We start from the raw sequence: 108,386 nt of genomic DNA on the forward strand, positions 1-108,386 counted from the left end.
CTCAGATTCCGTCTCTAGGCTCTTGCTCTCACAACCTATACCGATTATCGGCACGGTGGGCCGTTACCCCACCGTCTACCTAATCGGCCGCAGCCACATCCTGTGGCACCGTAGTCTTTGGTGCTCGTACCACTCCAGGTGACGAGCTGTATCTGGCATTAGCCTCAGTTTCCCGAGGTTATTCCAGTCCACAGGGCAGTTTGGCCACGTGTTACTGAGCTATCTGCCACGGGTCTGAACCCGTGCGACTAGCATGGCTAAATCGAATCCCGATAGCAATGACCTCCGGCAGGATCAACCGGAATGTCCCGTGCGAAGCACGGGGGTTGGCGGAAATTGCTTTCGAGGTGTGGTCGACGACGTCCGACCGGATGTCGCCGAACCACCAAGGCTCACATCAGATTCCATCGTGTACGGCGGACCGCAGGGGTGGAATCCTCATGACTCTGGTCGCACCGTGTGACCGGTACGACCGTGACGTCCCGGGGGAGTCGCCCTCCGGGGCGTCCTTCGCATTAGTTACGAATACCGGTTGAATATAAAAGACCTGCGAATCGGACGCCGCCTGCTACGGGTTCCCATCGCCCGCAGGCATCGACCTGCGACCGCAACCGAGATGATTTCTTGATTACGCGCACGCACGTGCGACTCCAGTTACCTGACCTGTCAGGACGGACCAGCCGACCGGCTCGGGAGCCACCGAACCCCGGCGGCCGTCCACCAGGAGTGCAGTGAACCGGTTGGTCACCCATACTGACCACGTAGAGACGTTCACCGTCGGTTGGCAACCACACGACATCCGTTCGTGCAATAATCATAACTAGTTAAACACAATAGCTAAATCTCTATCGGTAATTGCCTTTAATTGCAATGTCTGGTAATGACCGGTGTGCGAGTCGACGGAAGGTGCTGAAAGCGACCAGCGGCGCACTCGCGATGAGTGGCATCGCCGGCGTCAGCGCGGGAGCACCCGCTGAGCAACTCGAACTCAACGTCGGGTTCACGTCCCGGTCGGGCCGTGCCACGGCCCTGGACGTGGCGGACGACGTGGTCCGGGAGTTCGCCTTCGACGCGGTGACGATACGGGCGCCCCGACAGGCCGCCGAGCGACTGTCCGACGACCCGAACGTGCGGTACGTCGAGGAGAACGGCACGATGGAGGCCCTCGCACAGACGGAACCGTGGGGCATCGACCGTGTGGACGCGGACGTCGCCCACGCCAACGGCGAGACGGGCGCCGGTGCCGACATCGCCATCGTCGACACGGGCATCGACTCCGACCACCTCGACCTGCAGGCCAACCTCGGCGAAGGCCACGCGGTCGCGTCCTGCGGCGGCGGCGGGTTCATCTGCTGGTTCGCCGGCAACGGCAACGCGTGTAACGAGTCCTGGGACGACGACAACGACCACGGCACCCACTGCGCCGGCATCGCCAACGCGGTGAACAACTCGGAGGACGTCGTCGGCGTCTCCACGGAGGCGACGCTGCACGCCGTCAAGGTCCTCGACTGCCAGGGGTCGGGGTCGTACTCGGACATCGCCGCCGGCATCGAGTACGTCGCCGACCAGGGCTGGGACGTCGGCAGCATGAGCCTCGGCGGGTCGAGTTCGCAGACCGTCGAGGACGCCTGCCAGTACGCGGTCGACAACGGCGTCCTCCTCGTCGCCGCCGCGGGGAACTCCGGGGAGTGTACCGACTGCGTCGGCTACCCCGCCGCCTACGACACCGTGATGGCCGTCTCCTCGACGAATCAGGACGACCAGCTATCGAGCTTCTCCAGCCAGGGACCGGAGGTCGAGATCGCGGCCCCCGGGTCGGACATCACCTCGACGGTCCCCGGTGGGACTGACTCGTTCTCGGGGACCTCGATGGCGTGTCCCCACGTCGCCGGCGCCGGTGGGCAGTTGATGGCCGACGGCGAGAGCGCCAGTCAGGCACGGGACACGCTCGGGTCGACGGCCGAAGACATCGGCCTCTCGGCGAACGAATCCGGAAACGGCCTGCTCGACGTGGCTGCCGCACTGGGTCTCGACTCGTCCGACGACTGACCGTTCCGGTCGTCCGACCCCGAACCCGGACCGCTCGACGCTGGTGGGGGCCATCGACTCACGGGTACTTCGTTACAGATTTCAAAAAATTTCTGGTAACCGATACCGGAAATGCTTAATAATATTAACGGAATAGGACGTTCGAGCTACATTTCCGCAACCCACACGCTTAATAGCTATTGGCAATCACCATTGCAAAGTATGTCTGGTAAAGACACACATCCGACGCGGCGGAAGGTACTGAAAGCGACCAGCGGCGCACTCGCGATGACCGGCATCGCCGGCCTCAGCAGTGCGAAGCCGGGCGACATCGTCGAGTTGAACGTCGGGTTCGACGGACAGGCGGGACGGAGCGCGGCGCTGTCTGCGGCGGACAGCGTCGTCCGCGAGTTCGCGTTCGACGCCGTCACCATCCGGGCCACGGCGCAGGCGGCCGAGGGACTCGCGAACAACCCGAACGTGCGGTACGTCGAGGAGAACGGCACGATGTACGCCCTGGCTCAGACACAGCCATGGGGCATCGACCGGGTGGACGCCGACGTCGCCCACGCCAACGGCGAGACGGGCGCCGGTGCCGACATCGCCATCGTCGACACGGGCATCGACTCCGACCACCCCGACCTGCAGGCCAACCTGGGGTCGGGCACCTCGTTCGTCTCCTGCAGAGGCGGCCCGAAGTCGTGCCGGTACGACTGGGACGACGACAACGACCACGGCACCCACTGCGCCGGCATCGCCGACGCCGTCAACAACAACCAGGGCGTCGTCGGCGTCTCCACGGAGGCGACGCTGCACGCCGTCAAGGTCCTCGACAAGCGCGGCAGCGGGTCGTTCTCCGACGTCGCCGCCGGCATCGAGTACGTCGCCGACCAGGGCTGGGACGTCGCCAGCCTGAGCCTCGGCGCGAGTTCCGGTTCGCAGGCGGTCAAGGACGCCGGCGTGTACGCCTACGGCAAGGGCGTGCTGCTGGTAGCCGCTGCAGGTAACAGCGGTCCGTGTACCGACTGCGTCGGCTACCCCGCCGCCTACGACGAGTTCATCGCCGTCTCCTCGACCAACAGCAGCGACGGCCTGTCGAGTTTCTCCTCGACGGGGCCGGAGGTCGAGATCGCCGCGCCCGGGTCGGACATCTACTCGACGATTCCCGGCGGCTACGACACGTTCTCCGGCACCTCGATGGCGTGCCCGCACGTCTCCGGTGCCGGTGGGCAGTTGATGGCCAACGGCTACACCAACACCGAGGCCCGCGACCAGCTCACGTCGACCGCCGAGGACCTCGGCCTCGCTTCGAACGACCAGGGTGCGGGGCTGCTCGACGCCGCCGCTGCGCTGGGTCTCGACTCCTCGGACAACTGAACGCGACCGGTCCCCGTACGCGAACGCCGTTCTCGAACCGGAACCGTACTACTTCCGCGTGCGCCACTCCCTGGCGAGCACGCCGTACCGGTAGACGTCGTGGTACTCGCCGTCGGCGAACCGTTCTTCCCGGTTCGTCCCCTCGTGGGTGAACCCGAGCGACTCGACGAGCGCCTGCGACGGTTCGTTGAACGCGAAGACGTTCGCCGCTATCTTGTGCAACCCGAGCTGGTCGAAGCCGTAGTCGAACAGGAGCGTACAGGCCTCGGTCGCGTAGCCGTTGCCCTAGGCCTCCGGGACGACGGTGACGCCGGCGGTCGCGACGTCGTGGGGTCGACGGACGTTCTTCAGCGTCACCGTGCCGACGTACTCGCCGTCGACGCAGATTGCCAGTGCGTGAGTGTCGTCGCTCCTGAGCCAGTCGAGGTAGCCGTCGGTGTCGTGTTCGTCGAACGGTTCGGGCGGGCCGCCCGAGAACAGGCGGGCGTCGGGGTCGTTCCGTGCTCGCTGGAGGTGGTCGCGGTCCTCGTCCTCGATGGTCCGGAGGGTGACTCGGTCGCCCTGGAGGAAGCGTGCACCGGGCATGGCCCGGCGTTCGCCCAGGCAGAGTAAATAGTTCGGGGAGTCAGGCGTGGCGTTCCGCCCGCAGTTCGTCGACCAGCTGGCGCGTCGCCTCGCGGACGGATTCGTCGCTGGACCGGTCTGGTTCCCAGCCGAGCGCCGAGAGCTTCTCGATGGACAGGCGCATCTTCGGCACGTCGCCGGTCCAGCCGCGGTCGCCACCGGTGAACTCGTAGTCGGGGTCGAGTCCCATCTCGTCCGCGACGATGTCCGCGATGGTCGTGACCGACGTGGTCGTCCGCGTCCCGAGGTTGTAGACGTTGAAGTCGGCGTCGGCGTGTTCGACGACGTGGCACATCGCCTCGACGCAGTCCTCGACGTGGAGGTACGACTTCTCCTGGCGACCGTCGCCGAGGATGGTCAGTGTCTCGGGGTCGTCGAGCAACTTCTCGATGAAGTCGGGGACGACGTTCCCGCGCTGGTTCGGGCCGACGATGTTGGCGAACCGGTAGCACCAGACCTGCATCCCGTAGGAGTGGGCGTACGTCGAGAGCAGACCCTCGTCGGCCAGTTTGGACGCCCCGTAGATGCTGATGGGCTCCAGCGGGGCGTAGTCTTCGGGCGTCGGCATGGGGGCTTCGCCGTACACCGTCGAGGAGGAGGTGAAGGCCAGTTTGTCGACGCCGACCTCGTCCATGCGTTCGAGGACGTTGTACGTCATCTCGGTGTTCTCCTCGAACAGCTGGCGGTCGTCCTCGTAGTTCGTGTCGGTGTAGGCGGCGAAGTGAAAGACGACGTCTATGTCCTCGGTGACGACGTCGGCGACGTCGTCGGGGTCGGTCACGTCTCGCTTCCGGAACTCGACACCCTCGGGGACGCGCTCGCGACTCCCCTTCGAGAGGTCGTCGACGGCGACGACGTGGTTGTCGTCGCGGAGTACCTCGGCGAGGTGCGACCCGACGAGTCCGGCCGCGCCGGTGATGACGACGTGCCTGTCGGTGAGGTCCATGTCCTCGGGTGTGTGACCACCCGGCAAGTGTGTTCTGGTCTCCTCGCAGGACCGTCTCCCCGGTCACTCACCGTCGGGGCCACCGAGCAGTCGCTCGCTCAGGGTCCAGAGGTCGCGGGCCAGTTCGTCGTCCCGGGCGGTCGGCGACGGCTCGGTCGGTTCGCAGTCGCTGAAGTAGTCGCCGGTCACGTCGTAGTCTCCGGCCGCGAGGAAGACGCTGGTCGCCGCCGCGGACCGCGGGCTGTCGGCGACCCGTTCGAGGAGGGGGTTCGGCAGGGCCGCGAGCAGGCGCACGGCGACGCTGACCCGGAACGGGGCGTCTCGCCAGAGGCCGCTCCCGGGAACCAGCCCGGGGTGACAGCAGTTCACGAGTCGGCCCGGGTCGCGCCGGGAGAGTTCCCGGGTGAACAGCACGTTCGCGAGTTTCGACCGTGCATACGCCTGGAACCCGTCGTAGTCTTCGACCGACGTGACGGCGTCCAGCGTGAGGTCGCTGGCGTCCGCCCGCGGGTGGACGGCGCTCGCGACCGTGACGACCCGGCCGTCGTCGGCGAGGGTGTCCGACAGGGCACGGGTGAGCTCGAACGGCGCGAGGTGGTTCACCCTGAAGGTCAGTTCGACGCCGTCGACGAGTCGCCCCTCCCCGAAGTACGCACCCGCGTTGTTCACGAGGACGTCCAGGGCGTCGACGCGTTCCGCGACCGCCCCGGCGAGCGCGGTCGGTGCCTCCGGGTCGGAGAAGTCGGCGCGTAGGAACACGGGGTCCGCGTCGAGGGCACGGAGGTCGTCGGCCAGCGCCTGGCCCGCCTCGCGGTTCCGCCCGTGGGCGAGCACGCGGGCACCGAGGCGTCCGAGGGCGAGGGCCGTCTCGCGGCCGACGCCACTGGTCGCGCCGGTCACGAGGACGGTCCGCCCGTCGAGGGCCACGTCGTCGACGCCTGCGAGGACTTCCGGTCTGGTCATGGACGGCGGTTGGGCCGCCCACCGAATAAGCGTGGTCGGTCCGGGCGTCGCGGCCGGTCCCACCGCGGTCGGTTCCTGGTAACTAGTCGTCCGGGACGAGACGCACGCGAGGCTTCACTCTCCCCCGTGCTGGACCGGGAACGCGATCTCGACCGTGGTCTTGTACTCCGTTATCTGCCCGTTCTCGACGTTGGCCGTCCAGTCCTCCACCTCGACGCCGTGGATGTCGTGGACCGTCTCGCTCGCCTGTGCGACCGCCTCGTGGGCCGCGTCCTCCCACGATTCCGACGACGTTCCGAGCACTTTGATTATCTTGACTGCCGTCATGGCAGTGAACGTGCGTCGGGGAGGCATTTAGCTAGGAAGGTGCTAGTACGCACTGCGGAGCGACGGTCCCCGGTAACCCCGTCTTACCCCTGTCCCTGCACAGCGACCCCCGCGACCGACGCCTGGAGCGCCACCGAAGCGAAACCCCCTAACGAACGACGGGCGTACCCGGGCGTATGCACGGAGAACCCGAGGTGGCCGTCCTGCGCCTCGCCCACCGACCGGGCCGGGACGACCGGATGACGACGCACGTCGGGCTGACGGCGCGCGCGCTGGGGGCGGACCGGGTGATATACCCGGACAACGCCGACCAGTCGCGCCGGACCGTCGAGGACATCACCGGTCGCTTCGGCGGCCCCTTCACGGTCGAACTCACCGACTCCCCGGCCGGCGTCGTCCGGAACTGGGACGGCGTCGTCGTCCACCTGACGATGTACGGCGAGCGCGTCCAGGACGTAGAAGCCGACATCCGCGATGCCCACGACGGGGAACCGCTCCTCGTCGTCGTCGGTTCCGAGAAGGTGCCCTTCGACGTGTACGAACGCGCCGACTACAACGTCGCGGTGACGAACCAGCCCCACTCCGAGGTGGCCGGCCTCGCCGTCTTCCTCGACCGACTGTTCGAGGGCCGGGAACTCGACCGCGAGTGGACCGACGCCGACCGGACCGTCGTCCCCACCGAGACGGGCAAGCGCGTCGTCCCGACCGACGAGGCCGGGGACGTGCCGGACGGTTCGACCGACTGAACGCCGATACGATGGGCCGACCAGCCGTGCCCGAACGGGTTCGGCCGGACACATTCGATGGTCCGCTCCGTAGGGTGACTCGCCCCTGCCACAGGGCGGGCCGGTTCACGGCCCCACTCCGTGCTCCCGAACACGTTCGTGACACCGCCCACGACGAGGCGGGCCGTACCGTCGCACATGAGCGCGATTCCGGGCGACGTGGATACCGACAGTCAGCCGCCGATGGCGATTCCGCTCCGGCACTTCCTCGTGGCACTCGGCTTCCTCGTCGCGGCGGCGGCGCTCCGCGCTGTCGTCGCCGTCGGTGACCCGGTGGGACTCGCCTCGCTAGCGCAGGTCCACCTGCTGCTGGTGGGGTGGGTCTGTCTCACCATCGTCGGCGCGATGACCCAGTTCGTTCCGGTCTGGGCCGGCGTGACCCTGCACTCCCGGCGCCTCGCGACGGCCCAGTTGTGGCTCGTCGCCGGCGGCGTCACCGGACTCGTCGCGGCGATGCTCACGACCCGACTCGCGGTGCTCCCGGTCGCGGGGACGGCCCTCGCACTCGGCTTCTGGACGTTCGTCTACAACGTCGGGCGGACCCTCTGGAGCGCCCGACCCCTCGACGTGACGGAGCGACACTTCGCGCTCGCGCTCGGGTTCTTCGTCCTCGTGACGCTCCTCGGGGTCCTGCTCGCGGCCGACTTCACCCGACCGCTCTTCGACGCGACGACGGTTCCCCGGACGCGGGTCGTCGCGACCCACGCGACGCTCGCGGTATTCGGGGCGGTGCTGACCACCGTCTTCGGGGCGCTGTACCAGCTTGCGACGATGTTCACGCAGACCGAACTGGACCGACTCGACGACGCCCTCGTGACCGGAGAGAGCGCCGCCTACCCCGTCGGCGTCCTCGCACTCGCCGCCGGTCGCCTGCTCGCCGACGTGCTCCTGGCCCGTGTCGGCGGGGTCCTCGTGGCGGCGAGCGTCGCCGCCGTCGGCGTCGTCCTCGCCCGTCGGCTACGGGCCGCCCGGGTTCCCCGGACGCCGATGCTGACCCGGTACGCCGTCGCTGCCGTCGCGATGGTCGTCTGGGCCGTCCTCGCCGGGTGGGCCTGGCTCCGTGACCCCCTCGCCACGGACGCACGATTCGGCACCGGGTTGGCCCTGCTCGCCCTGTTCGTCGTCGGCTTCGTCGTCCTCGGGACGCTGTACCACGTGGTCCCGTTCGTCGTCTGGGTCCATCGATACGCCGACCGCCTCGGATACGAACCGGTGCCGATGGTCGACGACCTCTACGACGGCCGCCTCGCCGCCGCCGACTTCGCGCTGGTCCTCCTCGGCGCCGCCTCGCTCGTCGTCGCCGACGTCGCCACCGTCCCCGACTGGGTGACGGTCGCGGGCGGGACGACCTTGCTCCTCGGCGTCGTCGTCTTCGCGGGCAACCTCGCCGGGGTCGTCCGGCACCACGGCGACGGAGTCGTCGTGACGCTGGTCGGGTCGACCGTCGACGACTGACGACCGTCCACAGGACACCCGAACATATTCGGGAGAAGCAGGATTCGACCGGGACGAGAAGCGGGACCTATGACCGACGTCGTCTCCCTCGACGAGCTGGCAGCGACGCCCCACGCGACCGTGTTCGACTCCGACCCATGGGTCGTGCGCCTGGAACTGACCGCCGACCAGCGCCTCCCCGAGCACCGCCACCCCGACGCCACAGTGGTGTTCCACGTCCTCGACGGCCGGATAGACCTCGCACTCGACGACGACGTGCTCGAACTGGCGGCGGGCGACCTGGCCCGGTTCGACGGCGACGTCGACATCGCACCGCACGCGAGGGAGGCGAGTACGGCGCTGGTGACGTTCGTCTAGCGACGACCGCCCTCAGAAGGGTGCGTCCAGGTCGGGTCGCCGACCACCGGTACCGGCCGACCCGTCGGCGGACCCGACGACGCCCTCGACGTCCGCGGGGTCGGGCACCGACCCGGTCTCGGCGAACCGCTCGCCGAGCGTCGCCAGCGTGTCGTTGATGTCACTGCTCCGGTGGTGCATCGGGTGGACCCGTATCCGGACGCGGTCGAACTCGTGGCGCTCGCGCAGGTCGTTCCACGCCCGGAAGGACCCGATGGCGAGCGTGTGGCTCTGGGGGCAGAACGGCGTCGTCGGGGTGAACTCGGCGCGCAGGACGGCATCGCTGCGGTCCCCGGCCGGTTCCTCGACGGCGTACCGGTAGCCGGCATCGGGGTGGCGCTGGTCCCGGTTGAGCCGTGCGAGGTTGTAGCCGAAGGTCATGTCGTAGACGCCACGCTCCTCGAACAGGTCGGCAGCCGTCTCGTGGACCGCACAGTGCTCGTCGCCGTCGAGGACCCGGTGGTCTGCGAGGAACGGCCCGGGGTCGGGGAGGTGTTCGGGGACGAAAGTCCCGGCGTCGTCGAAGGTGTCCGCCGACTCGCCGAACGGCGAGGTGAATCCGTTCATGACAGCTCGTACGACCTCCTTTCGCCTTCCTCCTGTCCCGAACGTGTTCGGAGTCGTTCTCCGCCCCCTGGAATCCCCGGAGCGACCTTATCCCGGGGACGGCAAGCATCGCCCATGACAGAACGACGAGCGAGGGTGAGCGACGGACCGCGGTCGGCGACCGGCCGCGAGTGGGAGGTGTTCGTCCGGCCCGACCGCGACGGGGCACTCAGACACGTCGGCAGCGTCACGGCGGGGGACGCCGACGCCGCCCACGAGCACGCGGCCCGGTTGTTCGACCCGGCCGTGTCCGACATCTGGCTCTGTCCGGCCGGCGAGGTGGTCCGCTACGCCGGCGAGACGCTGGACGACCAGCGTGTTCCCGCACCCGCGACCACCGTCGAAACCGGCGACGCGTCCACGGACGGAGGGCCGACCGACCGCCAATGATCTCGATTAGCAAACTCCTCTGCGACGTCGACGCGGAGAGCGACGGCCTCCGGTACGACGACGCCGGCGGGTCGTCCAGGCCCCAGATAACCGACCGGAAGCAGCGCCGGCCCGTCGTCGTCTGGAACTGCACGAAGCAGTGCAACCTCAGGTGTCGACACTGCTACGCGAGCGCCGACACCGACCTCGCACCGGGCGAACTGAGTACGACCGAGGGGAAGCGATTGCTCGACGACCTGGCGGACTACGGCGTCCCAGTCGTCCTGTTCTCCGGGGGCGAACCGCTGGTCCGCGACGACCTGGTGGAACTCGTCGGTCACGCCGCCGACAGGGGCCTCCGGCCCGTGCTCTCGACGAACGGGACGCTCGCGACGCCCGGTCGTGCCGCGGCCCTGCGCGACGCCGGTCTCGCCTACGCTGGCGTCTCGGTCGACGGCCTGCCCGAGCGCAACGACGCCTTCCGGGGCGAGGAGGGCGCGTTCGACGCTGCCGTCCGGGGCATCGAGGCGTTCCTCGACGTCGGCCTGAAGACCGGCCTCCGGTACACCATCACGCGGCACAACGCCGACGACCTGACCGGGGTGGTCTCCCTGTTGCACGACGTCGGGGTCGACAGGTTCTGCTTCTACCACCTCGATTACGGCGGTCGCGGTGCCGACATCAGCGACGCCGACCTCACGCCGGAGGAGAGGCGCGCCGCCGTCAGCGAACTCTGTGATTTGACCCGGGCGTACCACGACCGGGGCCAGGAGATAGAGACGCTGCTCGTCGGCAACTACGCCGACGCCGCCTACCTCGTCGAGTACGCCCGGACGCACCTCGGCGAGGACCACGCCCGTCGCGTGCACCGACTCCTCGAACGCAACGGCGGTGACCCCGCCGGCGAGCGCGTGGCCGACGTGGACTACCAGGGCAACGTCCACCTCACCCAGTTCTGGCAGGGGTACTCCCTCGGGAACGTCCGCGACCGGCCGTTCGGTGACGTCTGGGAGGACGAGTCGAACCCACTGCTGGCCAGACTCCGCGAGCGCGAGGTCCACCTCTCGGGGCGGTGTGCCACCTGCCGGTACCAGTCGGTCTGTCGGGGGGCGTCGCGTCTCCGGGCGCTCGCGGCACACGACGACCCGTTCGCGCCCGACCCGCAGTGCTACCTCACTGACGCGGAGCGCGCCCCCGCCGGTTCCCTCGGCGCCGACTCGTCGGCGGACTAGTCCCGCTCGACGTCGAACAGGGCTGCGACCACCTCCGGGTCGACCGCCGACTCGTCCGACCCGTCGACGGCGGCCCGGGCGACGACGTCGTCGACCAGTCGTGCCCGCAGGCGGGCCGCGAGGGCCGCGACCGTCCGTCGACGTTTCGGCGTCACCTCGCCGCGGGCCGCCAGTCGGGAACAGGCCCGTTCGACCGCCTCGCGTTCGACCCGGCGTGCCCGCGCCTCGACGCGGTCGAGCGCGTCCGGTCCGGATTCGCCGTCTGGGTCCGGGGCGTCCGTCGACCCTGTCATCCCCGGGTCGGTTCCGTCAGCGGACCGTCGTAGCCGTCGGGGACGTACGGACAGAGCGGGTCGCTCTCCAGCGGGTCACCGGTGTGGGCGTAGGCACGCGACCGGCTCCCGCCGCAGACGGTCCGGAACTCGCACGCGCCGCACTTCCCGCGGAGCAGGTCGGGGTCTCGCAGTCGCTCGAACAGGGGTGCGTCGCGGTAGAGGTCGACGACGCTCCGCTCGCGGACGTTGCCCGCCGACTCGGGCAGGAAGCCCGACGGGTACACCTCGCCGACGTGGCTGACGAACGCGAACCCGTCGCCGGCGGTGATACCGGCACGACGGCCGATGCTCCCTGGCGGACCGTCGCCGTCGCGTCCGGTCCCGTCGCTCCGGCGGTCCTGGAGGCCGACGCGACGGTACTGGGGTGCCTCGGTGGTCTTGACGCCGAAGTCGGCGGTCTCGCGTACGTCGTGGAGCCACGACATCACCCGGTCTGCGCGCTCGGGCGACACCGGGTCGAGGACGCTGCCACGACCGACGGGGACGAGGAAGAACACCGACCAGAGTACGGCCCCGAGGTCGTCGACCAGGTCCCGGACGGCCGGGAGGCCGTCTACGGTCGACGCACAGACGGTCGTGTTGACCTGTACCGGGAGCCCGACGTCCCGTGCCTCGCGCGCCGCCCGGAGAGTCGATTCGAAGCTTCCCGACTCGCCCCGGAACGAGTCGTGGCTGGCCGGCGACCCGCCGTCGATGCTCAGCGCGAGGCGTCGAAGCCCGGCGTCGGCCAGCGACTCCAGTCGCTCACGGGTGAGCGACGAGGTGCCACTCGGGGTCATCGTCATCCGGAGGCCGGTCCCGGTGCCGTACTCGACCAGGTCGACGGCGTCGTCGCGGGCCAGCGGGTCCCCGCCGGAGAGGACGACGATCTGTCCGTCGGCGAACCGGGCGACGTCGTCGAGCAGTCGTCTGCCCTCCTCCGTCGTCAGTTCGTCGGGGTGCCGGTGCGGTCTCGCGTCGGCACGGCAGTGCTCGCACGCGAGTTCGCACGCCTGTGTCAGTTCCCAGACGAGCACGAACGGGCGCTCGTCGGTGTCGACGTGCATCGTCACACCTCGTCGCCTGCCCGCTCGTCCGCCCGTTCCGACTCGACGTGGACGCGGGTGACGTGCCCGCCGCATCCGCACTGCTCGACGTACTCGTACCGGACCCCGTCGCCCAGGGCCTCGTCCAAGGCGTCGAACAGGTACGTCTCCGGATGGCCGCAGTCGCCATGGGTGACGAGGTTCACGTGGTAGCCCACCCTGGTCTCGGCGACGGCCGTCAGCGCGTCATCGACGACCCGGCCCGGGTCGTCGGCGTACGCCGGCGTCTCCAGGTTGACGGACCAGGAGGCGTCGTGTTTCCCATCGGCGACCGGTTCCGCGTCGTCGTGCGAGACGCTCGTCATGTCCGAACCTCGGGTCTACAGGCCCGAAGTGGGACTCCCGAACATGTTCACGCGACGCGCCGGGCGAACGTGTTCGGCGTCATCCCCCTGTCGACGCACGTCCTTCGTAACGTATGGACGCCGAATCCCTTCGAGACGCGACCGACGCCCCGTCGGACCGACCCTGCGAACTGCTCGACGCGCGCGACCTCCCGCCGCCCGAACCCCTGCGGCGGACGCTCGAACGGGTGCCCGACCTCGGAGCGACGGTGCTGGTGCAGGTGAACGACCGTGCGCCCCAGCACCTCTACCCGAGACTCGACGACAGGGGAGTCGAGTACGACACCACGGAGACCGACGCGGGCGTGGTCACCGCGGTCTGGCGGTGAGACGCCAGCGACCTACTTCTTCGGGAGCGTCGCGACGAACTCGTCGGCCGACACCTGGTCGACGGTGTACCCGTCGGCGTCGAACGCGTCCACCTCGGCCTCGAACTCGTAGAACAGCGGTTTCGGGTCGTGGTCGTTGACGAGCGTCAGTGCCTCGCCGGGGTCCAGTTCCTCGAAGGCGTCGTGTATCTTCGGGTGTCGTTCCCGTGGCGGAATCTCCCGCACGTCTAGCTGGTTCTCTGGCATCGGGTGAAGGTACCCGCGTCGGGAGCGTGGACCTTGGCCCGAACACGTTCGCCCGCCTCCATGGGCGGTGCTGACCCGCGTCTACTCGACGCGGACGCGGACGCGGACGCGGACGCGGACGAGATACTCGCAGGTGCCACTCTCGTCGTCCGGTCGCCGGACGCGACGGTGGCCCGACTCGTCGGTTCGACGACAGCCGCGTCAGACCGGCACTATCTCGACGTGCCACTCGTCCTCGTCGACCCGGGTCGTCTCGTGGTCGAACCCGCGACGGTCGAGTACCGAGTAGAGGGGCACCGGTTCGAAACTGTTGACGAGCACCAGTCGCTCCCCGTCGCCCAGGGCCGACAGCGCGTCGACGATGTGACCGAACGGCTCGCCCTCGACCTCTCGAACGTCCAGGACGCGTCTCTCGTGGTCCGAGTTCATGGACGTCCGTTCGGTGCGCGGCGGTGTGGTCGTTCCGCCGATGATGTTCGACGCCGTCCGAACATGTTCGGGAACACTGATTGGGACCGAGCGCCTAGACTCACAGGTAGACACGATGCCACGAGCAGAACTCACCCTCACCATCCCGGACGGGGTCTGGATCGGGGAGGTCTCGCGGACGCACACGGACGCCCGGTTCCGCATCCTGGCGGCGCTCACCGACGACGGGTCGGGCGTCGGTCTCGCCGAGGTCATCGCGACGGACCTCCCGCCGGTGCTGGCCGACATCGAGACCGACGACGACGTCACCGAACTGGAGATACTCCAGGCCGACGAGGGGCGGGCGCTGATACAGTTCGAGACGACGACGCCCCTGCTGTTGCTCCCCGTCCAGGGGTCGGGCGTCCCGCTCGAGATGCCCTTCACCATCAACGACGGGCAGTCGGAGTGGGAGGTGACCGCGCCACAGCACCGACTCTCGGCGCTCGCGGACCAGTTCGACGCCTTCGGAATCCCGTACACCGTAGAGCAGGTGCGCCAGCGCGTCGAACCGGAGCGACTCCTGACCGACAGCCAGTTGCGCCTGGTCGTCGCCGCCGTCGACCACGGCTACTACGACACCCCGAGAGACTGCTCGCTGACAGAACTCGCCGAGACGCTGGACATGGCGAAGTCGACCGCCTCGGAGACCCTCCACCGTGCGGAGGAGGCCGTCGTCAAGGAGTTCGTCGAGGGAGTCGACGAGGACGTGCTTGTCCGGGAGTGAGTTCTGGTCGGAGAACCGCGGCAGAGAGGGCGTTACTCGACGACGACGGCACCCTTCATCCCGAGACCCTCGTGGGGCGTGCAGACGTACTTGACCGTCCCCGCGCTGTCGAACGTCTGCTCGAACGTGTAGCCGGAGTCGCCGACGAGGTCGCTCTCGAACCCGCCGTCGCTGGCGGAGACGTTGTGGCTCCCGCCGTCACCCGTCCACTCCCAGACGACGGTGGTCCCCGCGTCGACCCGGACGGCGGCCGGACCGAACGCGAACGCGCCGCCGTTGCCCTGTGCGCCTACTTCGACGGTCACCTCCGACTCGCCGGTGTGGTCCACCACCCCGTCGAAGTTGCCGACGTTGTCGAACCAGCCGCCGAAGTCGGGGGCGCTCTCGTCGTCGCCGGCATCGGCATCACTCTGGTCGTCACCAGTGGTGGCCGGGTTCGACGCGTCGTCCGCGTCGTTGGTGTTCTCACCGACACTGCTCTCCCCGAGGCACCCGGCGACGGTCGACAGTGCCGCCGCGGCCGCGGTGGTCGTGAGGAACGTTCGCCGGTCGAGTTTCGTATCTCGTGGCATCACAGGCTGAGATTGCCACGAGGCCGGGATATACGTCTCTCAGATTCCAGTCGACCGGGAACCCGCCCGAACGTGTTCGTCCGCCGTACGACAGTCTCGTCGTGAGGCCTGGCCCGCCCGTCGCCTCCTTCGTCGTGGGAACATGTTCGACCAGCGTCCCGGCGAGAGAGAACCGCGTCGTCGATACAAGTGGTCCACGGTCCGACCACCGCACGTATGGAGGTACGAAGACAGACGCTCGCGAAGTTGCTCGTGGTCGTGTTCGTGTTCAACCTCCTCGTGATGGGTGCGGGTGCGCTCTACTCGTACGAGCACACCCCGCCGATTCCGAGGGACGTCGTCGGACCGGACGGCGAGTCCGTCGTGACCGACGAGCAGGTCCGCGAGGGGAAGACGGTGTTCCAGCAGAACGGCCTGATGAACCACGGTTCGATACTGGGTAACGGCGCGTACTACGGCGTCGACTTCACCGCCGACGCCCTCGCGCTGAAGACCGAGTTCATGCGCGAGTACTACGCCGAGGAACGGTACGGCGACGGGTACGAGAGCCTCTCCGCGGAGGAGCAGGCCGCCGTCGACAGTCGCGTGCGGGCCGACCTCGACGACGGCGAGGTCGACGACCGCATCCGGTACTCCGACGCCGAACTGTACGCACACCAGCAGGTACGCGACGTGTACGTCGAGCGCTACCACGAGGGGAGCGCCGAACGCGGCGTGCCGGCCGATACCATCGACTCCGAAGCCGAGGCGCGTCGCTTCGCCGACTTCGCTCTCTGGACGGCGTGGATCTCCCACACCGACCGGCCCGGCGGCGAGGCGTCGTTCACCAACGAGTGGCCCTACGCCCCGGGGTCCGGTAACACGCCCACCGGCGGCGCGATGATATGGAGCAGCATCAGCATGGTGTTGCTCGTCGCCGGTGCCGGCGTCGGCGTCCTGCTCTACAAGTCGGTCGAACTCCCCGAACCGCGGGTGAGCGACATCGAGATACCCGACCCCGCAGAGGTCGACCTGCACCCGAGCCAGCGGGCGGCGACGCGATTCATCCCGGTCGCCGCACTACTGTTCCTCGCGCAGGTCTTGCTCGGGGGGCTGCTGGCGCACTACTACGTCGAGCGGGACGGCTTCTTCGGCCTGGGCGAACTGCTCGGCGTGGACATCGTGAGTCTGCTCCCGTTCTCGATGGCCAAGACCTTCCACCTCGACCTCGGTATCCTCTGGATCGCCACGCTGTGGCTCGGCGCCGGCCTGTTCCTCCCGGCGCTCCTGACCGGGCACGAACCCGACCGGCAGCGGACGTACATCCACGTCCTGCTCGGCGCGCTCGTCGTCGCCGCGGTCGGCGGCCTCGGCGGCGTCTGGCTGGGCGCACAGGGCTACATCGACGGCGGCCTCTGGTGGATCATCGGCAACGAGGGGCTGGAGTACCTGGAGGTCGGCCGACTCTGGCAGTTCGGCCTGCTCGCCGGCTTCGCCATCTGGACGGTGCTGGTCGCCCGTGGCTTCAGACCGATGCTCGACCGCGAACCGCGCTACGGCCTCGCGCACATGATACTCTACGCCGGCGGTTCCATCGGCCTGCTGTTCGTCTCCGGGATGCTCTACACGCCCCAGACGAACATCGTGATGACCGAGTTCTGGCGCTGGTGGGTCGTCCACATGTGGGTCGAGGGCGCGTTCGAGTTCTTCATCGTCGCCGTGGTCGCCCTCACGCTCGTCTCGATGGGCCTGCTCCGGAAGCGGTCGGCCGAGAAAGCGGTCGTGTTCGAGGCCCTGTTCGTCATGGGGACCGGCGTCATCGGCGTCTCGCACCACTACTGGTGGGTCGGCCAACCGGACGTCTGGGTGCCTCTCGGGACGGTCTTCTCGACGCTCGAACTCATCCCGCTGGTGCTCATCCTCTTCGAGGCCATCAACGAGTACCGCGCGCTCGCGACGGCCGGCGAGGACTTCCCGTACACCCTCCCGTTCATGTTCATCGTGGCCAGCGGCGTCTGGAACTTCGTCGGCGCCGGCGTGCTCGGGTTCTTCATCAACCTCCCGCTCATCAACTACTACGAGCACGGGACCTACCTGACGGTGGGTCACGCCCACGCCGCGATGTTCGGCGCGTTCGGCTTCCTCGCGCTCGGCATGGCGACCTACATGCTCCGGCTATCGACTGCGCCCGGCGAGTGGGTCGGACGACGCCTGCGGTGGGCGTTCTGGCTGTGGAACGTCGGGCTGGCGGTGATGGTGTTCGTCTCCGTCCTGCCCGTCGGCTTCCTCCAGCTGGACGCGGCGTTCACCGAGGGCTACGCGTTCGCCCGGAGCCTGGCATTCTACGAGAGCGACGTCGTCCAGTTGCTGTTCTGGGCGCGACTGCCGGGCGACACCTTGCTCATCCTCGGGACCGTCGTGTTCACCTACGACGTGCTTCGAAAGCGGTTCTCGCTGCGGGACGTGTCCATCAGCGACGACGACCGCCCCTACTCCGTTCCGAACAGGGTGCTCGCCGAGGACGACGACTGAGGTCCGGTCGTCGTTCTCGGTCGCGGTATCGACTTCTCCCGTCGACAGTTCGACTCCCCCGTCTCCTGCACGACGTCTGTGGGGACCTGTTCCGGCCGAACGTATTCGGTGCGGTTGCAGGGACGTGAAAACCGACTGATTGGTTGATGTGGGTACCACGGCGAGGTGTACCTGTGGGTGACCAACGATGTTAGAAACCACGCGTCGGCGCGTCGTACAGGCACTCGGACTCGGTGGTGCGGCATCGCTCGCTGGCTGCACCATGGGCGACGACTCGCCCGGGACGACCGCGAGTCCGACGGCGACCAACCAGGTCCGGACGACCGTCGACCGCATCGCGGCCGACCCGACGGACGTCCCCGACCCGGTCGACTGGGACGAACCGCGACGGCACGAGGTCGAACTGACGGTCACGGAGGAGACCGCAGAGATAGAACCCGGGGTGACGTTCGACTTCATGACGTTCGACGGACGGGTGCCCGGTCCCATGATCCGGGTCCGTCGGGGCGACACGGTCGCCCTCACGCTGACGAGTCCGGACGACAACGCGATGCCACACAACGTCGACTTCCACGCCGTCTACGGCCCGGGTGGCGGGGCAGAGGACACGACCATCGCCCCGGGCGAGAGCGCCACCATCGAGTTCAAACTGCTCTACCCCGGCGTCCACATCTACCACTGTGCAGTTCCGAACCTGGACCAGCACATCAGCGCCGGGATGTTCGGTGCCATCCTCGTCGAACCCGAAGACGGCCTCCCGCCCGTCGACCGGGAACTGTTCTTCGGCCAGCACGAGATATACACCGACGGTGACGCGGGCGAGGAGGGCCACCACGGATTCGACTTCGAGGCGATGCGGAACGAGGAACCGACCTACGTCGTCTACAACGGCGAGGCGTACGCGTTCACGGGCAACGGCTACGGCCCGGTCGAGGTCGAGAAAGGGGAACGCGTCCGCATCTTCATGGCCAACGGTGGCCCGAACCTGACGAGTTCCTGGCACGCCATCGGCAACGTCTGGGCCGACTTCTACAGGGACGGGGCGCTCGCGAACGACCCCGAGCAGTACGTCGAGACCGCGCCCGTCGCACCCGGCACTGTCGCCTGCGCCGAGATAGACACGCCGGTCCCCGGTCCCGTCAAACTGGTCGACCACGCCATCACCAGGGTCGCCCGCAAAGGCACGATGGGCGTCCTCCAGGTGAACGGCTCCCCGGAACCGACCATCTTCGACCCCGACCCCTGACGACGAGGGAGTGCCGACCCGCGTTGCGTTCCACTCGTCCCGTTCTCGACCCCCCACACGAGTGCGGAGCGGTACTTTTAAACGCATGAACGCCCCCGTTTACACCAATGGCTTTTGAGGAGCTCCTGGAAGACCCCGTCATCCAAAAGTACCTCCACGAGCTGGTCGGTCCGAAGGGGATGCCGGTCGCCGCGGCGCCCCCGGACGGCGAAGTGACCGACGAGGAACTCTCCGAGGAACTGGACCTGGAGCTCAACGACGTGCGCCGGGCCCTGTTCATCCTGTACGAGAACGACCTGGCGTCGTACCGACGGCTCCGCGACGAGGACTCGGGGTGGCTCACCTACCTCTGGACGTTCAAGTACGAGAACATCCCGGAGAACCTGGAGGAGGAGATGTATCGACTGCTCGACGCGCTCGGTGACCGCAACGAGTACGAACGCAACCACGAGTTCTACCTCTGTGAGGTCTGTTCCATCCGCTTCGAGTTCGGCGAGGCGATGGACTTCGGCTTCGAGTGTCCCGAGTGTGGCTCCCCGCTGGAGTCGATGGACAACGAGATGCTGGTCACCGCGATGGAGAAGCGGATATCGGAACTCCGCGACGAACTCAACGTCGACGCCGACGTCGGAGCATAATGGTCGTACTCGCAACAAAGCTCTACGTGGAGGGCGACGCCCGCGAACGCGCGCTCGACGCCCTCCGTGCGCTGGTCGACAACGAGATCGGCGAACTCGACGTCGAGTACGACATCGGGGTCCGACACGACGACTTTCCGACGGTGACCGTCGAGGGACCCGACGAGGTCGCCGCCCGCAACGTGCTCGCCGAGACCTTCGGCGAGGTACTGCCACAACTGGAGGCAGGCGAGGCCTACGTCGGCACGCTCGACTCGTGGGACGACGAGGGCTTCGTCCTCGACGCCGGCCAGCCGGTTCGGATTCCAGCCGACCACATCGGCCTCGGCCCGGGGACGCCCGGCCAGATACGCGACCGGTTCGGGCTGGTCCAGCACCTCCCGATGCGGTTCGTCTACGGCGGCGACGACGAGCCCTCCCGGCTGGCGGACGAGGAACGCGACCGCCTGTACGAGTGGACCCGTGGCACCGGCCGGGTGAACGTCAACAGCGCCACCCGGGGCGAGGTGCGGGCGACCGTCAACCGCGCCGGCCACGCCCAGGACATCGTCACCGTCGAACGACTCGGCCTGCTCGAACAGTCCGTCGTCTGTCGCGAGGGGACCGACCCGCCTGGATTGCTCGCGAGCGTGGGCGGGCACCTCCCGTCCGAACTGAAATGCGTCGTCCCGTGACATGAATCGGCGACTGGCACTCGGCTTCGGTCTGCTCGTCCTCCTCGTCGCCAGCGCCGGCTGTCTCGGCTTCTTCGACGACAGCATCTCGGACGAGGCCCTCGACGAGGAGGCCACGTACGGCTGGGACGAGGTGCCGAACTGGACCGTCGAGAACGGCACGCCGACGCCCGTCGAGACGAACGAGACGACCGACGTGTTCGTCAACGTCACCGGGTCGTCGTACCACGCCGTCTACCACATCAACAACTCCTCCAGGGACGAGTTCGAGGTGTGGACGCGTGGCATCAGCAACGACAACCCCGTCGACATCTCGGCGCTCCGGTGGCGATACCCCAACGGGACGACCGTGAACGGGTCGGAACTGCAGGTCTACAAGACCAACTTCAGGACCCACATCGTCTTCCCGGACGTCGGCGACGGCGAGACCGTCAACGGGACGCTCGCGTTCACCGGTCCGACCGAACCGAAGACGTTCCGCCTCTGGAACCACATGGAGGGGTCCTACGAGGTCGTCCTCCCCGCCGGGTTCCGGACGGAGTTCTTCCTGTTCGGGCAGGTCGTCCCCGCGCCCGACGAGAAGTACGTCGACGACGACAATCGCGTCCACCTGCAGTGGGACGAGGTCACCTCGACCATCACGGTGAAGTACTACCTCGAACGCGATTACTACATCTTCACCGGCGCGTTCGCGCTGTTCTCGCTCGTCGCCATCGGCGGGACGGCCTACTACTGGTCCCGCATCCGCGAGTTGACCGAGTTACGCGAGGAACTCGGAACCGGCCCCGACGGCGGGAACGGACCGCCGGGCGAGGGCTAGGCGCTCGTTTTTTGTCCACGCCGACCCATGCTCGACACATGCGCGTAGCCGTCGTGACCGTGGGTGACGAACTCCTGAGTGGCGACACCGAGAACACGAACGCGACGTGGCTCTGCCGTCGACTCACGGACCGCGGTGCGACGGTCGAACGGGTCCTGACCGTCCCCGACCGGGTGGGAGACATCGCACAGGAGGTCAACGAGGCCCGGGCGGCCTACGACGCCGTCGTCGTCACCGGCGGACTGGGCCCCACGCACGACGACCTGACGATGGAAGGGGTCGCCGCGGCCGTCGGTCGGGCCGTCGAGGCAAACCCCGAAGCAGAGGCGTGGTTGACCGACCGCGGCGGCTACTCGGAGACGGACCTCGCACCTGGCACGACCCACCTGCCTGCCGGGTGTCGCGTCCTGCACAACGAGGTGGGCGTCGCGCCGGGGTGCGTCGTCGAGTCGGTCTACGTCCTCCCGGGCGTCCCGGAGGAGATGAAGGCCATGTTCGAACAGGTCGCACCCGAGTTCACCGGGACGGTCCGCCACGTCCGGGTCGTCGAGGTGGCCGAACCCGAGTCGTCGCTGGTCGGTCGGTTCGCGGACCTCCGGGAGCGCTACGACGTGACCGTCGGGAGCTATCCCGGGGAGACGGTCTCGGTGAAGATATCGGGACCCGACGAGGAGACGGTCGAGGAGGCGGCACGGTGGCTGGCAGACCGCGTCGAGTCCCCCCGCGAGCGCTAGGTCGACGGCTGCTCACATCGGCGTCGCCTCGAACCCGCGCTGGATGGTGAACGCACGTGCGTAGTCGGCCTCCGAGACGACGCCGACGACGCTATCTCCGTCGACGACGAGCGCGGTGGGCGACTTCGCCTGCCCGAGGTGGACCAGCGTGTCGAAGGCGTCGGCACTCGCGTCGACCCGGGGAACGTCCCGTAGCAGTGTCCCGACCGTCTTCGTCTCGCGCTCCTCGCGTTTCGTCTGCTTGAGGTCGTTCAGTGTGACGATACCGACTATCTCACCTATCCTGTCGGTCACCGGATAGACGGTCTGTCGCTCCCGGAGCATCCGGTCGCCGAACTCGGCCACCGTCGTGTCCGTCGAGACGGTGTGTGGGTCGGTGGTCATGATGTCGCCGACGGTGATGCCCTCGAGGAGTTCGTCCATGAGGACGGTCTTCGATTCCGTCGTGGCCGCACCGTAGATGAACACGGCCAGCAAGAGCAGGATGACGTTGAACCCGATGACCCCCAGTATGGCGAAGACGAGCGCGAAGACGACGCCGATCCGTGCCGCGATGCGAGTGGCGCTGGCGTACGGGCGCCGCCGGGCGAGCAGTGCCCGGAGGACGCGCCCGCCGTCCATCGGGAACGCGGGCAGGAGGTTGAACAGGGCGAGTATCACGTTCACTATCGCCAGCCACCCGAGGACGAACTGGACGACGGTGAGCGTCCCCGGCAGGACCAGCAACGCGGCCCAGCAGACGCCACCGACGAGGATGCTCGTGGTCGGACCCGCGATAGCGATCCAGAACTCGCGGTTCCACTCGCGGGGGAGCGAGGTGAACGCGGCGATGCCCCCGAGTATCCAGAGCGTAATCGACTCTATCTCCAGTCCGTAGCGACGTGCGACCCACGAGTGGCCGAGTTCGTGAATCGTGACGCTGACGAACAGGCCGACCGCGGCCAGGACGCCGATGACCCACGGGGTCAGACCGGCACGGAGTACGGCCCTGTCGAGGTCGACGCCGCTGAGTTGCTGGATCAGGTCGGCGTAGAGGGGAATCTGCTGTCCGCTCCCGATGAGCCACGCGAGTAGGGGAAGGAACACGACGAGCGAGACGCTGATGCGTATCGGAATCCCCCAGATGCTCGCGACCGTGAACTTTCGCATGGCTACTAGTTTCACGGAGAGCACCAAAAGTAGCCATGACGGAACGGCCGGTTCCGCCACCCACCTGGACCGACCGTCCGGCCCGTGACCCCGCGAGTCGGGTCGACCTATCTCGTGTAGATGTGGAGCAACCAGCCTGCGGTCAACAGGAGGCTGGCGACGAGGACGACCCAGCCGGTTCCCGGAAACGGAAGCGCGTTGCCGCTCTGAAGGACGAGACTCATGTCCCGCGCTTGCGCCCCCGGTAGCTTAAACGTTGACATCCTCCGGGCGACCTGCCGCCCGACCGCACTCTCGCTGTCGGGGGCGACCCGTCGCGGTCACGGAAACGGGTCCTTTTTCCTCGGGACAGTCCAAGAGCGGGTATGCGAATCGGGGTCGTCGTCAATCCCATCGCCGGTATGGGTGGTCGGGTCGGACTCAAAGGGACCGACGGGATGGTCGACGAGGCACGCGAACGGGGGGCCGAGCCACGGGCCCCGGACCGGGCGGCCGAGGCGCTTCGAGTCCTCGCTTCGGACGCCGTCGAGGACGTCGAACTGCTCGCCGCCGGTGGCGTGATGGGGGCCGACGAAGCCCGCGAGGCCGGGTTCGACCCGGTGGTCGTCACCACTCCAGGACCGGAGACGGCCGCCGCCGACACCCGGGAGGCCGTCACCGAGTTCGTCGAGCGCGGCGTCGACCTCGTCCTGTTCGTCGGCGGCGACGGAACCGCAGTCGACGTCGCGGAGACCGTCCAGTCGCTCGACCCGGACGTGCCGATTCTCGGCGTCCCGGCGGGCGTGAAGATTTACTCGTCCGTCTTCGGCGTGACGCCGGTCGACGCCGGTCACGTCGCCGCCACCTTCGACCACGTCGAGGACCGCGAGGTCAACGACATCGACGAGGCGGCCTACCGGGCGGGCGAGGTCAGGACCGAGTTGCACGCCGTCGTCTCCGTCCCGGTCGCCCCGACCGTCCAGTCCTCGAAGCAGGTCGGTGGCGGCACCGTCGAGTCGCTCGCCGAGGGGTTCGCCGAGGAGGTCGAACCGGGGACGACGTACGTCCTCGCCCCCGGCAGTACCGTCGGCGCGATAAAGCGCGCACTCGGGTTCGAACCGTCTCCTCTCGGGGTCGACGTCTGGCGCGACGGGGAGGTCGTCGTCGCGGACGCCTCCGAGGCGGAGATACTCGACGCGCTCGGCGACCGGAACGTCATCGTCGTCTCGCCCATCGGTGGACAGGGCTTCATCTTCGGTCGGGGGAACCACCAGATATCCCCCGAGGTAATCCGCCGTTCCGAGGTGGCGGTCGTCGCCTCGAAGCGGAAACTCGACGACATCGGCGTCCTCCGGGTCGACACCGACGACGAGTCGGTCGACGAATCCCTCCGTGGCTGGCAGAAGGTCCGGGTCGGGAAGTACGAACACCGCCTGCTGAAGGTCGTCTGACCGGGTACACAGCCGAAACCGCCCCAGTACAGGGAGATATTATTCAGTACTACCAGATATAACCCCAATACAGACAAATATAAGGTATCCCCATGGTTACTGAGGTGCATGGAAACGCGCAAGGTGCAACGGCTGGGTCCGTCCACGCTCGCGATGACGTTGCCGGCGGAGTGGGCGAAAGAGCAGAACGTGGAGAAGGGGGACGAAGTGTCGCTGCGCATGGGCGGCAAGGGAACGCTGACGGTCCTCCCCGAGTCAGCGAACACCGAGGAGTCCGAGGCCATCATCCACGCGGACAACCTGGACGCCGACGCCGTCGAACGCGCCATCGTCGCCCAGTACGTCCTCGGTCGACGGGTCATCCGCGTCGTCCACGAGGGCGGGACGCTCCCCTCCGAGCACATCAACGCCGTCTACAAGGCCGAGACTCAACTGATGGGTCTCGGCGTCATCGAGGAGACGCCGGAGAGCATCGCCATCCGCTGTTCGGTCGACCCCGAGGACTTCACGCTCGACAACCTGCTCGAACGGCTGGAGTCGACCGGGTCGACCATGCGCGGCGAGGCCATCAAGGCGCTCGCACACGGCAACCCCGACCTGGCACAGCGTGCGCTCAACCGGGAACGGCAGGCGAACAAGATATTCGTCCTCATGCTCCGACTCATCTTCACCGCCTACCAGAACCCCAACCTCGCCCGTGCGGTCGGACTGGAGGAGGGCTTCCCCCTCGTCGGCTACCGGTCCATCGCGAAGAACCTCGAACTCACCGCCGACAACGCGGAGGACATCGCCGACATCGTCCTCGAATCCGAGAACCACACGCTCAACGTCGACCAGGGGACGATGCGTCGCATCCGCGAGTTCACCGAGAAGGTCGACGAGATAACCGCACTGGCCGTCGAGGCCGCTGTCGAGCGGAACTACGACATGACCATCGAGGTCCGTCGCCTGTTCCACGAGATAAGCGACCGGGAGCGCGAGATACTCGACGACCTGCCCGAGATGGAGAACCAGGACCTCCTGCAGGTCCGTGAGGTCCTCGTCAGCCTGCAACAGACCGCCCAGTACGCGATGCGGAACGCCGAGATAGCGGTCAACCTGGCGCTCAACGAGGAGTCCGAGCACACGACGATAAACTGACGCCGCGGCCGCGACGGCCGGTCTCTCCTCTCGTTCTCGCCGCGTTCACGCCCGGTAGCGATGCCACTCGCGGTCGGGTGACGATGGACGGGTGCGACTCAGTCCGCGGTCGCCTCCGCCGAGCAGTCGCCGGGTGTCGGGTCCGCGTCCGTCTTCTCGACCGACAACGGACTCCGACTGACGATGTCACAGTCGAACGCTGGGTGTTCGGCGAAGTGACGCACGAGCATGTGTCGGCGCGACCCGGTGATACCGGTTCGACCGACGGCTTCGGCACCGAACTCGGGGGGCAGTCTGTCGTACAGCCGCCTGACCTCGGTGAAGCTGTCGAAGACCTTCGCGTTGCCCGTCGAGTCGGCGCCGCGCCGCGTCACCTCGTACGACCCGTCCTCGCGGTGGACGCCGGCCGTCCGGAAGAAGTCACGACGTTCGACCAGTGCGTCTCCGATCTCGGACTGCAGCGCGACCGCTTCGCGGCGCGTCAGGGTCCGTTCGGATTCACCGATAGAAACGACGATCGATTCGCAGTCTGATTCGACGGAAATCTCGTTACCGTCGGAGAACTCGACCAGGAGACTGGGTACTCCGTGTCATGTGACCGAAGGTGGGGCGGCCGATACAATAAACGTGTCGCCGGCGTCACGAATCGCCAGTACTCCGCCGTCGTCGCCCCCGAGGATTCCGTCGTCGCCGGTGGTCGTCGCTGCGTCGTCGGTGGTCGTCGCTGCGTCGTCGGTGGTCGGGGCGTCGGTTCCGGCGTCCGACCCGTCGGCAGTTCCGGCGTCGCCGTCACCGGCGGTTCCGTTCTTCGTGCCGAAGATGTCCGTCTCGATGGTTTCGGTGTAGGTGAACTGGTCGAGGGGAATCTGGAGGCTCGTCCCGGCGAGCTCGACCGTCGCGCCGAACTCGATGCGCAAGTCGGTCACCTGGTCGTTCTGGAGGTGGCTCACCCACCACTCGTCGAGGTTCGAGTTGTCGATGGTCGTCACCGTCCGGACGTGGGTCAGTTCCCCCGCCTCGAGGAGGTACCCCCTGTCGTTCGTCCCCTCCCCGACGGTGACGTCGTTCATGAACACCTGGTAGTCCAGTTGCGAGACCGGGATGTCGTAGGACTTCGGGTTGTAGACGTAGAAGTCGAGCACGATGGGTGTCGACTCGTTCGTCACCTCGCCCCACTGGGCGGCCGTCTCGTTGACGTACAGCACGGGGTCCGACACGAGTGGGCGACTCGCGTTCACCGGCCGGGTCTCGGTCGAGTTGAACGAGGAGAGGATGTCCGTCGAGATGGTACGCTCCTGGGGGACCGAGACCGACCGCCCGAGGAGTCCCGACTCGATGCTCGCGTCTATCTGCATCCGGGTCCGTTCGTCGTTCCGGACGTGGCTCGCCCACCACAGGGGTATCTTCTCGTTGTCGAGGTCGCTCCGTGCGTTCACCGTCGACACGCCCGGCCGCAGCGTCAGCGACCCCGTCTCACCGCTCGCCATGGTGATGTCGTTCAGCGACACCTCGTACTCCGCGGAGGCGTCGAGGAACCCGGTGTCGACCGGGTTCGGGTTGCGAACGTCGAGTTCCGTCTCGATGACGGTGGTCGACTGGTTGGTCGGCCCGAACCGGTTCGTCGTGTCTGTCACGGCGGGGACGCCGACGACGCCGAGGAGATACGCCGAGGCGACGAGGCCGGCCATCGAGACCGCCGCGACGCCGGTGATCCGCAGGTTGCTCCCGAACAGCACCGTCTTCGCCGTCTCGAACCACTCGTCCAGGGACCGGTCTGTACCGTCAGCCATGTCGGTGTAACGGAGCGGACGAGGGGTAATAAGTCCACGAGCCAAGTGCGTGGGTGCGCCGACGCCACCCGACCGCTCGTCGACGCGGGGAACCGCCGTCGACGGAGGCTTGAAAGAATTAAGACCCTGCCCCGGATAGTCGCGCACATGACCGAAACAACCAGTGGGTCGTCGGACAAGGCCATCGGACTCGCGGCCATCTTCGCCATCGCAACGGTCCTGAGCGCAGTCGCGCTGGCGGCGTTCGGCCTGCAGTACCTCGGTGGGAACTCGGGCGCACAGGCCGCAGGAAGCTTCGCGTTCGCCGGTGCCGTCGTCTTCGCCATGCTCGCCGTCTTCTCGCTGCAGTGGTTCGACCGGTAAGGCTCCTCCTACCGACGCGCCGTCGATAGACCGGAGTCGTCCGCCGGAGCGACAATCGTTATTAGCGTGAGACCCGTACTGTAGGGTAGACGATGAGCGACTACTCCGACGAGGAGCAACGGATACTCGCCTACCTCCGAGACAGCGTCTCGAAGGGCCAGCAGTACTTCCGAGCGAAGAACATCGCCGACGCGATCGACCTCTCGTCGAAGCAGGTCGGGTCGCGTCTCCCCGAACTCTCCGAGAAATCCGAAGAGGTCGACATCGAGAAGTGGGGACGGTCCCGCTCGACGACGTGGCGAGTGACGTTCAGCTAACCTCATTCCACTGCGTTTTTACGAGCATAGCACCCAGGTATCCCAATGACAGTCCGGGTCGAACGAACGTTCGAGTTCCCAGTCCCCCCCGAGCGCGTCTGGACGTTCATCGCGGACCCAGAACTCCGCGCCCGGCCGATAAGCGTGGTGGACCGGTTCGAACTCGCCGACGAGGAGGGCAGAACCGCGACGTGGCACGTCGAACTCCCGATTCCGGTGATCCGACGGACCATCGCCGTCCGAACCCGCGACGTCGAACGGCGCGAACCCGAGTACGTCCGCTTCGTCGGCCGGTCGAAGGTGATGACGGTCACCGGCGAACACGAGATAACGGAGACCGACGACGGCTGCGAACTCACGAACCGGTTCGTGGTCGACGGGAAACTACCAGGCGTCGAACGCTTCTTCAGGCGCCACCTCGACGACGAACTCGACAACATCGAACGAGCGCTTCGGGAGTACCTCGAACTACCGGCATGAGACTCGCACTGGCCCAGATACACGTCGAGGAGGGTGCGGTCGACCACAACGTCGACCGTGCCGTCGAAGCCGTCGAGACGGCCGCGGACCGGGGTGCCGACCTGGTCGCACTCCCCGAACTGTTCAACGTCGGGTACTTCGCGTTCGAGGTGTACCAGCGTGCCTCGGAGGGACTCGGCGGCGAGACGCTCACCAGACTCTCCGGGGCCGCCGCCGAGAACGACGTCGCCGTCCTCGCTGGGACCATCGTCGAGGACCTCGCGGTGACCCGGGAGGCGGGTGACCTGCCGGCGCCCGCCGGCGAAGGACTGGCGAACACGGCCGTCCTCTTCGACGCCGACGGCGAGCGTCGACTGGTCTACCGGAAACACCACCTGTTCGGCTACGACTCCGCCGAATCGGAACTGCTCGTGCCCGGTGAGCGACTCCCGGTCGTCGAACTCGGCGGCTTCACCGTCGCCGTAACGACGTGTTACGACCTGCGCTTCCCCGAACTCTACCGGACGTTCCAGGAGGCGGGCGCGACGATGGTCCTCGTCCCCAGCGCGTGGCCGTACCCCCGCGTCGAACACTGGAAGACGCTCCCGCGTGCGCGGGCCATCGAGAACCTCTCCTACGTGGCGACCATCAACGGGAGCGGCGAGTTCGAGGGGACGACGTTGCTCGGCCGGTCCACCGTCTTCGACCCGTGGGGGACGCCCGTGGCGACGACCGACGACCGACCGGACCTCGTGTTCGCCGACGTCGACCCAGCGGAGGTAGAGCGCGTCAGGGAGGAGTTCCCCGCGCTGAGAGACCGGCGGTAAGCGTACCTTTCCGAAGCCGCGGCCTTTATCAGTGAGCACGACTAACCGGGTAATGCCGGTAAGACGCTTTTCACGTCGACTCCGGCATAGCGCCCGTCGCACCTACGCCCGCGCCCACAACTCCGTTCCGTGGGGCTACCTAGGAGCCTAGCACGGAACGGACATCTCGCCTCTACCTTGCCCGAAGCGGCGCAACCGTCGCTTCACACCGGAACGCTCGTTCGCGACCGGCCCGCACTCCTGTCCCTCGCGGGCCGCCTCGCGGCGGTCGCTCACGGTTCTACGAGGGCACTACCCGTACTCGAGACGGTATCCGAAGAAAGACGATAGCGTCGACCGTGCGGTTCGCTCCTCAGTCGTCGCCGGACGTCTTGATGTCGGCGCTCAGGCCCTGGGCCATCTCGATCTCCTTCGAGTTGTTGAGGGTCCACGCCGTGCGCTCGGTGACGGCCTCGATGACCTCGCGTGCCGACGGGTAACCGTTCCCGGACTTCTTGATGCCGCCGAAGGGCAACTGGACCTCGGCACCGATACAGGGCAGGTTACCGTAGGCGAGGCCGACCTCGGCGTTGTCCCGGTAGTAGTTTATCTGCCGGTAGTTCTCGGAGATGATGGCGCCGGCGAGGCCGTACGGCGTGTCGTTGTGGATGTCGACGGCCTCCTCGATGTCGCCCGAGTACTTCAGCAGGGCGACGTGGGGGCCGAAGCACTCCTCCTTGATGCAGCGCAGTTCGGTGTCGTAGTCGATCTCGTAGACGAAGGGGCCGACCCAGTGGCCGTCCTCGTGGCCCGCCGGAATCTCGTCGTCGTCGAGTTCGAACCGGTCGACGAGGACGGTCGCGCCCTCGTCGCGGGCGAGTTCGTTGTGGCGACGAATCTTCTCGACGTGGTCGGGCTCGATGGCCGGGCCCATGAAGGTGTTCTCGTCGAGGGGGTCGCCGACGGAGATGTCCTCGACCACGTCGACGAAGCGCTCCTTGAACTCGTCGTAGACGTCCTCGTGGACGATGAGGCGCTCGGAGGAGACACAGCGCTGGCCGGTCGTCTTGAAGCTCGACATCACGGCGGAGTGGACGGCGACGTCGAGGTCCGCCTCCTCGGTGATGACGATGCCGTTCTTCCCACCCATCTCGCAGGCGGCGAGTTTGCCGGGCGTACCGCCGACCTTGCTCGCGACCTCGTGGCCGACCTCGGCGCTCCCGGTGAACAGCACGGTGTCGGTGCGGTCGTCCTCGACGAGTTCCGCGCCGGCGTCGCCGAAGCCCTGCACCAGGTTGAACACGCCGTCCGGGATGCCGGCGTCGACGAACATCTCGGCGATGATCTGGGCACACCACGGCGTCTGCTCGGCCGGCTTGAAGACGACGGTGTTGCCCTCGACGAGCGCGACGGCCATGTGCCAGAACGGGATGGCGACCGGGAAGTTCCACGGGGTGATGCAACCAACGACACCGCGGGGCTTGCGGCGCATGTAGGCGTCCTTGCTCGGAATCTCGGAGGGGACCACGTCGCCCTTCGGGTGCCGTGCGTCGCCGGCGGCCCACTCGACCATGTGTGCGGCCTCGACCACGTCGGCCTTGCCCTCGCTTATCTCCTTGCCGCACTCCTTCGTGACGACCTCGCCGAGTTCGTCGGTGCGCTCGCGGAGTTCGTGGTAGATGTCCCAGAGGTACTCCGCGCGGTCGATGTGGGACATGTCCTGCCACATCTCGGCCGCCTCGTCGGCGGCTTCGAGTGCGTCGCGTACGTCCGCCGGTGTGCCACGCTGGAACGTCCCGAGCGTCTCGCCCGTCGCCGGGTTCTCGCTGTCGAACGTCTCGTCTCCGTGCCCGTCGGTCCACTCGCCTGCGATGTAGTGCTGGTAGGTATCGGTGGCCTGCTGACTCATGCTAGTTCAGGCAAAAATTTCGCAAGCACCGGTCAAAAAGCCTGCTATGTGTCGGTCTACGCTGTCGGGGAACGGCGGTACCGGTCGTTCCGTGTTCCCGACACAGGGTACCCCGTCCTCCGGCCCCGTCGACCCGCAGAGCTGTCTGTACGAGGGGTCGTTCAGCCGGTAGCTTTCTCCAGTTCGCCCCGGACCTGCACCGTGTCGAAGTCGTGGTCGGGGCGGATGTTCACGAAGTCGAGGAACGAGAGCGCCCCCAGCAGGTCGGCCGCCGGGTAGACCCCGGACGCGGCCTCGACCGCCGTCCGGGCACCGACGACCGGTTCGAGCACCGCCAGTGCACAGGCGAGGTCGTACGCGCGGGCGGCCGCCAGCCTCCCCGGTCGGACCGCGGTCGCGTCGATGAAGTACGGGTCCCCGTCGACGACGAGGACGTTCTCCTCCCGGAGGTCGCCGTGGGCGAGTCCGTTCTCGTGGAGGGTGAACAGCATCTCGAACAGCGTCGGTGCGAGCGCCGTCGTCTCGTCGACGTCGAGTTCGGAGAGCGTCCGGAACTCCGGCAGGTACTCCACGACGAGCACGCCGAGGCCGTCCACCTCGAACGCCTCGACGGGTTCCGGCGCGTTCACGCCGATCTCGCGCATCCGTCGGGTGGCTTCGAGTTCGTGTGCGACCATGTCCCCGGGGCTCCCGATGGGGTCGAAGAAGCCGGCCTTGCCTGACGAGACCGCCCCGACGTTCCGGCCCGCCGTGAACACGGCGTGGACGAACGCGTTCTGGGGCGAGACGACCTTCACGAACCAGCGCTCGTCGACGACGCACGGCGTCGAGAGCCAGTTGTCGGCGTCTAGGAACTCTATCCGGACGGCGTCCGTCCCGGTCCGTCGCGCCAGCTCACGACCGACGCGTTCGAGTCGTGGCCACGGTACCGTCCCGCGGACCCAGTTCCGGACAGGCACACGGCCCCAGACGAGACGGACCGGCAAAACTCTTGTCGGGGACAACCCGACGCCCGTGGCCACCCGGTACGGAGGGTCGCCGTTCGGCCCGGCACCAGCGCGCTCTTCGAGAATTTTATTGTCGCCCTCGGCAAGGTTTGCGTATGGACTTCACGCTGCCCGACGAGCACCGGATGATACAGGAGGAGGTGCGTCGGTTCTGCGACGAGGAGATAGAACCCATCGCACAGGAGATAGAGAACGAGCACCGCTTCCCCGAGGAGATATTCGACCAGCTCGCCGAGCTGGACGTGATGGGCGTCCCCATCTCCGAGGAGTACGGCGGTCTGGGCGGCGACACGCTCATGTACGCCGTCGTCGCGGAGGAACTCGGCCGAGTATCCGGGTCTATCGCACTCTCGTACGTCGCACACACCTCGCTGGCGTCGAAACCCATCGAGCTGTTCGGGACGGACGAACAGAAGGAACGGTGGCTCACCCCCCTCGCCTCAGGCGAGTACCTCGGCGGCTGGGCGCTGACCGAACCGGGCAGCGGCTCCGACGCCTCGGACATGGACACCGTCGCCGAGAAGGACGGCGACGAGTGGGTCATCGACGGCACCAAGCAGTTCATCACGAACGCGAGCGAGGCGGGCAGCGTCCTCGTCAAGGCGGTCACGAGTCCTGGCGAGGGCTACGACGGCATCTCGACGTTCATCGTCGACCCCGAGGCGGACGACGGGTTCGAGGTCACGACCCTCTGGGACAAGATGGGCCTCAACGCGTCGCCGACCTGTGAGATAAAACTGGACGACGTCCGCGTCCCCGAGGACCGACTCCTCGGCGACGAGGGCGACGGCTGGGACCAGACGAAGAAGACCCTCGACGGCGGTCGCATCTCCATCGCCGCAATCTCGACCGGACTGGCCCAGGGCGCGTACGAGGCCGCGAGGGAGTACAGCAAGGAGCGCGAGCAGTTCGGCCAGCCCATCTCGAAGTTCGACGCCATCCGCGACAAGGTCGTCGACATGGAGCGCCAGGTCGAACGCGCCCGCCTGCTCACCCACAAGTCCGCGTGGCAGTACGACCAGGGCCAGAGCGTCACCAAGTCCTCCTCGCTGGCGAAACTCGACGCCTCCGAGGCGGCCCGCAAGGTCGCGGAGGACGCGGTGCAGGTGCTCGGCGGCTACGGGTACACGGAGGACTTCTCGCCACAGCGCTTCTACCGCGACGCGAAGCTGATGGAGATCGGCGAGGGGACGTCCGAGATTCAGCACCTCGTCATCGGCCGCGAACTCGGCCTGTAGTCAGAACCCGCGCCGTTCGTGCTCGTCACCGCCACCGAGCCGTTCTTTCGCCCGTTCGACGTTCGCCCGGAGCGCGAACACCATCCCGACCAGCAGCACGACGCCGATCGCGACGCCGAGCTCGTAGAACCCCTCCGCGCGCAGCCACGGGAACACCATCAGCCCGTAGCCGAACAGGACGACGACGTAGACGTTGTTGTACTCCTTGAAGAACCCAGTGAGCGAGTCCGTGAACGACCGGTCGGAGTCTGGCATCCGTTGACAGTATCCGGTCGTGAGGCAAGAATCCTCCGGAGCCAACTCGGCCGACGACGCGGTCGACGAGGTACGCGAACTGGAGGAGACGACCACGGGCCTGACGAGTCCGAGCGACAGGTCGTCGCGACACCGACGCCCCGGCCGCCACAAAGTTCTCCGTGCCAGCCCGAGGACCGTCCACCATGGACGACCTCGTCGTCAGGCGGTTCGCCGCCCCCGACACCGACCCCGTCTGGCGCGTCCACGACCGGGCGCTCCGCGCGTCCGCGATGGACTACGACCCCGAGTACAACCGGTACCTCCGCCACGTCGAACGCGAGTTCTTCGAGCCGGGCGGCTGGTTCACCGTCGTCGAGGCAGGGGCCGCCGACGTGACGACGACCACGCGCGACCACGTTGACGAACCGGCGGTCGTCGGCATCGGAGGGTTCCAGCCGTTCGCGTACGTGCACGAGGAGTCAGCGGACCCGCCGTCGTGGCTCCCCGCGACCGTGGACGAGACGTGTCGCATCCGGAGCGTCGCGGTCGTGCCCGACCTGCAGGGCGAGGGGGTCGGCACCGGGCTGCTGGGCCGGCTGGAGGCCCGCGCCGCCGAACGTGGGTTCGACTACGCCGTGCTCCGGACCGACACGTCGATGGTCCAGGCGTGTCGGTTCTACGAGCGCCGCGGCTACGCAGCACTGGCGGAGACTGACGACGAACGCTGGTACGGAAAACAGGTTACCTGACGCGGGGTCGGCCGAGCCTCAGGGCCAGTTGCCGGCGTCCTCGAAGGCACCGACGACCCGCTGGATGGCGTTGACGTAGCAGGCCGTCCGCAGGTTCGGGGTGTCGTAGGACTCGTGAGCGTCGGTCATGCGGTCGAAGGCGTCGACAACGATGGTCTCCAGTTCGTCGTTGACGCGCTCCTCGGACCAGTAGAACCGCTGTCGGTTCTGGACCCACTCGAAGTACGAGACGGTGACGCCGCCGGCGTTGGCGAGGATGTCCGGTACGACGGTCACGTCCGACTCGGTGAGTACGTCGTCCGCGTCGGGCGTGAGCGGTCCGTTGGCGGCCTCGACGATGACGTCCGCCTGGACGTCCCCGGCGATGTCCCCGTCGATGGCGTTCTCCAGTGCCGCCGGGACGAGGAGGTCGACGTCCATCGTCAGGAGGTCCCGGTTCGAGAACTCCTCGTCAGCGTCCTCGTACCCGGTCACGGACCCCGTCTCGCGCTTGAAGTCCTTGACCGCAACCGGGTCGAACCCGTCGGCCCGGTGGATGGCGCCGGAGGAGTCGGAGACGGCGACGACGTCTGCACCGAGTTCGTCGATGAGTCTCGCCGCGACCCACCCGGCGTTCCCGTAGCCCTGGACGGCGACGGTGGCACCGGAGATGTCGCGCCCGAGGTAGTCGAACACCTCGCGTGCGGCGAGCATCGTGGAGCGACCGGTCGCCTCGACGCGTCCCTCGCTCCCGCCGGACTCGATGGCCTTGCCCGTGACGACGCCGGGTTCGGTCTTGTTCTCCAGCGTCTCGTAGGTGTCCTTGATCCAGTTCATCTCGCGCTGGCCGGTGTTCACGTCGGGCGCGGGGATGTCCCTGTCCTCGCCGACGAACGGGCGGAGTTCCTTCGCGAACGAGCGGGTGAGGCGTTCGAGTTCGCCCTCCGAGTGTTCGGACGGGTCGACGACGATGCCACCCTTCCCGCCGCCGTAGGGGATGCCGACGGTGGCGCACTTGTAGACCATCCAGCCGGAGAGTGCCTTCACCTCGTCGCGGGTCACGCCCGGGTGGTACCGGATGCCCCCCTTGTACGGGCCGCGGTCGCCGTTGAACTGCGACCGGAAGGCCTTGAATCGGCCGATGCTCCCGTCGTCCATGTCGATGGTGAGGTTCGTCTCGAGGACGCGCTCGGGGTGTTTGAGTCGGTCGAGCACGTCGTCGCCGACGTCGAGGTACGCGGCCGCGTCGTCGATCTGCTCCTGGAGACTCTCGAACGGGTTTGCCTCGTCTGTCATCAGTCCAAAATCACAGAGATGGAGGTTAAGCGTGGCGGTGTTATAAGACAACCGTACGATACAATCCGAACTAAGGTCCTTATACCTCGTCGGCCGCGCGTGCGCGTTCGAGGACCAGTTCGGCCTGTGCGACGAGGGGCGCGTCTATCATCTCTCCGTCGACCTGGAACACGCCCCGACCCTCGGCGTCTGCCTCCCGTTTCGCGTCGAGGACCGCCTCGGCCCACTCGACCTGCTCGGGGCCCGGTGTGAACGCGTCGTTGATGACCGGGACCTGCGACGGGTGGATGGCCATCTTGCCGTCGTAGCCCAGCTGGATGGCGAACTCGGTCTCGTCAGCCAGGCCATCGGAATCGGAGAAGTCGGTGAAGACGGTGTCGACGGCGTCGACGTCGGCGGCGGCCGCGGCGAGGACGACGTGTTCGCGCGCGTAGAGCACTTCGGTTCCCTCGCTCGTCCGTGTGGCACCGACGTCCGCCGAGAGGTCCTCGGCGCCGAAGACCAGCGCGTCCGTCGCGTCCGCGGCGGCGACGGACTCGGCGTGCAGGACGCCGGCAGCGCTCTCGACCAGCGCGAGCACGGGGGGTGTCTCGTCGGGTACCAGGCCGTCGAGGGCGTCCACGTCGTCGCCACGGGCACACTTCGGGAGCATGAGCGCGTCGGGGCGAGACTCGGCGTCCCCGAAAAGCGCCTCGACGTCCGTCTCGGCCCCGCTACCGATTGGGTTCACGCGGATGCACACCTCGCAGTCGGGGTCGAACTCCGGGTCCGAGAGGACGGTCCGAACCGCCTTCCGGGCCTCGCCCTTCCGGGCCGGTGCGACGGCGTCCTCCAGGTCGAAGACCACGGTGTCCGCCCCCGTCCCCGGGGCCTTGCGCATGAGTTCCGGCCGGTCACCCGGGGAGAACAGCACGCTTCGTCTGAGCATGTTCGTGGAGACGGCCGTCGGGGTGTTGAATCCTGCCGTCTCAGGCGACCCAGCGGAGCCACCGACCGTGCGATTCGTACCGGGCGACGGTGGTCGGGGTCGGCCCGTCGCTGCTCACGTGGGCGTGGTCGAGCGAGAGGGCGGGGTCGCCCTCGTCCTCGACGGCGTCGTTCCCGGACACCCAGTGCAGGTCCCGGTCGGTCGACAGGTCGGCGAGCAACTCCCGATACCGGGTCCGTTCCGTCTCGGTCAACTGGTAGCGCACCTGCGTGTCGTAGACGCAGACGGCGTGGTCGGCCGGCAGGGCGTCGACGACGGTCGGGAGCACGTCCAGCGCGTCCCCGGCGACGAGTCGTGGCGGGTCCGACCGGGCGACGGTCAGGGCGGCCTCCAGTCTGTCGTGGCGGGCCGTGTGTTCCGGCCAGACGAGGGCCCGGAGCCAGTTCACGTCCGACGCGTCGGTCACGTCGAGCGGGTTCACGTCGATTCCGACGCGCGACCCGACGGCGGGCGGGTCTGCCGGGTGCGGCGGGTCACCACCCCGGAGGCGACACTCGAGGTGGACCGGCGAGTCCGCGGCACCGACGTCCACGACGCCGTCCGGCGTCCCGTAGCTGTAGCGGTACCGGTCGAACAGCAGGTTGAGACCGGCACTCGCCCCCACCTCGACGAACGAGACTGGCCCGTCGACCGACCCGGTGACGCGGGCGAACGCGGGATAGAGCACGGAACAGCGACCGACCGCGTTCGTCTGGGTGCGTCGGGTTGCGACGAGGTTCCGGATTCGCGCCTCGTGTGCGAGGACGAAGTCCCGGAACGCCGGCACGGGGTCTCGTTCCGCCGGGTCGTACGGCGCGTCGGCGGCCACGCCGTCGTCGCCATCGACGCCGACGACGCTCGGGTAGAACTCACGCAGTTCGTGGGACGAACCGTCGAGCAAGAGCGCGTGGACCGCCGCGAACAGGTTGTTCGGGGCTGGCTGGTCGTCGGCGACGGCGTCCGCGACGGCGAGGAGGTCGTCGTCGCCGGCGACCCCACGGGACAGGCGGGCGTACAGGGGCGACGTGTCGTCGCACCAGCGGGCGAAGTCGTGGAAGTCCGAGGCGGTGGTCACGGCGGGGGTTGGCGCAGCGTCGACTTAGCTTCTGGTGGCCGGTCGCGTCGGACGGCCGGACCTACGGCCAGAGGCCGCGGGAATCGTGGGCGTCGGCGACCCGCGAGAGCGCGACCGCGTAGGTGGCGTCGCGCCACGCCAGGTCGCGTTCGTCGACCTGCTCGCGGACGGCGTCCCACGCCTTCAGCATCTCCGTCCGGAGTTCCTCGTGGACCCGTTCGAGCGACCACTGGCGGCGGTTGATGTCCTGCAACCACTCGAAGTACGAGACGGTGACGCCGCCGGCGTTGGCGAGGATGTCCGGCACGACCGGGACGTCGCGCTCCTGGAATATCTCGTCGGCGGCGGACGTCGTCGGGCCGTTCGCACCCTCGACGACCATGCTCGCCTGCACGTCGTCGGCGTTGTCGGCGGTCAGGACGTTGCCGACGGCGGCGGGGATGAGCACGTCCACGTCGAGTTCGAGCAGTTCCTCGTTGGTGATGCTGTGGGGCGCGTCGTAGCCTGACACCATGCCGGGGCGCGCGTCGTGGTCCTCGACGTCCTGCGTGTCGAGTCCCGTCGGGTCGAAGATAGCGCCGTCGACGTCCGAGACGGCGACGACCGTCGCGCCGAGGTCGTCGAGGTACCGGGCGGCGTACGCACCGACGGACCCGAAGCCCTGCACGGCGACGGTGGTCTCGTTCACGTCCCAGTCGTAGTAGTCGATGGCCTGCTCGGCGATGATGCCGACCGACCGGCCGGGGGACTCCTCGCGGCCGTACGATCCGCCGATGACCGGCGGCTTGCCGGTGACGACGCCGGGCGTCGTCTCGCCCTCCTGCATCGAGTAGGCGTCCATGAACCACGCCATCTCCTGTGGGCCGGTGCCCATGTCCGGCGCGGGGATGTCGTGTTTGGGACCGATGACGTCGCGCAGTTCCTCGGCGAACCGCCGCGTCAGCCGTTCCTTCTCGTCGGTGCTGAGTTCCTTCGGGTCGACGACGATGCCGCCCTTGCCGCCACCGAACGGGAGGTCCATGACCGCACACTTCCAGGTCATCCACATCGACAGGCCGATGCACTCCTCCTCCGTCACGCCGGGGTGAAAGCGCAGGCCGCCCTTGAACGGCCCCCGGACGCTGTCGTGCTGGGCGCGATAGCCCGTGAACACCTCGATGGTCCCGTCGTCACGCTTCAGCGGGATGGAGACGCGCTGGACGCGCTCGGGGTGGTTCAGTCGCTCTATGGTCCCGTCGTCGACGTCGACGATGGACGCGGCCCGTTCTAGCTGGCGGCGGGCCGTCTCGAGTGCGCTCTCCTCGTGCTGTGCTCCCTCGTCGTCGTGTGTCGGTTTTGCAGTTCCCATGACTGGCGACTCCCGCCGGTGCGTGCGTCGAACGTCGGGTCCACCGGCCACGGGACCCGGCGGTCCCGTGGCTGTGCGAGACGTTGGCATGGCACCTGGCGAAACGCGACCGGCAGCGAGAAATCCCACGCGACGGCGGGCTGCCGGGGCATCTACCCCCCGTTTCCCGGTCGAGAAGTTAAATAAAACGATTTGGGTTGGCGCAGAAGTTACGGAGCGTCCGGGTCGCGTCCGACGACCGGCCGGGCGCGTCGTCGTGGTTCGGGACGGAGGTGGCGAAAGCACATCGACTAATACGCCCGCCCGTGTCGATTCGCCCATGGCCGGACGCTACTACGAGGAGTTCGAGGTCGGGGAGACCATCGAACACGAGCGTCGACGCACCATCTCCGAGAGCGACAACCAGCGCTTCTGTGACATGACTATGAACCAGCAACCGCTCCACCTCGACGAGGACTTCGCCGCGGACACCCAGTTCGGCGAGCGTCTCGTCAACGGCATCTACACGATGGCGCTCGCGGTGGGCGTCTCCATCCCGGAGACCACGGACGGCACCATCGTCGCCAACCTCTCGTACGACGACGTCGAACACCCGAACCCGGTGTTCCACGGCGACACCATCCGCGTCCAGTCGACCGTGACCGACAAACGCGAGACCAGCGACGGGGACCGTGGCGTCGTCACCATGCACGTGGAGGCGTTCAAACTGCCGGCGCACGACGAGGAACGGGAGACGCTCGTCTGCGAGTTCGACCGGACCGTGCTGTCGCTGAAGCGCGAGACCGCCGAGTGACTCCGGCGACGCCTCTATAGCCACCCCTCACGGCGGAAGTAGACGATCATCACGCCGGCGATGGCGCCCATGCCGAGCACGACGGCGTGGTAGGCGTACGACCACCCGAGTTCGGGCATCCGTTCGAAGTTCATCCCGTAGATGCCGGCGACGAGGGTGAGCGGGAGGACGATGGTGGCGACGACGGTCAGCGTCTTCATCACCTCGTTCGTGGACATCGACAGCGAGTTGAGGTAGATGTCCCGCGCGCCGGTGACGAGGTCGCGGTACGTCTCGACGAGTTCGACGAGCTGGACGAGGTGGTCGTACACGTCTCGGAAGTACTTCTCGTGGCGTTCCTCGACGAACTCGAGGTCGCCACGCGCGAGGACGCTGACGGCGTCCCGGGTGGGCCAGAGCAGTCGGCGGACCGAGAGCAGGTCGCGCCTGAGGTCGTTGATCTTCGAGAGCACGTCGATGTCGGTGGCGCCGACGACCTCGTCTTCCACGGCTTCGATGTCGGTCTCGATTTCGTCGAGGACGATGAAGTAGTCGTCGACGACCGCGTCGACGATGCGATAGGCGGTGAAGTCCGGGCCGCGCCCGAGCAATCGGCGCTCCCCGCGGGCGACCGCGTCCCAGACGAGGCCGACGGCGTGCAGGGAGGTCATCGAGATGGTCACCAGCCAGTCCGGTCCGACGAACAACCCGACCACGTCCGACTTGACCTCCTCTTCGAAGGTGATGTCGCCGTCCCGGAGGGTGGCACTCTTGAGCAGGACGAACAGGTGGTCCTCGAACACCTCGACCTTCGGACGGACGTCGCTGCGGATGTCCTCGAGTTCGAGTTCGTGGAGGCCGAACGTCTCGGCGACGTCGACGACCTCGTCGCGGGTCGGTTCGGAGACGCGGACCCACGTCGTCCCGGGGGCGGACTTCGCGCGGGACGGGTCGTCGTATCCCTCGACGCCCTCCGCATCGAACACCTGGGCCTGGACGGTCACCGTCCCACACCTCCCGCGCCGACGGCCATGGTCGTCAGCCCGAGCATGACGCTCACCAGCGAGAGTTCCCGCCCCGGGTAGGCGACGACCACGCCGGCGACGTAGCCGGCCAGTCCGGCCACGGTCAGCACCAGCCCGGAGACGAACGTGCGGTTCATGCTCGTTGCTGTTCCGGACGGAGCAAAAACGTTCGCCAGCGCGAACCGGGAGAGCGAAGGTGCCGGCGGCCCGACTCCCGGGCATGCACGCGCTACAGCGGCTGGTCGACCGAACGCACAGCCCGGCCGGCGGCCGGTGGCGACTAGTCGGGACGGACCTGCTCGTCATCTCGTTGCTCCTCGTCGCTGGCGAACTCCGACACGACGTGAACCCGGTGACGGAACCGCTGGCAGTGGTCGAGACGGCGGTGCCCTTCCTGTTCGGCTGGTTCGTCGTCGCCACACTGGTCGGCGCCTACAGCGACCGGGCGCTCGGGAACCGCGTCTGGTCCGTCCGACTGGCGGTCGGCGGCTGGTTCGGTGCGGTCGCCATCGGTGCCATCCTCCGTGGGTCGCCCTACTTCGCGGGCGGGATTCCGTGGACGTTCCTGGCCGTGATGGCAGCCTTCGGGACGGTGACGCTGGCCGTCGCCCGGACCGCCTTCGTCACGTTCCTCGCGGACTAGGACCAGTCGGGCGACGCTGGCGGCGTCACCGTCGGGCGAGTACGACGCTCGCCAGCGACCCCGTGAGCGCGATGCCTGCGAGCGCGAGGAACAGCACGGAGACGCTGGCGTATGTCAGCATGCCGCCGGCGAGGACGCCACCGAGTGCGCCGACGCCGAAGACGCCGAGGTAGGTGTAGCCGTAAGAGAGGCCTCGCGTACCGGCAGGGGTGTGCTCGGCGACGGCCGCCTGGTACAGTGGCTGGACGGCGAACAGGCCGACACCGAGGACTGCACAGAGCGCGAGGAACGGGACCAGTCCGAACCCTGCGACCGGGAGGAACGCCAGTGCGATGACCGCGAGCAGGGCGAAGCCGACGACGAGCGCCCGGGCCGGCGGGACGGTGTTCGTCAACCGGCCGCCGACGTACTGACCGACCATGCCCACCATCAGCAGGCCCGCGTAGACGTACCGGCCGGGTTCGAGTTCCCGGCCGGCGAACTCGACCGGTGCGAGCGTCGAGAACCCGCCGAGGATGTCGGGCAGGAACGTGAGGACGCCGCGGTAGTACAGCCCCGAGCAGATGACGATGGCGAAGATGACGACGAACCCGCTCGCGAACAGCCGTCTCGTCCCGGTGACGAACTCCGGCCAGGAGGTGACCGCGTCGGCCTTCGACCCGCCGGCGTCGGCGGCGCCGCCGTCCGCCACCGCGGCGCGTTCGTCGACGTCGAAACGGACCGCGAGTGCCGCACCCAATATCGCGGGGACGGTGAGAACGAGCGCGACGGTCCGCCAGTCCATCGCCAGCAGTAGCAGCGCCGTGGTCAACGGACCGAGTGCGATGCCGAGGTTCCCGGCCATCCCGTGGTAGGCGAAGGCGGACCCCCGGGCCTCCACGCCGCGACTGATGAGCGACAGTCCCGACGGGTGGTAGACGCTCGCGGCCGCCCCCCAGGCACACAGCGCCACCGCGACGACCGGTATCGAGGGGGCGACCGAGAGCAGGGCGAACGAACCGGCCATCCCGAGCAGACACGCGACGATGAGCCGCTTCGACCCGACGGTGTCGGCGAGGACCCCGCCGGGAAGCGCACCGACGCCGAACAGTCCGTAGCCGACGGCCGTGACGACTCCGAGCGTCGCCGCGTCGGCAGTGAACTCCCCACCGGTGAGCCAGACGCTGACGAAGATGGGAATCGAGAGTTCGTACGTGTGGACCATCGCGTGACCCAGCGTGACGAGCGCGACGATGGCACGGTCGTTCCGGTTCACGGCTGTACTGTCGACAGTCTGCCGGTTGAACGCATCGGTTCCGGCAGTCGGACGCCCCTCGACCGTCGTGTCGGTAGGTGACATGTAGCTCGCCAGAAGATATATATGTGACATTGAAAACGAGAGGTTAGCGGGTGAAAAACGCACGAGTGCTGTACGATTACGGGATAATAACTCACGCATAAGTTATGGGGATGTACTGGAGCAAATACTGGTTCCCAACCGGTGAAGTACGTCGCAGCTATCAGCGGAAGTTTTATACCGTAGTCTATCGTAATTGTTACTGTATTATGACTGGGTACTACGACATTGTTCTGGGGCTGATCCCCGTCTCGTTCATCGGAGGAACCGGCGCACTCACCACCATCGCCGACATGAGCCTGACGTCGGCCGTCCCGGTCGCGGCCGTGCTCTCGGTGCTGCTCATCGGACACGCCATGTTCGTCAACGCACCCGTCGACGAAGCGACGCCTAGTACCCGGTCGTCTTCGTCGTCGCCCAGTGCCGCGCCGCCGCAGGCCGACTGAGCCAGACCCAGCACCCTTTTTCGACTGGCAGTAGACCCTACGCGTATGACGACCGCTCGATTCCTGACGAGCAGCGACGTCGCAGACCTCGCCACACCCGCCGAGTACGTCGACGCGGTTCGCGAAGGCTACCGACAGCGCGGTGAGGGCGCGTCGGCGAAGCCACGGACGTCGCTCCGGAACGACGACCCGCCGGGGATGCTGTTCAGTTACGCAGCCATCCTCCCAGACACGGGCGCGATGGGCGGGTACATGTACTCCGCCGGCTTCGGCGACGCCGACGCCTGGTTCGTGACGCCCCTGTTCGACGCAGAGAGCGGTGCGCCGCTCGCACTCGTCGACGGTGCCCACATGAACCCGTTCAAGACGGGCGCTGCCGGCGCGGTCGCGGTCGACGAACTCGCACGCGAGGACGCCTCGAAACTGGCCATCGTCGGGTCCGGTCCGCAGGCTCGCGGTCAGTTCAAGGCGACGATGACGGTCCGTGACTTCGAGACCGTGAACGTCTACTCGCCGACGAAGGAGCACCGGGAGTCGTTCGCCGCCGAGATGCACGAAACGCACGACGCGGCGGTCGGTGCGGTCGCCTCCTCGGCTGCCGCCGTCGAGGGCGCGGACGTCGTCATCACCGCGACGACGGCGTCGAGTCCGGTGTTCGACGGCGACCTGCTCGAACCGGACGCACACGTCACGGCGATGGGCCAGTACCACCCCGACAAGCGCGAACTCGACCACACGACCATCGAGCGCGCGACGTACGTCCCCGACCTGCGCGAACGGGTCACCCAGGACGCCGGGTCGTTCATCCACGCGCTCGAGGCCGGCGTCGTCGGCGAGGACCACGTCCACGCCGAACTGGGGGAGGTGGTCGCCGGGTCCGCACCGGGCCGTCAGTACGACGACGAACTGACCGTCTTCGACTCCGGCGGCACGGGCATCGAGACGACGGCCGGCGCGTACCTGCTGTACGAGAAGGCCGTCGAGGCGGACCTAGGAAGCGAAGTCGAGTTCGCGCCGGCGAGCGAGGCGCTCCAGGGCTGAACCGGCCGGTCGCCCGTTGTCGCGTTACTCTCGCGGGGTCTGTTGTCCGCCCCGGCGCGCTCCCTGCCGTCTCAGACCGAGTCGGTCAGGCCGCCGTCGACCCGAAGGTTCTGCCCGGTCACGTAGCTCGCGTCGTCCGAGGCGAGGTAGGCCACGGCGTCGGCTATCTCGCCCGTCCTCGCGGGCCGACCCATCGGAATCTCGGCGCGCGTCTCCTCGTCCACCTCGTAGCTGTCGGCGTAGCCCGGGAGGACGCAGTTCATCCGGATGCCGTCCTCGGCGTACCGGTCGGCGTAGAGTTTGGTGAACGCGCCGAGACCGGCCCGGAGCACCGAGGAGACCGGGAAGTCCAGCGATGGTTCGTACGCGGAGAACGTCGAGACGTTGACGACGCTGCCGCCGCCCTGCTCCTGGAACACCGGTGTGAGGAGTCGTGCCATCCGGACGACGTTGAGCAGGACCAGGTCGAGGCCGCCGTGCCAGTCCCCGTCGTCGATGTCCAGCAGGTCGCCCGTCGCCGGATGACCGGTGTTGTTCACCACGACGTCGATGCGCCCGTACCGGTCGACGGCCGCGTCGACGAGCGCCTCGAGGTCCGCGGGGTCCGTCACAGACCCCTCGAACCCGACCCCACCGAGGTCCACCGCCACGTCCTTCGCCGCCCCCGACTTCGAGAGGAGGACGGGCGTGTACCCGTCGTCAGCGAGGCGTCGTGCACAGGCTGCCCCGATACCTCGTCCCGCCGCCGTCACCACGGCTATCCGTTCGGTCATACGCCGACGAGGCACGGGTGCGGGATTGGTGTTCGGGTCTCGGCAGGCCGGACCGAATTCGACTCAGAGTCCGAGCGCGGCGACGAGCGGGACGCCACTCGCCAGCGCCCCGACGAGGTAGCCGAGGATGGCACCGCCGTTGAGCAGCGGCAGTCCGGCGTGGGCGCGTCCCTTCAGCACCATCCACATCAGCACGAGCAGACCGGCGATGGTGCCGACCATCGCGGTCAGCGCCGGCAGGTTGAGCAGGAACGGGTCGCGCACGATGGGCGGCACCGTCCCGCCGGGTACGGCCGTGTGGAAGTGGGCGGCGGAGGCGACGATTATCGTCGGCATCACCGCGTCGCCCAGGCCGATGAAGAAGGCGTCGCGTTCGAGGGGACCGGAGTCGGTGACGCTCCGTTCGTCGTCCGTCGGTCCAGTCCCGTCGTCCTCGTCGTCGGCCGCCTCCTCGGGAACCGCACCGCCGTCTCCCGCCGTCTCCTCGCCCATGTCGAGGAACGAGAACGAGAGCGTCGTCGGAACGACGAGGACGACGGGTACCTTCATGTCCATCACCCCCTCGGCCAGGGTGAGCATGTGCTCGGTACCGTACACCGAGATGGCGTCGTACACGGCGAGGACGGTCAGCAACAGGATGGCGGGGAAGAGGCCGAACGAGATGCCGAACAGACCCGCCGCGGCGGCCCCCATCACGACGCCGGCGGCGTCTATGACGTACCACTCGGGGTAGACGAGCAGGCCGACCGCGATGAGCGCGGCGGGCAGGAGTGCGACCAGCGGCGAGAGGAACGACGCGAAGACGTACCACGATAGCATCCCGCTCGTGAGGACGATGAACCCGCGGATTATCCACTGGAGGTCGTACCGGAACGCGAGGAGCATCAGCCCCGTGGCGACGAGGATGGCGGCGACGTACACGAGACTGTTCGTCGGGTCCTGCGGGTTCTCGACGACCTGCCTCCCCTGCGACTCGAAGGGTTCGACCAGCGAGAGCGCCCCGAGTTGCACCAGTAGAAAGATGGTGACGACGAGGCCGACGGCGGCGACGACGCGCGTTCGGTCGTTCATGGTCGGTCGTTCTAACCGCCGGCGTATCGTTCTTGCGTTACCGTTACCGCGCGTACAGCGTCCCCCCGAGCAGCGTCGTCGGGTCGTCGTCGGCCGAGACGGCGACGAACGGTCTCGATACGGGGCCGAACACGTCGACGACGCGCCCGACCTCCGAGAGGGACTCGTCGACGACCGTCGTCCCGATGTCGGCGTGGTCGTCGCTGTCCGACCGGACGATGGCGAGTCCCTGCGCGACGCGGACCACTTCGCCGACGCGTTTCATTCCCGGAGTGCGTTGACGTAGGCTGCGACGGCCTGGACGATGTCGTTCTTGGAGTCGTCCTCCGGGTTCTTCACGAGCACGCGCCCGCGGACGCGGTGGCTCTCGCGAGCGTATGAGACGTCGCGTTCGACGACGGCGTCGTAGCCGACCTGCTGGACGGCCTTCGCGATCTCGTCCACCTCCGGGTCCTCGACCGCGAGTTCCTTCGGGACCCGTCGGCCGTTCGAACGCGAGAGCGCCGCGTCGAAGTAGGCGGGGTAGATGACGTTCTCGACCATGTTGCGTCCGAGGACGGGGGGCCGTATCGGCCTTTCGGAGTCCCGTCGAGAGAACGAGGTAGTTACGGTCGGCGCGCGAACGCGGCGACGGCGAGCAGTGCGGCGACGGCACCGACGAGGGTGAAACCGGGCGTTCCACCGGTCGTGGCGGCGCCAGTGGTGGTGTCGGTCAGCGGGTCGGTGGCCGTCGGCGAGTCGGCGTCGGCCGTCGTCCCGGCACCGGTCGACGCATCACCGCGGATGCTCGCGTTCGCCTCGGCGTACGCGTCGGGGAACCACGTCTGCGAGAGGTTCCGCATCACCTCGATGCTCCGGGGTGCGGGCTGGTTGACGAGTTCGTCCTGCATCAGTATCGTCTGGTTCTGCTGGACGGCGACAGTGTTCCGGTACGCCGGGGACTCGGGAATCCGTGGTTCCGGCTGGGCGTCGTTCAGCAGCAACCACTCGACTCGCATGTCTGCGACGACCTCGGGGTTGATCTGGGCGTAGCCGGTCGCGGTGTACTCCAGGTCGGCGGTCGCCGCGAGGTTCTCCGCCCCGGCCGTGGTCACCAGGTCGTCGATGTACGTGTCAGGACCGGGGGTCGTCCCGTAGAAGACGTAGAGGGCCTTCGGGGAGTCCTGGCCCTCGGCGGCCCGCTGGACCACCTGGATTTCGGTCTCCATCCAGTCCACCGTCTCGTTCGCGCCGTCGCACGCACCGACCAGCTGGCCGGTCAGCGTCGTCTTCTCGGTGACGAACTCGAGGCTCGACGCGGCGCGGAACTTGTAGACGGTGATGCCCGCGTTGCGGAGCGACTGGACCGTCTCGTCGCTGACGATGTTCGCGGCGAGCACGAGGTCGGGTTCCTGCGCGACGACGCGTTCGACGCTGACGAACGCCCGTCCGGACCCGGAGACGTTCGCCGTCGAGTCGGCACCGTCGAGGTAGGACGCGTACTGCGTCGTCCCGACGACCTTCGACCTCGCGCCGATCTCCCACATCGTCTGTGCTGAGGCGGGGCCGAGCGTGACAACGGACTCGGGCTCGGTCTCGACCGTCACTTCGGTGTCCGTCGCGTCGGTCGCGGAGAAGGGGAACGAGCACCCGTCCTGCTGGAGGGTCGCGTTGTTCGTCGACGCTGACTGGGAACCTGCCACCGGTGTGGCAGCCGTCGCCACCGAGCCGACGAGCAACAGCGCCACGAGGACCGTCGTTGGGATTCGTGTCATCACCTCCACGTCGCGGCGTATGCAATAAATATTTAACTAAAGCAAGCTCATTTGCGATAACGACGTGACTCATGCGAACTGACGTCCGGGCGGGACTCTGGTCCCTGGCGCTGTCTGCCCTCCTCGTCGCGACCGTCGCGGTGTGTGCAGCGGTCGGGCCGGTCGCCGTCGCGCCGACGGCCGTCGTCGCGGCGATGCTCAACGAGCTGGCCGTGCCGACTGGCCTGTGGGTGATGGCTGGGACTACCACCGTCGCGGGCGTCCCCGTCCTGCCGGTCCAGCTGGGCGTCCAGACCACCTCCCCGTTCGCCTTCGACGTCTCCGAGACGGTGCGCATCATCGTCGTCTCGGTCCGGTTGCCCCGCATCGCGCTCGCCGCCGTCGTCGGGTTCGGCCTGGCGACGGCCGGCACCGTGATGCAGGGGTTCTTCCGGAACCCGATGGCTGACCCGTCCATCGTCGGCGTCTCCTCGGGTGCGGCCGTCGGGGCCGTCGCCGCCATCGTCCTTCCCCTGTCGATTCCCTTCGGCGTCCACGGGGCGGCGTTCGCCGGGGCGATACTGGCGGCATTCCTCGTGTACGCGATCGCGACCGAGGGAGGTCGGACCCCCGTGGCGACGCTCCTGCTCGCGGGCGTCGCGATACAGACGTTCCTCGGCGCCGTCGTCTCGTTCCTGCTGGTCACCAGCGGGGAGAGCCTCCGACGCGCGCTCTACTGGCTCATGGGCAACCTCAACGCGCCCACCTGGGGCGAGGTCGCCGGCGCTTCGCTCGTCGTCGGCGTCGGGTTCCTGCTGCTCGTGCCGTTCACCCGCGACCTGAACGTACTCATGCTCGGCGAGGAGGACGCCCACCACCTCGGCATAGAGGTGGAACGTACCAAACGGGTCCTGCTCGTGCTGTCGAGCGTGGTTACCGCGGCCGGAGTGGCGGTCGCCGGCGTCATCGGCTTCGTCGGACTCGTCGTCCCCCACATCGCCCGTCTCGTCGTCGGCCCTGACCACAGGGTGCTGCTCCCGGCCAGTGCACTCGCCGGGGCGTCGTTCCTCGTCGCCACGGACACCATCGCCCGGTCGACCGCCGAGGTTCTCCCTGTCGGCATCGTCACCGCAGCGTTCGGTGCGCCGTTCTTCCTGTTCCTGCTCACCCGCCGGGAGGTGCACGCGCTGTGATTCGCCTCGACGACGTGACCGTCTCGTTCGGCGACGCGACGGTGCTCGACGGGGTCTCGCTGTCGGTGGACGACGGCACGTTCGTCGGACTGGTCGGCCCGAACGGCGCCGGGAAGACGACGCTCCTTCGCACCGTCAGCGCCGCCCTGACGCCGGATTCGGGGGCGGTCACCGTCGCCGGCGACCCGATACATCGGCTCGGGTCGAAGGCGGCCAGCCGTCGGGTCGCTGTCGTCCCGCAGGACACGACGGTCTCGTTCTCCTTCGCCGTGCGCGAGGTCGTCGCGATGGGTCGGACGCCCCACCGCGGCCGGTTCGAACCGTCCACGAGGGAGGACGGCGACGTCGTCGACGACGCGCTCGGCCGGGTCGGTGCGACCCACCTGGCCCGCCGGCGCATCGACGAACTCAGCGGCGGCGAACGCCAGAAGGTCGTCGTCGCCCGCGCGCTGGCACAGGAGACGCCGGTACTCCTCCTGGACGAACCGACCGCGAGCCTCGACGTGAACCACCAGGTCGAGACCCTCGAACTCGTCACCGACCTCGTGGCCGACGGGAAGACCGTCGTCGCGGCCATCCACGACCTCTCGCTCGCCGCCCGGTACTGCGACGAACTGGCGCTACTGGGCGACGGCGGCCTCGTCTCGGTCGGACCCCCGGAAGACGTCCTGACGCGCGACCGACTGGCAGCCTCCTTCGACGCACAGACTGCACTCACACGGAACCCCGTGACCGACAGTCTGACCGTCACTGCGGTCGCGCGACAGCAGGAGACCGTCGACAGACGGGTCCACCTCGTGGGGTCCGGCCCGACGGCCGCCCGGACGCTCGAACGCCTCGTCGGTACCGATGCGAGGGTGACCGTCGGACCGGTCGCACCGGGTGACGCCCTGGCCGAGGCGGCTCGTCTCCTGGACGTACCCGTCGAGCACAGGGCCCCACAGGAACCGGCCGACGCGGCGTCACTGACCGATGCTCGGGCCCGTATGGACCGTGCAGACGTCGTCATCGTCGCCGCCCCGGCGCTCGCGGTGGGCGACTCGGGACTGTTCGACGCGCTGATGGATTGCGACCCGCTGGTGGTCGTCGACGACGAAGACCGGTGGGACGACCACGTGCCGCCAGCGTCCACCGACCGTGCGGCCGACCTCCGGCGACACGGTGTGCGCGCGGACCCCGGCGAGGTCGTCGAGGCGGTCGCCCGGGTACGACGACGCGTCGAGGCGGCTGACGACTAGGCTGGCAAACGTTCAAGGGCCGACCGTGTGAATCGAAGACGATGCATGGCCGCCCGCTCCTCGCCTTCGCGCTGGTGCTCTCGCTGGTCCTCGCAGGTTGTGGCGACGTGGCCGACGTCGGAACGACTCGCGACCCGTTCACGGTCGAACCCACCACCGAACCGGTGACACGCGAGGTAGCGACCGTCGACTTCTCCCCGAACCCCGAGACGAACCGATACGGTGACGCGGTCGTCTTCCTGAACTCACAGGGTGAGCGCCTCTCGAACACGAGTTACCACGTCGACTACGAGTACGAACTGCGCACCGCCAACGGGAGAATCATTCGTCACATCGTCACGTCCGGAACGTACGCACGGAACGAGAGCAGGTTCGTCGCCCGCCAGACGGTGACCGGCGAACTGAGCTACTCGAACCGGACGATTCTGTACTACGGAAACGGGACGCACCTCTTCCGTGGGATGACCCCACCGAACCAGACCGCAACCGAGAACGTCAGCGTCGACGTCGTCCGAAGTGGAGACGGGACGTCCGTCACACCCGCGGAGATACCGGTGTTTCGCGGGCAACGGTCGGACTTCCTCTACACCGCCTTCTCGGCCATGAACGTCACGAGCGTCGAGGAACTGGACCGGCCCGTGGCTGGGTTCGACGAGCAACTGTTCCGGTTCCAGGGGGACAGTGTCGACGACGCCGACCTGCTCACCGAGGCCTTTGTACAGCCGTCGAACCAGGGGAACGCGACCGTAGAGACCGCATCCCTCGACGCCATCGTCTCCCGAACCGGGTTCGTCCTCGAGTTCACACTCCGGGCAGTGATCCAGACCGACGAGGGAGAGACGGTGGTCGTGACCCAGCGCCTCGGGTACCACGACGTCGGCACGGCGACCGTCTCGACCCCCGACTGGATTGGTGCGAACGCGTCGGCGTCCCTGACGGCTAGCTGAACTCATCGGCCGTAGCGGACGACGAGTCCCGGGCCCCGCCGTTGGCCAGACTTCCGCCTTCGTGCCAGGGATAGCCCTCTTCGTGACCCCGCTGTTTTCACGACGCGCACGCGTGACCCCTGCCATCGAGTTCATCGACCAGGCGTGGAGTCCGGTGACGTCGAGTTCACCGGCCGCGGTGTCCGACCAGGCGGAGCGACGCCACGGACGTCGCGGCGCCGGCAGTGTCGACCGGCAGCAAGCGTCCCCCGAGGTAGCTCCCAGAGCGTTCAGATTCGGTAATCACGTGGTCGGTGAGGCGTGGTCGAGAGGCCCCAATTTGATATAGCGATATGCAGTTTACGAGTCGCGAATCGGCCACCACATCTAATTAGATATATTACACTTCCGCGCGCAGGATCGCGTTACAGCGGCTCAGAGGAGGCGATAGACGTTCGCTTCGTACACCTCGCGGACCTGGTCGCCCCAGTTGTGCGTGTAGGTGTCGATGATGTCGCTGGCGACGTCGCCCCTGAGGTACTTGACGACGCCACGGTCACCCGTCCGGTCCCGGAGGTGCGTCGTGAAGAAGTGCCGGAAGTAGTGGGGAGTGACGTTCTCCGTTGCGCCGCCCCCTGTCCGGTACCACCCGTGGGCGCGTGCGTGGCGCTCGACTATCGACCTGACCGCCTGCGTCGTGATTCGACTGCCCCAGTCCCCGCTCGTCGTGACGAAGAGCGGTTCTGCGGGAGACCGAACGTCCGGTCGAATCGCCAGCCAGCGCTTGAGTACCCGACCCAGCTCGTCGTCGACCGGTACGACCGTCGCTCGCTTTCGCTTGTTCGACGCCTTCCGTTCCTCGCCGTTGTACGCGTCTCCACGGGCCGGGTCGGCCGCCACGTACAGCGAATCCGGGCGGCCATCTAGCTGTACGCGACCACCGAGTTCGTACGTCTCCGCCAGTTCCGGGTCCTGGAGTGCGAGGTCCCTGAGGTCGAGGTTACACAGTTCCCCCACCCGAACCCCAGTCTTCAGCAGCGTTACCAGCAGTGCGCGTTCGAGTGGATGCGTTACGGACTCGACGAACGAGCGCATCGCGTCGACGCCGATCTCCCGTCGCGTCGGGTCCTTGTCGATGGTCTCGTCCATCTCCTCGACGACCAGCGCCATCGGGTTGGCGTCGAACTCGCCGACCTGGGTCATGTAGGCGTAGAATCGGTGGACGTAGGATGCGTACGAGGCGACGGTGCTGGGGGCGTGCTCGCCTCGTAACGAGTGAACCCAGGCCATGCACTCCCTGCGACCGGCGTCAGGGGGCGTGACGGACCGACCGGTCGGGCCCCGTTCCTCGTCGTCGAGGAACGCCTCGAACCGTCTCAGGACCCGTTCGTAGGCCTCTCGTGTGCGTTCAGCCTTCCCGTGGTACTCCTGGTCCTCCAGGAAGTATCCGATAGAGTCCGGCATCTCAGGGCTCCTCGACGAGTACGTACCCGCCGTCTCGGCCGCTGTACCTGAGGATGCCGTCGGTCTGCAAGGTACTCAGGGCCTCGTCGAGGCGGGCTTCCACGTCGTCGGTCACGGCCGCGAGCACGTCGTCCCACGTCATCGGTCCGTCGTTCTCGTCGAGGATGGCGACGACGGTATCGGTCAGGTCGTCGGTCGACTCGGCCGACTTCGACTCCGAGAGAGTCGATTCGGTGTCAGAATCGGACGACGCTGCGAGGTCGAACGACCGGCGACCGGCCTGGACCATCGTCCGGACGAACTCGCTCTGGCTCATGTCCAGTTCCTCGGCCTCCTCGACCCAATCCTCCTTCTGGTAGGCCGGGACGTAGGTCCTGACAACTGACCGACTCGTGTCTCGTTCACTCACGGTGACCACCCGGTCGTCGATGGCGAGGACCCCGATTCTGCAGGGCCATCTTCCCCGGTCGTACCCCCGGGGTTACGGCTCCAGAAAGGGGTTCGTCGACCCTTCCTGATAGAGGCAAGGGTTGCCCATTCCGGCCCGAACCGTGCTCCAGGGTCGTTCGGTCCCTCGGGATGACAGGTCGTGAGCGATCTCCACCAGGTAAGATTCGATTACGTGACATCGGGTCGTACGTCGACCGTCTCACGGGTCACTAATCAATCTATCCCCATGAGCAGGGATAAGGACTCTTATCTCACGCAGTAGAGCCACAGATGGCTGCTTGAGTGGCCCCATATTCATCGAATAGTCATATGTGGGGATACAATCACGGATAACCCTTGTCCGAATCGTGGGTATAGATTCATGGATTAGATTGTGACGGGTCGGCGTGCCGGTTCGGCCGACTCCTGGCTCTCTGAACGTGGTACGTTCGGACCGATCGATGCGGACCGACGAGTCGGCCTCTCGTTCGACGAGGACGTATTCGCGGACGGACTCGTGACCGAGCACCGGTCGAGCGACTAACCTCTGTGCTCGGAGCGGAGGCAATGAAGAGGTTCTAGCGCCTCTGGCCCCTCTACCCGCCGGTTATGTACAGTTCGGTCGTCTGACCCGTGCGGCCGTAAATCGTATGTCGCTATATCGTTCGCCCGGTTCGTCCCGGGGACCACCAGGGGAACGAACCGTCGGACGGAACGGGTCGGGGCGAACGGACTCCACCCGTGTGAACTCCGGGGGTGTGGTCCGCACCAGGGGTGTCGGCGGTCCGGTTCTCGCACTCGCCGAGTTCGCGGACGGGATGGTCGTGGTGCGTGAACGTGACCTCACCATCGTCGAGGTGACCACCGGGACGGTGGACCACGACGTTCTGATTTCGACCACGACGTTCACATTCGTCAAACTACCGGTCGGTCACTGCCGACCCCCGGAGGGTACTGGTTGGGCGTTCGACGAGCGTCCGGTGCGTGCTCGCGGTCCACAGCGAGAGGTGGCCCGTGGCCGGGACGTTCGTCTGCTACCGGCGTCGGACTCAGTGGCCACCGTCGGTCACGACGACGCCGAAATCAGCGAGGTCGTTGCCGACGACGCAGTGACGAACACTCCGGACCCCACTGGCTCTGGTTCGACCGACCCGTTCCAGTTCGACCGGCCCGAGTCGACGACCGTGCCGGTCGCGGACGAGCGAGAACTGTGTAGGCCGGGGTGTTCGATGGAGGTTCGGTTATGTTTGCCGTAAAATAGTAAGGAAAACGAGTCTGCCCGAACGGCGAATTCGACGTCAGACGGACCGCAGACTCCCGGTAGCGGAACCGAGTCTCTAACTGAGCCGCCATCCGACCGCACATTACCACCAGTTATGAACTCATGTGAACGATAATCTGCCTTTTTATATCCACTCCACGACCCGTGGAACATGCGAAGGGATATCGGGACGGTAACTGGTACGATGCAGACAGGGAACGAACAGGGGACGGAGTCAGTGGAGCTATCCACGCAGGTCATCGAAGAAGTGGCCCAGGCGAGAGGGGTAGACCCGCTCTCCCTCGACCCCATCATCGATTCGGTCGATCCGGATGCCCTCGACCGAATCTTCGAGAGTCCGAACCGGGGATTGCAACTGACCTTCGAGTACGAAGGATACACGGTGACCGTGAAGGGCGACCGACAGATCGACCTCGCTGAATAGACGCGCCATCCCTTCTGTGGAGATATCGACAGGAATCAGCGGCCGCACTGGCCGTCCTTCCGCCGTTCGGTCGGCTAGAGTCGGGTCCGGAACGCGTGTCGATTCGTATCGGAGACTGTCGGGGCGGTCTCCCGGCCAGAAGGCGGTAGGGAGTGGGGTGCCTTTCACAGCGTAGTCAGCGAACCCAGCGAGGGGTACGTTGTAGTGGTGGTGGTGGTGGTGGTGGTGGTGGACTGTGGCATCCCTACCGCGTCCGTAGTCTCGGACGGACCGCACATTGTTACCTGCAACTTTGTCGAGAAGTGCGTTTCTACGAAGGCGCGATTCGTCGATGCAGAGCTGTCGTGACACACGGGACGACGGGTGAGCGTCACGGGGAGGACTCGTCGGCGACCAGGAGTGGCGAATACGGTGGGGAACAGGAGACAGGGTGGCTGAATCGGGTACGAGACCGACGCGTACGGTCCCGGCTTCCCGTCGCCAATCACTCGGTGGACTCGCCGGGAGGGACTTCGTCGATGCCCCAGGAGAACCGGTTCACTGTGTTCTGCGAGTTCGACGGTGGTCCGGCCAGCCCCACAGCCGACGTCGAGGACGCGTGCACCGAAGCGCGTGAAGTACCGGTCGAAGATGTCGCGCTCGGGTTCGAACAGCCCGTCGGTCGCCGCGTGCTCCCAGTACGTCTCGATGGCGTCCTCGCTGGAGAACGTGGCTACAACTTCGAGTTTCCCCCGGGGCGGAGGACTGGGCATGCCCTCTGGAACCAGCGAGAATCCTTAGTTACTGCACCAGTTTGTAGCTGAGCCGCCGGCAGTCGAGTCGAGGGGACTCGACCGGTCGACGAGTCCGACACACGTCCGGTCAGGTCACCGTTCTTGCCCCCTTCAGGGGTTGGAGACGGTAGGGGTGGGATTCGAACCGCACGAGACCTCCGAACGGAGGTCCCCGCCGCTACAGCAGGAGCGCGCTGCGGATGCGACGGTGCCCTTGCCACCGAGCAACCCTACCACGTACGTGACGTGGTGGGCGGAGCACATTGTTATCCAGCAACCGGCGACGGGGCAGACGCTTGTTTCGAAGGTAAGCCGACGTTTCAACCCGACCCGTTCAGCCCATCGGGTTTCAACCCGACCCGTTCAGCCCATCGGGATTCACCGGACGGCGAGTTCCGTTTCGAGGTCCGCATCGGCGAACAGCCCCTTGGCCGCCTCGGAACTGTCGGTCGATTCCGCGACGTTCTCCATGAGGACCGTCTCGCTGGGGAACAGCCTCGTCCCGAGTTCGAGGCCGTGGTCGCGGGCCGTCGACCCCGTCATGGTGAGGTAGACGCCGACGCCCGTGTCGGCGATGGCAGCCTCCTCCTCGCGGCCCTCGTCCGGGTACGCGAACTCGATACCCTCGGTCACGTCGGTGCCGAGGACGGCCTCGACGAGGCGTTCGTACCGCGGGGAGATGCAGAGGTCGCCCTCGTACGCCGCGAGGAACGACCGCGTCGCACCGTCGGCACGGTAGGAGTCGAGGACCTGGGGCGTCGCCATCAGCGTGTGGTAGACGGTGTCTCCGAGGCCCGTGACGACCCGGACGTCCGTATCGTGGGGGTCGATGCGGGCGTTCACGTCCGCGATGGTGTCGAGGGGGTCCGGGCGGAGGGCGACGACCTCCTCGAGCACGAGGTCGGCGCTGTCGAACCCGAGTGCGAACGAGTGCGTCCGGAGCGCCCGGAACGGTTCCTCTCGCCCGACGAGCTGGAGCCTGTGGTCCCCCGCGTCGATGGTCACGCTGTCGAAGACGATTCGACGCGGAACGCCGTCGCGGTCGTCGCGCAGCAGGGTGAACTCCGGACGATGGGGCCGTGAGAGGTCGCTGTAGTCCGCGAGTCGCTCGTAGACGTCCCGCGGGTCGTCGGTCGCACCCTTCGTGATCGACTTCTCGTAGCGGAGCGTCGAGATGATGGACTCGGCGACGTCGGTCGCGCCGGCACGCTCTGCCACGCGCTGGAGGACTGCCTCCAGCGGACGTCCCTTCCGTGGGACGGCGACGGCGATTGTGTCGGCCATTTCGATGACGAACGGGGTCCGGGGAGAAAACAGGTTCGTTCTCAGTTGAACATCGAGCCCAGCTGGTCGCGCCACGACTGGATCTCCGTGACCTCCTCGTCGATGTCGTCGACGCGGGACTCCAGTTCGTCGACGTCGTCCTGCGTCTCGTCGAGGCTCTCGTTCAGGTCCGTGAGGTCGTCGTCGTGGTCGTCGACGGTCTCCGACAGGTCGGTAAGTTCGTCGCGGAGGTTGTCGACCTCCGCCTCGTAGTCCTCGATGAGTTGCTGGGCGGTGCCCTTGTCGTCGAGGAACTCCGTGAGGGCCTCAGAGTAGGCGGCGACCTCCTCGACGCGGGACTGGAGGTGCTCGACCTTCGCCACCTCCACGCCGGACGGTTCCAGGTCGAGTTCCGCACGGAGCGCCGCCAGGTCGTCCTCGTCGGCGGTCCCCTCGCGGAGTTCCTCGGCGAGAGCGGCCGCGACGCTCTCGACGGGGGCCGCCATCGCCTCGTCGGCCGACGCGTCGTCGTCGTCCGTCGCTGCGCCAGAATCGGATTCGGCGTCCGTGGTCTCCTCGTCGTCATCGGGTTTCGAGGCGGCGCCGTCGTCGGCCTCCGCCTCGTCCTCGATGGCGCTTTCGAGGTCGAGTTCGATCTCGGGTTCCTCTGCCTCGTCGTCTTCGTCGGCGGCGGCGTCCTCGGCCTCGACCTGCTCCTCCGCCGCATCGAGGTCGAGTTCGATCTCGGGTTCCTCCGCATCGTCGTCTTCGTCGTCTTCGTCGGCGGCGGCGTCCTCGGCGTCCGAATCGCCGTCGATGCCGAGGTCGAGGTCGATGGACCCGACGTCGTCGGAGTCAGTCTCGTCCTCCTCTTCTTCCTCGTCGAGGCCCGGCATGTCGCCCTCGCCGGAGAGCATGTCCTTGACGACCTGGTTGGAGTCGTTGACGACGATGTCGTCGATGGTGTTGTCGTCCTCGACTTCGGACCGGTCCGCGTCGCCGGCCTCGTCGTCGTCCCCGACCTCCGTGACCTGGGGTTCGGACAGGAACGCGGTGGCCTCGCTCTCGTCGTCGATGCGGATGCCGTACACCGTCGTCACTGTTTCACCGGGTTCGAGGGTCCGTTCGTACTCGACGTGATGGTCCTGGAAGGCGGTCCAGTTGTCGCTGTCGAAGTCCGGATGGAACCCGACGCCGTCCATCGGGAACTCCTCGGGGATGTCCTCGCGGAGTCGGACCGTGACCGGTTCGTCGTGGTCCGAACTGACGACGAACTGGATCGCGGGAACCGGGAACTCGTCGGCCTCGAACGACTTCTCCACCGAGATGCCGTCGTCGGCGACTGCGATTGTAGTGTCCTGGTCGACCTCGGTACTCATACCGTTACGTACCCCCACTGGGACCATAAAGGAAACGGGCGCTTACCGCCAGCCGCCACCAACCCGTGTCGGTAAATATATGAATACTGGAGCTGCTGTCGCGTGGCCCGCCGCCGATTCGGCTGGCCGACCCGCATCTGCTGGCCGGGTGTCGTCGATGCATAAACGCTTAGGATGACTGCCCCCGCACGACCGGACATGACAGTGAGCGACTGGGGAGACTGGTTGCCCCGTGCGGTCGAAGACGCGACCCCCGACGGCATCGCCCTCTGGTACCTCGGCTGTAACGGCTTCGTACTGAAGGCCAGCGACGGAACGACGCTGTTCGTCGACCCGTACGTCGGCCTCGGCGACCCCCCGCGGACCGTCCGGATGATACCCGTCCCGTTCGACCCGGCCGACGTGACCGAGGCAGACGCCGTGTTCGCCACGCACGAGCACACCGACCACGTCCACGGGCCGAGTCAGGCACCCATCCTCGCGAAGACTGGCGCGTCGCTCTACGCCCCTGACGACAGCCTCTCGGTCGCACGCGACGACGAGAACTGGCCGGCGAACTACGACGTGAGCGACGACCAGTTCCACGAGGTGAGTGAGGGCGCCACGGTCTCGGTCGGCGGGTTCACCGTCCACGTCGAGGCCGCTCACGACCCCGACGCGACCCACCCGGTCAGCTACGTGTTCGAACACGACGGCAGGACCGTCTTCCACGGCGGCGACACTAAGCCCAGCGACACGTTCGCAGCCCTCGGCGACCGGTACGACGTCGACCTGGGTATCCTCGCGTTCGGGACCGTCGGGACCATCCCGGACAAGGAGACGCGCGAACCGGTCCGGACGAAGTGGTACAACGACGAGAACCAGGTGATAGAGGCAGCGAACGACCTCCAGTTAGACCGCCTGCTCCCGAGTCACTGGGACATGTGGAAGGGGTTGACCGGCGACCCGACTGCGCTGCACGACCACGCACGGAGCTTCGAGTTCCCCCGCCGACTGGAGATCGTCGAGATCGGCGACCGGGTCGACGTGTAGGGCCACGTCTACTTCCGTTCGGGGAGTACGAACGCATTTGTACCAGCCGTCCTTCCGGCCGTGTATGGATCTGCTGTCGACCAGCATCGCGGTCTTCGTTCTCGCGGTTCTGGCCGGGTCGCTCGGGGTGGTCGCGTGGATCGACCGACCCGGTGGTGCGTGGGGGGAGCGCCTCCGGTCACGGCTGGTGATGGGACTCCCGCTGGGGACGTTCGTCGTCGTGGGGTTCGTCCTCGCGGTCTACCTCTTCGTACAGGGCGGGTGGCAGCACTGGGACCGCCCCACGACGCTCCCATTCCGTGCCTGGTCGTACCTCTACCCGACCGGTATCCTGACGGCGGGGTTCTCACACGCCGGACCGCGACATCTGACGGGGAACCTCATCGGAACGCTGGTTCTCAGCCCCATCGCGGAGTACGCGTGGGGACACTTCCCCCGGAAGCGCGGGTCGGCCTCGTTCTCCTCGTGGCGGACGAACCCGTGGGTCCGCGCGCTCGTCATCTATCCGGCGGCGGTCGTACTCCTCGGGTTCGTGACGGCTGCGTTCTCCATCGGGGCGGTCATCGGATTCTCCGGCGTCGTCTTCGCCTTCGCCGGGTTCGCGCTCGTCCGGTACCCGATGACGACGGTCGTCGCAGTCCTCGGCGGACAGCGCTTTCTCAGCCTGCTGTACAACGCGCTCCAGCAACCCATCCTCGAGGCGAGTGCCACGCCGAGTCCGCCGTCCCCGCCCTGGTGGGCCGGCATCGCCATCCAGGGCCACGCACTCGGTCTGTTCCTCGGCTTCCTGCTGGGGGTCGCGGTGTTCTACCGGCGGGACGACCGTCCGAGCGCGCTCAGGGTCTGGCTCGCCGTCCTCTTCTTCGCCGTCGCGAAGAACCTATGGGCGGTCTACTGGTACGCCGGGAACGACGAGTTCGTCCTCTTTCGCGGGTTCGGCGTCGTATTGGTGGTCTCGCTCGCCGTGGTCGTCGCGCTCGCCCTCGACGTCCGAGAGCGGGACTTCGAGTCGTTCACCGTCAGGACGGCCGCCGTGGCGATACTCGTCTTCGTCGCCGCGGTGACGACGGGCCCGGCTGTCTACGCCAACCTCACGACGGTCTCCGACGCGTCGGTCCCCGGAGACGAGACCGTCGAGGTCGCCGGGTACCAGGTCACCTACGCCGAGAACGTCCGGAACGAACTCATCCCCGTCGTCGGCGTCGACGCCTTCGGACAGAGTACCGACGTGAGTTCGTCGGGCGTCATCGTCGTCAACCAGGACCGGAGCATCTGGTACGAGGTGGTCTCGAAGGGCCGACTCGCCTACAGTGGCCACTCGACGGTTCGCGTCGGTGGCATCGGCTGGCGTGAGTCCGTCGGGGTGGCACGCGACGGCTGGTCGGCCGTCGGCGGCGGGACGGCCTACCGGGTGTTCCTCAGGCCCCCCGACGGCGCGTGGACGCTCGCCCACGAGAGCCACGGTGCGACGGCCGAACCTCTCATCGCGGGCAAGAGCGTCACCGTCCAGTCGGACGGCCGTGGCCCGTACCAGCTGGTCGTCACCGAGAACGGCGACAGAACTGCGCGCGGGCCGGTCCCGCAGGGGAACGGGTCGGTCAGCATCGGCGGCATCGAGTTCGTCAGGGAGCAACGCGCCGACTCCGGCGACCGCATCTACGCCGTCTTCGGCGAGACGCGCGTTCGAGTGTTCGTCAGGGAGACGTACCAGTAGTCCCGTCCCACGCGACCCTGAACACCTCGGCGTCGACCGTCTTCGTCTCCTCGTCGTGGAAGGGGAACTGACGGTCGAGGTCGAGTTCCGCGGCGAACGCGTGGGTGACCTCGCCACCGTTGTCCGCGACGAACGACTCGACGAACTCCCGGCTTCCCTCGTTGTGAACCGAATAGGAAACGTCCGCGATCGTCGCGGCCGCGTCGAGGAAGGCGCGGTCGGCGTGGACGTTACCGTCCTGAGCCCCGAACGGTGGGTTCATCAGGACGGTCGTCGGCCCGGTCGGGCACAGGGGCGGGCGCGTCGCGTCGCCACAGCACCAGTCGATGGTCGTGTGCGCCGCGACGCGCCGTTCGTTCGCGCGAGCCGTCTCCAGGGCCGTCCGGTCGACGTCGACGCCCACGACGCGGCGTGCGCCCCTGAGCGCCGCCCCGAGTGCGAGCATCCCCGTTCCAGTCCCGAGGTCGACGACGGTCCGGTCGGCCACGTCGCCCTGCGTGTCGGCGACGTGGACGATGGAGGCCGCTATCTCCGGTGGTGTCGAGTACTGCTCTAGCTGGACGCTCGGAGAGTCGAAACCGGCGACGACACCGAGTTGCTGTGCCAGCGCGCGCCGTGTACTCATCGAAGACGAATCAGTCGTCGAGGCTAATGGGTCCGTCGAGTTCGAAGGCGACGCCCTCCCGACTGGCGCGCTCGGCACAGGCAGAGAGTGCCGGTTCGACCTTGGACTCGTTCGCGACGGCGTCACAGGTGACCGACACCGTCCCGACACCGAGGAACGCTGCGGCGCGGACGTAGTCCCGGATTCGGTCGACCTCCCGCTGGGTCGCGAGCGAGCAGTCCGCCTCGAAACGGGCCTGAACCGCCAGCACCGACGGGATGTAGCCCGCTTCGGTCAGTTCTCGCTTGAGGTCGCGCAGGTACCCGGGCGCCGTCGAGTCGAGCGCCTCGGCGTCGAGGCCCACCGGCTGGACGTCCTCTGGTCGACAGTGGCTGATCGTCCGTTCGACGTTCGGTGACGGGGTCGCGCTCATACTGGCCCATACATGAAGCGCATCCAAAAAACTTTGTAAATGCTCAGTAGTAATTTCACGCTCGTTGCAGACCGACAGCGCTAGCATTCATCGGTACTTGCCATGATACGATGGAACACGCTTATTATTCCGTACGTAGACTTGCCTGTATGAAAGAGTGCCCACGGTGTGAATCCTCGCTCAGCGAGTACGGTCTGGGCGACGTGGAAGCGTACGGGTGTGACTCGTGCGGGTGGGTCGGCGTTCCGGTCGACCACCAGAGCGAACCCGAGCAACTCGAGTCCTGGCAGGATGCCATCAGCCGGTTCGAGGAGAAGTTCTCGAGGGACGAACTCGACGAACACGCAGCCCAGCTCGCGACGGCGCTGGACGGCACCGACGCGGACCCCGGCCACACCGACGTGCCGGGGACCGACGACGACGTCGAATCTGAGGCCGAGACCGGGGACGACGACCCGTCCACGGAAGTGGCCGAAGACACCACGCCCGACGCCGACGGGGAGGACTGCGCCGACGACGCCGATGCGGATTCCGGTGAGACCGACACTGACGGTTCCGACACCGAAGACGCATCCGAAGACGCCGATGCACCCGAGGTCGAAGACGTCGACGCACCCGAGGTCGAAGACGTCGACGCACCCGAGGTCGAAGACGCCGACGCAACCGAGGTCGAAGACGCCGACGCAACCGAGGTCGAAGACGCCGACGCAACCGAAGTCGATGAAGTCGACGCACCAGACGTCACCGACCGCGACGGCGACGACGCCGACGCGTCCGAGGTCGAGGTCGCGACGAGAGGCACCGACGGGTAAGCGACTGTAGCCTGATTCTGTCACCGCGGGCACCGGTGCAGTCCCGTGTCGCACGACTGGCCGTCGGGACCATCGTTCGTGCGATACGGGCGACGCGCGAAAGAACTGAGTCGAGTCGACGACTTACTCGTCTGCGGTCGGCGCTTCGGCCTCTGCTTCCTGCTGGGTCTCGTCGACGTCCTCGTCGGAGCGTGCGGCGACGAGCGAACCGCGTGCGACGCTGTAGAGGGGTTCGCTGGCGTGGCTGACGCCACTGATGGAGAACGGGATGTTGGCGTCCTCGAGGTGGTCGCGGAACAGCGCCTCGAAGCCGCTCGGACTGGAGGTGCCGCCGGTGACGACGACCGGGACGTCCAGGCCTTCTTCGACGTCTTCCTCGTCGACCTCGCGGACGACGTTCTCGATGACGTAGTCGAGCAGGTTCTCGTAGTAGATCGAGAGCGCACCCTCGACGCCGCCGACGTCGGTCGTGAAGTCGAGTTCGAAGTCGTTCTCCTTGATGGACGTGACCTTGTCGACCGGGGTGCCGGTCGCCTGCGCGGCCTGCTCGTCCACCCAGTCGCCACCGCGGGCGACGGAGAACTTCATGACGGGGACGGCGTAGTACGCGAGACAGACGTTGGTCATACCCGCACCGAAACTGATACCCAGGCCCGTGAAGTTGTTGTCCGCCAGTTCGGAGTAGATGACGGACATCCCCTCGTTGATCGGTTCCGCGTCGTAGCCCATGTTACCCAGGAAGCTCTCGATGGTCTTCTGGTGGTAGAGCGTCGACAGTTCGGAGTCGATGGGGTCGGCCGGGACCGAGAAGTAGAGCTTCTCGCCCGGGTAGTTCGGTTCGCCGACGACCTGTTCGATGATGAGCTTCATCATCGGAATCGCGGACTTCTCCGAGGAGGAGAGGATGCCGTGCTTCATCGGCCGTCGCGTCTCCTTGTTGAAGATGTTCGCGAAGTTCAGGGCGTCGTCGCCGACGACGTAGACCTTGTCGTCCTTCCGGATGTGGAGCACTTCCGAGCGAGACAGCATCTGCTCGGCCATGTCGGAGTACTCTATCTCCACGAAGGAGTTCCGCTGCTGTACGAACACTGTGTCGTTCCCATCCTGTTGGGCCGACAGTATGTTCATCGTCCCAACGTCCAGGCCTTTAGCCATATTTGCCCAAAAGGGCCCAACGAATAATAAAACTACGTGAAATTATTTCATCAGTAAATAATTATAAATAAATAGTAAACTACAACAGGACTAGAATCGGTTCACGACAATAGTAGAATCGACTCAGCTGAGGCCCAGGGCGCTCTTGACCCGGGCGAAGAACCCGCCACCGGCGGCCGAAGCGATGCTCGACGACTCCTCGGCCTTGCGCTGCTCCTCTCGCTCGCGACGTTCCCGAAGCTCCTTCAGTTTCTGCGTCTGGTCGTCGACGGTGGTGTTCGAGGTGGCGGTCTTCGCCTCGCCGCCCTTCATCGCCTTGAGGTTCTGAATCTGGGAGTCGACGCCCTTCGACCGGGTGACGTTCGCGGTCTGCTGGCTGAACGCGGACGTGTCCATCTCCTCGTCGACGTCGAACTGCAGTCGGCGGTTCTCGCTCTTCTCGACGCCGCCCCATGACAGGTCGACGTCCGCCATCGCGCTGTCGATGTCGGCCTGTATCTCCGCCTCGCTGTAGGACTCCGTCTCCTCGGAGTCGTCCTCCGTCACCGGCTGGATGTCGGCCGGGCCGGGTTTGCGGTAGCGTTCCAGCTGGTCCGCGACCAGTGCAGCGCCCGTGGACCCGACGACGAGGACGAGACCGAGCGCGTAGAGGCTGATGACGCCGAGCGTGGCGCCGACGCCGTACTCGTTCCACTGGTCGGGATAGACCGAGACGAACCAGACGACGGCGAGCACGTCGACGCCTGCACCCATCATGGACGCGTAGACGGCCCGGCGTTCGACCGGTAGCAGGACGACGATGCCGGTGATGGTCGACGGGAGCGAGAGCATCCCGAGCGCGTAGGCGATGCGGGTCCAGTTCCAGAACGGGTCGCTCCCCGTCTCGAAACTGGTGAAGCTGACGTACGTCAACAGGAGCGCGACGACGCCGACGACGATACCGCTGAAGAACAGACCGAAGCCGAGGTAGACGTCCGTCTCTTCTTCCGGTTCGCCGATGTATCGTTGATACAGGTTGTACAGTGGATTGTCCGGCGGTGCCTCACCCTCCGCCGAATCCTGTGTTTCCTCGTCTGGCATTGACGCCCCATACAGCGTCATCTCACATGACTGTTTGGTTGACCCGCATCAAACCAGAAAAAAGCGGCTGACGCGATGGACTCAGTCCTTCCGCTTGACGACGTCCCCGAGCGTCGTCTCCGTGGACGAACCCGAACTCCAGTCTCCGTCCTCCTCGCTTGCACTTCCCATGTCGAGGTTGATTCCGAGGAACTTCTCGAGTTTTGACTGGACGCGGTCGCTCGGAAGCGTCTCGCCACGTTCGAGTTTGCGGATGAGACTCGCCTTCTCGTTGAGTTCGTTCGCGAGGTCGGACTGGCTCAGCCCGCGTTCCTCCCGAGCGCGTCGGATGCGCTGGTCGTAGTCCTGTGCCAGTTCGTCCATGTCGTCGAACATGTCGGAGCGACGCCGGGTGGAACTCGACCCGCCCGACCCGCTGGACCCACCGGACTGACCGCTGGACGCCGAAGAACCCGAACTGCTCGTCGAGTACTTCGTGGAGGTGCTGGAACTCTGCTGGGTCTTCACCTCGGTCCCGAAGTCGGCGCAGTTGTCGCAGACGTCGAGTTCCGCGCCCTCGACTTTGATGGTCTTCGGCGACCCCGTCTCGGCACCACACATCTCACACTGAACCATGCACGACCCTTCGCCGCGAGCGTTGATAAAAGGTACGACGGTCGAGCGGGGCGAAATCGATAGCCGCCTCGTCAGTCGAGGGCCTCCCAGATCTCCAGGAACCGCTGGAGCGCCGTGACGTGTCCGACGACGGCGAAGAAGACGAGGAGCCAGCCGACGACGGTCAGGCCGAACAGCGTCCCAGAGACGACAGCGGCCAGGAGGCCGACGAGTCCCGAGAGTGCGAGTCGGTCCGCACGGCCCAGCATCCCCGCGTAGACTCGGCCGACGCCCACGGCCTGTGCCTGCGTGCCGAGGTAGGACGTCATCAGGACGCCGGTGACCGCCGCCAGTCCGAGGTCGTAGCGGCCGACCCCGGCGGCGAACCCGGCGATGATGACGAGGTCCGCGTACCGGTCGAGGACGTGGTCCAGCACGTCACCGGCCTCGCTGGCGACGTCCTGTGCGCGTGCGAGCGCGCCGTCGACGACGTCCAGCCAGCCGTTCAGACCCACGCAGACCGCTCCCAGGACGTACCAGAGCGCCTGGCCACCGACCGGTGGGTCTATCGCCGGGCCACCGAGTGCGAACGCACCGCCGGCCGCGACAGCCAGCAGGAAGGCGACGAGGCTGACGCCGTTCGGGGAGAGGCCGGCGGCGTCGGCGAGTCGGACCCATGGGTCGAGCAACGACTGGATTCGGGGGCGGAGTTGGTCGAGTGTCATAGGTAGTCGAGGTAGTTCACGTCACCGGCACTCGGTTCGCGGTCACCGGCGACGACGGCCCGTATCTCGGTCGCCACCGCCTCCGGCGTGCGGTCGGTCGTCTCGACCTCGTAGACGGCCGCCAGTCCGTGAGCGTCGACGGCCTCCGAGAGGATCACGTCGAGCGCCTCGCTCTCGGCGTTCTCGGCAGCCTTCGCGGCGGACTCGCCGCGGTCGCGGAGGCGGCTTTCGAGCGTCTGTGGCGCACACCGCAGGACGACGACGCGGTCCACGTCGAGGTGGTGCGAGAGGTGTGAGTCGAGGACGAGTACGGCTTCTTCGTCGTCCAGAGCCGCCTCGTACTCGTCGACCCACTCGGCGACGGCGTCGAGGTCCGCGACGACACTGTCGCGTTCCTCGTCGACCGAGTCGTACAGTCCCTCGGTCTCGACGACCCGGTTGAGGTGGACCACGTCGACGCCGGAGTCGGCGGCGAGCAGGTCCGTGGCGGTCGACTTGCCGGTCCCGGGCGTGCCGGTCACGGCGACCCTCACGCAGCGAGCACCTCGTTCAGCGTCGCGACCGCTTCGCGGGTCTGGGCCTCGGTCCCGCAGGTCACCCGGACGCAGTTCGGCAACCCGAAACTCGTGCAGTCCCGGACGATGACGCCCGCACGTTGCATCTCGTCGGCGACGGCCGACGCGCCGTCGGGACCGCGTGCCTCCGAGACGTCCACGAGGACGAAGTTGCCTTCGGACGGCAGGACAGGCGCCGCTATCTCGTCCCGCATGTACCTGCGTGCCCAGCGCGCCATCTCCACGGAGCGTTCGACGTGTTCGTCGTCCGAGAGCGCCGCGATTCCGGCGCGACAGGCGAGTTCGCTGGCGGCGAACGGCGTGTTCACCCGGGCGTAGGCGTCCGCCCAGTCCAGTGGAACCAGCGCGTAACCGAGTCGGACGCCGGCGAGTCCGTACGCCTTCGAGAACGTCCGCAGGACGGCCACGTCGTCGCGGTCGGCCAGCAGACCACGGGCGCTGTCGACGTCGGCGTACTCGCCGTAGGCCTCGTCGACGACGACGAGCGTCTCCTCGTCGGTCTCGTCGGCGACGGTCTCGACCGCCTCCAGCGTGAACGTGCCGCCGGTCGGGTTGTGCGGGCTGGTGAGGTAGACGACGCGTTCCCCGTCGTAGTCCGAGAGCACGGCCTCGGCGGTGAGCGCCAGGTCGGGCGCGTCGAGGGTGTACTCGTTCACCTCGCCGTGGTGGAACCGCGCGCTCATGCCGTAGTAGGCGAAGCCGGGGTCCGGGACGAGCACGGTGTCGCCGGGGTCGAGCATCGCGCGTGCGAGGTAATCGAGCGCCCCGTCCCCACCGTTGGCCAACCAGACCTGTGACGGGTCGACGTCCCAGCGGTCGGCGATGGCCCCGGTGAGGTCGGCGTGGGCCGCCTTCGGGTAGGAGGACATCCCGGGCGCCGCCTCCTGGATGGCCGCGATGGCCTTCGGGGACGGCCCGTGGGGGTTCTCGTTCGACGCGAGCTTCGTGAGGTCAGCCGGGTCCATGCCGAGGTCCCTGGCGACCTCCTCGATGCCACGTCCGGCCTCGTAGGCGACGTGGGCCGAGAGGTCGCGTGGTTGCATGTGCGAGAGACCGGCCTGTGGGGTCTTAAGCGTAGTCAAGCACGGACGCCGGACGAAGGCGTTCCGGCCACCGATTCGGAAGCCGTATCGACCTGCTCGTCCCGGACGGGCCGAGTCCGGCGTTCCTACCTCCCGGTCTTCCGCCCGCCCGGTCTCACCGACTCTCAGTCGAGTCGGGCGGCCCGGGCGCGTGCCTGTTCGACGACGGTCGGTCGTCCCTGGAGGGCGATTCGCACCCGGTCGGTGTACTCGACCTCTTCGACGACGGCGTGGTCGTGACACCAGCCGACGAACTGCATCGTCTCGTCGCCGTGCGGGAGGCGGAACGTCACGCGTTCGGTCGGCAGGTGGGCGACGACGCGGTCCCCGAGTTCGTCGAGTCCGGTACCCTCGGTGGCACTGACCGGTACGGGGTCGTCGATCAGGTCCGGCAGGGCCTCGCGGCGGCGGTCGAGTTCGGCGTCGCCGAGGCGGTCCGCCTTGTTGAACGCCGGCACGACCACGCTGTCGCCGACCTGTTCGAGACACGTCTCGACCCGGGGTTCGAGCGCGTCCACGGGTTGACTGGCGTCGACGACGAGGACGACCACGTCGGCCTCGCGGACGCCCGTCAGCGTCGACCTGAAGGCCTCGACGAGGTCGTGTGGGAGGTCCCGTACGAACCCGACGGTGTCGGAGACGAGGACACGCCGGCCGTCGATGGTCGCTCGGCGCGTCGTCGTATCGAGCGTCTCGAACAGTCGGTCCTCTACCGCCGCTGTCTCGGACAGGTCGTCGTGGCCGGCACCGGCCGTCGGGAGCGACAGGTCGTCGGCCAACCGGTGCAACAGCGTCGACTTGCCGGCGTTGGTGTAGCCGGCGAGGGCGACGAAGTCGAAGCCAGCCTCCCGTTTCCGGTCCCGACTCGCGTCCCCCTCGTCGGGCAGGTCGTTCAGTTCGTTCTGGACCCGGTCGATGCGCTGTTTCACCTCGCGGACCCACTCTCCCTCAGGGTCTCGAATCGTCTGGAGCCCCTGATACTCGTCGTTCCGGCGCTGTATCTCCCGCCTTCGGTGGAGTTCGTGACGCAGGCGTGCGAGTTCGACCTGCAGTTTCGCCCGGGGTGTCCGTGCACCCGCCTCGAAGATGTCGAGGATGAGCCGGTATCGGTCGCGGACCTCGACGCCGTCGGGCAGTCGGTCGGTCAGTTCGAACAACTGCGCGGGCGAGAGGCGGTTGTCGACGACCACCGCGTCTGCACCGCGGTCGTTCACCGCCTCCGCCACTTCCTCCACCTTCCCGGGACCCAGGTCGTACGTCGGGTCCTCCGGTCGTACCTGCGTCAGTTCGGCGACGACGTCGTGGCCGGCGGCCTCCGCGAGGGCGCGAATCTCGGTCGTGTCGGGGCGTTCGTGTTCGGTTCGTGCTGCGAGTACTGTCTGTCGTGACATGGTGTCGTTCGCGTCTGGCGTTCGTTCTGCGATGCGGGCCGCCCCGAACGTATCGAGGTTGCGACTACTTCGACACAGCGTCCGCTACCGGAGCCTGAAACGCTGCGTAGGAGCGATAGAGGCGGCGCTACGGGCGTCGAAGGTTGACGAGGCAACGCACACGACCGGCTCGCCGACGTTCGACAGGTAGCGACGGTCTGTGAACGGTCCTCGTCAGAAAGTGGATAGGGTCTCCATGTTCGACCTATCAGGTCAGTTGTCCTTCCGTTATTTAATTCTTCCTTTGTCGGCGCTCGCGCCGGGCAGTCGCGCCGGGCGGTCGCAGCCCCGCCGAAGTGGATCGACCTCGACGAGCCCGTCCAGAACGGCCGTTTTCGGCAGCTACCTGTTGGAAATCTATCTATTTTTCCCGACCGTGGCGGTTCGAACGACGACTGATAAACTAAATGTCGCTATATCAAATCCGGCCGATGTGCGAAGTCACTGGACCGATGGCAACGGCTCTCCGAAGGAGAACGGGTACATCGAGAACCGGGGAATCGAAGGGTGAAATCGAGGGACTGGACCGCGGTCAGCTGTCGTCGGTCACCGTGGCGCTGGCCGAGTGGTGTCCTCGACGTGACGGAACAGGCCGTACACCATCGGCGCGGAGACGAGTGCGAGCAGGCCACCACCGGCCGCCAGTGACTCGCCGGTGAACGCCGTCTTCGGGCCGTCGCCGACGAGGACGACGCCACGCATGCCCTGGTCGGCGTAGGACTCGCAGTAGTACTTGCTGAGCCCCGACCCGTCGAACCTGAGGGCGTACCGGTGGTCGGTCGAATCGACCGTCTCGCTGGCGAAACCGAGGTCGTCGTCCATGACGCTGTAAGGTCCCTGGTCGCCGACCCACTCCCAGACGACGGTGGTCCCGGGGTCGACCCGGACCGCGGGCGGGTCGAACGCGAACGCACCGCCGTTGCCCGCAGCACCGACGGCGACGTCGACCCGGTCCTGACCGCGTGCGTCGACCACCTCGTCGTAGTTCTCGACGCCGTCCAGCCAGCCGTCGAACGTCGGGCCGGTCGGTCCCGTGGACTCGCCGGCGTCGCCCCGGGACAGGGTCACCGCGGCGTCGCCGACGACCAGCGCACCCTTCATCCCGAGGGACTCGTGGGGCGTACAGGAGTACCGGACGACCCCTGTGGATTCGGGGACGTGTTCGAACGTCGTCCCGGCCTCGCCCATCGTATCCGACCCGAAGCTCCCGTCGGCGGCGACGACGTTGTGAACGCCGCCATCACCGCTCCACCGCCAGACGACGGTCGTCCCGGGGTCGACACGGACCACGGGCGGGTCGAACGCGAACGCGCCGCCGTTGCCCCGTGCGCCGACGGTTATCGTGACCCGGTCTTCACCGGTCCAGTCGACCACGCTGGTCACACCGTCGGTGTTCCCGAACCAGTCCACGAGCGATTCTCCGTCCGACTCCTGACCGCTGGCCACGCCTGCCGCCCCGACGCCGAGGGCGACGCCACCGGCAGCGGTGAGGAACTCGCGTCTATCGTACATGGTTCACCCCTCGTAGCCCGCGTAGTCCATCAGGTCGGCGAATATCTGGGTGTCCATGACGTCGGTGTAGACGATAGCCGAGAGCATCCCGCCGGGGTAACTGCTCCCGTTGCGGACGTGGTCGACCTTGTGGCAGTGCATCAGGTAGATGCCCGGGTCGGCGTCTGCTTCGAACTCGACAGTGTAGCGTTCCGCCGGCGCGACGTTGACCACGTCCTGGGGCACCTGCATCTCCTCGGGGTACTGGCCGCCGTCCTTCTCGACGACCCTGAACCGGTGGTTGTGGATGTGCAGCGGGTGGCTCATGAACCCCGCGTTGACCCAGTGAACCCGGACCGTGTCGCCAGGGTCGACGATCATGGGCGACCCCTCCTCGGGGTGGAGCGTCCGCGGTGCACACTTCCCGTTGACCGTGAACGCGTCGGGACGGCGGTTCGTCAGGTCGAACTGGACGTTCTCGCCGGCGTTCTGCCGGGAGAGCCTGGTGTCCCACTCGCGGACGGTGGAGAAGTACTCCTTGTCGGCCTCCTCGTACCCCTCGGGGTCGACCCGGAGGATGCCGAACATGCCCATCTCCATGTGCATCGGCGTCTGGTAGTGGCAGTGGTAGAGATGCGTCCCCGCGACGTTGGCGGGGATGGTGTACGTGTGCGTCTCGCCCGGCATGACCGTGATGCCCGTCGTCGTCGGGACGCCGTCGTTCGCCCACGACTTCCGGACGCCGTGGAAGTGAAGCGTGTGGGGGTGGGGCGAATCGGAGTTGTCCAGCGTTATCTCGAGTTCGGCCCCCTCCGTACACCGGAGGATGGGACCCGGAACGCTCGGTTCACCGTCGTCGGCGGCGAACGCCCAGGTCACGGGCAGCGAGACCGGACCGCCCATGGTCTCGAGAGGGTGCATCTCGTGACGCGCCTGGACGGGTCGGAGCGTGACCTCGTGGCCGCGTTCGTCGAGGTCGACGACCTCGGGTTTCCCGGTCGTCGGGAGGTTGGGCATCGCACTTGACTGGGAAGCCGCGCCGGGGTCGACCTGGCTGAACGACGGCCGAGTCGTCGTCGTACAGCCGGCCATCGCCGCGACGAGGCCACTCGTGCCGGTCGCTTCGAGGAAGCGTCGTCGTGAGATGCCGGTACCGGGTGCGCCGATTCGTTTCTCGGTCATATCTCCAGATGCGACCGACCGGTACGTATAAAGAGACCCAGATTCCTGAATGGTGAGAAAGGAGTGCCAGGAATTAATATTCGTATTATGACACAGGTTTGTGGGTCGGTCACAGGGCCCGGTCGAGGCTGTCTGCGACCCTGAGCGCCAACGCGGCGATGGTCAGCGTCGGGTTGAGTGCGCCCCCCGTGACGAACGTAGACGACGACGAGACCCATAGGTTCTCCAGGTCGTGGGTACGACACTCCGGGGTGACGACGCTCTCGGCCGGGTCCGTCCCCATCCGGGTGGTCCCCATGTGGTGGAACGCCGGCCCTGTGTTCGACGGCCCGACCCTCCAGTCCACGTCGACGCCGAGGGCGTCGAGGATTCGCGCCTGCTTCTCGTTCGCGGCCTGGACCGTCCGCCGGGCACGGGGGCCGACGGACCACCGGATCTCGGGGACGGGGTTCCCGAAGTCGTCGGTGACGGCCGTGTTCAACGTGACACGGTTCTCGGCACGGGGTGGTTGTCCGCAGATGCCCCCCATCGCGATGCGATTCCCGTACGCGTCGCGGAGTTCGTCGGCGAGTGCGTCACCCCAGGCGGCGTCGGTGTCGGCCGAGAGCGCCAGACTCACCGGTGTCGGCCCGGTGTAGTTGAGGAACTCGAGTTTGTACGGGCCGACGGACTCGTCGACGTCGTCGTAGAACTGGTGACACTCGCTCGTGATGAACCCGACGTGGTTCTGCCGGGTCGGTTCGTCCAGCGACCCGCCCATGCCGGCGAACAGGTGGTCCATGAAGTACCTGCCGACCGCACCGGAGGAGTTCGCAAGCCCATCGGGGTACTCCTCGGACCGGGAGAGCAGGAGGAGACGGGGAATCTCGACCCCGCCGGCCGCGAGGACGAACTGCCGGGCCTCCTGCCTGTGCTCCTCGCCGTCCCGCGTCGCGTACACTGCCGCCTCGACGGTGTCTCCCGTCCGGTCGTGTTCGAGCCGCTGAACGGGTGCCCGGTCGACGATGCGTGCGCCCTCCGCCTCGGCCTTCGCGGCGTGGACCGTCGCGTCGTACTTCGCACCCGACGGACACACGGGTTTGCACGTCCCGTAGCCCTGGCAGGAACTCCGGCCGTCGTAGGCCTCCGAGTTCCGGGCGTTCGGGGCCGAGTGCATCACGATGCCCAGGTCCTCGCAGGCGTCGGCGAACAGCGAGTCCGAGTACGACGGCCGGAACCCCGGCATCGGGAACGGTTCGTCGCGGGGCGGTGCGAACGGGTTGTCGTCCGCCCCGGCGACGCCCAGTTCCCTCTCGGCCGCCGCGTAGTACGGTTCCAGGTCGGCATAGCCGATGGGCCAGTCCGCCTCGACGCCGTGGCGACTCCGACGCTCGAAGTCCGCCTCGTGCAGACGGAACACCATCCCCTGCCAGTGGAGCGTCGTTCCGCCGACGCCCTTCACCCGCGAGGCGTTCAGTGGGTAGTGTTCCTCTCCCGCGCTCGCGTACGCGTCGCGTGGCCCGCCCATGTCCCACACGTCCTGGGGGCCGTGGGCGGGACGGACGTGCCGTTCCATGCGTTCGAGTCGGTCGGCGTCGTCGAACCGTGGTCCCGCTTCGAGCACGACCACGTCGTGACCAGCGCTGGCGAGTCGGTGGGCGACCAGCGCCCCGGCCGGGCCGGCACCGACGATGCACACGTCGGCACGGGGGGACGGCGTCCGGTCGGGGTCGTCCAGGGTGGCGGTCGAGTCCCCGGTCACGCGTCCGGCCCCCGTCGATAGCTGTCCGTCCCACCCGGGTGGCCGACGGGGTTCTCGGTGCCCACCAGCGACCCTCCCGTCGGCGAGGTGTAGAGGGCGTACAGCAGTTCGTTCACCACGTAGTACCGGACCTGTGCGGCGGTGCTCCCTCCGGGGTCTGGGTCGACCCCGGCGGCCCCGAGCTGTCGCAGGGTCGCGTCGCGGTCGTCCAGGTCGAGGTCCACGAAAGCGTCGTCGAACCACCAGTTCGCCCGTTCGTCGACGGCGGCGAGCGCCTCGACCATCCCCTCCCTGTAGTCAGGCCGGTCGACGGTCCGGCCCGCGACGTACGTCCGCACGAACTCCTCGACGCCGTCGACGTCGCTCGGGTAGACCACCTCCGCGACCGCGACGAGGGTCTCGACGTCGACGGACGGGTCGGCCCGCTCGTCGTCGAGTCGCGTTCGGGAGAGCGCCGCCGCACCCGCGCCGACGACCACCCCCGTCGACGTCAGCGCGGCCAGTGCGTCCCGTCGAGTAAGCTCCATCGTGGCCAGATTAGGCCCACCTAAAACTTAAGCGCTCGGAATCTCGACCGTGTGCTCCAGGCGACCGACGCCCTCCACCTCGACGACGACCTCGTCGCCGTCCTCGAGTCGACCGACGCCCTCCGGCGTCCCGGTGGCGACGACGTCGCCCGGTTCGAGGGTCACGTAGGTCGTGATCTCCTCGACGAGTTCCGGGACGGAGAATATCATCCGGTCGCGCGACCCGTCCTGGCGCAACTCCCCGTTGCAGAACGACCGGACAGACGCGTCGGCAGGCACCTCGTCGGGCGTCGCCAGCACCGGCCCGATGGGTGCCGCACCGTCGAACGCCTTCCCGCGGACCCAGTTGGTCTCCTCGCGCTGGTCGTCGCGGTTCGAGAGGTCGTTCACGCAGGTGAACCCGGCGACGTGGTCCATCGCCTCGTCGGCCTCGACGTTGCGGCACTGCTCGCCGACGACGACGCCGAGTTCGGCCTCGAAGTCGAGCCGGTCCTTCCCTGCCGGAAGCGTCACGGTGCTCCCGTGACTCGCCACCGTATTCGGCGGCTTCAGGAACAGCAACGGCCGGTCCGGCACGTCGCTGTCCATCTCGGCCGCGTGGTCGGCGTAGTTGCGCCCGACGCAGACCACCTTCGACGGTTCGCAGGGGGCCAGAACGTCGACGTCGGAGGGGTCGTAGGTGCGACCGCCGAACTCGATGCCGTCGTCGGTCCACGTCCCGTACCGGACCGCATCGGCCTGGTCTCGGAATCGTACGCGTTTCATGCTTCCCGGATGGATGGGCGGGCCGTTAAGCCTTGAGAAGCCGGCGACTCCTGAGACCTGGCGACTCCCGAGAACGGGCGACTGCTCGGGTGTGGGTCGGCCTGTCAGGACCCGACGGGAACGGAACCTTTAAAATCGCAGCCCCGGAATCCCAGAGTACGCTCGGTTGGTGTAGTCCGGCCAATCATCTTGGCCTTTCGAGCCGAGGACAGGGGTTCAAATCCCCTACCGAGCACGTTCCTGCGGTCGTACGGTACCGGAGTAGTTACCGCTGGCCGAACCACCGGTATCCGACGTGTATCCAGAGCAGCGTGGTTACACCCGTGCCGACGTGCCAGCCGTGGGCCGGCACGGACAGACCGGAACCATTGTCTCGGTGGCCTCGCCTCGATGACCTATGCGTGTCAGCGTCATCGGTGGCAGTTCGGTGTCGGACGAGACGTACGACCAGGCCGTCGAAGTCGGGCGGTTGCTCGCCGAACACGGCCACACGATACTCTGTGGTGGCCTCACCGGTGTGATGCGGGGGGTCTGTGAGGGTGCGAACGACGCGGGCGGGCGGTCCATCGGGATACTCCCCGGAGAGAACCACGACGCCGCGAACGCGTACGTCGACATCCCAATCGCCACGGGACTCGGTCACGCCCGGAACGCGCTCGTCGTGCTGAACGGCGAGGCCGTCATCGCCATCGACGGCGAGGCGGGGACGCTCTCGGAGCTCGGACTGGCAGGCGTGTACGGGAAACCCGTCGCGAGCCTCGGCTCCCACGACGTACTCGACGTCAGACAGGTAGAGACGCCGAAGGAGGCCGTCGAGTACGTCGAGTCGACGCGGTGACTCCGATAGGAGACCAGCACAGTCGTCTTACTTCGTATCGTTTTCGACAGTCGGCCCGAACGGGACGCGTCGGCACGGCACCCGCCCACCCTGAGCTATCACGGCCAGTGCACGATGTCCGACACGCCCACGTGTAGCCTGCCGACGGTTTCATCACCTCACCACCGCCGTTCAGCGCACGCCCTCGAAGACGCGCTGGTGTAACCCGTCTGCGACGACGTCGAGGAGCGTCTGCAGGTTTCGCGCGTCGTCCCGGTTGTACCGGACCAGCGTGTCGAGCGCCGCGTCGTCGCCGCGTTCGTACGCTCGCCAGAGTCGGACGGCGTCCCGTCCGGAGATATCCGGTTCGTCACGGGCGATGCCGACCTCCTGCTCGATGGCCTTCAGCCCACCGGACAGCCCCAGTCGCTTGCAGGGGTACATGAGGTCGACGTGGGGAACGTCGACCGACACGTCGAACGACGTCTCGAGGAACGGGACGTCGAACCTGGCACCGTTGAACGTCGCGACGAGTGCGGCGTCGTCGAACTGCTCGGTGATGGCGTCGGCGGTGAGGTCGTCGCCACGGACGAGGGTCGTCGTCTCTCCGCCCAGGTGGAAGGAGACCGTCGTCACGTGGTCGCGTTCCTGCGAGAGGCCGGTCGTCTCGATGTCGAAGAAGCAGGTCCGGTCCCGGAAGTTCTCGTAGAGCCGCCAGCGTTCGCTCGACGGGAGCGACCGTCCGAAGTACCGCGAGTCGCCGGCCTCCAGGTGGTCGTAGGCAGTGTCGATGAAGGACTCGATGCGGTCGGCCGTCGTCGAACCCACGACCGAACCGTCGAACTCGTCCCAGTGTGTGACACCCGCCCGCCAGAGCTTTCGCTCGGTCCGTTCACCGACGCCCTGTACCGGGATGAAACTATTCTCGATGCGCACACCTGAGCGTCGTCCGGCGAGAAAGAAAACCTGTCGTTCCTCAGAGACCCTCGAACGCCTCGATTCGCTCGCGCCACTCGTCCGGAACTGGACGGGGCTCCTGGGTCTCGGTATCGTAGACCACCTGGACTGTTTCGGCGGTGGCCGCCACCTCCCCCGAGGCGCGGACCTCGTAGGCGAACCGGATCGTCGAGTTGCCGACGTCGGTCACCCAGATGGCCACCTCGACGTCGTCCTCCAGCGTTATCGGGCGCTCGAAGTCTATCTCGAGATGTGCCAGCACGCTGTCGAGCGCCTCCGTCGTGCGGAGTACCTCGGGCAGGTACTCGACGCGGGCGGCTTCGAGATAGGTCGAGTAGAGGGCGTTGTTCACGTGGCCGAGCAGGTCTACGTCGTTGTAGCGAACGTCGATGTCTACGGTAAACGGCTCGTCTCGCATACGAGGTCGTCTCTCGTCGACGTACCTTCGTCTTGCGGTAGCGGTCGAGCCACTACGAGTCCGTCCGCGAACCGGGACCGGGCCGTGCTCGCGCGCCGACCGTCGCTTGGCAGGTACCCGGTCGCTCGGTAGGTACCCGCACGGTCGCCAGGGACGCCCAGCGGTCGTGCGAATCACACGACAACCCGACGAAGTATTAAAGTCGACCCTCCCGTAGCGGGACGCATGAGCGACTCAGACGAGTTAGCCGAGATTCGTGAGCGAAAGCGCGAGGAACTGCTCGAAGCCCAGTCGGGCGACGAAGGGTCGGAATCGGTCCCGAGCGACCCGGTCCACGTCGAGAGCGAGACCCACCTCGACGAGTTGGTCGCCGACCACGACGTCGTACTCGTCGACTTCTACGCGGACTGGTGCGGTCCCTGCCAGATGCTCGAACCCGTGGTGGAACAGGTCGCCACCGAGACGTCCGCCGCCGTCGCGAAGGTCGACATCGACGAACTCCAGATGCTCGCACAGCAGCAGGGCATCCGGGGCGTCCCGACGCTGTTGCTCTACGCCGACGGCGAACTCGCCGACCGGATGGTCGGCGTCCAGGAGAAGTCGGCCCTCGTGAACAAGGTCGAAGCACACGCCTGAGAATCGACCGACGCCGACGTCGATTCGCCCGTCGACGTCGACCCGTCTATCCTATCGCTACCCAACCGCTGTCGGCGTCCAGGTCGCGCAGGTGCCAGCGCTGTTCCAGGACGTCGCCGTCACCCCGGCGCACCTCGACGACGGCGTCGAACAGCGGTTCCAGCAATCTGACGTAGTCGCTGTCCCTGTCCAGCGGGAGGTGGAAGTGGCCGATTCCGTCGGCCTGTCTCGTCCGAGAGGTCACCATGTGCAGCAACCGGAACACGGTCCGTGACTGGTGCTCGCGCAACAGCGGGGTGACCGAGTCGAAGCAGAGTCGGAACTCGCCGGGCCCCGGGTCGTGGTCGAACTCGAACCGGTCGATGGTCCCGAGCAACCGGGCGCCGAGGGTACCGAGGAGTTCACCGCCGACCAGCACCTCTTCGACGTCGCCTGCGACGGCGGCCGGACTAGCACTCTCGCCGTCATCGCACTCCTGGCTGAGAACGCGCGTCTCGCCACCGTGGGTCGACGACGGCCCGTCGCTACAGTTCTCGGTCCCACTCGTGTAGACGTACAGTCGCTGTCTGGACTGGTCCCCCTCCCCAACGAGACGAGCGCAGGCAGCGTGGTGTGCCGTCCCGCTGCACTCCCCGACCACGAGGACGTTGCTCCCCTCACGTTTGAGCGTCGAGAGGGTTCGCGCGAACACCGTACTCTTCGGGACGCCCCCACCGTGGTCGGTGCCCATTCTTTCAGTGTCTTGCGGACAGCATACAATAAGTATTGCGGCCTCCGGTCGCTATTCTGGCGTGTTACCCCGATTTGTGTTTGTTCTACGGTTCGTCAGTGAGTGTCGGTGGAAGGGGCGACGGCAGGCGTCGGCTGTCGGCACATCGTTTTTGTCGGCTACGCGAGAACGGTACTGTATGAGCGACTCACGGGACGACGAGGAACTGGCCGAGAACGCCGCCGCACTGGCCAGGGAACTCAGAGAACTCCGCACGCAACTGGAACGGGAGGGCCCCCGGCCGCCCCGGGGACCGCTCGGTCTCCCTCGACCGCCGACGCCACGGGAGTTCATGGAGTTCGCGGACGAGGTGGCGATTCCGGCGACCATCGCCATCCTGGAGACGAACATCAAACTGCTCGAGGCCCTTCAGCGGGCGATTCGACTCGCCGAAGGGGGTCGTCGTGCGAGCGAACGTGGGCGAGACGTGACGGAGGGAGCACGCTCCCGGGCCGAGTCGGTCAGTCGCGAGACCCTCTCGCGGGCCTCCGAAGCGCTCGGCGACCTGCAGAGGGTGCTCGAGGGGACCGAGTTACCGGAGAACGACGCCGCCCGGAGCATCCTTGTGGAGGCCCAGCAACTCCGCGAGGAGATCCGGCAGGAACTGTCCGCGACCCGGTCCCGGGACCGGACCCTCGACGAGTTCACGGGAGCGACGGAGACGGAGGACGAACACGGCGACGAAGCGACCTCGCGAACCGGGGACCGTACCCCCGGGGGACTTGCCGACGAACCGGAGGAGGAACCCGTCTCCATCGACGTGGACGCCGAACTGGAGACGCTCAAACGGCGCTACAGGGGCGATGACGACGACACAGACGAGGGGCCGGACGGCAGGACGAACGGCAGTGACGGCGAGAACGGAAGCGATGCAGCAACCGGTGGCGACGAGGGTGACGATGGCGGGGACGATGGGACGTGAACGGGTATCCGGTAGTGACGCACCCGGAACAGAGACCGTTCCTCGACGCCGTCAGACGGGGTCGAACCGGTAACCGTCCCACTCCTGGCTTTCGGGGAGTTTGATTCCGGCACCGGGTTCGCGCAGTTCGTCGACGTAGACCGGACTGACGCGGTCGCCCGTCTCGACGTCGTCGGTGGTCAACTGACCGATGGCGCGGACGGACTCACCGTCGACGTCGAACTCGACGATGGCGATGGGGTTGGGTTCTCGGACGCCCGGGGGAGTCGCCGTCGAGACAGTCCACGTGACGACCGCCGCCTCGTACTCGCTCAGGTCGACCGTGTCGACCGGTTCCTGTCCGTCCGGGCCGACCGGGTGCCCGGGGTAGGTGATCGTGCCGTCCTGGTACCGGTATGCTTCCATGGTCATTGTGCAGCCTCCACGATGGTGGTGATTACGCAGTTCCCGAAGCCGCCGACGTTACACGCGAGGCCGACGTCGGCGTCGACCTGCCTGTCGCCGGCATCGCCGACGACCTGCTTGTATATCTCGTAGCCCTGTGCGACGCCACTGGCACCGAGTGGGTGGCCCTTGGACTTCAACCCGCCGGAGGTGTTGACCGGCAGGTCGCCGTCCATCTCTGTCTCGCCGGCCTCGACGCGCTCCCACGCCGTCCCGGGGTCGGCGAAGCCGAGGCCCTCCATCTGGAGGAACTCGAGGATGGTGAACATGTCGTGGAGTTCCGCCACGTCGACGTCCTCCGGCGACAGGTCGGCCATCTCGTAGGCCTGTCTGCCGGACTCGACGACGCCGCCCATCACGGTGGGGTCCTCGCGCTCGTGGACCACGTGCGTGTCCGTCGCGCCGGCGACGCCCGTGACTACTGCGTAGTCGTCGGTGTACTGCTCGGCGACCGACTCGGGGCAGAACATGAGTGCGGCGCTCCCGTCGGTGATGGGACAGAAGTCGTACAGCCGAAGCGGGTCTGCGACGATGGGCGAACCCATCACCGTCTCGACGTCGACCTCCTTTCGGAACTGGGCGTGCGGGTTGGCCATCCCGTTGTGGTGGTTCTTGACCGCCACCTTGGCCAGGGACTCCCGCGGGGCGTCGTAGCGTTCGAGGTAGTTCCGCGCGGTCAGTCCCGCGAAACTCGGGAGGGTCACGCCGTGTTTGTACTCCACCGGATGCGTGATGGACGCGATGATGTCCGTCGACTCCCCGGTGGTCCTGTGAGTCATCTTCTCGCCGCCGACGAGCAACGTCATCTCGGAAGCGCCCGAGGCGATGGATTGCCAGGCGGCGTAGATTCCCGCTCCTCCCGACGACGAGGTCTGGTCGACTCGCTGGCTGTACGCCGGCAGGAGGTCGAGGTCGTGTGCCAGTGCGTTCATGATGCCGGTCTGTCCCTCGAACTCGCCGCTCGCCATGTTCGAGACGTACAGGTGGTCCACGTCGTCCGGCGCGACGCCGGCGTCGTCGAGACACTCCTCGCCGGCCTCGCTCAGCAACGACTGTATCCACGAGTCCCGCTTTCCGAACTGCGTCATCGACGCGCCGATGATTGCTACGCGTTCCATGCGTTGTCACTCTCGGGGAACCCGTTTAGTTATTGTCCAGTGCCATCCTCGTTCGGCGTTTCTGGACGAGGTCGATTCACGGGTGACTGGTCGAGCAGGAGGCCCCCTCCACCGTTGCAAGTGAACACGTCTCGGTGCCCCATCCCCACGACAGGCGGTCCACGATTCGGTGAGTCCCCCCACTCAGACGGCCATTTCTACTCCGACTACCCTTTCCACTCAGACGGCCATTTCCACCCGACTACCCCTCTCACTCCGACCGGCCCACCCACACCCCACCGTTTCGAGTGAACACGTGACCAGCGACTGGAGTGACGTCGTCGGACGTCGTCGAACGACGTCCGGGGAGGTCGAGACACCACTGTTGCAAGTGAATCGTTCGGGAGCGACGCTGTCGAAGGTGGCGGTTCGTGTGGTGCCCGGTCCTCCGAGACACCGCTCTTGCAAGTGAACGACACGCTGACTGCAACGAGTTGTAGTGACCTGGCCCCCTGTCGACCTGTGATGATTCGTTTCAGTTCCGAGTAACGACCCCCTGGTCCTGGAACTGTGCAGACACACAGACACCACTGTTTCACGTGAAGCCGGGTAGAGGGGTGGGTGGGTGGTTGGGTCGGGATGGGTTGGGTCGGGGTGGCTGGAGCGTGGTGACCGATGCAGGGTCAGTCGACCAGTCGGTCAACGAGTCGCTGGGTCATTCGAGCGTTCGGGCAGTCGAAATCGGTCGACGAGTCGGCCGAACATTGTCGAACGTTCGGGCCACGGATGGGTGTTCGGGCCACGGATGGGTGTTCGGGCCACGGATGGGTGTTCGGGCCACGGATGGGTGTTCGGGCCACGGATGGGTTCGTCCGTTTCGAATGAGCAGACACGCTCTATCGGTTCGAACGACGTTCTACTGCCGTTATTCACTTGAAACAGTGGTGTGGGTGTGTCGAGACGATCCGACGCGGGTGGGTCGTAACCATCCGACGCTCGCACCGGATTCGACCACCGTCCATTCCACCAGGAACGAGGGTCTCCATATACTGTCGAGTCCCTATTCGCGGTGAGTTACTCACTCCTGCCGGGTGGACGACACCGTCCGGCACACCACCGTCCGGCACACCACCGTCCAGCAAGTACCACTCGCGGAGCTGAAATCACCACCGCGGCGACAGAAGTTCGGCGACAGAAGCACGACGACCGAACCATGACGACGGATGCAAACCTTCCACCCCTCGAAGCGACCTGCCAACGCTTCACCAGAAACGACGGTGTGCCCTCCTACTAGCTAGCCACTACTACCTAGCTTCACTCGAAACAGTGGTGTCTGTGAGGATAGTAACAGATTCGAGAGACGACCCATCTACGGGACGGGGGTTCGACGAGTTCGACCCGAGAACGTGGTTGGGTTTCGCCCGCATTCGTTACCGACTGCGACAGTTCACATGAAACACTTGAACCACTTGCAAAGGAGGTTCTTTTATACCCGGAGTGTCACCGGGAGGATATGCGCCGGTTCGAGCGGAAGCGTGCCGTCTTCGCAAACAAGGACGCTCTTCGGGAGAGTTACCAGCCGGACCGAATCGAAGAGCGGGACGAGGAGATCGATTCGTACATGGACGCGCTCCAACCGGTCATCGACGGCTGGGAACCGAACAACATCTTCCTCTACGGGAACACGGGAGTCGGGAAGACGGCAGTCACCGAATACCTGACCACGCTCCTCCAGGAGGACGTCGAGGAGTACGACGACGTCGACCTCTCGGTCATCTCGCTGAACTGCAAACCCCTCTCGTCGTCGTACCAGGTGGCCGTCGAACTGGTCAACGAACTGCGGCCGGACGGTGCCGAGATATCGACGACCGGCTATCCCCAGCAGACCGTCTTCAACAAACTCTACGACGAACTCGACGAGGTCGGTGGGACGATACTGCTCGTCTTCGACGAGATCGACTCCATCGGCGAACGGGACGAACTCCTCTACGAACTCCCGCGTGCCCGGTCGAAGGGCGACCTGTCCGAGGCGAAAGTCGGCATCATCGGCATCTCGAACGACTTCAAGTTCCGCGACCAGCTGGACCCACGGGTGCAGGACACGCTCTGTGAACGTGAACTCCAGTTCCCGCCGTACAACGCACAGGAACTGACGAACATCCTCTCCTCGCGCGCGGAGATCGCACTGCACGAGGACACCTACGACGACGCGGTCATCCGACTCTGTGCCGCACTGGCCGCGAAGGACCGCGGGTCTGCACGACAGGCGCTCGACCTGCTCCTGCTCGCGGCCGAACAGGCCGAGAATCGGGAGGACGACTACGTCTCCGAACGGCACGTCGAGGCGGCACGGCACGAACTCGAACGCGAACGCGTCGAGGAGGGTATCCGCCAGCTCACCCAGCACGGACACCTGACGCTGCTCGCCGTCGTCTCCATCGCCGCCGAGGGCGACACACCGAGTCGGAGTCGCGCCATCTACAACCGGTACCTGGACATCTGCGACGGATACGGCGTCGACAGCCTCTCCCAGCGGTCGGTCCACAACCACCTCTCGGACTTGCGCATGCTCGGCATCCTCACCGCCCGGGAGAACCGGTCCGGGTCGCGGGGGAACTTCTACTCCTACGAACTCGACGTCCCACTGGAATCGGCACTGACCGCGCTGGAGGACGAACTCGACATGCAACAGCGGTTCTCGGACCTGCGGACCATCGCGACGATGAACGAGGTCCGGTGACGGGCGGGACTGTCGCGGTGATGGAATCCCAGAGGTGGACGCAGGAAGAGGCCGTTGCAGAGACGGAGTGCGGCCGGCGGTGCGGACCCGACGGCCCTCAGAGGTCCATCCCGCCGTTGACGTCGATGACCTCGCCGGTGATGTACGAGGACTCCTCGCTGGCGAGGAACTGGACCATCGAAGCGATGTCCTCGATCTCGGCGAACCGGCCGAGAGGTATCTGGGACACTATGCGGTCTTTGACCTTCTCGGGGACGCTCTCCAGCATGTCGGTTCTGGTGAACCCGGGGGCGACGCAGTTCGCCGTCGACCCACCGGAGGCGAGTTCGATGGCGATGGTCCTCGTGAAGCCGAACATCCCGGCCTTCGCTGCCGCGTAGTTCGCCTGGCCGAAGTTCCCCTGCTTCCCGACGATGGAGGAGATGTTGATGAGCCGTCCCTCGTTGGCCTCCCAGATGTCGTCGTAGAAGGCCTTCGTACAGTTGAACATCCCGCCGAGGTTGACGTCCATCACCTGGTCCCACGCGTCGCGGGACATGTTGGCGAACCGCGTGTCCTTGGTGATGCCCGCGTTGTTCACGAGCACGTCTATCTGGCCGAAGGCGTCGTGTGCCTGCTCACGCATCGCCTCGACCTCCGCCATCTTCGTCACGTCTGCCTGCGAGGCGATGGCGTCGCCCTCGAGTCGCCGTATCTCGTCGACGGCCGCCTGCGCTGACTCGGCCGACGAGCGATAGTTGACGACGACGTTCGCGCCTTCTCGGCCGAAGTGCTCTGCGATACCACGTCCGATGCCACGTCCTGCGCCGGTGATGACGCAGGTTCGTCCATCCATTTGCATATGAGGGTCCCGTGCGGACGAGCCGGTGTCCGGTCGACGTCCGCCGCAGTAGCTCGCCGCCCGTCCGTACGTAATACTCACCGAAAAGGAACTTAACTGTTGACCCGAAATCGGACCCGCCGTCGAGTTCGTCCTCGCCGGGAGGTCGAGTCCGTCCCCGCCGGGAGGTCGAGTCCGTCCTCGCCGGGAGAGGTGCAACAGGATGCGGTGCTGGGCGAGATACGCCAGGACGGAGTATGTGGCGAGATACGCCAGGACGAATTACGAGGTGTACCCGGTCGCCTCGTCGACCCACTTCTCGACGCGCCCGACGGGCAGGTCGGTCTCTGCGGCCAGGTCCGTCGCCGAAGCCGCGGCGAGGTCGGCGATGCTCGTGACGCCGGCATCGCGCAGGCGGTCGGCGTAGGTCGGTCCGATGCCGTCGATGTCCTCGAGGTCCGAGGATTCGACGTCCTCGACCTCGATCTCGACGCTCTCGCCGATATCTTCGGTGTCCATGCGCTCCTCGAACCACTCACAGACCTGTGGCCAGAGTTCGGCGTGACTCCGCGAGGAGACCGACATCCCGATGTGACCGGTCGGGAACTCCATGATGGTCTTGTCGTCGCTCGGGATGGCGTCGTTGAACGGCTTGGACGCCTCCGGCGGGATGAGGTGGTCGTACTCGGCGACGATCTGGAGCACGGGCACGTCGATGTTGGTGATGTCGACGTGTTCCCCGTCCAGGTAGAGTTCGTTCTCGTAGAGTTTGTTCTCCTGGTAGATGTCGCGGATGAACTGGTTGTAGGTCTCGCCCGCGACGTCGATTCCGTCACCCAGCCACGACTCCATGCGGGCGAAGTTCTCGACGAAGTCCTCGTCCTCCATGTTGTCGTAGAAGCGGACGTACTTGGTAACGTAGTTCTGGACGGGGTCCATCAGCGCGAAGCCGATGTCGAGGAACTCCGCCGGCACGTTGCCGAACGTGTCCGTTACCTTCTCCGGGTCGTAGAACTCCTCGCCGCCCCAGAGTTCGAGGACGCCGCCGCTCTCGGCGAAGCAGAGGCCGGCAGCCATCAGTGCGAGCGTGTTGACCTTCTCGGGCTCGAGGGCGGTGTACATCGCCGACATCGTGCCACCCATGCAGTACCCGAGCACGTTGATGGCGTCACGGTCCGAGCGCTCGCGCACCACGTCGACGCAGTTGTCGACGTACCGGTTGACGTAGTCGTCGAGTGTGAGGTTGGTGTCGAGGTTCGACGGTTCGCCCCAGTCGATCATGTACACGTCGAACCCGTTGTCGAGCAGGGTCCTGACGACCGACCGGTCCGGCTGGAGGTCCAGGATGTACGGTCGGTTGATGAGGGCGTACACGACGAGGATGGGGACGTCGTGTTGTTCCTCGGTCCGGGACTCGTAGTGGAGCAACCGTAGCTTGTTCTCCTCGTAGACGACCTCGCTCGGGGTCTCGCCGACGTCGACCGCCTGAACGGTCTCCGCGCGGTGGGGCGCGACGCTGGCTCGTTCGACGAAGTTCGCGGCGTCCTCCCACGCCCGACGCTGGAGATCGAGTGTCGTTGCGAACGGGTTCTGCATCTTACTCCTCCAGGTGTTCGATGACGCGGTCGAGTTTCTGTTCGACCGCGTGCTGACGGCGTTCGAGTTCGACGAGGCGGTCGCCGATCTCGGCCGCGTCGCCCTCGGTGGCGAAGCCGAGCGTGTGGAGTGTCTCCTCCGCAGCCTCGTCGGCCTGCTGTTGCATCTCGAGCATCTGGCCGACGCTGGACCCGGTCCAGGCGGCGAACGCCGTGGTGGACATGGCTTCCTTGAACGCCTTGTTGGCCGTGTTGAGCCATATGTCGCGGAACTCCTCGAACTCGACGTCCTCACCCTGCATCGAGTCGTTCGCGCGTTCGACCATCTGGTCGGCGGCGTCCATCCAGGCCTCGTACGCGCGACGGTAGCCCTGAACGCTGTCCTCCACGTTCACGGCCGCCCCGTCGCCGGATTCGACGGTCTGGGACCACTGCTCGACGAACTCGGCCTGTGCCTCCATGTTCTTCTCCATCGCCTCGAAGAACTGCTCGTTCATCCGCGAGACGAATTCGCTCCAGTCTGCCGGAACCGACGTTTGGGAATAAGAGTCTGTCATTGTCTAACGATGGGTGTGTGTGGTTATAAAAGAACTCGTCGTCTCAGGCCGAGAGTTCGTCCGTCGCCTCCTCGAACTGCGCCGCAGCGTCGTCGAAGTTGGCCTCGATGCGCTCGTGCGTCTCGAGGAACGAGTCGAAGGTGCTGTCGACGACGTCGGCGTAGCTCGCTGCGTACTCGTCGAAGGCGTCGGTGCCCTCCTCCAGGGATTCGATGGCGGCCTCCATCATCTGCGCCTGGCTGTCGGTGAGGACGTCGTACTGTTCGTCGAGGGCCGCCTCGAAGTCCGCGAAGTCGACGGACCCCTCGGGGAACATCGACTCGACCGCTTCGAAGTAGGCGTGGAGCGCCTTCTTCGAGATGTCGGCGTTCTGCTCGGTCAGGGACTGGTAGTTCTGGGCCGCCTCCGTCAGCTGCTCGACGGCCTCCTTCTGGGCGTCGAGGACCTCGTGGGTCGCCTGCTGGCTCTGTTCGAGCATCGTGCGCTGCATCTGGAAGACGGGCTTCATCGGGTTCTGGGGTGCGTGCTTACTCATTGGAATCACCGTTTCGCTTGATGGGGATGACGATGGTCTGGACGATGTCGCCCTCACCGATGTCGAGCGCCTCGCGCTCGGCGTCGGGGATGCTGATACGGCCACCGCTCTGGACGCGGGTCTTGAACATCGCTGCGCCACGACTCATCGCCGTGAGGTCGGACATCGTGTCCGACCCACCTGCGCCGCCCGAGAGGAACTGTTTCCACATCTCTGCCTGTGAGCCCATCATCTGCTCGCTCGCGTCCTGCATCTGCTCTTGCATCTGCTGCATGACTAGCGGGGGCCACGGCATCGATGGCGAATCGTCCGTCATCGTCCTACGATATGACAGCCAGAAACATAAACGTTCCGTTCAATACCTTTCATTACCATCGAGAACCAATGAGTGGCTGTATGTCGACAGCTGTCGCAACAGGGCCTGATAGCGAGACGGTCGAGAACGGACCACAGCGGAACCAGCAAGCCAAAGAAGTCTTGCCCTTCGCCTGCCAACGGTGAGTAGAATGAGTGAACGTCACGACCACGCCGCAGCACCCTTCACCGCGATGGCGACTGCGTGGACCAGTTTCGCAGAGAACGCAGTCAAGGGGGCCACTGCGGCCAACCGTGCGGCGTTCGCCGCCCTGACCCCGAACCAGGGAGTCCGGAGCGACGAACCCGACGACGGGCCGGAGGTCGTCGAGAGTACGATACCGTCCCTCGCGTACGAACACGCGGACTGGACGTTCGAGCGAACCGTCGAGCACTCCCGGGACATCACGGTCGGGGACACGGTACACTTCTCGAAGACGCTCTCCGAAGAGGACGTAACGCGGTTCGCCGCGGCGAGCGGTGACACGAATCGCCTCCACCTGGACGACGATTTCGCCGCAGAGACGCGGTTCAACGGCCGCATCGCACACGGGACGCTGGTGTCGGGTCTCATCAGCGCCGCGCTCGCGCGTCTCCCCGGCCTGACGATATACCTCTCCCAGGACCTGGAGTTCCAGGCTCCGGTCGAGATCGGCAGCCGCGTCACCGCCACCGTCGAGGTGCTCGAGGACCTCGGTAACGGACAGTACAGGCTCTCGACGGTCATCGAGAACGAGCACTCCGAGCGCATCGTCATCGACGGCGAAGCGGTCGTCCTCATCGACGAACTCCCGGAGTAACGGCACAGCGACGACGGGTCGGCGGCAGAGGGAGACGGTTGCAGTGAGGACCGACGCGTACGCACCCGTCGGCTGAAGTATCGACAGGTCTGAAACTGGAAACCGAGTTAAATTTTATAAAATCAGCCACTGCCTGGTTTTAAATTTGTGCGCGTTGCATTGGGATACGATGTCTCACGGGCATGGCAACAGTGAGCACGAGGCACAGTACGTCAGTCGACGCCGGTTCGTCGGCGGCGCGGCCACGGCCGCGCTCGGAACCGGACTCGCGGCCGGTGCGACCGGCACCGCGGCAGCCAGCGACCAGTTCCCCAGGGTCACCACGCGTGGTCACTACGACATCACGTGGTACGGGTCGGTCTACCTGACCGACGGTCACACGGAGTGGGACTACGACACGGTCGGGACGATACCCGGCGTTCACACCGCCGCACCGGACGAACTCCTGATCCACGTCCACGGCTGGCAAAACGAGCCGAACGAGGCCGTCGAAGGGTTCATCGAGGCGGAGACGGCCTACCGGAACAACGACTACGACGGGGCGGTCATCGGGTTCAGCTGGGACTCGGACTCCAGCCTGTTCGGCTGGTGGGACTCGACCGAGATCGCCGAGGAGAACGGCAAGAAACTGGCGAACTTCGTCAACCAGTACCGGCTGGCGAACCCGGACACGACGATACGGCTCGTCTGCCACTCGCTCGGTGCCCGGGTCACCCTGCGTTGCGTCGAGGTGCTGAACGTGAACGGCATCACGGACGCGCTGGACTCGGTCGCGCTCCTCGGCGGGGCGGCCGACAACGACGCCGTCTCCACTGGCGGGCGCTACGGCCCGGACCTGGCGAGCGCCGTCGGACAGGTCGACAACTACTGGAAGGACGGGGACGACGTGCTCCACTGGGCCTACACCACGGCCGAGTTCGACTCCGCCGTCGGCGAGGAGGGCTGTGAGGGCACGCCGCCCTGGAACTACCAGGACCACAACGTGGACTACGTCCCGGACCACTTCTCGTACTATCAGCCCGACGAGGGCTGTATCCCAGAAGTGGTCTCCGAATGGTAACGCCGGGGTCAGGTCGGCCCTGACCGTCGGTTCTTTCGACGTCGGATCGGTCCAGTGAGCGCGACGTAACGTTGCTGGCGCGGCCGAACAGCCCGCCCCGACGAGGAACCCGTGCGCCTCGAAGCGGGTATGCACGAGGGAACGACAGGCCGCGACAGGACACCCGAAGGACCCTCGCAACGACACTCCGGTTCTCACCGCCCAGCAACTCGGGCCGTCAGCCCCGAATCGGGATGAACATAGACAAGCTTTTAGGCTGCCCTAAACACAGTCGACGTAGAGAGAATGACCGAGCAGGACATCTGCGTCGTCGTCCCGACCATCCGCGAGTACGAGTGCGTCCGCTCGTACGTCGCGAACGCCCGGGACCACGGCTTCGACACCGACCGCCTGCACTTCGTCCTCGTCACCGAGGACTTCTGTGACGCCGACGAGATGCGGGCGATGCTGTCGGACCTCGACGTCGCCGGGCGCGTCTTCGACGAGTCCGACCGGGCCGACTGGTACGACGGACAGAACGTGACCGAGTACACACACCTCGTCCCCGCGGCGAGTCACGCACAGACCTCCTTCGGCCTGCTGTACCTGTGGGCTGGCGACTTCGAATATGGCGTCTTCATCGACGACGACACCCTCCCCCACGACGAGGACGACTTCTTCGGTCGCCACCTCGAGAACCTGGCGTTCGAGGGCGAGGTGGAGTCCGTCGCCTCGGACGAACGGTGGGTGAACGTGCTCTACCAGAACGCCGACGAACACGGCCTCTACCCACGTGGCTACCCCTACTCGGCGATGGACGAAACGGTCGAGACGGACACCGGCACGGTCGACCACGTCGTCGCATCGCAGGGCCTCTGGACGAACGTCCCGGACCTCGACGCCGTCCGAATCCTGATGGACGGCGACCTGGAGGGACAGGCCCAGACGCGGACGACTGCTGCGGACTTCGACGGGCAGTTCGTCGCCCGCGAGGGGAACTACCTCACGGTCTGTTCGATGAACCTCGCGTTCCGCCGGGAGGTCGTCCCGGCGTTCTACCAGTGCCCGATGGACGACAACCCCTGGAGCGTCGGTCGGTTCGACGACATCTGGTCGGGCGTGTTCCTCAAGCGCGCAGCGGACGTCCTCGGCGGGCAGGTGCTCAACGGCCAGCCGCTCTGTGAACACAACAAGGCCCCCCGGTCGACGTTCGACGACCTGGCGAACGAGGTGGCCGGACTGGAGTGCAACGAGCACTTCTGGGAGGTCGTCGACGACGTCGGCGACGACGCGGACACCTACGCCGGCGTCATGTCGGCGATGGCCGACGCGCTGGCCGAGGGCGACTTCGAGTCCTACCAGAACGGCGCGTTCCTCAACCACGTGGGGGAGTACTGCCGGGACTGGCTGGACTGCCTCGACGAACTGGCCCCGGTGCCGGGTCACGACTGCGTGCCCGCGACGGCCGACGATTGAGGTGAACCGGCAAGTATAAATGTTTTAGGCAGGCCTAAATCAAATATGAACCCATCACACGACGACGATTCGACCGGACGGACGTCGAGTCGACGACGCTTCGTCGCGGCGGCAGCGACCTTCGGACTCGGTGCCACAGCCGGCTGTCTCGGTGTCTTCGACGGCGACGACGGCACCGATGGTGCGGTCGGACTCATCGGCTCTGGCATGGAGGGGCGCCCCGAACCCGGCGGCACCCCGATGGCCGAGATGCCCGCCCTCTCCGGGTCGATCACGCTCTACTCCGGCCGGGGAGAACCGCTCGTGAACACCCTCCTCGAGTACATCGAATCGATGTACGACGACTTCGAGATAGAACCGCGATACGAGTCGTCGACGACGCTCGCCAACGAGATCCGGACCGCTGGCGATGCGAGCGACGCCGACGTGTTCTTCTCCGTCAACGCCGGCGCGCTCGGACTGCTCGCCGACGCCGACCGGACCGTGGCGCCCCCACAGGACGTCCAGGAGATGGTCCCCACCCAGTACCGGGCCAACGACGGGGCGTGGATCGGTACGTCCGGTCGCGCCCGGACGATTCCGTACAACACGAACGCGCTCTCGGAGTCCGACGTCCCGACCGACATCTTCGCGTTCCCCGACGCCGACTTCGCCGGCGAGATGGGCTGGGCGCCGGGGTACGGCTCGTTCCAGGGCTTCGTCACCGCGATGCGGGTGATGAACGGCCCCGAGGAGACCAGGGCGTGGCTCCGCGGGATGCTCGACGCCGGCGTCCAGCGCTACGACGACGAGTACATCGTCTCCAGGGCGGTGGCCAACGGCGACCTGAAAGCCGGGTTCGCGAACCACTACTACATCCAGCGCATCCTCGCCTCGACCCCGAACGCACCGATCGGGACGGCGTTCACCGAGAACGACGCCGGTGCCATCTTCAACGTGGCCGGTGCGTGCGTCGTCGACAGCACGAGCGACGAGGAACTGTCGACGAACTTCGTCCGCCACCTGCTCTCGTCAGAGGCACAGGAGTATTTCGCAACACGTACCTTCGAGTATCCACTCATCCCCGGCGTGAACCCCGTCGGCGACCTCCCACCCGTCGACGAACTGGAGACGCCGGAGTTCGACCTGGCACAGTTGTCGGACATCGGGCCGACCATCGACCTGATGCGCGAGGTGGGAATCCAGGTTTGATCGATGGAGACTGAGCAGGCGACCACAGGGACGCGTGACGAGGGGGGCGAGAGTGGAGCCTATCCACTCGGTCTCTCGCTCGCCAGTGCGGCCGTCGCCGCCGTCGTCGCCACGCCGTTCGTCTGGATCCTGCTCGCGGCCTACAACGTCCCGGTCGACCGTGCGCTCTCGTTGCTCACCGCAGACACCACCGTCGCGGTGTTCGTCAACAGCGCCGTGATGGTGACGGGCGTGACGGCCGCCTCCATCCTCCTCGGCGTCCCCCTCGCGTACCTCACCGTCCGGACCGACCTGCCGGGTCGCCGTGTCTGGACCGTCCTCGTGACGCTCCCGCTGGTCGTTCCCAGCTACATCGGCGCGTTCGTCTTCACCTCGGCGTTCGGGCCGCGTGGCGAGTTCCAGTCCCTGCTCGAACCCATCGGCATCGAGTCGCTTCCGGCCATCACGGGGCTGCAGGGAACCGTCCTCGTCGTCACTCTGTACACGTACCCGTACGTCTACATCACCACGCGCGCGGGGCTGAAGACGGTCGACACCACGCTGGTCGACGCGGCGCGCACCCTGCGACACACGCGTCTGGAGGCGGTCCGTCGCGTCGTCCTCCCACAGCTTCGACCGGCCATCGCTGCCGGGTCGCTCCTGACCGCACTCTACGCGCTCTCGGACTTCGGGACGCCGGCCATCATGCGGTACAACGTCTTCACGACGGTCATCGAGTCCGAGACCCAGCGCGGGTCGCTGGGCTTTGCGGCCCTGCTCTCGATGCAGTTGCTCGTCGTGACCGTGTTCATCCTCGCCGTCGAGAGCCGAACGCGCTCGAACGAGAAGTTCACGACGGGACGGCAGGGCGGACGGGCGTCGCTGGTCCGCCTCGGCGCGTGGAAGTGGCCGGCGCTCGTGCTCTGTGGCCTCGTCGTCTTCGTCGCACTGGCCGTCCCGGTCGCCGTCCTCGTCGGCTGGTTGCTCGCCGGACCGGACGCCGGCTGGCGGGTCCACTTCGAACTCGCCTACCTGACGAACTCGCTCTCGCTCTCGGTGGCCGCAGCGTTCGTGGCGACGCTCGCCGGCCTCCCCATCGCCTACCTGTCGGCACGTCACGACACGCGGGTCGGCCACCTCACCGAGCGACTCAGCTACGTCGGCTACGCCGCGCCCGGCATCGTCGTCGCGTTCGCGCTGGTGTACCTGTCGACCCGGTCGTTCCCCGGCCTCTACCACACGCTCCCGTTGCTGGTGTTCGCGTACGTCGTCCGGTTCCTCCCGCAGTCGGTCGGGTCGACCCGGGCGTCGTTCCTCCAGGTCAACCCGTCGCTTCCGGAGGCGGCCCGGACGCTCGGGCGGTCGTCCATCGGGGCCTTCCGTGCGGTCACGCTCCCACTGGCCGCACCCGGACTCCTGGGCGGGGCGGCGCTCGTGTTCCTCACGACGATGAAGGAACTCCCGGTGACGCTCCTGCTCCACCCGACGAACTACCAGACGCTCGTGACGCACATCTGGCAGGCCCACCGGAACCTGGCGTTCTACGACGCCGCCATCCCGGCGCTCATCCTGCTGGGCGTCTCGGCGGTCTCGATCTTCGTCATCCTCTCACAGGAGGGATACGATGTCAAGTGATGCAAGCACAACTGCAGACGTGGAAACGGTGTACAGTCGTCCGTCGGTCGACGACAGCGAGACGGTGCTGGAACTCGACGGAGTGTACAAGTCCTACGGTTCCGAACCCGTCATCGACGACCTCTCGCTGTCGGTCCGTGACGGCGAGATACTGACGCTTCTCGGCCCCTCCGGGTGCGGCAAGACGACGACGCTTCGACTCATCGCCGGCCTGGAACAGCCAAACGCCGGGTCCGTCAGGCTCAACGGCGACGTCGTCGCCGGACGGGATTCCTACGTCGCACCGGAACGGCGGGGCGTCGGCGTCGTCTTCCAGGAGTTCGCGCTGTTCCCGCACATGACCGCGGCGGAGAACGTCGGCTTCGGCCTCACCGACATGGACGACGAGGCGGCGGCCGAACGGGTCGACGAGATGCTTGACCTGGTCAACCTCCACTCCCACCGAGACGCCTACCCCGACGAACTCTCGGGGGGGCAGCAACAGCGCATCGCGCTGGCCCGGTCGCTCGCGCCGGAACCCGAGATGCTCCTGCTGGACGAACCGTTCTCGAACCTCGACGTCGACCTCCGCGTCGAGATGCGCGAGGAGGTCCGGCGCATCCTGAAGGAGTCCGGCGTGACTGCCGTCTCGGTCACCCACGACCAGGAGGAGGCCATGAGCATCTCCGACCGCGTCGCCGTGATGACCGACGGCGACGTCGAGCAGGTCGGCCGCCCGGAGCAGGTGTTCCAGCACCCCGAGTCGCGTTTCGTCGCCGGCTTCCTCGGCCACGCCTCGTTCCTCTCGGGCTACGTCCACGGGGACGAGGTGGAGACGGGCGTCGGTCCCGTCGACCGCGAGTTCATCCACGGCCTCGCCGGCGAGTACGACGGCACGCGCATCGACGTGCTCGTCCGCCCCGACGACATCGAGGCCCAACCCGCAGACGGGGAGGCGGCCAACGGCCGGGTGGTCTACCGGCGCTACCTCGGCCCGACCATCCTGTACCGGGTCGAACTCGAAAACGGCGACGTACTGGAGTGCATGCACAACCACACCGACCAGGTCGACCTCGACGAGTCCGTCAGGGTCGAACTGACGGCCGACCACGAACTGGCCTGGTTCCCCACGCTGAACGAGGAAGGGGAGTACGGCGAATCCTGAGTCGATGGACCGGTCCGACCCGTCGCACGCCACGGGCGACGACGACGATGAGACGGAGGCCGACGGCGTAGGACTCGCCGGCGGCAGCGACCGTTCGGCAGTCACCCCCCAGACTGCGACCCGACTCGGACCGACGCGCGACCTGCTCCGACGACGACGAGTCCCCACGCTCCTGCTCGCCGCCCTGACGGCCGTCGTCGTCTTCTCCATCGCGACCGACCTCTTCCCGTACCACTCCAGCAACCACGACGAGGGCGTCTATCTCCAGCAGGCGGCGATGCTCCTCGACGGGCAGGTCCGCCTCCACCCGCCGTCCGGCCTGGTCGACCCCTTCCGGCCGTGGTTCTTCGTCGTCGACGGGGGGGCGCTGTACCCGAAGTACGCACCGGTGCCGTCAGCAATGTTCGCCGTCGGGATGCTGTTCGGCGAACCTCGACTCGCCCTCGCTGCCATCGCGGCGGGCGTCGTCGCGCTGACCGTCGCGCTCGGGACGGAAGCGTTCGACCGGCGGGTCGGACTGCTCGCTGGCGTCGTGCTCCTGCTCACGCCGACGTTCCTGCTCTCGTCGTCCGTGTTCCTCCCGTACGTCCCGACGACGCTGTTGAACCTGACGTTCGCACTCGCGTACGTCCGGGCGCACCGGCGCGGGTCGGTCCGGTACGCCGCCGTCGCCGGGGCGGCCGTCGCGCTGGCGTTCTTCGCCCGACCGTACACCGCCGTCCTGTTCGCCCTGCCGTTCGTCGCACACGCCTGCTGGACGCTGTGGACCGCCTCCACTGGCCGCCACCTCGGCCGGTACCTCCGGTTGAACGGGGTCGTCGCAACCCTCGGACTCGTCGGCGTCGCCGCCGCCCTGGGGTACAACTGGGCCCTGACGGGCGACCAGTTCGTGTTCCCGTACGCGGCGTTCGCACCGCTCGACGGTCTCGGCTTCGGCCAGCGCCGCATCCTCGGCCACGAACTGGTGTACACGCCCGAACTCGCCCTCCGGACGAACCTCGCGCTGGTGGTCGAGGCGGCGACCCGCTGGACCGTCGGGGGGTGGCTCGGGACCGCCGCGTTCCTCGGCGGCGTCGGCGCGTGGGTCGCCCGGAAGCGCGGTTCCTCGCCGACGTTCGACCGACCACACTGCTCGGACGACGCCGTCGCGCTCCTCGTGCTCGCCGTGGTCGGCACCGTCGTCGTCGGGAACGTCGCGTTCTGGGGGACCTACAACGCGACGGCCGGTCCCGCCAGCCCCGGCGACGGACTCGTGGCGCTGTTCGGCCCGTTCTACCACTTCGACGTCTTCCTCCCGCTCTCGGTCTTCGGAGCCTTCGGTGTCGTGACCGCACTCGAGCGCCTGCACGCAGCCGTCGCCGCGCTGCGGTCCCGGTCTGCGGCGCGGGTCGTGCTCGCGGTCGTCCTCCTCGTCTCGGTTCCGTTCGTCGGCGTCGCCGAAAAGCGTGCGCTCGACGACCCGGTCGACGCCCACGCCGCGACGACGGCGAAGTACGACCGGGTCTACGACCCCCTCGAAGCCCGGTCGTTCGACGACGCGGTGGTGTTCGTCCCGACGCCCTACGGCGACTGGCTCGCCCACCCGTTCCAGCACCTCCGGAACGGGCCCGGCTTCGACGGGTCCGCCGTCTACGCCCTCGACCGCGGAGCGAGCAGCGACTTCGCCGTCGTCGACGCCTACCCGAACCGAACCTACTACCGGTGGTCCTACCGCGGGTCGTGGACGCCCGACCCCGGGGAGCGTCCGACGCCGAAGCTAGAACGACTCGACGTGCGGTCGGGCGATACCCTCCGGGGCACGACTCGCGTCGCGGTGCCGGCCGGCGCGAACAGCGCCATCGTCCGGCTCGAAGGCGGCGGCGAGGTCCAGGAGTTCGCCGTGGACGGGACGGGCAGCGACCGACTCGCGGTGAACTGGACGCTCTCGCCCGACGGACTGCGCGTCGACGACGGTTCACTCCGACCCATCGGCGAGGGCGGTGGCGTCCCGCTGAACGGGTCGGACGAACTCGCCGTCGCGGTCGTCCTCACCTACGACGGCGGGGCCACGCTCACCTACCGCCAGGAGTTCGACGCCCGGGTGGTCGATGGGACCGGCGAGGAGTCGGGCGTCGAGGTCGTCTGGCCCCCCGAGCAGTCGGTCTGTCGCCTCGTCACGGACTGCGGACTCGACGGGACCTACCTGCCGGAGCACCCGGACGAACACGTCGACGGCGTCTGGATGAACGGGACGGTCGGGCGCGTCACGCGGGAGACCTAGTCAGCGGAACCGCTCTTCGAGACAGACCCGGAGGATGGACGTCCCGATGGCCGCGCCGCCGCCGAGGGGGTCGAGTTTCGTCTCGCCCTTGCGCTCGTTGTACTCGATGGGCGTCTCGACAACGTCGTACCCACGCATCGTGGGCCGGATGAGGAGTTCGGCAGAGAGGCCCGTGTTCTCCGTCCAGTGGAGGTCCTGTACGACCTCGCGCCGATAGGCACGCATCCCGGTCGTCGTGTCGTGGACGCGCTCGCCCATGAGGACCGAGGCCGCCAGCGCGAATGCGTGGTTGCCCAGTCGGTTGACCGCCGGCATCGCGTCCGCGCCGTAGTGGAGGCGGTCGCCGGAGACCACGTCGTAGCCCTCGTTAATCAGGTCGAGGAAGCGCGGGAGCGCCTCCATCGGGTAGGTATCGTCGCAGTCGGTCGTCACGACGACGGGTCGGTCCGGCGTGAGGACGGCCTCGCGTACGGCGACGCCGTACCCCTGGGGTTCCTGTTCGACGACCGTGGCTCCGTGCTCGCGCGCGATGTCCGGGGTCGCGTCGTCGGACCCGTCGACGCAGACGACCTCGGCACGTCCATCGGTGACCTCCTCGACGTCGGTCAGCACGTGTTCGATGGCCTCGGCCTCGTTGTACGTGCCCATCACGACGGCCACGTCGTCGAACGTGAACTCGCGGTCGGTGGCTCCAGTCTCTGTCGTGTCGCCCGTCGGCAACTCGGTCGTCTCGTCGTCTCTCGTCGAATCCGTAGACTCCGCGCTCATTGGCTCTCCGTATCGGACGCGACTACTTTAGGCTTGCCAAAATCTTCAGACGGGATCCGTCTCGTGCAGGAACGTCTGGAACTCCATCGTCCGGCCGTCGGGGTCAGTCGCGAAGAAGTTGTAGATGTCGAACGCCTCGGTGACCGACGGTTCCGACTCTGCACGGGCCGCGAAACGCTCGTAGAACTCGTCGACGCCGGTGCGGTCCTCGGTCACGAACGTGAGCACTCCCTCCGTCTCCGTCTCCTCGGCGTCACAGAAGCCAAAGAGCAGGTTGTCGTATCTGCAGATGGTACAGGCGGACTGCTCCAGCCACACGCTCGCACCGACCTCGTCGGTGTAGAACGACGCCGACGCCTGGTAGTCCTCGCTACCGAAGAACACGATTCCGGACATGCCCGAGTCTGGGGTCGACCGGGACAAAACGGTTGCCACCCCGCTCGGCGACACACAGATATATGACCGGCCGGCCGAACGTACGTCGAGATGACAGACCGACGACGGACGCTGGCGTCCTTCAGCCTCCTCGCGCCCGGACTGGCGCTCGCGACGCTGCTCCTCTCGACGCTGGTCGACCCCCTGTTCTCGTGGCGGTCCCGGTCGCTGTCCAGCATGGGCGAGGCGACCGGCGAGGCGCTGCTGACCGTGACGAACGCCGACCAGGTCGCGTTCCTGCTGTTCAACGGCGGACTGGTCGTGGGCGGACTCCTCGGACTGCCGTTCGCGGTCCTGCTCTGGCTGGACGCGGAGAACGGGATCGAGCGTGCCGGCGTCGTCGCCTTCGCGCTCGCACTCCTCTCGATGGCCGGCGTCGGCGTCGCGTACCTCGACGGACCGGTCGCGTCCCTGCACTTCCCGTTCGCCGCCGGGTTCTACCTGCTCGCGACGGTCGCACTGCTGTCGTACGGGACGGGGGTCGTGCTGGCCCGCGAGACGGGACTGGGCCTCGCCGTGCTGGCGCTCGGCGTCGCCCACCTGCTCCAGTGGGCCGTCTGGGTCCTGCTGGAGGCGACAGTGTGGACCGGCGACGACGTCCCGACGTACTTCGCCGTTCCCGAGGCCGTCGGAGCCGTCCTCTTCGGCGGGTGGGTGCTCTTGATGGCACGGGTCCACCTCGAAGTCCCGTCCGCTTCGAACTGACCCGACTCGTCCGTCGGCGACGACGGCCGTGACGTACAACAGTTAACCCTGTCGAGCGAAATCCGGACACATGGACAAGTGGCAGCGCCGGACCGTCTCCTACCTCGTCATCCTCTGGGTCGTGATGATCGGCTACGCCATCCTCTACGACTACGGGATGCTCGTCTTCGAGGGCGAGGACAAGACTTTCCTGCACTCCTTGCAGGTGGTCGTCGAGGCGTTCACGACGACCGGGTTCGGCTCCGACGCCCCGTGGGAGACCCCGGAGATGAACCTGTTCGTCATCCTGATGGACCTGACGGGCGTGTTACTCATCTTCATGGCCCTTCCCGTCCTCGTCTTCCCGCTGATGGAGGACATCCTCTCGACCACCGTCCCGACCGCCGTCGAATCCGACGTCTCGGACCACGTCGTCATCTGCACCTTCACGGCACGGGCAGACACGCTCATCTCCGAACTCGACGCCTGGGACGTCGACGCCGTCATCGTCGAACCCGACCGCGAACGGGCGGTCGACCTGTACGAGGACGACTACCCGGTCATCCACGCCGACCCCGAGAGCGTCGAAGGACTCGAAGACGCAGGACTCGAACGCGCGAGCGCCCTCGTCGCGGACGTCTCAGACGAGGTCGACGCGAGCATCGTCCTGACCGCGCGCGAGGTCGAGGAGACGGTCCAGGTCGTCAGCGTCGTCGAGGACCCCGAGACGGCGCCGTACCACCGACTCGCCGGTGCGGACGAGGTACTCTCTCCTCGCCCGTTGCTGGGGCAGAGCCTCGCCTCGAAGGTGACGACGAGGCTGACGACGGAACTCGGCGACACCATCGAGATCGGACACGACTTCGAGGTCGCCGAACTCCCGATTCACCGCAAGAGTCGCCTCGTCGGCCGGACCCTCTCCGAGAGTGGCATCCGCGAACGGGCCGGCGTCAACGTCATCGGCGCGTGGTTCGACGGCGAGTTCCAGAGTCCACTCGACCCGGACGCGACGCTCACGAGCGGGACGGTGTTGCTCGTGACCGGACGCGAGGACCAGCTAGAGACCCTGAAGAACTTCGCCCTCTCGCGAATCCGCCAGTTCGAGCGCGGCCAGACCATCGTCGTCGGCTACGGCCAGGTCGGTCGAACCGTCGTGGAGCGACTCGACGAGGCGGACGTGCCACACACCGTCGTCGACGTCCAGGACAAGGAGGGCGTCGACGTGGTCGGTGACGCTATCGACCCCGACACGCTCCGGGCGGCCGGCGTCGACGACGCGAGTTCCGTCGTGCTCACGCTCCCCGACGACACGACGACCGAGTTCACGTCGCTCGTCGTGCGCGACGAGAGCCCCGAGACGGAACTCATCGCCCGGGTCACGGAGACGGAGAGCATCCCGAAGCTGTATCGCGCCGGCGCGGACTACGTGCTCTCGCTCGCGGTGGTGAGTGGCCGGATGATAGCCTCGACGGTACTCGAGGGGGAGGACGTGCTCTCGCTCGACCACCAGGTCGACGTCATCCGGACGATGGCCCCTGCGCTGGTCGGACAGACGCTCGCGGAGGCCGACGTCCGCGACCGGACCGGGTGTACGGTCGTCGGCGTCGAACGCGACGGGACCGTCATCACCGACCTCGGACCGGAGTTCCGAATCGAGGCCGGCGACGAACTCATCGTCGCGGGAACCGACGACGGGACGAACCGGTTCACGGAACTGCTCTGTTGAGTCGGTCGGCCTACCCCGAGTCGACGACGCGCTTCGGGCCACGGCCGCGGAGCGTCCCGGCCTCGTTCGATATCTCCGTCCGCCGGAACGTCCAGACGCGCGCGCCGTCGCCGCCGTCGACGACGTCGACCTGTTTCAGACCGGTCTTGATGCAGTTCCACCACCCGGATTCGGACCCGTAACCCGCCGGGAACTCGTCGTAGAGTTCGTCGACGAAGTCGGACCGGCGTGCACGGCCGGCGTCACGCAGGTACGCCAGCGCGGCCCCCACGGCCGTTCGACGCGGGTCGGTCTTCTCGGGCGAGCGTCCCGGCACCTCGATGGCGTCGAGGTCGGCGATGTCCTCGCCCGGAGCGACGTCGTCGGTCCTGACGCTGATGTTCGTATTCGACTGGTAGTTGAGTCCCGTCGTCGGGTCGCGTCCGAGTCGCCGACGGGTCTGTGCGACGGCGCGCCGGGCGAACTCGTCGAGTCGCTCGCCCTCGACGCCGGCGAGCACGTCGGCCTCCTCCGAGAGGCTCTCGTCGGTGAACCGTTCGACCCGTTCCGGCCGGAAGTTCCCCCCGAGTTCGGTGGTGTCGACGTCGCCCGACGACCCTGACGTGGACACGAGACCGCCACCGGTGGGACCGGATTCGGCCGACTCCTCGTCCCCGCCGCCGCCGTCCGCGCTGGTACCGGCCTCGACCTCGCCCTGGCCGCCGGTTCCGGCGGCTTCGCCGGTGTCGAGTTTCGCCTCCAGTTCCTCGACGCGTGCCGCGTACTCCGTGAGAAGCTGGTCCCGTTCGGTCCCCTGCTCGATGGCCGCCCGGTTGCCGATTATCCAGTCGAGGTACGTCTCGACGTCCTCGAATCCGAGCAGGCTCGTCTCCATCTCGAGTTTCTTGACGGTCTGCTCGGGGATGTCGAGGTGGACTGTCGGCATTTGTTCATGGCTACGGTGAACGGTTATAAAAAGCATGCCATGAGCGAACGCCAGCCGGAACCGTGGTCCACGGGGCCGAGACTCACAATAACCCTTAAATCGGGCACAATCCTACAGCTACCCATGCACAAAGACGAGCTTCTGGAACTGCACGAGCAGATGGTCACCATCATGGAGTTCTTCGAGGCAGAGACCGACGCCCGGGACGAGATTTTCGAGCAGTACCACCAGCTAGACGTTGACCCGTCGGACGTACACAAGTCGAAGAGCGAGCACAAGCACGCGGTGTTCGTGCTCGGGAACGCACTGGCGAGCGTCATGAGCGAAGACGAGTTCTCGAGCGCCGGCCGTATCCGCAAGCGGATGGAGGAACTCGCCGACGACGCCGAGTCGAAGATCTGAGCGACTGTCCTCGACGGTTCGTCCGCTGGTAACTACGTTACACACATCTGGTACTTCGACGAGAAATCAGCGGAAACTATTTGTTACGCATCCGGTTGTTAGCCTATATGGATTCGCGCAGGGTAGAGCGCGTCGAAGGCTGGGATTCCCGGCAGTTCTCGGGCGGCTTCGAGGAACTTCGTGGGTACGCGGACTCCGAGTTCACCGGGGCCATCACGACCGGTTCGACGTGGCTGTTCATGCTCAACGGCCGCATCGTAGGGGTCTTCGACGGCACTATCGACGACTTCGACGTCTCCTCGGGTACAGTGTACGAAGCGCCACACCCCTCCGTGCCGCTGTTGTACGCCATGCAGGAGACCGGCGGCGAGGAACAGGCGAGGTACTACACGAACGACACGCCCGTCTCGGAGGCAGACAGGACGCTCCAGTCGGGGAACTTCACCGGCTACATCGAACTGTCGGAGAACGTCCTCAGTGGGGACTACTACGTCGTCTACTACGGCGGCAGGTCGATGAGCTGTGCCTTCATCGGTAACAGCGAACGTCTCCACACCGGCGACGAAGCGTTCCAGCGTGCCGACGACGAAGTCGGCATCTACACGGTGATGAACGTCGACATCGACGTGGTCGAGATTCCCTCGCCGGGCGGCGTCGAGGAACCGACCACCGAACCGAAGTCGGGAGCCGACGGGACGGACGACGCCGTGTCGAATGGGCGTGGCGGGGTCGACGTCGCCGCCGAATCGGCCGACGTCACCATCGACCCGACCGACACCGGCGGCGGGTCCGGCGAGCCACGAACGGGCGGGCACGCTGACGACGGGTTCCACGGCCAGGGGGCCGAACCCGGCGTCGACAGGGGGACGGACCCGGTGACCGAGCAGGAGGCGTCGACGGCCGCTGACCGCCAGCCCGGCGGCCACGCTTCGCCGACCGATACGTCACCGCCGCCTGGCGATTCGACCGGCGACCCGTCGTCCGAGAGGGGCGAGGACCCACTCGAGGTTCCGGACGACGTCTTCAAGGAGGTCGAACGCGAGGCCGAGCAGGAGACCGACCCGGTGTTCGAGGAGGAGGCACAGTGGCGCGAGACCCGGTCCATCCCGTCCATCAACCCGGACCGCTCGGAGTCGGGGAGCGAGGCGCCCGCGTCGGCGGCGAACCAGCCCCCGACGACCGGGGGCCAGCGGGGTGAGCGGGGCGGGCAGCGAGACCAGGGGGCCGCCTCGTCGCAGGGGGCCGACCCGACCGGTCAGGCCCAGCCCGCCGGCACGCAGCAGCCGAACCGCCAGCAGGAGCCCGGTCCGGCCGACGACTCCCCGGGGCAGGCGACGACCCAGGGCGAGGACGCGGTCGACCGACTCCAGCAACGGCTTTCGAACGTCGAGAACGAGCGCGACGAACTGCGCGAGGAGAACGGTGACCTGCACCGGCGAATCGACGAACTGGAGGCCGAGAAAGACAGACTGGAGACCAAACTGGCGAACATCAGGTCGAACCTCGACGCACAGGGAGAGGCTGTCGCCAGCGCCGGCACGCAACTCACCCCCGGCGACGCGCTAGAGGGAACCAACCTGTTCGTCCGGTACGGCTCGAAGGGCCAACCGACGCTGGAGACCGCCCACGCCGGCGAGGCCGCCGCCGACGCGGTGAACGAGAACCTCCGCATCGAACACCACACGCAGTTCGACGCAGACGACGCGGCCGTCGACGGACGACCGTACGTGGAGTTCCTCCACGACACCATCGAGTTCCAGTTCGTCGAGTGGTTCGTGCGAGACCTCCTGTACGAGATACGCGAGACCGGGAACGCCGGACCGATGCGTGACCTCTACGACGCCCTCCCCGAGGCGGACCGCGCCGAACTCAACGGTTCGGTTTCGCTGCGTTACTCGGAGGACGGCGAGGAACACCGGGAACAGACCACCTTCGACGTCGTCGTCCGCGACCGGATGGGCAATCCCCTCGTCGTCGCGAACCTCAACGACTCGCGCGACCCGGCCACCGAGGACATGATGGTCGACTTCCAGGAGCGCGCCGCACGCGTGAAACAGACGAGCGAGAGCCTGTCCGGTGCGTTCGTCGTCACCTCGTCGTTCTTCGACCCCGGCGCGCTGGAGACGGCGGGGGAGGCGACGAGCGGGAGCCTCCTCAGTCGCGACTCGAAGAAGAGCTTCGTGAAACTCTCCCGGAAGTCCGGGTATCACCTCTGTCTGGTCGAGACCCGAGGTGGAGAGTTCCACATCAACGTCCCGGAACTCTAGGGAGAAACGTATTGCAGACGCTCTAGCTTTCTATCTCGGCCGTCTCGTCTATCTTCATGCCGTCCATCTTCTGGACGATCTCGTCTATCTTCTCGTCGAGTTCGTCGACGAACTCCATCGTCCGGTCGGTCGTGATCGCGCCCTGGCTGGACGGTTCGATGAGGTTCTCTTCTTCGAGGACGCGGAGGGAGTAGCGGACCTTGTGGTGCGGGTAGCCCGTCTCGTTGGACATCTTCACGATACCGATGGGTTCGTTCTCGATGACCATCTTCAACACCTGCAGATGTCGTTCCAGCATATCGACTTCCTTCTCCAGTCGGTCTATCATGGCATTTGTTAACTTGTCTTTCGAGGTTTTAAACCTTGTTGTCGTGTTGGCACGCGAAAAGGGCTGGTTTCTGACGGTTAGCAACTGACACGTATAGGTCTTCTGTTCAGTGGGAACGATACACGTGACCGGCCCGTCCCCGGCGCACTACCCGTATCGAAACCGGTTTACCGGCAGCTACTGAATCGACCCGTGGAATGACCGTAACCATAGTCGGGTCGCAGCTGGGCGACGAGGGCAAGGGTCGCGTCGTCGACCTCTACGGTGACGGCGCCGACGTCGTCGTCCGATACCAGGGCGGCGACAACGCCGGGCACACCGTCGTGGAGGGCGGCACGGAGTACAAGCTCTCGCTCGTCCCGAGCGGCGTCGTCCGCGGCAAGGTCGGCGTCCTCGGTAACGGCTGCGTCGTGAACCCGGCGACGCTGTTCGACGAGATAGACGAACTCAGAGACAAGGGACTCGACCCGGACGTCCGGGTCGCAGAACGCGCACACGTCATCCTCCCGTACCACCGCGTCCTCGACGGCATCGAGGAGGACGCCAAGTCGAAGGGTGACCTGGACGCGGCGACCACCGGACGGGGCATCGGCCCCACCTACGAGGACAAGGCCGGCCGACGCGGCGTCCGCGTCGGCGACCTGCTCGACCCCGACGTCCTCCGCGACCGACTGGAGTACGTCGTCCCGCAGAAGCGAGCCCTCGCCGAGGACGTCTTCGGCGTGGAGACGGGCGAGGAGTTCGACGTCGACGCACTGTACGAGCAGTACCTCGTCTACGGGGAGCGACTCGCCGAGGAGGGGATGCCCGTCAACTGCGGCGAGTTCCTCGCCGGACAGGTCGACGACGGCAACGAGGTGATGCTCGAGGGTGCCCAGGGCACCAGCATCGACATCGACCACGGCATCTACCCCTACGTCACGTCCTCGAACCCGACGACTGGCGGGGCCTGTACCGGGACCGGACTCGCCCCGACCGTCGTCGGCCAGGGCGAGGTCATCGGTATCGTGAAGGCCTACCTCTCCCGCGTCGGCACCGGGCCGCTCCCGACGGAACTCGGTGGCGTGGAGGGCCACACGCCGGGCTACGAGGGCGGCGACGACTCCGACGAGGAGGACCTGGCGACCTACATCCGCGAGGAGGGCGGCGAGTACGGGACCGTGACCGGCCGTGCCCGGCGCGTCGGGTGGCTGGACATGCCGATGCTCCGGCACGCTGCCCGGGCCAACGGGTTCACCGGCATCGCCGTCAACCACGTCGACGTGCTCGCGAGTCTCGACGAGGTGAAGGTCGGACACTCCTACACCTTCCGTGGCGAGGAGACGTTCACGATGCCCTCGACCACCGAGCAGTGGGGCGAGTGCGAGGCGAACCTCCGCACGTTCGACGGGTGGGACCCGGTCGACTGGAGCGCCGTCGACGCGTGGGACGACCTCCCGAAGCACTGCCGGGACTACCTCGACTACGTCTCCGACGAACTCGACGCGGACATCTTCGCTGTCGGGATGGGACCGGACCGCGAGGACACGCTGGTCCTAGACGACCCCTTCTGAGGACCCGACGCGGGTACCAGGTCGACGTATCAGACGTGCGTCTGACGTTCCCGAAGCCTTTTGCTCTCCGTGGACGAGGGTGCGGGTATGAAAGAATCCATGATGGACATCCTGTGCTGTCCGATGGACAAAGGAGAACTCGAACTCACCGTCGAGACGGAGGACGAGACGGAGATCGTCTCGGGCACGCTCACCTGCACCGAGTGTGGCGAGACCTACCCCATCGAAGAGGGCGTTCCGAACATGCTGCCGCCGGACATGCGCGACGACGTCCCGGCGTAACCGCCGTTTCCGGAACTCGAATGGCACCCAACACACTCGTCGTCGACGTCAGCCGTAAGGGCCTGCACAGCGTCGAGCCAGCGGTCGAAGCGTTCGACACCGTCGGCCCGTTCCACGTCGAACTGCGGAACCACGGGCGCGCCGCCCACGTCCACTGCAACGTCGACGACGCGTTGTCCCGGGTCGCCAGGCTCTCCGAGACGAATCACTACGTCGAGACGGAGTCGACAACCCGGTTCCGCGTCGACGTGACCGACGGTCCACGGCCGGTTTCGGGCCGGCTCAAGTTCGTGACCGCCTACGGTGCAGAGGAAGCCGAGTTGCCGATGACCGTTCGGGACCCCGCGAACTCGCCCGCCGTGGCCCAGCAGCGGGACGGTGCGGCGTCTCCCCCTGCAACGGACGACGACGACGACGGCCGATTCGGCATCGGCGGGGTCGACGTCGACAGGTTCAGCGCCGGGCGGGTCACCGACCTGTTCCCGGACCGGAACGACGCGCCCGTGCTGGGGCTCGCTGGCGTCGCGCTCCTCGTCGCCCTGGCTGCCACGGTGGTCGCGGACAGCACCGTCGTCACCCTCGGCGTCGCGTCGGTACTCGTCGGCGTCGTCGTCGCGATGGTCGTGCTTATTCGCTAAGGTGTGTGCTACAGTTTCAAGTCGGGTCGCGACTTCCATGTAGGCGCGGCTCTGACGGAACCAACCGGCCGCACGACCCCCCAAACGATGCACGGAATCGTACTCAAAGGGCTGAAAGACCACATCAAGGAACGCTACGGCACGGACACGTGGGGTGCGGTGAACGAACGGGCGAACACGAGTCGCGGGTTGTACATCCCGCTCGAGGAGTACCCCGACACGGAGGCGTACGCCATCGTCTCGGCACTCGCGCGCGAGACGGGGGCCGACCCTGCGACGCTGAAGCGACGGTTCGGGCGGCAGTTCGCATCGACGCTACTCGAGACGTACGACGCCTACTGTCGGCACGAGCGCACCGGTCTCGACCTGTTGACCAGCGTCGACGACCACCTGGCGACCGCACTTCCGGGCCACGTGGGGGAGGTCCAGTGGAGGTGGGTCAGTACGGCGCGTCTCGACCAGGACAGGGTCGTCCTGGCGTACCACTCGGAGTACCCGCTCTGTTCGGTCGTCCGGGGACTCGTCGACGGCGTCGGCGACGCGTTCGGTGAGGAGTACCGACTCAGTCGGCGGCGGTGTCGCGAGGAAGGTGGGTCACACTGCGAGCTGGTCGTCGAGCGCCTCGGGCGGTCGCGGCGGACGAGCGGCTAGTCGTCCGTCTCGACGCCGCAGAGGTTCCCGTCGTCGTCGAAGCGCTTCGCACGCAGGTAGCGTGCCCGGTACCGGTTCGCGCCCTCGTAGACGTCGGCTTCGCGAATCTCGTCGACGCGGCCGTCGGCGACGGCGTCGACTATGTCCTCTAGCTGTGCTTTCTCGCTCGGCGTGAGGTCGAACTCGTAGGTCCGTTCGGGTTCCTCCTCCAGTGTCGTCCACTTGCGGGCCGCGGCGACGACGAGCGAACAGGGTTCCCGACAGGGGAACGCGCCGTCACCGCCGGGCGTGTC

General features: G+C 66.9%; 116 protein-coding genes, 2 tRNA genes, 1 rRNA gene and 1 pseudogene (1 of these 120 running past the window's edge). 56 read left to right on the forward strand and 64 right to left on the reverse strand.

Annotated elements, in window-relative coordinates:
- Positions 1–305: ribosomal RNA gene (locus tag ACSC1W_RS19160) — 16S ribosomal RNA — on the reverse strand; the annotation flags it as partial.
- Between the two features lie 565 nt (positions 306–870).
- Here ACSC1W_RS19160 and ACSC1W_RS19165 point away from each other — a divergent pair.
- Together ACSC1W_RS19165 and ACSC1W_RS19170 are read left to right on the forward strand one after the other, a co-directional pair.
- Complete coding sequence (locus ACSC1W_RS19165; RefSeq protein WP_435349296.1) at positions 871–2,049, forward strand: S8 family peptidase; 1,179 nt, start codon at positions 871–873, stop codon at positions 2,047–2,049.
- A 201-nt stretch (positions 2,050–2,250) separates the two neighbouring features.
- Entirely contained in the window at positions 2,251–3,405 is a 1,155-nt protein-coding gene (locus tag ACSC1W_RS19170) for a S8 family serine peptidase (RefSeq protein ID WP_435349298.1), read from the forward strand.
- Positions 3,406–3,453: 48 nt separating this feature from the next.
- Here ACSC1W_RS19170 and ACSC1W_RS19175 read toward each other — a convergent pair.
- From ACSC1W_RS19175 to ACSC1W_RS19190, 4 genes and pseudogenes are all read right to left on the reverse strand, one after another.
- Positions 3,454–3,990 (reverse strand): annotated as a pseudogene (locus ACSC1W_RS19175) (GNAT family N-acetyltransferase).
- A 40-nt stretch (positions 3,991–4,030) separates the two neighbouring features.
- Positions 4,031–4,975 carry an NAD-dependent epimerase/dehydratase family protein gene (locus tag ACSC1W_RS19180; RefSeq protein WP_435349299.1) on the reverse strand — a complete coding sequence of 315 codons (945 nt, stop codon included), beginning with the start codon at positions 4,973–4,975 and terminating at the stop codon, positions 4,031–4,033.
- A gap of 63 nt (positions 4,976–5,038) precedes the next feature.
- Positions 5,039–5,938: an SDR family NAD(P)-dependent oxidoreductase gene (locus ACSC1W_RS19185; RefSeq protein ID WP_435349301.1), complete on the reverse strand. Its 900-nt coding sequence runs from the start codon at positions 5,936–5,938 to the stop codon at positions 5,039–5,041.
- 114 nt (positions 5,939–6,052) lie between these two features.
- The gene (locus tag ACSC1W_RS19190) at positions 6,053–6,265 is read right to left on the reverse strand and encodes a dodecin family protein (protein ID WP_435349302.1); all 213 of its coding nucleotides are present in this window, start codon (positions 6,263–6,265) and stop codon (positions 6,053–6,055) included.
- A 176-nt stretch (positions 6,266–6,441) separates the two neighbouring features.
- Between ACSC1W_RS19190 and ACSC1W_RS19195 the strand changes: the two genes are divergently transcribed.
- The 3 genes from ACSC1W_RS19195 (at position 6,442) to ACSC1W_RS19205 (ending at position 8,862) form a co-directional block, all read left to right on the forward strand.
- Positions 6,442–7,011 carry a tRNA (cytidine(56)-2'-O)-methyltransferase gene (locus tag ACSC1W_RS19195; protein ID WP_435349304.1) on the forward strand — a complete coding sequence of 190 codons (570 nt, stop codon included), beginning with the start codon at positions 6,442–6,444 and terminating at the stop codon, positions 7,009–7,011.
- Between the two features lie 177 nt (positions 7,012–7,188).
- Entirely contained in the window at positions 7,189–8,505 is a 1,317-nt protein-coding gene (locus tag ACSC1W_RS19200) for a hypothetical protein (protein ID WP_435349305.1), read from the forward strand.
- Between the two features lie 69 nt (positions 8,506–8,574).
- On the forward strand, positions 8,575–8,862 hold the full coding sequence (locus tag ACSC1W_RS19205) for a cupin domain-containing protein (protein WP_435349307.1): 288 nt from the start codon (positions 8,575–8,577) through the stop codon (positions 8,860–8,862).
- A 12-nt stretch (positions 8,863–8,874) separates the two neighbouring features.
- Here the strand turns inward: ACSC1W_RS19205 and ACSC1W_RS19210 are convergent, their stop codons facing one another.
- Positions 8,875–9,468: a DUF7998 family protein gene (locus tag ACSC1W_RS19210; RefSeq protein WP_435349308.1), complete on the reverse strand. Its 594-nt coding sequence runs from the start codon at positions 9,466–9,468 to the stop codon at positions 8,875–8,877.
- A 114-nt stretch (positions 9,469–9,582) separates the two neighbouring features.
- On the opposite strand from ACSC1W_RS19210, the gene ACSC1W_RS19215 reads away from it, so the two are divergent.
- Positions 9,583–9,897: an Htur_1727 family rSAM-partnered candidate RiPP gene (locus ACSC1W_RS19215; protein ID WP_435349310.1), complete on the forward strand. Its 315-nt coding sequence runs from the start codon at positions 9,583–9,585 to the stop codon at positions 9,895–9,897.
- Entirely contained in the window at positions 9,894–11,108 is a 1,215-nt protein-coding gene (locus ACSC1W_RS19220) for a TIGR04347 family pseudo-SAM/SPASM protein (RefSeq protein WP_435349312.1), read from the forward strand. The genes ACSC1W_RS19215 and ACSC1W_RS19220 overlap by 4 nt, the downstream gene beginning before the upstream one ends.
- On the opposite strand, the gene ACSC1W_RS19225 is transcribed toward ACSC1W_RS19220, so the two are convergent.
- The 3 genes from ACSC1W_RS19225 to ACSC1W_RS19235 are packed head-to-tail and all read right to left on the reverse strand — an operon-like array spanning position 11,105 to position 12,833.
- On the reverse strand, positions 11,105–11,401 hold the full coding sequence (locus ACSC1W_RS19225) for a hypothetical protein (protein ID WP_435349313.1): 297 nt from the start codon (positions 11,399–11,401) through the stop codon (positions 11,105–11,107). The genes ACSC1W_RS19220 and ACSC1W_RS19225 overlap by 4 nt on opposite strands.
- Positions 11,398–12,489, reverse strand: a complete 1,092-nt coding sequence (locus ACSC1W_RS19230) for a TIGR04053 family radical SAM/SPASM domain-containing protein (RefSeq protein ID WP_435349315.1) — start codon at positions 12,487–12,489, stop codon at positions 11,398–11,400. The genes ACSC1W_RS19225 and ACSC1W_RS19230 overlap by 4 nt, the downstream gene beginning before the upstream one ends.
- 2 nt (positions 12,490–12,491) lie before the next feature.
- Positions 12,492–12,833, reverse strand: a complete 342-nt coding sequence (locus tag ACSC1W_RS19235; protein WP_435349317.1) for a CGCGG family putative rSAM-modified RiPP protein — start codon at positions 12,831–12,833, stop codon at positions 12,492–12,494.
- 113 nt (positions 12,834–12,946) lie between these two features.
- Here ACSC1W_RS19235 and ACSC1W_RS19240 point away from each other — a divergent pair, with 113 nt between their 5' ends.
- Positions 12,947–13,201 (forward strand): DUF2249 domain-containing protein, encoded by a 255-nt coding sequence (locus ACSC1W_RS19240; RefSeq protein WP_435349318.1) that lies wholly within the window; start codon positions 12,947–12,949, stop codon positions 13,199–13,201.
- Between the two features lie 12 nt (positions 13,202–13,213).
- On the opposite strand, the gene ACSC1W_RS19245 is transcribed toward ACSC1W_RS19240, so the two are convergent.
- Together ACSC1W_RS19245 and ACSC1W_RS19250 are read right to left on the reverse strand one after the other, a co-directional pair.
- Positions 13,214–13,447, reverse strand: coding sequence for a DUF2249 domain-containing protein (locus ACSC1W_RS19245; RefSeq protein WP_435349319.1), 234 nt, complete (start codon positions 13,445–13,447; stop codon positions 13,214–13,216).
- Between the two features lie 201 nt (positions 13,448–13,648).
- On the reverse strand, positions 13,649–13,876 hold the full coding sequence (locus ACSC1W_RS19250) for a DUF2249 domain-containing protein (RefSeq protein WP_435349320.1): 228 nt from the start codon (positions 13,874–13,876) through the stop codon (positions 13,649–13,651).
- 115 nt (positions 13,877–13,991) lie between these two features.
- Between ACSC1W_RS19250 and ACSC1W_RS19255 the strand changes: the two genes are divergently transcribed.
- Entirely contained in the window at positions 13,992–14,642 is a 651-nt protein-coding gene (locus tag ACSC1W_RS19255; RefSeq protein WP_435349321.1) for a helix-turn-helix domain-containing protein, read from the forward strand.
- Between the two features lie 32 nt (positions 14,643–14,674).
- Here the strand turns inward: ACSC1W_RS19255 and ACSC1W_RS19260 are convergent, their stop codons facing one another.
- A complete protein-coding gene (locus ACSC1W_RS19260) occupies positions 14,675–15,214 on the reverse strand; it encodes a halocyanin domain-containing protein (protein WP_435349322.1) in 540 nt (179 codons plus the stop codon).
- 216 nt (positions 15,215–15,430) lie between these two features.
- On the opposite strand from ACSC1W_RS19260, the gene ACSC1W_RS19265 reads away from it, so the two are divergent.
- From ACSC1W_RS19265 to ACSC1W_RS19290, 6 genes are all read left to right on the forward strand, one after another.
- The gene (locus tag ACSC1W_RS19265; RefSeq protein WP_435349323.1) at positions 15,431–17,725 is read left to right on the forward strand and encodes a nitric-oxide reductase large subunit; all 2,295 of its coding nucleotides are present in this window, start codon (positions 15,431–15,433) and stop codon (positions 17,723–17,725) included.
- A 187-nt stretch (positions 17,726–17,912) separates the two neighbouring features.
- Positions 17,913–18,971: a copper-containing nitrite reductase gene (nirK, locus tag ACSC1W_RS19270; RefSeq protein WP_435349324.1), complete on the forward strand. Its 1,059-nt coding sequence runs from the start codon at positions 17,913–17,915 to the stop codon at positions 18,969–18,971.
- Between the two features lie 107 nt (positions 18,972–19,078).
- Positions 19,079–19,609, forward strand: coding sequence for a transcription factor (locus tag ACSC1W_RS19275; protein ID WP_435349325.1), 531 nt, complete (start codon positions 19,079–19,081; stop codon positions 19,607–19,609).
- A complete protein-coding gene (locus tag ACSC1W_RS19280; RefSeq protein ID WP_435349326.1) occupies positions 19,609–20,283 on the forward strand; it encodes a DUF2110 family protein in 675 nt (224 codons plus the stop codon). The genes ACSC1W_RS19275 and ACSC1W_RS19280 overlap by 1 nt, the downstream gene beginning before the upstream one ends.
- Position 20,284: 1 nt before the next feature.
- Positions 20,285–21,103, forward strand: a complete 819-nt coding sequence (locus tag ACSC1W_RS19285) for a DUF5803 family protein (protein ID WP_435349327.1) — start codon at positions 20,285–20,287, stop codon at positions 21,101–21,103.
- 38 nt (positions 21,104–21,141) lie between these two features.
- Positions 21,142–21,837 (forward strand): competence/damage-inducible protein A, encoded by a 696-nt coding sequence (locus ACSC1W_RS19290; RefSeq protein WP_435349328.1) that lies wholly within the window; start codon positions 21,142–21,144, stop codon positions 21,835–21,837.
- Between the two features lie 12 nt (positions 21,838–21,849).
- On the opposite strand, the gene ACSC1W_RS19295 is transcribed toward ACSC1W_RS19290, so the two are convergent.
- Entirely contained in the window at positions 21,850–22,986 is a 1,137-nt protein-coding gene (locus ACSC1W_RS19295) for a site-2 protease family protein (protein ID WP_435349329.1), read from the reverse strand.
- A gap of 365 nt (positions 22,987–23,351) precedes the next feature.
- On the opposite strand from ACSC1W_RS19295, the gene ACSC1W_RS19300 reads away from it, so the two are divergent.
- Both ACSC1W_RS19300 and ACSC1W_RS19305 read left to right on the forward strand, forming a co-directional pair.
- Entirely contained in the window at positions 23,352–24,416 is a 1,065-nt protein-coding gene (locus ACSC1W_RS19300) for an ATP-NAD kinase family protein (protein ID WP_435349331.1), read from the forward strand.
- 108 nt (positions 24,417–24,524) lie between these two features.
- Complete coding sequence (locus ACSC1W_RS19305) at positions 24,525–25,556, forward strand: PhoU domain-containing protein (RefSeq protein WP_435349332.1); 1,032 nt, start codon at positions 24,525–24,527, stop codon at positions 25,554–25,556.
- A gap of 98 nt (positions 25,557–25,654) precedes the next feature.
- Here ACSC1W_RS19305 and ACSC1W_RS19310 read toward each other — a convergent pair whose 3' ends face one another.
- Both ACSC1W_RS19310 and ACSC1W_RS19315 read right to left on the reverse strand, forming a co-directional pair.
- Entirely contained in the window at positions 25,655–26,101 is a 447-nt protein-coding gene (locus ACSC1W_RS19310; RefSeq protein WP_435349536.1) for a DUF7528 family protein, read from the reverse strand.
- 45 nt (positions 26,102–26,146) lie between these two features.
- Positions 26,147–27,346 (reverse strand): LEA/WHy family protein, encoded by a 1,200-nt coding sequence (locus tag ACSC1W_RS19315; protein ID WP_435349334.1) that lies wholly within the window; start codon positions 27,344–27,346, stop codon positions 26,147–26,149.
- 147 nt (positions 27,347–27,493) lie between these two features.
- Here ACSC1W_RS19315 and ACSC1W_RS19320 point away from each other — a divergent pair, with 147 nt between their 5' ends.
- The 4 genes from ACSC1W_RS19320 (at position 27,494) to ACSC1W_RS19335 (ending at position 29,312) form a co-directional block, all read left to right on the forward strand.
- A complete protein-coding gene (locus ACSC1W_RS19320) occupies positions 27,494–27,709 on the forward strand; it encodes a DUF7525 family protein (protein ID WP_435349336.1) in 216 nt (71 codons plus the stop codon).
- Positions 27,710–27,801: 92 nt separating this feature from the next.
- Positions 27,802–28,026, forward strand: coding sequence for a DUF7123 family protein (locus tag ACSC1W_RS19325; RefSeq protein WP_435349338.1), 225 nt, complete (start codon positions 27,802–27,804; stop codon positions 28,024–28,026).
- A gap of 45 nt (positions 28,027–28,071) precedes the next feature.
- A complete protein-coding gene (locus ACSC1W_RS19330; RefSeq protein WP_435349340.1) occupies positions 28,072–28,506 on the forward strand; it encodes an SRPBCC family protein in 435 nt (144 codons plus the stop codon).
- On the forward strand, positions 28,503–29,312 hold the full coding sequence (locus ACSC1W_RS19335; protein ID WP_435349342.1) for a carbon-nitrogen family hydrolase: 810 nt from the start codon (positions 28,503–28,505) through the stop codon (positions 29,310–29,312). The genes ACSC1W_RS19330 and ACSC1W_RS19335 overlap by 4 nt, the downstream gene beginning before the upstream one ends.
- Before the next feature lie 352 nt (positions 29,313–29,664).
- On the opposite strand, the gene ACSC1W_RS19340 is transcribed toward ACSC1W_RS19335, so the two are convergent.
- Positions 29,665–31,200, reverse strand: coding sequence for an aldehyde dehydrogenase family protein (locus ACSC1W_RS19340; protein ID WP_435349344.1), 1,536 nt, complete (start codon positions 31,198–31,200; stop codon positions 29,665–29,667).
- 161 nt (positions 31,201–31,361) lie between these two features.
- Positions 31,362–32,159 (reverse strand): RIO1 family regulatory kinase/ATPase domain-containing protein, encoded by a 798-nt coding sequence (locus ACSC1W_RS19345; RefSeq protein WP_435349345.1) that lies wholly within the window; start codon positions 32,157–32,159, stop codon positions 31,362–31,364.
- Between the two features lie 143 nt (positions 32,160–32,302).
- Here ACSC1W_RS19345 and ACSC1W_RS19350 point away from each other — a divergent pair, with 143 nt between their 5' ends.
- Positions 32,303–33,445 carry an acyl-CoA dehydrogenase family protein gene (locus ACSC1W_RS19350; RefSeq protein ID WP_435349347.1) on the forward strand — a complete coding sequence of 381 codons (1,143 nt, stop codon included), beginning with the start codon at positions 32,303–32,305 and terminating at the stop codon, positions 33,443–33,445.
- On the opposite strand, the gene ACSC1W_RS19355 is transcribed toward ACSC1W_RS19350, so the two are convergent.
- Positions 33,446–33,700, reverse strand: coding sequence for a hypothetical protein (locus tag ACSC1W_RS19355; RefSeq protein ID WP_435349350.1), 255 nt, complete (start codon positions 33,698–33,700; stop codon positions 33,446–33,448).
- A 185-nt stretch (positions 33,701–33,885) separates the two neighbouring features.
- On the opposite strand from ACSC1W_RS19355, the gene ACSC1W_RS19360 reads away from it, so the two are divergent.
- On the forward strand, positions 33,886–34,431 hold the full coding sequence (locus ACSC1W_RS19360) for a GNAT family N-acetyltransferase (protein ID WP_435349351.1): 546 nt from the start codon (positions 33,886–33,888) through the stop codon (positions 34,429–34,431).
- Between the two features lie 18 nt (positions 34,432–34,449).
- Here ACSC1W_RS19360 and ACSC1W_RS19365 read toward each other — a convergent pair whose 3' ends face one another.
- From ACSC1W_RS19365 to gdhB, 4 genes are all read right to left on the reverse strand, one after another.
- Positions 34,450–35,706, reverse strand: coding sequence for a Glu/Leu/Phe/Val family dehydrogenase (locus ACSC1W_RS19365; protein WP_435349353.1), 1,257 nt, complete (start codon positions 35,704–35,706; stop codon positions 34,450–34,452).
- 79 nt (positions 35,707–35,785) lie between these two features.
- A complete protein-coding gene (locus ACSC1W_RS19370) occupies positions 35,786–36,634 on the reverse strand; it encodes an HpcH/HpaI aldolase/citrate lyase family protein (protein ID WP_435349355.1) in 849 nt (282 codons plus the stop codon).
- A 40-nt stretch (positions 36,635–36,674) separates the two neighbouring features.
- Positions 36,675–37,748 (reverse strand): DUF2332 domain-containing protein, encoded by a 1,074-nt coding sequence (locus tag ACSC1W_RS19375; protein WP_435349356.1) that lies wholly within the window; start codon positions 37,746–37,748, stop codon positions 36,675–36,677.
- Positions 37,749–37,809: 61 nt separating this feature from the next.
- A complete protein-coding gene (gdhB, locus tag ACSC1W_RS19380; protein WP_435349358.1) occupies positions 37,810–39,096 on the reverse strand; it encodes a glutamate dehydrogenase GdhB in 1,287 nt (428 codons plus the stop codon).
- A gap of 88 nt (positions 39,097–39,184) precedes the next feature.
- Here gdhB and ACSC1W_RS19385 point away from each other — a divergent pair, with 88 nt between their 5' ends.
- Positions 39,185–39,889, forward strand: a complete 705-nt coding sequence (locus tag ACSC1W_RS19385; RefSeq protein WP_435349359.1) for a MaoC family dehydratase — start codon at positions 39,185–39,187, stop codon at positions 39,887–39,889.
- Positions 39,890–39,903: 14 nt separating this feature from the next.
- On the opposite strand, the gene corA is transcribed toward ACSC1W_RS19385, so the two are convergent.
- A complete protein-coding gene (corA, locus tag ACSC1W_RS19390; protein WP_435349361.1) occupies positions 39,904–40,872 on the reverse strand; it encodes a magnesium/cobalt transporter CorA in 969 nt (322 codons plus the stop codon).
- Positions 40,869–41,030 (reverse strand): hypothetical protein, encoded by a 162-nt coding sequence (locus ACSC1W_RS19395; RefSeq protein WP_435349363.1) that lies wholly within the window; start codon positions 41,028–41,030, stop codon positions 40,869–40,871. The genes corA and ACSC1W_RS19395 overlap by 4 nt, the downstream gene beginning before the upstream one ends.
- Positions 41,031–41,113: 83 nt before the next feature.
- Between ACSC1W_RS19395 and ACSC1W_RS19400 the strand changes: the two genes are divergently transcribed.
- The gene (locus ACSC1W_RS19400; RefSeq protein WP_435349364.1) at positions 41,114–41,536 is read left to right on the forward strand and encodes a DUF3054 domain-containing protein; all 423 of its coding nucleotides are present in this window, start codon (positions 41,114–41,116) and stop codon (positions 41,534–41,536) included.
- Between the two features lie 25 nt (positions 41,537–41,561).
- On the opposite strand, the gene ACSC1W_RS19405 is transcribed toward ACSC1W_RS19400, so the two are convergent.
- Positions 41,562–42,791, reverse strand: a complete 1,230-nt coding sequence (locus tag ACSC1W_RS19405; RefSeq protein WP_435349365.1) for an MFS transporter — start codon at positions 42,789–42,791, stop codon at positions 41,562–41,564.
- 290 nt (positions 42,792–43,081) lie between these two features.
- Between ACSC1W_RS19405 and ACSC1W_RS19410 the strand changes: the two genes are divergently transcribed.
- Both ACSC1W_RS19410 and ACSC1W_RS19415 read left to right on the forward strand, forming a co-directional pair.
- Positions 43,082–43,318, forward strand: coding sequence for a DUF8015 family protein (locus tag ACSC1W_RS19410; protein ID WP_435349366.1), 237 nt, complete (start codon positions 43,082–43,084; stop codon positions 43,316–43,318).
- Between the two features lie 45 nt (positions 43,319–43,363).
- Positions 43,364–44,359, forward strand: a complete 996-nt coding sequence (locus ACSC1W_RS19415) for an ornithine cyclodeaminase family protein (protein ID WP_435349368.1) — start codon at positions 43,364–43,366, stop codon at positions 44,357–44,359.
- A gap of 71 nt (positions 44,360–44,430) precedes the next feature.
- Here the strand turns inward: ACSC1W_RS19415 and ACSC1W_RS19420 are convergent, their stop codons facing one another.
- The 5 genes from ACSC1W_RS19420 to ACSC1W_RS19440 form a co-directional block, all read right to left on the reverse strand.
- Positions 44,431–45,132, reverse strand: coding sequence for an SDR family oxidoreductase (locus tag ACSC1W_RS19420; protein WP_435349370.1), 702 nt, complete (start codon positions 45,130–45,132; stop codon positions 44,431–44,433).
- A gap of 63 nt (positions 45,133–45,195) precedes the next feature.
- On the reverse strand, positions 45,196–46,203 hold the full coding sequence (locus tag ACSC1W_RS19425) for a presenilin family intramembrane aspartyl protease PSH (protein ID WP_435349372.1): 1,008 nt from the start codon (positions 46,201–46,203) through the stop codon (positions 45,196–45,198).
- A 43-nt stretch (positions 46,204–46,246) separates the two neighbouring features.
- The gene (locus ACSC1W_RS19430) at positions 46,247–46,468 is read right to left on the reverse strand and encodes an H/ACA ribonucleoprotein complex subunit GAR1 (RefSeq protein WP_435349374.1); all 222 of its coding nucleotides are present in this window, start codon (positions 46,466–46,468) and stop codon (positions 46,247–46,249) included.
- On the reverse strand, positions 46,465–46,746 hold the full coding sequence (gene srp19, locus ACSC1W_RS19435) for a signal recognition particle subunit SRP19 (protein WP_435349376.1): 282 nt from the start codon (positions 46,744–46,746) through the stop codon (positions 46,465–46,467). The genes ACSC1W_RS19430 and srp19 overlap by 4 nt, the downstream gene beginning before the upstream one ends.
- A gap of 62 nt (positions 46,747–46,808) precedes the next feature.
- Positions 46,809–47,957: a PGF-CTERM-anchored ABC transporter substrate-binding protein gene (locus tag ACSC1W_RS19440; RefSeq protein WP_435349377.1), complete on the reverse strand. Its 1,149-nt coding sequence runs from the start codon at positions 47,955–47,957 to the stop codon at positions 46,809–46,811.
- A gap of 71 nt (positions 47,958–48,028) precedes the next feature.
- Between ACSC1W_RS19440 and btuC the strand changes: the two genes are divergently transcribed.
- From btuC to ACSC1W_RS19455, 3 genes are read left to right on the forward strand one after another with little or no spacing between them, the layout of a single operon-like run.
- The gene (gene btuC, locus ACSC1W_RS19445) at positions 48,029–49,129 is read left to right on the forward strand and encodes a vitamin B12 ABC transporter permease BtuC (protein ID WP_435349378.1); all 1,101 of its coding nucleotides are present in this window, start codon (positions 48,029–48,031) and stop codon (positions 49,127–49,129) included.
- Positions 49,126–50,367 (forward strand): ATP-binding cassette domain-containing protein, encoded by a 1,242-nt coding sequence (locus ACSC1W_RS19450; protein ID WP_435349380.1) that lies wholly within the window; start codon positions 49,126–49,128, stop codon positions 50,365–50,367. The genes btuC and ACSC1W_RS19450 overlap by 4 nt, the downstream gene beginning before the upstream one ends.
- 41 nt (positions 50,368–50,408) lie before the next feature.
- Positions 50,409–51,314 carry a hypothetical protein gene (locus ACSC1W_RS19455; protein WP_435349382.1) on the forward strand — a complete coding sequence of 302 codons (906 nt, stop codon included), beginning with the start codon at positions 50,409–50,411 and terminating at the stop codon, positions 51,312–51,314.
- Positions 51,315–51,728: 414 nt separating this feature from the next.
- Here ACSC1W_RS19455 and ACSC1W_RS19460 read toward each other — a convergent pair whose 3' ends face one another.
- Positions 51,729–52,757, reverse strand: coding sequence for a tyrosine-type recombinase/integrase (locus tag ACSC1W_RS19460; protein ID WP_435349384.1), 1,029 nt, complete (start codon positions 52,755–52,757; stop codon positions 51,729–51,731).
- Position 52,758: 1 nt separating this feature from the next.
- On the reverse strand, positions 52,759–53,166 hold the full coding sequence (locus ACSC1W_RS19465; RefSeq protein WP_435349386.1) for a DUF5805 domain-containing protein: 408 nt from the start codon (positions 53,164–53,166) through the stop codon (positions 52,759–52,761).
- Between the two features lie 892 nt (positions 53,167–54,058).
- On the opposite strand from ACSC1W_RS19465, the gene ACSC1W_RS19470 reads away from it, so the two are divergent.
- From ACSC1W_RS19470 to ACSC1W_RS19480, 3 genes are all read left to right on the forward strand, one after another.
- Positions 54,059–54,442, forward strand: a complete 384-nt coding sequence (locus ACSC1W_RS19470; protein WP_435349387.1) for a hypothetical protein — start codon at positions 54,059–54,061, stop codon at positions 54,440–54,442.
- A 177-nt stretch (positions 54,443–54,619) separates the two neighbouring features.
- Positions 54,620–54,892 carry a HalOD1 output domain-containing protein gene (locus ACSC1W_RS19475; RefSeq protein ID WP_435349388.1) on the forward strand — a complete coding sequence of 91 codons (273 nt, stop codon included), beginning with the start codon at positions 54,620–54,622 and terminating at the stop codon, positions 54,890–54,892.
- Between the two features lie 518 nt (positions 54,893–55,410).
- A complete protein-coding gene (locus ACSC1W_RS19480) occupies positions 55,411–55,695 on the forward strand; it encodes a hypothetical protein (RefSeq protein WP_435349390.1) in 285 nt (94 codons plus the stop codon).
- Between the two features lie 95 nt (positions 55,696–55,790).
- Here ACSC1W_RS19480 and ACSC1W_RS19485 read toward each other — a convergent pair.
- From ACSC1W_RS19485 to ACSC1W_RS19495, 3 genes are all read right to left on the reverse strand, one after another.
- Positions 55,791–55,900: transfer RNA gene (locus tag ACSC1W_RS19485), tRNA-Gly, on the reverse strand.
- Between the two features lie 143 nt (positions 55,901–56,043).
- Positions 56,044–56,949 carry a phosphoribosyltransferase HisG-related protein gene (locus tag ACSC1W_RS19490; RefSeq protein WP_435349391.1) on the reverse strand — a complete coding sequence of 302 codons (906 nt, stop codon included), beginning with the start codon at positions 56,947–56,949 and terminating at the stop codon, positions 56,044–56,046.
- A 41-nt stretch (positions 56,950–56,990) separates the two neighbouring features.
- A complete protein-coding gene (locus ACSC1W_RS19495; RefSeq protein ID WP_435349392.1) occupies positions 56,991–58,307 on the reverse strand; it encodes an AAA family ATPase in 1,317 nt (438 codons plus the stop codon).
- Positions 58,308–58,505: 198 nt separating this feature from the next.
- On the opposite strand from ACSC1W_RS19495, the gene ACSC1W_RS19500 reads away from it, so the two are divergent.
- Positions 58,506–59,339 carry an MBL fold metallo-hydrolase gene (locus ACSC1W_RS19500; protein ID WP_435349394.1) on the forward strand — a complete coding sequence of 278 codons (834 nt, stop codon included), beginning with the start codon at positions 58,506–58,508 and terminating at the stop codon, positions 59,337–59,339.
- A 64-nt stretch (positions 59,340–59,403) separates the two neighbouring features.
- Positions 59,404–61,053 (forward strand): rhomboid family intramembrane serine protease, encoded by a 1,650-nt coding sequence (locus tag ACSC1W_RS19505; RefSeq protein WP_435349396.1) that lies wholly within the window; start codon positions 59,404–59,406, stop codon positions 61,051–61,053.
- Here ACSC1W_RS19505 and ACSC1W_RS19510 read toward each other — a convergent pair.
- Together ACSC1W_RS19510 and ACSC1W_RS19515 are read right to left on the reverse strand one after the other, a co-directional pair.
- The gene (locus ACSC1W_RS19510) at positions 61,034–61,678 is read right to left on the reverse strand and encodes an METTL5 family protein (protein WP_435349398.1); all 645 of its coding nucleotides are present in this window, start codon (positions 61,676–61,678) and stop codon (positions 61,034–61,036) included. The genes ACSC1W_RS19505 and ACSC1W_RS19510 overlap by 20 nt on opposite strands.
- 10 nt (positions 61,679–61,688) lie before the next feature.
- Positions 61,689–62,090: a DUF7961 family protein gene (locus ACSC1W_RS19515; protein ID WP_435349399.1), complete on the reverse strand. Its 402-nt coding sequence runs from the start codon at positions 62,088–62,090 to the stop codon at positions 61,689–61,691.
- Between the two features lie 149 nt (positions 62,091–62,239).
- On the opposite strand from ACSC1W_RS19515, the gene ACSC1W_RS19520 reads away from it, so the two are divergent.
- The gene (locus tag ACSC1W_RS19520) at positions 62,240–62,902 is read left to right on the forward strand and encodes a TFIIB-type zinc ribbon-containing protein (RefSeq protein ID WP_435349401.1); all 663 of its coding nucleotides are present in this window, start codon (positions 62,240–62,242) and stop codon (positions 62,900–62,902) included.
- Between the two features lie 123 nt (positions 62,903–63,025).
- On the opposite strand, the gene ACSC1W_RS19525 is transcribed toward ACSC1W_RS19520, so the two are convergent.
- The 12 genes from ACSC1W_RS19525 to ACSC1W_RS19580 all read right to left on the reverse strand — a co-directional run bounded on the left by ACSC1W_RS19525 (position 63,026) and on the right by ACSC1W_RS19580 (position 75,249).
- Positions 63,026–64,057, reverse strand: a complete 1,032-nt coding sequence (locus tag ACSC1W_RS19525) for a disk-shape morphogenesis protein volactin (protein ID WP_435349402.1) — start codon at positions 64,055–64,057, stop codon at positions 63,026–63,028.
- Between the two features lie 123 nt (positions 64,058–64,180).
- Positions 64,181–65,137 (reverse strand): cell division protein CdpA domain-containing protein, encoded by a 957-nt coding sequence (locus tag ACSC1W_RS19530; RefSeq protein WP_435349404.1) that lies wholly within the window; start codon positions 65,135–65,137, stop codon positions 64,181–64,183.
- Positions 65,138–65,218: 81 nt separating this feature from the next.
- Positions 65,219–65,752 carry a multiprotein bridging factor aMBF1 gene (locus ACSC1W_RS19535; protein WP_435349406.1) on the reverse strand — a complete coding sequence of 178 codons (534 nt, stop codon included), beginning with the start codon at positions 65,750–65,752 and terminating at the stop codon, positions 65,219–65,221.
- 71 nt (positions 65,753–65,823) lie between these two features.
- Entirely contained in the window at positions 65,824–66,456 is a 633-nt protein-coding gene (locus tag ACSC1W_RS19540) for a CDP-alcohol phosphatidyltransferase family protein (RefSeq protein WP_435349407.1), read from the reverse strand.
- Positions 66,453–66,989: an adenylate kinase family protein gene (locus tag ACSC1W_RS19545; protein WP_435349409.1), complete on the reverse strand. Its 537-nt coding sequence runs from the start codon at positions 66,987–66,989 to the stop codon at positions 66,453–66,455. Before ACSC1W_RS19545 ends, ACSC1W_RS19540 begins: the two co-directional genes overlap by 4 nt.
- A complete protein-coding gene (gene hisC, locus ACSC1W_RS19550) occupies positions 66,986–68,074 on the reverse strand; it encodes a histidinol-phosphate transaminase (protein ID WP_435349410.1) in 1,089 nt (362 codons plus the stop codon). The genes ACSC1W_RS19545 and hisC overlap by 4 nt, the downstream gene beginning before the upstream one ends.
- A 164-nt stretch (positions 68,075–68,238) precedes the next feature.
- Positions 68,239–69,504 carry a GTPase HflX gene (hflX, locus tag ACSC1W_RS19555; RefSeq protein WP_435349412.1) on the reverse strand — a complete coding sequence of 422 codons (1,266 nt, stop codon included), beginning with the start codon at positions 69,502–69,504 and terminating at the stop codon, positions 68,239–68,241.
- Between the two features lie 585 nt (positions 69,505–70,089).
- Positions 70,090–71,055 (reverse strand): halocyanin domain-containing protein, encoded by a 966-nt coding sequence (locus tag ACSC1W_RS19560; protein WP_435349414.1) that lies wholly within the window; start codon positions 71,053–71,055, stop codon positions 70,090–70,092.
- Between the two features lie 3 nt (positions 71,056–71,058).
- Positions 71,059–72,216: a multicopper oxidase domain-containing protein gene (locus tag ACSC1W_RS19565; protein WP_435349416.1), complete on the reverse strand. Its 1,158-nt coding sequence runs from the start codon at positions 72,214–72,216 to the stop codon at positions 71,059–71,061.
- Positions 72,217–72,325: 109 nt separating this feature from the next.
- On the reverse strand, positions 72,326–73,957 hold the full coding sequence (locus ACSC1W_RS19570) for a GMC family oxidoreductase (RefSeq protein ID WP_435349418.1): 1,632 nt from the start codon (positions 73,955–73,957) through the stop codon (positions 72,326–72,328).
- Positions 73,954–74,484: a gluconate 2-dehydrogenase subunit 3 family protein gene (locus ACSC1W_RS19575; protein ID WP_435349420.1), complete on the reverse strand. Its 531-nt coding sequence runs from the start codon at positions 74,482–74,484 to the stop codon at positions 73,954–73,956. The genes ACSC1W_RS19570 and ACSC1W_RS19575 overlap by 4 nt, the downstream gene beginning before the upstream one ends.
- A gap of 27 nt (positions 74,485–74,511) precedes the next feature.
- Complete coding sequence (locus ACSC1W_RS19580; protein ID WP_435349421.1) at positions 74,512–75,249, reverse strand: fumarylacetoacetate hydrolase family protein; 738 nt, start codon at positions 75,247–75,249, stop codon at positions 74,512–74,514.
- Between the two features lie 160 nt (positions 75,250–75,409).
- Here ACSC1W_RS19580 and ACSC1W_RS19585 point away from each other — a divergent pair.
- Positions 75,410–75,484, forward strand: a tRNA-Glu gene (locus tag ACSC1W_RS19585).
- 162 nt (positions 75,485–75,646) lie between these two features.
- Positions 75,647–76,087, forward strand: coding sequence for a TIGR00725 family protein (locus tag ACSC1W_RS19590; RefSeq protein WP_435349423.1), 441 nt, complete (start codon positions 75,647–75,649; stop codon positions 76,085–76,087).
- 171 nt (positions 76,088–76,258) lie between these two features.
- Here ACSC1W_RS19590 and ACSC1W_RS19595 read toward each other — a convergent pair whose 3' ends face one another.
- Positions 76,259–77,002 carry a ribonuclease H-like domain-containing protein gene (locus ACSC1W_RS19595; protein WP_435349425.1) on the reverse strand — a complete coding sequence of 248 codons (744 nt, stop codon included), beginning with the start codon at positions 77,000–77,002 and terminating at the stop codon, positions 76,259–76,261.
- A 40-nt stretch (positions 77,003–77,042) separates the two neighbouring features.
- Positions 77,043–77,441, reverse strand: a complete 399-nt coding sequence (locus ACSC1W_RS19600) for an acyl-CoA thioesterase (RefSeq protein ID WP_435349427.1) — start codon at positions 77,439–77,441, stop codon at positions 77,043–77,045.
- A gap of 225 nt (positions 77,442–77,666) precedes the next feature.
- Here ACSC1W_RS19600 and trxA point away from each other — a divergent pair, with 225 nt between their 5' ends.
- Entirely contained in the window at positions 77,667–78,077 is a 411-nt protein-coding gene (trxA, locus tag ACSC1W_RS19605; RefSeq protein ID WP_435349429.1) for a thioredoxin, read from the forward strand.
- 46 nt (positions 78,078–78,123) lie between these two features.
- Here trxA and ACSC1W_RS19610 read toward each other — a convergent pair whose 3' ends face one another.
- A complete protein-coding gene (locus ACSC1W_RS19610) occupies positions 78,124–78,807 on the reverse strand; it encodes a DUF7504 family protein (protein ID WP_435349431.1) in 684 nt (227 codons plus the stop codon).
- Positions 78,808–78,985: 178 nt separating this feature from the next.
- Here ACSC1W_RS19610 and ACSC1W_RS19615 point away from each other — a divergent pair, with 178 nt between their 5' ends.
- Positions 78,986–79,768, forward strand: a complete 783-nt coding sequence (locus ACSC1W_RS19615; protein ID WP_435349433.1) for a DUF7547 family protein — start codon at positions 78,986–78,988, stop codon at positions 79,766–79,768.
- 51 nt (positions 79,769–79,819) lie between these two features.
- On the opposite strand, the gene ACSC1W_RS19620 is transcribed toward ACSC1W_RS19615, so the two are convergent.
- Positions 79,820–80,179, reverse strand: coding sequence for an OB-fold domain-containing protein (locus ACSC1W_RS19620; protein ID WP_435349435.1), 360 nt, complete (start codon positions 80,177–80,179; stop codon positions 79,820–79,822).
- A complete protein-coding gene (locus ACSC1W_RS19625) occupies positions 80,176–81,330 on the reverse strand; it encodes a thiolase family protein (protein WP_435349437.1) in 1,155 nt (384 codons plus the stop codon). Before ACSC1W_RS19625 ends, ACSC1W_RS19620 begins: the two co-directional genes overlap by 4 nt.
- A 1,492-nt stretch (positions 81,331–82,822) precedes the next feature.
- Between ACSC1W_RS19625 and ACSC1W_RS19630 the strand changes: the two genes are divergently transcribed.
- Positions 82,823–84,049 carry an orc1/cdc6 family replication initiation protein gene (locus ACSC1W_RS19630; RefSeq protein WP_435349439.1) on the forward strand — a complete coding sequence of 409 codons (1,227 nt, stop codon included), beginning with the start codon at positions 82,823–82,825 and terminating at the stop codon, positions 84,047–84,049.
- 97 nt (positions 84,050–84,146) lie between these two features.
- On the opposite strand, the gene fabG is transcribed toward ACSC1W_RS19630, so the two are convergent.
- From fabG to ACSC1W_RS19655, 5 genes are all read right to left on the reverse strand, one after another.
- Positions 84,147–84,890 carry a 3-oxoacyl-ACP reductase FabG gene (gene fabG / locus ACSC1W_RS19635; protein ID WP_435349441.1) on the reverse strand — a complete coding sequence of 248 codons (744 nt, stop codon included), beginning with the start codon at positions 84,888–84,890 and terminating at the stop codon, positions 84,147–84,149.
- Positions 84,891–85,151: 261 nt separating this feature from the next.
- Positions 85,152–86,465, reverse strand: a complete 1,314-nt coding sequence (gene phaC, locus ACSC1W_RS19640; RefSeq protein ID WP_435349442.1) for a class III poly(R)-hydroxyalkanoic acid synthase subunit PhaC — start codon at positions 86,463–86,465, stop codon at positions 85,152–85,154.
- A 1-nt stretch (position 86,466) separates the two neighbouring features.
- Positions 86,467–87,021: a poly(R)-hydroxyalkanoic acid synthase subunit gene (locus tag ACSC1W_RS19645; RefSeq protein ID WP_435349444.1), complete on the reverse strand. Its 555-nt coding sequence runs from the start codon at positions 87,019–87,021 to the stop codon at positions 86,467–86,469.
- A gap of 43 nt (positions 87,022–87,064) precedes the next feature.
- A complete protein-coding gene (locus ACSC1W_RS19650; RefSeq protein WP_435349446.1) occupies positions 87,065–87,556 on the reverse strand; it encodes a hypothetical protein in 492 nt (163 codons plus the stop codon).
- Positions 87,549–87,872 carry an AbrB/MazE/SpoVT family DNA-binding domain-containing protein gene (locus ACSC1W_RS19655; protein WP_435349448.1) on the reverse strand — a complete coding sequence of 108 codons (324 nt, stop codon included), beginning with the start codon at positions 87,870–87,872 and terminating at the stop codon, positions 87,549–87,551. The genes ACSC1W_RS19650 and ACSC1W_RS19655 overlap by 8 nt, the downstream gene beginning before the upstream one ends.
- A gap of 190 nt (positions 87,873–88,062) precedes the next feature.
- Between ACSC1W_RS19655 and ACSC1W_RS19660 the strand changes: the two genes are divergently transcribed.
- From ACSC1W_RS19660 to ACSC1W_RS19690, 7 genes are all read left to right on the forward strand, one after another.
- Complete coding sequence (locus ACSC1W_RS19660) at positions 88,063–88,710, forward strand: MaoC family dehydratase (RefSeq protein ID WP_435349450.1); 648 nt, start codon at positions 88,063–88,065, stop codon at positions 88,708–88,710.
- A 169-nt stretch (positions 88,711–88,879) separates the two neighbouring features.
- Positions 88,880–89,770: a DUF726 domain-containing protein gene (locus tag ACSC1W_RS19665; protein ID WP_435349452.1), complete on the forward strand. Its 891-nt coding sequence runs from the start codon at positions 88,880–88,882 to the stop codon at positions 89,768–89,770.
- A 285-nt stretch (positions 89,771–90,055) separates the two neighbouring features.
- Positions 90,056–91,225, forward strand: coding sequence for an alpha-1 4-glucan-protein synthase (locus tag ACSC1W_RS19670; protein ID WP_435349454.1), 1,170 nt, complete (start codon positions 90,056–90,058; stop codon positions 91,223–91,225).
- A gap of 45 nt (positions 91,226–91,270) precedes the next feature.
- The gene (locus ACSC1W_RS19675) at positions 91,271–92,416 is read left to right on the forward strand and encodes an extracellular solute-binding protein (RefSeq protein WP_435349456.1); all 1,146 of its coding nucleotides are present in this window, start codon (positions 91,271–91,273) and stop codon (positions 92,414–92,416) included.
- Between the two features lie 3 nt (positions 92,417–92,419).
- The gene (locus ACSC1W_RS19680) at positions 92,420–94,030 is read left to right on the forward strand and encodes an ABC transporter permease (protein WP_435349458.1); all 1,611 of its coding nucleotides are present in this window, start codon (positions 92,420–92,422) and stop codon (positions 94,028–94,030) included.
- Complete coding sequence (locus tag ACSC1W_RS19685) at positions 94,020–95,174, forward strand: ABC transporter ATP-binding protein (RefSeq protein WP_435349460.1); 1,155 nt, start codon at positions 94,020–94,022, stop codon at positions 95,172–95,174. Before ACSC1W_RS19680 ends, ACSC1W_RS19685 begins: the two co-directional genes overlap by 11 nt.
- A gap of 4 nt (positions 95,175–95,178) precedes the next feature.
- On the forward strand, positions 95,179–97,434 hold the full coding sequence (locus ACSC1W_RS19690) for a DUF7846 domain-containing protein (protein WP_435349462.1): 2,256 nt from the start codon (positions 95,179–95,181) through the stop codon (positions 97,432–97,434).
- On the opposite strand, the gene ACSC1W_RS19695 is transcribed toward ACSC1W_RS19690, so the two are convergent.
- Both ACSC1W_RS19695 and ACSC1W_RS19700 read right to left on the reverse strand, forming a co-directional pair.
- Positions 97,435–98,202 (reverse strand): dolichyl-phosphate hexose transferase, encoded by a 768-nt coding sequence (locus ACSC1W_RS19695; protein ID WP_435349464.1) that lies wholly within the window; start codon positions 98,200–98,202, stop codon positions 97,435–97,437. It lies immediately after the preceding gene.
- A 45-nt stretch (positions 98,203–98,247) separates the two neighbouring features.
- Positions 98,248–98,598 carry a VOC family protein gene (locus tag ACSC1W_RS19700; RefSeq protein WP_435349466.1) on the reverse strand — a complete coding sequence of 117 codons (351 nt, stop codon included), beginning with the start codon at positions 98,596–98,598 and terminating at the stop codon, positions 98,248–98,250.
- Between the two features lie 90 nt (positions 98,599–98,688).
- On the opposite strand from ACSC1W_RS19700, the gene ACSC1W_RS19705 reads away from it, so the two are divergent.
- Positions 98,689–99,342: a DUF998 domain-containing protein gene (locus ACSC1W_RS19705; RefSeq protein WP_435349467.1), complete on the forward strand. Its 654-nt coding sequence runs from the start codon at positions 98,689–98,691 to the stop codon at positions 99,340–99,342.
- 70 nt (positions 99,343–99,412) lie between these two features.
- A complete protein-coding gene (locus tag ACSC1W_RS19710; protein ID WP_435349469.1) occupies positions 99,413–101,047 on the forward strand; it encodes a potassium channel family protein in 1,635 nt (544 codons plus the stop codon).
- A gap of 10 nt (positions 101,048–101,057) precedes the next feature.
- Here ACSC1W_RS19710 and ACSC1W_RS19715 read toward each other — a convergent pair whose 3' ends face one another.
- Complete coding sequence (locus tag ACSC1W_RS19715; RefSeq protein WP_435349471.1) at positions 101,058–101,972, reverse strand: hypothetical protein; 915 nt, start codon at positions 101,970–101,972, stop codon at positions 101,058–101,060.
- 123 nt (positions 101,973–102,095) lie between these two features.
- Here ACSC1W_RS19715 and ACSC1W_RS19720 point away from each other — a divergent pair, with 123 nt between their 5' ends.
- Positions 102,096–102,374 carry a UPF0058 family protein gene (locus tag ACSC1W_RS19720; RefSeq protein WP_435349473.1) on the forward strand — a complete coding sequence of 93 codons (279 nt, stop codon included), beginning with the start codon at positions 102,096–102,098 and terminating at the stop codon, positions 102,372–102,374.
- 107 nt (positions 102,375–102,481) lie between these two features.
- Complete coding sequence (locus ACSC1W_RS19725) at positions 102,482–104,641, forward strand: DUF7527 domain-containing protein (RefSeq protein ID WP_435349475.1); 2,160 nt, start codon at positions 102,482–102,484, stop codon at positions 104,639–104,641.
- 22 nt (positions 104,642–104,663) lie between these two features.
- On the opposite strand, the gene ACSC1W_RS19730 is transcribed toward ACSC1W_RS19725, so the two are convergent.
- Positions 104,664–104,969 carry a hypothetical protein gene (locus tag ACSC1W_RS19730; RefSeq protein ID WP_435349477.1) on the reverse strand — a complete coding sequence of 102 codons (306 nt, stop codon included), beginning with the start codon at positions 104,967–104,969 and terminating at the stop codon, positions 104,664–104,666.
- 197 nt (positions 104,970–105,166) lie between these two features.
- On the opposite strand from ACSC1W_RS19730, the gene ACSC1W_RS19735 reads away from it, so the two are divergent.
- The 4 genes from ACSC1W_RS19735 to ACSC1W_RS19750 all read left to right on the forward strand — a co-directional run bounded on the left by ACSC1W_RS19735 (position 105,167) and on the right by ACSC1W_RS19750 (position 108,093).
- Positions 105,167–106,522: an adenylosuccinate synthase gene (locus ACSC1W_RS19735; RefSeq protein WP_435349478.1), complete on the forward strand. Its 1,356-nt coding sequence runs from the start codon at positions 105,167–105,169 to the stop codon at positions 106,520–106,522.
- An 87-nt stretch (positions 106,523–106,609) separates the two neighbouring features.
- Positions 106,610–106,804: a methytransferase partner Trm112 gene (locus ACSC1W_RS19740; RefSeq protein WP_435349480.1), complete on the forward strand. Its 195-nt coding sequence runs from the start codon at positions 106,610–106,612 to the stop codon at positions 106,802–106,804.
- A 20-nt stretch (positions 106,805–106,824) separates the two neighbouring features.
- The gene (locus ACSC1W_RS19745; RefSeq protein WP_435349482.1) at positions 106,825–107,442 is read left to right on the forward strand and encodes a DUF7524 family protein; all 618 of its coding nucleotides are present in this window, start codon (positions 106,825–106,827) and stop codon (positions 107,440–107,442) included.
- Positions 107,443–107,529: 87 nt separating this feature from the next.
- Complete coding sequence (locus tag ACSC1W_RS19750; protein WP_435349484.1) at positions 107,530–108,093, forward strand: heme NO-binding domain-containing protein; 564 nt, start codon at positions 107,530–107,532, stop codon at positions 108,091–108,093.
- Here the strand turns inward: ACSC1W_RS19750 and ACSC1W_RS19755 are convergent.
- Positions 108,090–108,386: the 3' end of a DR2241 family protein gene (locus ACSC1W_RS19755; protein ID WP_435349486.1), read on the reverse strand. 804 nt of this gene lie beyond the right edge of the window; only the last 297 of its 1,101 coding nucleotides appear in the window; the start codon falls outside the window, past its right edge — the gene reads right to left on this strand; its stop codon occupies positions 108,090–108,092. The genes ACSC1W_RS19750 and ACSC1W_RS19755 overlap by 4 nt on opposite strands.

Origin of the sequence: Haloarchaeobius marinus (genome assembly GCF_051207415.1) — an archaeon.
Taxonomy (GTDB): domain Archaea; phylum Halobacteriota; class Halobacteria; order Halobacteriales; family Natrialbaceae; genus Haloarchaeobius.

Excerpts from the sequence above, each read along its gene's own strand:
- ACSC1W_RS19700 (WP_435349466.1), bottom strand. The coding sequence starts at position 98,598 with ATGTCCGGAATCGTGTTCTTCGGTAGCGAGGACTACCAGGCGTCGGCG.
- ACSC1W_RS19725 (WP_435349475.1), top strand. The coding sequence starts at position 102,482 with ATGGATTCGCGCAGGGTAGAGCGCGTCGAAGGCTGGGATTCCCGGCAG.
- ACSC1W_RS19255 (WP_435349321.1), top strand. The coding sequence starts at position 13,992 with ATGCCACGAGCAGAACTCACCCTCACCATCCCGGACGGGGTCTGGATC.
- ACSC1W_RS19745 (WP_435349482.1), top strand. The coding sequence starts at position 106,825 with ATGGCACCCAACACACTCGTCGTCGACGTCAGCCGTAAGGGCCTGCAC.
- ACSC1W_RS19410 (WP_435349366.1), top strand. The coding sequence starts at position 43,082 with ATGACTGGGTACTACGACATTGTTCTGGGGCTGATCCCCGTCTCGTTC.
- srp19 (WP_435349376.1), bottom strand. The coding sequence starts at position 46,746 with ATGGTCGAGAACGTCATCTACCCCGCCTACTTCGACGCGGCGCTCTCG.
- ACSC1W_RS19195 (WP_435349304.1), top strand. The coding sequence starts at position 6,442 with ATGCACGGAGAACCCGAGGTGGCCGTCCTGCGCCTCGCCCACCGACCG.
- ACSC1W_RS19350 (WP_435349347.1), top strand. The coding sequence starts at position 32,303 with ATGGACTTCACGCTGCCCGACGAGCACCGGATGATACAGGAGGAGGTG.
- ACSC1W_RS19475 (WP_435349388.1), top strand. The coding sequence starts at position 54,620 with ATGCGAAGGGATATCGGGACGGTAACTGGTACGATGCAGACAGGGAAC.
- ACSC1W_RS19505 (WP_435349396.1), top strand. The coding sequence starts at position 59,404 with ATGGATCTGCTGTCGACCAGCATCGCGGTCTTCGTTCTCGCGGTTCTG.
- ACSC1W_RS19490 (WP_435349391.1), bottom strand. The coding sequence starts at position 56,949 with ATGGCCGACACAATCGCCGTCGCCGTCCCACGGAAGGGACGTCCGCTG.
- ACSC1W_RS19655 (WP_435349448.1), bottom strand. The coding sequence starts at position 87,872 with ATGACGGACGATTCGCCATCGATGCCGTGGCCCCCGCTAGTCATGCAG.
- ACSC1W_RS19330 (WP_435349340.1), top strand. The coding sequence starts at position 28,072 with ATGACAGTCCGGGTCGAACGAACGTTCGAGTTCCCAGTCCCCCCCGAG.
- ACSC1W_RS19235 (WP_435349317.1), bottom strand. The coding sequence starts at position 12,833 with ATGACGAGCGTCTCGCACGACGACGCGGAACCGGTCGCCGATGGGAAA.
- ACSC1W_RS19230 (WP_435349315.1), bottom strand. The coding sequence starts at position 12,489 with ATGCACGTCGACACCGACGAGCGCCCGTTCGTGCTCGTCTGGGAACTG.
- ACSC1W_RS19705 (WP_435349467.1), top strand. The coding sequence starts at position 98,689 with ATGACAGACCGACGACGGACGCTGGCGTCCTTCAGCCTCCTCGCGCCC.
- ACSC1W_RS19730 (WP_435349477.1), bottom strand. The coding sequence starts at position 104,969 with ATGATAGACCGACTGGAGAAGGAAGTCGATATGCTGGAACGACATCTG.
- ACSC1W_RS19220 (WP_435349312.1), top strand. The coding sequence starts at position 9,894 with ATGATCTCGATTAGCAAACTCCTCTGCGACGTCGACGCGGAGAGCGAC.
- ACSC1W_RS19240 (WP_435349318.1), top strand. The coding sequence starts at position 12,947 with ATGGACGCCGAATCCCTTCGAGACGCGACCGACGCCCCGTCGGACCGA.
- ACSC1W_RS19535 (WP_435349406.1), bottom strand. The coding sequence starts at position 65,752 with ATGGTTCAGTGTGAGATGTGTGGTGCCGAGACGGGGTCGCCGAAGACC.
- ACSC1W_RS19625 (WP_435349437.1), bottom strand. The coding sequence starts at position 81,330 with ATGGAACGCGTAGCAATCATCGGCGCGTCGATGACGCAGTTCGGAAAG.
- ACSC1W_RS19495 (WP_435349392.1), bottom strand. The coding sequence starts at position 58,307 with ATGAGTACCGAGGTCGACCAGGACACTACAATCGCAGTCGCCGACGAC.
- ACSC1W_RS19365 (WP_435349353.1), bottom strand. The coding sequence starts at position 35,706 with ATGACAGACGAGGCAAACCCGTTCGAGAGTCTCCAGGAGCAGATCGAC.
- btuC (WP_435349378.1), top strand. The coding sequence starts at position 48,029 with ATGCGAACTGACGTCCGGGCGGGACTCTGGTCCCTGGCGCTGTCTGCC.
- ACSC1W_RS19455 (WP_435349382.1), top strand. The coding sequence starts at position 50,409 with ATGCATGGCCGCCCGCTCCTCGCCTTCGCGCTGGTGCTCTCGCTGGTC.
- phaC (WP_435349442.1), bottom strand. The coding sequence starts at position 86,465 with ATGCAGAACCCGTTCGCAACGACACTCGATCTCCAGCGTCGGGCGTGG.
- ACSC1W_RS19710 (WP_435349469.1), top strand. The coding sequence starts at position 99,413 with ATGGACAAGTGGCAGCGCCGGACCGTCTCCTACCTCGTCATCCTCTGG.
- ACSC1W_RS19215 (WP_435349310.1), top strand. The coding sequence starts at position 9,583 with ATGACAGAACGACGAGCGAGGGTGAGCGACGGACCGCGGTCGGCGACC.
- ACSC1W_RS19250 (WP_435349320.1), bottom strand. The coding sequence starts at position 13,876 with ATGAACTCGGACCACGAGAGACGCGTCCTGGACGTTCGAGAGGTCGAG.
- ACSC1W_RS19320 (WP_435349336.1), top strand. The coding sequence starts at position 27,494 with ATGACCGAAACAACCAGTGGGTCGTCGGACAAGGCCATCGGACTCGCG.
- ACSC1W_RS19200 (WP_435349305.1), top strand. The coding sequence starts at position 7,189 with ATGAGCGCGATTCCGGGCGACGTGGATACCGACAGTCAGCCGCCGATG.
- ACSC1W_RS19680 (WP_435349458.1), top strand. The coding sequence starts at position 92,420 with ATGGAGACTGAGCAGGCGACCACAGGGACGCGTGACGAGGGGGGCGAG.
- ACSC1W_RS19300 (WP_435349331.1), top strand. The coding sequence starts at position 23,352 with ATGCGAATCGGGGTCGTCGTCAATCCCATCGCCGGTATGGGTGGTCGG.
- ACSC1W_RS19385 (WP_435349359.1), top strand. The coding sequence starts at position 39,185 with ATGGCACCTGGCGAAACGCGACCGGCAGCGAGAAATCCCACGCGACGG.
- nirK (WP_435349324.1), top strand. The coding sequence starts at position 17,913 with ATGTTAGAAACCACGCGTCGGCGCGTCGTACAGGCACTCGGACTCGGT.
- ACSC1W_RS19440 (WP_435349377.1), bottom strand. The coding sequence starts at position 47,957 with ATGACACGAATCCCAACGACGGTCCTCGTGGCGCTGTTGCTCGTCGGC.
- ACSC1W_RS19600 (WP_435349427.1), bottom strand. The coding sequence starts at position 77,441 with ATGCGAGACGAGCCGTTTACCGTAGACATCGACGTTCGCTACAACGAC.
- ACSC1W_RS19460 (WP_435349384.1), bottom strand. The coding sequence starts at position 52,757 with ATGCCGGACTCTATCGGATACTTCCTGGAGGACCAGGAGTACCACGGG.
- ACSC1W_RS19315 (WP_435349334.1), bottom strand. The coding sequence starts at position 27,346 with ATGGCTGACGGTACAGACCGGTCCCTGGACGAGTGGTTCGAGACGGCG.
- ACSC1W_RS19275 (WP_435349325.1), top strand. The coding sequence starts at position 19,079 with ATGGCTTTTGAGGAGCTCCTGGAAGACCCCGTCATCCAAAAGTACCTC.
- ACSC1W_RS19610 (WP_435349431.1), bottom strand. The coding sequence starts at position 78,807 with ATGGGCACCGACCACGGTGGGGGCGTCCCGAAGAGTACGGTGTTCGCG.
- ACSC1W_RS19670 (WP_435349454.1), top strand. The coding sequence starts at position 90,056 with ATGACCGAGCAGGACATCTGCGTCGTCGTCCCGACCATCCGCGAGTAC.
- ACSC1W_RS19280 (WP_435349326.1), top strand. The coding sequence starts at position 19,609 with ATGGTCGTACTCGCAACAAAGCTCTACGTGGAGGGCGACGCCCGCGAA.
- ACSC1W_RS19360 (WP_435349351.1), top strand. The coding sequence starts at position 33,886 with ATGGACGACCTCGTCGTCAGGCGGTTCGCCGCCCCCGACACCGACCCC.
- ACSC1W_RS19525 (WP_435349402.1), bottom strand. The coding sequence starts at position 64,057 with ATGGCTAAAGGCCTGGACGTTGGGACGATGAACATACTGTCGGCCCAA.
- ACSC1W_RS19645 (WP_435349444.1), bottom strand. The coding sequence starts at position 87,021 with ATGACAGACTCTTATTCCCAAACGTCGGTTCCGGCAGACTGGAGCGAA.
- ACSC1W_RS19205 (WP_435349307.1), top strand. The coding sequence starts at position 8,575 with ATGACCGACGTCGTCTCCCTCGACGAGCTGGCAGCGACGCCCCACGCG.
- ACSC1W_RS19395 (WP_435349363.1), bottom strand. The coding sequence starts at position 41,030 with ATGAACCGCACGTTCGTCTCCGGGCTGGTGCTGACCGTGGCCGGACTG.
- ACSC1W_RS19210 (WP_435349308.1), bottom strand. The coding sequence starts at position 9,468 with ATGAACGGATTCACCTCGCCGTTCGGCGAGTCGGCGGACACCTTCGAC.
- ACSC1W_RS19580 (WP_435349421.1), bottom strand. The coding sequence starts at position 75,249 with ATGAAACGCGTACGATTCCGAGACCAGGCCGATGCGGTCCGGTACGGG.
- ACSC1W_RS19295 (WP_435349329.1), bottom strand. The coding sequence starts at position 22,986 with ATGCGAAAGTTCACGGTCGCGAGCATCTGGGGGATTCCGATACGCATC.
- ACSC1W_RS19245 (WP_435349319.1), bottom strand. The coding sequence starts at position 13,447 with ATGCCAGAGAACCAGCTAGACGTGCGGGAGATTCCGCCACGGGAACGA.
- hisC (WP_435349410.1), bottom strand. The coding sequence starts at position 68,074 with ATGCAACCACGCGACCTCTCGGCCCACGTCGCCTACGAGGCCGGACGT.
- trxA (WP_435349429.1), top strand. The coding sequence starts at position 77,667 with ATGAGCGACTCAGACGAGTTAGCCGAGATTCGTGAGCGAAAGCGCGAG.
- ACSC1W_RS19685 (WP_435349460.1), top strand. The coding sequence starts at position 94,020 with ATGTCAAGTGATGCAAGCACAACTGCAGACGTGGAAACGGTGTACAGT.
- ACSC1W_RS19660 (WP_435349450.1), top strand. The coding sequence starts at position 88,063 with ATGAGTGAACGTCACGACCACGCCGCAGCACCCTTCACCGCGATGGCG.
- ACSC1W_RS19735 (WP_435349478.1), top strand. The coding sequence starts at position 105,167 with ATGACCGTAACCATAGTCGGGTCGCAGCTGGGCGACGAGGGCAAGGGT.
- fabG (WP_435349441.1), bottom strand. The coding sequence starts at position 84,890 with ATGCAAATGGATGGACGAACCTGCGTCATCACCGGCGCAGGACGTGGC.
- ACSC1W_RS19750 (WP_435349484.1), top strand. The coding sequence starts at position 107,530 with ATGCACGGAATCGTACTCAAAGGGCTGAAAGACCACATCAAGGAACGC.
- ACSC1W_RS19415 (WP_435349368.1), top strand. The coding sequence starts at position 43,364 with ATGACGACCGCTCGATTCCTGACGAGCAGCGACGTCGCAGACCTCGCC.
- ACSC1W_RS19370 (WP_435349355.1), bottom strand. The coding sequence starts at position 36,634 with ATGCTCAGACGAAGCGTGCTGTTCTCCCCGGGTGACCGGCCGGAACTC.
- ACSC1W_RS19615 (WP_435349433.1), top strand. The coding sequence starts at position 78,986 with ATGAGCGACTCACGGGACGACGAGGAACTGGCCGAGAACGCCGCCGCA.
- ACSC1W_RS19510 (WP_435349398.1), bottom strand. The coding sequence starts at position 61,678 with ATGAGTACACGGCGCGCGCTGGCACAGCAACTCGGTGTCGTCGCCGGT.
- ACSC1W_RS19665 (WP_435349452.1), top strand. The coding sequence starts at position 88,880 with ATGTCTCACGGGCATGGCAACAGTGAGCACGAGGCACAGTACGTCAGT.
- ACSC1W_RS19260 (WP_435349322.1), bottom strand. The coding sequence starts at position 15,214 with ATGCCACGAGATACGAAACTCGACCGGCGAACGTTCCTCACGACCACC.
- ACSC1W_RS19500 (WP_435349394.1), top strand. The coding sequence starts at position 58,506 with ATGACAGTGAGCGACTGGGGAGACTGGTTGCCCCGTGCGGTCGAAGAC.
- gdhB (WP_435349358.1), bottom strand. The coding sequence starts at position 39,096 with ATGGGAACTGCAAAACCGACACACGACGACGAGGGAGCACAGCACGAG.
- ACSC1W_RS19420 (WP_435349370.1), bottom strand. The coding sequence starts at position 45,132 with ATGACCGAACGGATAGCCGTGGTGACGGCGGCGGGACGAGGTATCGGG.
- ACSC1W_RS19290 (WP_435349328.1), top strand. The coding sequence starts at position 21,142 with ATGCGCGTAGCCGTCGTGACCGTGGGTGACGAACTCCTGAGTGGCGAC.
- ACSC1W_RS19520 (WP_435349401.1), top strand. The coding sequence starts at position 62,240 with ATGAAAGAGTGCCCACGGTGTGAATCCTCGCTCAGCGAGTACGGTCTG.
- ACSC1W_RS19565 (WP_435349416.1), bottom strand. The coding sequence starts at position 72,216 with ATGACCGAGAAACGAATCGGCGCACCCGGTACCGGCATCTCACGACGA.
- ACSC1W_RS19650 (WP_435349446.1), bottom strand. The coding sequence starts at position 87,556 with ATGAGTAAGCACGCACCCCAGAACCCGATGAAGCCCGTCTTCCAGATG.
- ACSC1W_RS19170 (WP_435349298.1), top strand. The coding sequence starts at position 2,251 with ATGTCTGGTAAAGACACACATCCGACGCGGCGGAAGGTACTGAAAGCG.
- ACSC1W_RS19185 (WP_435349301.1), bottom strand. The coding sequence starts at position 5,938 with ATGACCAGACCGGAAGTCCTCGCAGGCGTCGACGACGTGGCCCTCGAC.
- ACSC1W_RS19515 (WP_435349399.1), bottom strand. The coding sequence starts at position 62,090 with ATGAGCGCGACCCCGTCACCGAACGTCGAACGGACGATCAGCCACTGT.
- ACSC1W_RS19575 (WP_435349420.1), bottom strand. The coding sequence starts at position 74,484 with ATGGAGCTTACTCGACGGGACGCACTGGCCGCGCTGACGTCGACGGGG.
- ACSC1W_RS19305 (WP_435349332.1), top strand. The coding sequence starts at position 24,525 with ATGGAAACGCGCAAGGTGCAACGGCTGGGTCCGTCCACGCTCGCGATG.
- ACSC1W_RS19715 (WP_435349471.1), bottom strand. The coding sequence starts at position 101,972 with ATGCCGACAGTCCACCTCGACATCCCCGAGCAGACCGTCAAGAAACTC.
- ACSC1W_RS19340 (WP_435349344.1), bottom strand. The coding sequence starts at position 31,200 with ATGAGTCAGCAGGCCACCGATACCTACCAGCACTACATCGCAGGCGAG.
- ACSC1W_RS19630 (WP_435349439.1), top strand. The coding sequence starts at position 82,823 with ATGCGCCGGTTCGAGCGGAAGCGTGCCGTCTTCGCAAACAAGGACGCT.
- ACSC1W_RS19180 (WP_435349299.1), bottom strand. The coding sequence starts at position 4,975 with ATGGACCTCACCGACAGGCACGTCGTCATCACCGGCGCGGCCGGACTC.
- ACSC1W_RS19695 (WP_435349464.1), bottom strand. The coding sequence starts at position 98,202 with ATGAGCGCGGAGTCTACGGATTCGACGAGAGACGACGAGACGACCGAG.
- ACSC1W_RS19720 (WP_435349473.1), top strand. The coding sequence starts at position 102,096 with ATGCACAAAGACGAGCTTCTGGAACTGCACGAGCAGATGGTCACCATC.
- ACSC1W_RS19540 (WP_435349407.1), bottom strand. The coding sequence starts at position 66,456 with ATGACACTCGACCAACTCCGCCCCCGAATCCAGTCGTTGCTCGACCCA.
- ACSC1W_RS19165 (WP_435349296.1), top strand. The coding sequence starts at position 871 with ATGTCTGGTAATGACCGGTGTGCGAGTCGACGGAAGGTGCTGAAAGCG.
- hflX (WP_435349412.1), bottom strand. The coding sequence starts at position 69,504 with ATGTCACGACAGACAGTACTCGCAGCACGAACCGAACACGAACGCCCC.
- ACSC1W_RS19335 (WP_435349342.1), top strand. The coding sequence starts at position 28,503 with ATGAGACTCGCACTGGCCCAGATACACGTCGAGGAGGGTGCGGTCGAC.
- ACSC1W_RS19675 (WP_435349456.1), top strand. The coding sequence starts at position 91,271 with ATGAACCCATCACACGACGACGATTCGACCGGACGGACGTCGAGTCGA.
- ACSC1W_RS19285 (WP_435349327.1), top strand. The coding sequence starts at position 20,285 with ATGAATCGGCGACTGGCACTCGGCTTCGGTCTGCTCGTCCTCCTCGTC.
- ACSC1W_RS19740 (WP_435349480.1), top strand. The coding sequence starts at position 106,610 with ATGAAAGAATCCATGATGGACATCCTGTGCTGTCCGATGGACAAAGGA.
- ACSC1W_RS19620 (WP_435349435.1), bottom strand. The coding sequence starts at position 80,179 with ATGACCATGGAAGCATACCGGTACCAGGACGGCACGATCACCTACCCC.
- ACSC1W_RS19430 (WP_435349374.1), bottom strand. The coding sequence starts at position 46,468 with ATGAAACGCGTCGGCGAAGTGGTCCGCGTCGCGCAGGGACTCGCCATC.
- ACSC1W_RS19325 (WP_435349338.1), top strand. The coding sequence starts at position 27,802 with ATGAGCGACTACTCCGACGAGGAGCAACGGATACTCGCCTACCTCCGA.
- ACSC1W_RS19425 (WP_435349372.1), bottom strand. The coding sequence starts at position 46,203 with ATGAACGACCGAACGCGCGTCGTCGCCGCCGTCGGCCTCGTCGTCACC.
- ACSC1W_RS19530 (WP_435349404.1), bottom strand. The coding sequence starts at position 65,137 with ATGCCAGACGAGGAAACACAGGATTCGGCGGAGGGTGAGGCACCGCCG.
- ACSC1W_RS19480 (WP_435349390.1), top strand. The coding sequence starts at position 55,411 with ATGCCCCAGGAGAACCGGTTCACTGTGTTCTGCGAGTTCGACGGTGGT.
- ACSC1W_RS19265 (WP_435349323.1), top strand. The coding sequence starts at position 15,431 with ATGGAGGTACGAAGACAGACGCTCGCGAAGTTGCTCGTGGTCGTGTTC.
- ACSC1W_RS19190 (WP_435349302.1), bottom strand. The coding sequence starts at position 6,265 with ATGACGGCAGTCAAGATAATCAAAGTGCTCGGAACGTCGTCGGAATCG.
- ACSC1W_RS19400 (WP_435349364.1), top strand. The coding sequence starts at position 41,114 with ATGCACGCGCTACAGCGGCTGGTCGACCGAACGCACAGCCCGGCCGGC.
- ACSC1W_RS19690 (WP_435349462.1), top strand. The coding sequence starts at position 95,179 with ATGGACCGGTCCGACCCGTCGCACGCCACGGGCGACGACGACGATGAG.
- ACSC1W_RS19590 (WP_435349423.1), top strand. The coding sequence starts at position 75,647 with ATGCGTGTCAGCGTCATCGGTGGCAGTTCGGTGTCGGACGAGACGTAC.
- ACSC1W_RS19355 (WP_435349350.1), bottom strand. The coding sequence starts at position 33,700 with ATGCCAGACTCCGACCGGTCGTTCACGGACTCGCTCACTGGGTTCTTC.
- ACSC1W_RS19560 (WP_435349414.1), bottom strand. The coding sequence starts at position 71,055 with ATGTACGATAGACGCGAGTTCCTCACCGCTGCCGGTGGCGTCGCCCTC.
- ACSC1W_RS19225 (WP_435349313.1), bottom strand. The coding sequence starts at position 11,401 with ATGACAGGGTCGACGGACGCCCCGGACCCAGACGGCGAATCCGGACCG.